Raw genomic sequence first — 91,801 nt, forward strand, 5'->3', positions numbered from 1 at the left:
ACGACCCCGACACCCGGGGCCTGCGGCTGGTCCGGGAGGGCAGGCCGGGCGAGTTCCTGCAGAAGAACTACTTCCTGTCCAACTACAACCTGGAACAGGCCGGCGCGGTCCTTGTGCCCACGGTCCGTACCACCGCCGTCCTCGACACCGTGGGCGACCGCGGCTACCGGCTGGTCAACGCCACCGTCGGCGCCGTCTCCCAGGCCGTCTACACCGCGGCGTCCGCCCTGGAGCTCGGCTGCGGTGTCGCGCTGGGCTTCGACAACATCTCGTACATCGAGGAACTCGGCTTGGAGAAGACGGGTGAGGCACCGCTGCTGATCATGATGATCGGCAACGAGCGGCCCGCCCCGGCCGACTTCCGGTACGAGATCGCCTAGCCGATGAGTACTGGGATGAGTACCGGAAGGGGGGAACCTTCGATGCCGTTCATGCTCCGGGTCGCCGGACTGCCCATCGAGACCGTGCACGGCCTGCGCTGCCCCGACAGCCGCCGCTGGGCCGACGAAGTGCTCGCCATGACCGAGGAGTTGCGCGCCACCGGCGAGAGTGTGGGGGATCTGCTGCACGCCCTCGTCGGTGCGAGCGAGGACGACACCGTGCGGCGCAGGCTGCTGAAGCTGCGCCGTGAGGTGTTCAACAACCGGCTGCCGCAGGACGGTGACGCCGCCCTCGCCCTGGTCCGCGGGCTCGACCCGGCGGCGGGCGAACACCTCGCCGCCTGGCTGGCCGGCCGACGGCGGCTGGCGGACCGGGAAGCCGGAGGCGCCGCACTGCTCGCCGCCGAGACCGGACGCAGCCGCGCCGAACTGCGCCGTCTGGTGGGGGAGGAGCGGCTGCGCGGTGGCCTGCTGCTGGCCTCGCCCTCGCTGGACGCGCAGCTCGGTGCCTTCGCGGGGACGGCACCGGACCGCCCCGGCAAGAAGCAGCGCAAGATCGAGCGCTCGCTGCTCTCTTACCTGTACCGGACGGTCTGCAAGACCAGCCCGTTCAGCACCTTCACCGGAGTCGCCCTCGGCGGGTTCGGCGACGGCGGCCTGGACGTACGGATCGACGACGAGTGGACCAGCCACCCGCGGCTCAGCGTGGTCGCCGTCGCGCGGCTCGCCGAGGCCGTGGTCGCCGACCCCGCCCGCCGCGCCGACCTGCCGGTGACCCTCGCCTCCGGCTGGGGCCGCGACGACGACCGCGTGCGCTATGTGCGGCGCTGGGTGACCGCGGGCGACGACGACACCGCCGTCACCTTCGACGCCGTCAAGGACCGGCTGTTCTTCCTGCGCCGCAGCGGCACCCTGGAGCGACTGCTCGGCCTCTTCGAGGAGCGCGGGACACTCCGCTACGGCGAACTGGCCGCCTGGCTGGCCGCCGACCGGGACGCCCCGCCGGACGAGGTCGAGCAGTACCTGGAGGCCCTCCTCGACCTCGGTATGGTCCAGGTGCCCTGTCTGCGCACGGAGGTGCACGACACCGACCCGCTGCGCGCCTTCCAGGCGTCACTGCGGGATCTGGGCCGCCCCTGGGCCGATCTCCTCGCGGACCGCCTCGACGGGCCGATCGCCTGCGTCGACGGCTTCGCGGCCGCCGATCCCGGCGGACGCGGTGAACTGCTGCGCCGGCTGCGCGAGGGACTGCGGACCGTCCAGGAGGACCTGGGCACCGAGCGCGCCAAGGTCCCGCAGACCGTGCTGTACGAGGACGCCGCCGCCGGCCGGGACGTCACGCTCGGCTTGGACGCCTGGACGGAACTGGCCGCCGGACCGCTGGGCGCGGTGGAGCGGATCCTGCCCGCCTTCGACCTGACCCTGCCGCAGCGCATCACCTTCAAGGGCTTCTTCCTCGCCCGCTACGGACAGGGCGGGCGCTGCGACGACCTGCTCAAGCTCGTTCACGACTTCCACGAGGACTTCTTCGACCAGTACATGTCCTTCACCGCGGGGCGCACCGCCTTCGACTCGGAGGGACGGTACGTGCCCGAGGAGAACTGGCTGGGCCTGGCCCAGCTGAAGGCACTCGACACCGCGCGCCAGACGTTCGTGGAGCGGATGCGAACGCTGTGGGACGCGGCGGCGGGCACCGACGAGGTGCTCGTCGACGAGGCCTTCCTCGCCGATGTCGCGGACGAACTGGCCGATGTGGCACCGAAGTTCGAGCCCATGAGCCACCACCTCCAGCTCGCCCACGGCGCCGGGGAGCCGCTGGTCGTCCTCAACCGCTCGTACGGCGGACTGTCGTTCCCCTTCAGCCGGTTCACGCACTGCTTCGACGGGCTCGACGACCGGCTGCGCGCGGACGCGGACGGCCTGTGCCCGCCGGGCGCGGTGTTCGCCGAGGTCACCGGAGGGCCGGTCACCAGCAACCTCAATCTGCACGGCCGGCTGACCGAGTACGAGATCGTCTGCCCCGGCGAGACGGGCACCCTGCCCGAGGAGCTCGCCCTGCGCCTCGACGACCTGTACATCCAGCACGACGAGACCGAGGACCGGCTGGTCCTGCGCTCACTGCGGTTGGGACGCGAGGTAATCCCCGTCTACCTCGGCTATCTCGTGCCGCTCGCCCTGCCGGAGCTGCCCCGCACCCTGCTCCTGCTCTCTCCGACCTCGATGGCTCCGCTCAACGTCTGGGGCGGGATCCCGGAGAGCGAGCCGGACGACGGAGTGACCCGGCGGCCGCGTGTCCGGCACGGCAGCGTCGTGCTCAGCCGACGCAGCTGGAGCGCGCCCGCCTCCGTACTGCCCCTGCACGCGCCCGGCACACCGGACGAGGAGTGGTTCCTCGGCTGGCACCGCTTCCGGCGGGCGCACCGGCTGCCCGACCGGGTCTTCGTGACCGTCTCGGACAGCGGGGCGCGCGGTGCGACCGGCGCCAAGCCGCAGTACCTCGACTTCGACAGCCCGCTGTCGCTGAACGCGTTCGAGGCGCTGCTCAAGACATCGGAAGCCCGTGCGGTGTTCCGGGAGATGCTCCCGGACGAGGACGGTCTGCACGCCGTCTCCCGCCGGGGCCGCCATGTCGCCGAACTGGCGTTGGAGACTGCGGCGTTCACCGACGTTTCGACCGGCGTCCACGCTGACGTCTCCACGGCCGCCATCCGACGGAGGACCACATCATGACCACCACCACGGTCACCGGAGCCGGCGCGTGGCAGGCCACGCACGTCTTCTACGCCGCCAACCCGCGCCCCCTGCTCATCGAGTGCGTCCGCCCGCTGGTGGACGAACTGGAGTCACAGGGGCTGATCGCGGGCTACTTCTTCATCAACTACTGGCTGGAGGGCCCGCATGTGCGGCTGCGCCTCAAGCCCGCGTCGCCCGACGCCGAGCCGGAGGTGCGCCGCCGCACCGAGCGGGCCGTCGACGCCTTCCTCGCCGAACGCCCCGCGCTGTACGAGGTGGACTCCGGCTTCCTCAACGACTTCTACAACACCCTCTTCGAGATCGAGTTCCCGGGCAGCGAACGCGGCCACTACATGGACGACCAGGGGCGGATGAACCTGCGTCCCAACAACTCCCGCAGCGCAGAGGCGTACGAACCGGAGTACGGCAAGTACGGTGGCCCGGCCGGGATCGAGCTGGCCGAGTGGCACTTCCGGCACTCCAGCGATCTGGTCATCGACGCCTTCCGCACCAAGAACCTGCATCTGCGGACGGTCCTGCTCGGCACCGCGGCCCAGCTGATGATGGTGATGTCCGGGACGTTCCTGCCGGGCGACCAGGAGCTCGCCGACTACCTGGACAACTACTACGAGTTCTGGCACAAGGCCTTCCCCGGCACCGGCTTCATCGGCAGCGCGGAATACGACAGCAACTACGCGGCGATGGCCCCCGGCCTGACCGCCCGCTTCGCCGGGATCCGCGCGGCCGTCACCCGGGGCGAGCCCGGCGGACTGCCCGCCTTCCTGGCGGGCTGGGCCGAGCACTGCGCCGAACTGCGGGACCGCGCACGGGTGCTGGCGGCCGACGGCGACCTGGTGTTCCGGTCCTGGGACGGCGAACGGGACGAGACGGTCACGGATCCGGCGGTGGCTCTGCCACTGCTCCTCTCCCCGTACATGCACATGACGAACAACAGGCTGCACGTCACCATCCGGGACGAGGCGTACCTCTCCCACGTCCTGGGCCGCTGCCTGCGTGAGGGGACCTTGGGGGCCGAGTCATGAGCGCCCCGGCATCCCCGGCCTCCCTGGAGGCCTACCGCCCCGAGCTGCGGCCGGGGGTACGGGTCAGCGACGAGCTGCTGCTGGGCAGCGGGACCGTACATCTGATCAAGAACACGGAGAGCGGGCAGTCCTTCAAGGTGGGGGTCAGGGAACACTTCCTGATCTCGCGGATGGACGGTTCGCACAGCCTGGAGGAGATCGGCGCGCAGTACGCGGGGCGGTACGGGCGGCGGCTGGCCGATACCAACTGGCAGCAGCTGCTGCGGATGCTGGGCACCCGCGGGCTGCTGGCGGGGGCACCCGCGGCGGATCCGGCGCCGGCACCGCAGGACACGAAGACGCCGAAGAGCGAGCGGCGGTTCATGCGCGGCACGCTGCCGCTCGTCGCCGACCCGGACGCGACCGCGGGGCGGCTGCATCGCGCGGCCGGGTTCCTGCTCTCTGCCTGGTGGATGGTGCCGCTACTGATACTGGTGGCCGTCATGGAGACCGTCGTGGTCCTGCGGGCGGGCGAACTGGCCCTGGCCACCCGGGAGACGTTCACGAACCCGGTCCTGCTGACCGCGACGGGCGCCTTGCTGTGGCTGAGCACCGCCCTGCACGAGCTGGCACACGGGGTGGTGGCCAAGCACTACGGAGGCCGCGTCGCCGAGATCGGTCTGCGCTGGCGGCTGCCCTCGGTGATCATGTTTTGCACGGTCGACAACTACCTCTATCTGCCCACCCGTTGGGCCCGCGTGGCGACGGCCCTGGCCGGCGCGGCGATGAACCTGCTGTTCCTGCTGCCGTTCTTCGCCCTCTTGCTGCTGGTCCCCCTGGACGACGCCACCCACGACGCCCTGGCGGCGCTGCTGTTCCTCGGCAGCATCCAGGCGTTCGCCATGCTGGTCCCGCTCCCGCCGCTCGACGGATACAAGATCGTCGGCCAGTTGCTCGGCGCGACCGAACTGGCCGCGTCCAGCGGCGCGTATCTGCGCCTGGCCGTCCGCCGGGACCCCCTCGCGGCCGGCTATCCGCGCCGCGCCCGGATCGCGTACACCGCCTACGGGCTGCTCTGCCTGCTCGTCCTCGGCGCACTCGTCGCGGGCGCGGTGTCCCTCACCCACTTTCTGCTGACGACGCCATGAACACCGCGAGCATCTCGATCAAGGAGAGTCCCATGACCGCCACCATCGACCAGGACGGGCCGGCCGTCGTCCTCGACGGCGTCCACAAGCGCTACGGAAGCATCCAGGCCGTCGACGGCGTCTCACTGACCGTGGCACGCGGCGAGTTCTTCGGACTACTAGGTCCGAACGGCGCGGGCAAGACCACCCTGGTCGAGATCATGGAGGGACAGCGGCAGGCGGACTCCGGCACGGTGTCGGTCCTCGGCGAACAGCCCTGGCCGCGCAATGTCGCGCTGCTGCCCCGGCTGGGCGTACAGACCCAGTCGTCGGCTTTCTTCGTGCGGCTCACCGCGCGGGAGCACCTGCAGACCATGGCAGCCCTCTACCGCACGGACCGAGAGGCCGCCGAGCGGGCCCTCGCCAGCGTCGGGCTGACCGAGCAGGGCGACAACCGGGTGGACGACCTGTCCGGCGGACAGCGGCAGCGGCTCGCCATCGCCTCCGCACTGGTCCACGGGCCGGAGCTGATCTTCCTCGACGAGCCCACCGCCGCCCTCGACCCGCAGGCCCGCCGCGCCCTGTGGGAGGTGCTGCGCGACCTCAAGCGCGCCGGCCGCACCATCGTCTACACGACCCATCACCTGGACGAGGCTGAGGCGCTCTGCGACCGGGTGGCCATCATGATCCACGGCAGGATCGCCGCCCTCGACACCCCCGGGCGGCTGGTGGCGGCGGGCAGTCCCACGACCCGGCTGCTGGTTCCCGCCGAGCGGCTGAGCCTGGCCGCGGCGCAGGCGATTCCCGGCGTGGACCGGGTCGTCCAGGAGGCCGACGCGATCGTGCTGGAGACCCTGCAGTCCGGCCCCGTCCTGGCCGCCATCGACGAACTCGCCGGACTCCAGGGAGTACAGACCCGCACGGCGAGCCTTGAGGACGTCTACCTCGAACTCACCGGCACCTCCCAGTCGTAGGCCCGGCGAAGTCCACCGCGGTTCGCCGGGCGACCAGCCACCACCGGATACGGAGACACCACCATGAGCGCATACGCAGCGCTGAGCCAGGCCGGGTACCGGGCCTACACCCGGGACAAGACCACGCTCTTCTTCACCTTCGCCTTCCCACTGCTCTTCCTGATCGTCTTCGGGCTGATCTTCCACGGCCAGGAGGTCGAGCAGAGCGGGAAGCCCTACATCAACTACATCGCCCCCGGCGTGCTGTCCTGGGGCGTCGCCAACGCCGCCGTCTTCGGCGTCGGCTTCACCCTCATGCAGTGGCGCCGCGACGACATCCTGCGGCTGGTGAGGATGACGCCGACCCGGCTGTCGGCCGTGCTCGGCTCCCGCTATGTCCTGGCCCTCGCCATCGCGGTGGTCCAGTCGGCGCTGTTCGTGGCCGTCGCCGTGCTGCCGTCGTTCGGGCTGAGCTTGTCGGCCCGCTGGCCGCTGGCCCTACCCGTGCTGGTGCTCGGTGTCACGGCCTTCCTCGCCATCGGCGTCATCGTCGGCTCGTACGCGAGGACTCCGGAGGCCGTCGCCGCCGTCGCCAACTGCCTGATGATTCCCATGGCGTTCCTCTCCGGGTCGTTCTTCCCGCTCGACGCCATGCCGGACTGGATGCAGACCCTGTCCCGGGTGCTTCCGTTGCGGTACCTCAACGACGGCGTCTCCGCGGCTCTCACCGGGTCCGACGGGGCGGGCGACATCGCCGGCGCATGCGGAGTGCTCGCCGCGTTCGCCCTTGTCTTCTGTGCCGTCGCGCTGAAGACCTTCCGCTGGAGCGACAAGTCATGACACCGACGACCGTGACCACCGGGGCCGCCCCGGCCCTGGCGGCATTGGCGGAAACGGCCGCGGACACCCCGCTGGAGGGCGGCCGCGCCGTGCTCCAGCGTGCGCTGACCGCGCGCCACGAGGCGGAGTACGGCCCGACGGGCGGGAAGCACGCTCTCCCCGCCCCGCTGGTCGTACCACTCGGCGCCGCCGACACCCTGGGCTTCGGCCACCCCGACCCCTACGCCGCGATCCGACCGGCGGCCACCGTCCACCTCACCTCCCGCGCCGCACTGATCGGCCCGTGGGGAGGCGAACCGGGCACCACGGCCTGCGGCCAGTGCCTCGCCATGCGCTGGCAGCGACTGCGCAGCCGCTCCGAACGCGAGGCCCTCGAACTCGGCCACGAGCCGAACGGGGCAGTTCAGTGGCCGGTGCTCACGGAATACGCCGTCGACGCGGTCTGGGCGGCGTATCGAGCGGTGCTGAGCGGTACGGGGCGCGAACCAGCAGCTGCTACCGGGTCCGCCGCCGCGGGGGCCGGTACCTCAACTACCGTCCCCGCAAACGCCGTTGCCGCAGCACAGCGCCCCGTCGCCGACCGTGTGCTGCCGCAGGTCACCCGGGTCGATCTCGTCACCCTCGCGACCGCCGGCTTTCCGATACTGCCGGAGCCGCTGTGTCCCTCGTGCGTGGCGACGCGTCCCGACACCGCCGAGTCGGCGCGGATGCGGCTGGCGTCCGCGCCCAAGCCGGACCCGGGCGGGTACCGGCTGCGGGCCCTGGACTCCTACCCGCTGCCAACCACCGCGCTGGCCAACCCGGTCTGCGGCGCCCTCGGTTCGGACACCTGGATCAACCCCGCCTCCACCACGACCGCGCCGGTGGCCGGCACGCACTTCGTGCGCGGATACGCCGGACTCAACGACGTCACCTGGAGCGGCCAGGCCAACAGCTACCGCACCAGCCGCACCCTCGCCTATCTGGAAGGACTGGAGCGGTACGCCGGTACGCACCGGCGCCGTGGCACCGAGCCGGTCGTCGACTCGTACCGCCGCCTCGCGGACCACGCGCTGAACCCCGCGGAGTGCGGCTTCTACGCCCCCGAGACCTATGAGAAGGACCACCTCGTCAGCCCGTTCGACCCGGACCGGCCGATCCCCTGGGTGTGGGGCCACTCGCTGCGCGACGACCGCCCGGTCCTCGTACCCTCCCGGCTGGCGCACTACAGCGCCGGCGTGGACGCCGACAACTTCGTCTTCGAATGCTCCAACGGCTGTGCCACCGGCGGCAGCCTGGAGGAGGCGATCCTCTTCGGCCTGCTGGAACTCATCGAGCGCGACGCGTTTCTGCTCGCCTGGTACGGCCGGGCCCGCATCACCGAGATCGACCTCGGCTCCTGCCGGGGCCCGGTCCGCTCCATGCTGGACCGAGCCGCCCTGCACGGCTACGACGTGCACGCCTTCGACACCCGGATGGATCTCGCCATACCGGTCGTCACCGCCCTGGCGGTCCGGCGCGACGGCGGCTACGGCAGGCTCTCCTTCAGCGCGGCGGCTGGCTTCGACCCGGAGGGGACCGTCGACTCGGCGCTCTCCGAAGTGCTGACGTACATCCCCCACCTGCCCTACCAGGTCGCCGAGCGCCACAGCGAACTGGAGGGCATGGCACGGGACTTCACCAAGGTCCTGCACCTCAAGGATCACGCCCAGCTCTACGGACTGCCGCAGATGGCGGAACATGCTCGCGAGTACCTGGAACCCGAGGCCGTACGGCCGCTCGGGGAGCTGTACCGCGACTGGGAGACCGTGCGTCCACGCACCGGCGACCTACTCGACGACCTGCGGCTGCTCCGCGACGAACTGGTCCGTACCGGACACGACGTCATCGCCGTCGACCAGACGACCCCCGAGCAGCACCGGATGGGGCTGCACACGGTCAGTACGACCGTTCCGGGGCTCCTCCCGCTCGACTTCGGCTGGACCAGACAGCGGGCCCTGCTGATGCCCCGGCTGAGGACCGCGCTGCGGGCGGCGGGACGGCGTACGGACGATCTGACAGAGTCGGACATCAAGGTCGTACCGCATCCGTTCCCTTGACGTCTGTTCTCCCAGCGTCCGTTGCCTCTATGACGGGGCTTTCCGTACCACCGTCTTCCCGTACCACCGTCTTCCCGTACCACCGTCTTGCCGGCGGCACTTCGTGCCGCCGGCCAAGCCTGTGTCAGCGAACACCGGAACGCCCGGCAGCCCCCTCCAGGACGGGGTTTCCCGTCGAGGAAGGGGCTGCCGATCGGAGGCAGACGCCGGGTCAGGCGCTGCAGGAGGTGGTGCTGGTGGTGCTGGAGCAGGTCGACGTGGAGGAGGAGGACGTCGAACCGGCGAGGACGACCTCGACCGCGTCCGAGTAGTCCGAGATCTCGAAGGTCTCCGACTCCAGCTCCAGGATCTCGTCGGCGAGGGTGGCGAGCTCGGTCTTCGGGGCCATGGGATTCTCCTTCGTCCGGCGGGGCCCGCCGGCTGTTCCGGCGGTGTTCCCCTTCGATGACTCCATTCCAGTGGAGGCCGCTGTCAGATCGGCCCGGCTCCCGCTGTCAGGTCGCTGACACCCCATGACAGTGACCCGACAGAGGACTGGGGCACCCGCACCGCACGCTCGCGAGACAACGGACTTACGGACACACGGACAAGTGCCGGACCAGTGACAAGTGAGGGAATGAGGAGGTGAGGGCAGTGACCGGAACATCCGGAGTCCCGCGGGACGTGCTGCGGTCCGCCATTGAGCTCTACCTCGATCTGCACGCCCACCCTGAGCTCTCGGGCGCCGAGAGCCGCACGGCCGCTCGTTTCGCCGCGCGGCTGGAGCAGCACGGCTGCACGGTCACCCGTGACGTCGGCGGCCACGGCGTCGTCGGCGTACTGCGCAACGGCCCCGGCCCCACGGTGATGCTGCGCACCGAACTCGACGCGCTGCCGTTGGCGGAACGCAGCGGCCTGCCTTACGAGAGCACCGTTCCGGGCGTCATGCACGCCTGCGGCCACGATCTGCACATGGCCGCGGCCGCGGGGGCGCTCACTCAGTTGTCGCGCGCCCGTGACTCCTGGAGCGGCACACTCCTGGTCGTCGGCCAGCCCGCCGAGGAGACGCTCGAAGGGGCGCGCGCGATGCTGGCGGACGGCCTGTACGAGCGTTTCGGCACGCCCGAGGTGGTCCTGGCCCAGCACACCGCTCCGCTGCCCGCGGGCACGGTCGCCCACGGCCGCGGCCCGTTGCTGGCGGGGAGCACGGCCATGGACGTGGTCATCCACGGACGCGGCGGCCACGCCGGCACCCCTCAGCTGACGGTCGACCCGGTGCCGGCCGCGGCCTCCGCCGTGCTGCGCCTGCAAACGGTCGTGTCCCGGGAGACCTCCCCGGCCGAACAGGTCGTCCTGTCGGTCGGCTCGTTCCACGCGGGGCAGAGCGGCAACGTGATCCCGGACGACGCCGAACTGAGCCTGTGCGTACGGGCCTTCTCCGCCGCCGCGCTGGACCGGGTCACGGCGGCCGTCGAACGGATCGTACGGGCCGAGTGCGCGGCCTCCGGCTGCCCGAAGGACCCGGAGTTCATCGTCACGGCCCGCTCGCCCGTGCTGACACCCGACGAGGCCACCACGGCGGCCGTACGCCGGGTGCACGAGGACCTGCTCGGTACACACCGGGTGACCGACTGGCACGCGGCGACCGCCACCGAGGACTTCCCGTGGTTCGCGGCCGGCGCCGAGGGCGTGCGCACGGCGTACTGGATGCTGGGCGTGACCGGCGTGCAGCAGTGGCGGGCGGCCCTGGCCGGGGGCCCGCCGGTGGAGTCGAACCACTCGCCGGGTTTCGCCCCCGACGTACGCACCGCCCTGCCGACCGGCATAGCGGTGATGACCGCGGCCGCCCTGCACGTCCTGAACCCTTCGCACCAGTCACACCCGTTGCAAGCCGAGCCGTCCAGGGGAGAGCGCATATGCTGACACCTGATCACATCTCCGACTCGGTGGAGGTCGTCACCGTCCGCCGCGACAGCTCGGCCCCCTCCGGGGAGACCACGGTGGTACGCCTCCTGGGACTCCTCCCGGCGACCTGGTCCTGCACCTCCGAGGTCAGCCCCGACCGGGTCCGGCTGCGGATCGAACTGGCCGGCGGGACCGACCGGAGTGCGGTGCGCCGTGCACTACGGGAGGTACTGGCGGACACGGCCCTGTACGGCTGGGCTCAGGAGAACTGACCGGTCGGTGCCCCCGGATCAGATCCAGCCCCGCTCGCGCGCCAGCAGCGCGGCCTGCGCCCTGCTGGCGGCGCCGAGCATTTCCATGAGATCGGCGACGTACCGCCGATACGTCCGGACCGAGACCCCCAACTCCCGTGCGCCCGCCTCGTCCTTGCCGACCGAGCACATCAGCAGGAGAACCCGCTGCTCGATCTCGGACAGACCTGATCCCACGTCCCCGCCGTCCGCCGAATCCGCCTGCGTCAGGTCCTCGGCCTCGTCCCAGATCTTCTCGAAGAGGGCGATGATGTTGGCGACGATCCCACTCTTGTGCGCCAGCAGCGCGCCGCGCGAGGTGATCTGGGGATCCAGCGGCACCAGCGCCGCCGCGTGGTCGTAGACGAGGATCCGCTCGGTGGTGTCCTCGACGACCCGGATCATGGCTCCGTGGGAGACCAGTTCGCGCAGGTAGTTCGCGGTCGGGCCGTGCTCCAGAACCTTTCTCAGCACGACACTGCGGATCCGTACGCCGCGGCGCAGACAGCGCAGGTCCAACGGACGTGACCGCTCGATGTTCTCCGGCGACAGCTTGGAGTACGGCTCCACGGAGAGGATCTCGTCGCGGGCGAAGAAGGCCAGGTCGTCGATACGATCTCGGATCTCGGTGAGGCCCTCCAACTGCTCGATGCCCTGCGGAGAGGGGCTGCGCGCCCCCAGCTCCGCACGGAGCCCGTCCACCACGTGCCGGGACCGGGTGACACGCTGGAGCTCCTGATGGAGAGCGTGCAGTCGTACGTCCACCAGCCGGGCCAGCGCCACTTCGGGATCTGTCGGGGAGATCAGCCCGTCCGTGCCGGTGGGGTGCAGCAGTCCCAGTTCATGCAGTCGGTCGAGACAGAGCCGAGCCGTGTCCGGTTCTATGTGCAGACGCAGATGGATGTCGTCCGCCGGTGTATCTGGATTTCTCAGGAAGTGTCGGTAGATATCCTCCTCGGAAGCGGATACACCGAAGACCGACATCTCGTTCTCGCCCACGTGGTCCCCCCACCGCCTGGTGCCCTCGTCGGCCGGCCAGCTGGAGGTCACCCAGCAATCGGTCCACGGCGGCCAACGCGCTGTGTCACAGCCTAAGCAGAACCCACACGGTCGAACATCCTTGTGCTCGGATTCTTGAACGGATCGACGTCACGGCCCCACACGGGGTCTTGTCCCACGATTTCGGGCCAATCTGGATCCTGGATCCACGTCATGAGGGGTTTCGGCGTCGCATACATGCGGCGTCCCCAGAAGCAGATGTGTTGCAAGGACGGTGATCGCGGCTAGAGATCTTTAACGGTGCGGGTTACGCCGGGTCGTGACGGCTGACGTGGGCCGCGCTATGCCGTGAGCATGAGGTATCCCGATGGCGGTGGATTGGCGGCCGAGGAACGACCTCGGCGTGAGCAAGCCCGGCTCGCAGCCACTGACCTGATCGAAGCCGGGGCTGCTACGACTCGCCGGGCGTCGGACGGTAGCCTCTTGCCAGCCGAGTCGAGTGCCACGCTAGAGCCCCGGTGCCACGCTCAACTCGGAGTCGTTAACTTGGCCGCCGGAGACGTCCGTATCGGTAGCCCAGCCGATGACCTCGGCGACCCGCCCGGTGCCTCGACCCGGTGCCGTACGTGCTCCCTTCTGGCGAGGTATCGCCGTGGAGTCGTCTGTGTCGACGCAGAGGCGGAGTGAACCCAGGGCGCGCAGCCTCACGGAGGTGTGCCTCTAACCAATGTGGTCGATACCCAGGCAAAAGGACTCTGGCGCTCCAGTTTGCGCACAACCGGTCGGCGAGGGGCTTCAGGGTCTGATCTTCACTCGGGATGACCGCGCTGGGGAGGGGAAGCTCTCCTCGCGGCTCGGGCTGGTGACCGACGCGGTCGAGGCGGTGCCGGGCATGGATCTGTGTGCCTATGTTGTCGACCGGGTGTCGCGGGGCGGCAAGGCCGACTACCTGATCGTGGACGAGGCGCAATTCCTGGCGCCGGTGCCGATCGATCAACTGGCGCGGATCGTGGATGACTTGGGCCTGGATGTCTTCGCCTTCGGTATCACCACCGACTTTCGCACGAGGCTTTTCCCGGGCTCGCGGCGGCTGATCGAGCTGGCTGACCGCGTCGAGACGCTTCAGGTGGAGGCGATGTGCTGGTGCGGGGCGCGTGCTACGCACAACGCCCGCACGGTGGGCGGTGAGATGGTCGTCGAAGGTGAGCAGGTCGTCGTCGGTGACGTGAGCCGTTCCGCGGCGGAGGTGGGCTACGAGGTGTTGTGCCGGCGTCACCATCGTCGCCGTATGACGAGCGCTTCTGTCCGTGCCGGCGTGCTCTCGCCGGACGTCCTTCCGGTGGCCTCCGACTGAGGGTTCTCGACCGGACAGGCCGTGGGCGATGCGGCGTGGTCTGCAGAGCATCTCGGTCTCGGCGTGACTTGCGTCGGTGCTGCGGGCCTGTGGTCAGAGCCGGCCGGTGAGCGCCTGGAGGCCGAGGGCGGTGGCGCCGACGCCGGCCCACAGAGTCGCGCCCAGAAGCAGTGGTCGTGGCCCGGCGTCGCGGATCTGCGAAGGGTTCAGCGAAAGCCCGATGCCGGTCAACGACATCGTGATCATGAAGGTGCCCGCAGCCGACAGGGCAGGAAGCCACGAGCCGGGAATCACGCCAAGTGTGGCGATCGCCGACGCGGCCAGGAAGCCGACGATGAACAGCGGGAACGCCCGCCAAGCCGTACCGCCCTCGTCGGGCTCCCGCCGGGTGGTACGCCGGCACCGGGAATGCCACACCTGCAGGATCACGCAGATCGGCACGATCATGAGGCTGCGGGTCAGCTTGACCACGACGGCATACGCTCCGGCCGGCGTCCCGTAGGTGTAGGCGGCGGCCACGACCGAGGAGGTGTCGTTGACCGCGGTGCCGCTCCACAGTCCGAAGCCCTGCTGGGACAGCCCGAGCAGGTGGCCGAGGGACGGATACAGCAGGACCGAGGCGATGTTGAACGTGAAGATGGTGCCCATCGCGTACGCGACACGGGCTTCCGACGCCTTCACCACAGAGGTGACCGCGGCGATCGCCGACGCTCCGCAGATACCCGTTCCCACCCCGATCAGCAGCCGGGACTCCGGGTGGATGCCCAACAGGCGGCCGACGAACCAGGCGCCGCTCAGCGCCGCCGCCAAGGTGCCCAGCATGACCGGCAGCGAACCGGCTCCCACCCGCAGCACTTCGCTGAGCGGGAGTCCGGTTCCCAGGACGACGATGGACGCCTGGAGAACCCTCCGCCCCGCCGTCCCGAATCCCGGGCGCAGCCGCTCGGCGACCGGGGACGCCGGAATCCGTCTCAGCAGAACTCCGGTGACGACGCCGACCACGATCCCCAGCACGGGGCCGCCCACCGTCGGGACCAAGGTGCCCAGCCAGGTGGCCGGTACAGCGAGTACCGCCGCGACGACCAGCCCGGGAAGCGTGTCGCCCACCGTCCGGTACAGACGCCGCGCACGGCCGGGGGTGCGCGGCGGCGGCTTGACCGGTACGGCGTAGGACGATTCCATTGCGTCTCCTTACGTCACGTCTCCTTCGCCGGCCCGCGGACCCCCGGGCCCGCGGCTTCCCACCGCACGATCGCCGTGGTGGACCGGGCTCCGGTAGAGACCGAATTCCGAGGAGGTCATAAGCCGTGCTGATGGGCCTGCCGCCGGGTACGCCGGAACTGAAGGTGCTGGATCTGCTGGTGTCGGTCGCGGAGACAGGCAGCCTCGGTCAGGCCGCCGAGCGGCACGGGATCAGCCAGCCGGCGGTGAGCATGCGGATCAGCGCGTTGGAACGCCAGCTCAGGCTGGTGCTGCTCGAACGAAGCCCCACCGGGTCCCGGCTCACCCCGGCCGGAGCCGCCGTCGTCGACTGGGCACGGCCGGTACTCGACGCGGCCCGGGCCCTGCTCAGCGGGGTCGCCGCGCTCCACGCCGACCAGCAGGGCAGGCTGCGGGTCGCCGCCTCGATGACGATCGCCGATCACCGGGTGCCGGCCTGGCTGATCACCCTGCACGGCAGGGCCCCGGAAGCCAGGGTCGCCTTGCGGGTCGGCAACTCGTCACAGGTTGCCGACATGGTCCGCAGCCGCGAGGCCGACCTGGGTTTCGTCGAGGGCCCGCACGCACCGCCCGGCCTGCGCAGCCGGGCGATCGACGACGACGAGTTGGTCGTGGTGGTCGCACCGGGACACCCGTGGGCCAGGCGCCGTATGCCGCTGCCGTTGCGGATGCTGGCTGCCACCCCTTTGATCCTGCGCGAACAGGGTTCGGGCACCCGGGAGGCGCTACAGGAATTCCTCCGGGAGACCGGTGAGCTCGCGCCCCCCGCCGCCGAACTCGGCTCCACCACCGCGATCAAGTCGGCCTTGACCACGGGCGACGCGCCCGCCGTACTCAGCCGTCTCGCGGTGTCCGCCGAACTCCATGACCAGCGGCTGATCAGCGTGCCGCTGGAAGGGTCCCGCCTGCTACGCCGAAAATTCCGTGCCGTCTGGCTCCACGAGACCCCTCCGGTCGGCCCGGCAGCGACACTGCTGGCCCTTGCCATCCGCGGGTAGTGCCTGCGGATGGTGTTGTTGTGCCGCGGTAACGCGTAGTGCCTGCGTCCGGGCCGCCCTCTCGGTCCGGTAGGAGAGCGTGCCGGCGGGGAGCGCGGTTTTCGGCCACATCCGGCAGCGCCCGCGGTCGGCTCGGCAGCGACCCTGCCGGCCCTCGCCTCCCGGGAGATGTCGCCGCCGGAGCCCGCGAGTCGATTCAGGGGGAGCCCACACGGCCGCCGCCTCGGTCCGGGTAGGGGCGTGCCGGCGATCCGTGCGGTTTCTACGGCCCCCTGTAGCGCCCCGCGGTCAGCGTGGCACGCCGGTCCGCCTGGAGGCCCCGGACTGCTTGTGCCGGCTCGTTGGCGGCCACCGCCACTCGGGAGATCCCGGCCGACCCGCCGGTGGAGTACGGACCGGGCCTGGCCGCCGAGACGTGCCCCGGCTCACCGGACGCCCGCAACGGGCCCACGAAGCCCGCCCTTTCGCTCACCGGTGGTCCGCGAGCGCCCTGCCCGGGTGTCCGCAAGCGCATCGCGCCGCGGCCGACGTGGCGATACGGTCCGGCAGCAGCCCGTCACCCCAGGTCAGCGGCAGACCGCCACACGGCGGGACTGGCGTAACAAGCGCGCAATTCCAGCCACTGGTACGTGTAACAAGCGCTCCGGAGCATTCCGGCCATGACAGGGATCATCGCTGGTGGCCGCGCTACAGGCAGCCGTGTCGCACCGGTACGGCGTATCCGGGACGTGCTGCGCACCCGCATCCTGGCGGGCGTGTACGGAACCCGACCGCTGCCCTCCGAGACAGAACTGGCCGCGGAGTTCGGGGCCAGTCGCAATATCGTGAGGGACGTCCTCGCGCTGTTGCGCAAGGAGGGGCTGGTCGACCGTATCCCCGGAGTCGGGACGTTCGTCGTCTCCGGCAAGGCGGTGCAGGGGCTGGATCGCCTGCGCGGGCTGGCGGAGAGCTTCGACACCGGCTGCGACCGGGTGGTCAACCAGGTCCTGCTGGCGGACACCGTGCCGGCCACCCCGACGGTGGCCGAGCGGCTGTCGCTCGATCCGGGCACGGAAGTGATCGCCCTGGAACGGGTGCGGCTCCTGGACGGGCAGCCGTTGTCCCTGGACGCCAGCTACCTGCCGGCGGACGTCGGGCGGCCTCTGCTGGAGATGGACCTGGCGCGGCACGACGTGTTCGGACTGCTCGAAGGCGAACTCGGTCTGCCGCTGGGCGCCGCGGCGCTGTCCATCGAGGCGGTCGCCGCCGACCGGACGGTCGCCGGCCTCCTCCACGTACCCGACGGCTTTCCGCTGCTGTTGCTGGAACGGCTGACGTATACCGACGCGGGCCGGCCCATCGACCTCGAGTTCGTCCGCTTCCGCGGTGACCGGACGTCGCTGGCCGGCTGGCTCCACCGCACCCCCGACCCCACGCACCCGCTGCTGAACCACCACCCTTCTCCCGAAAGGGGCTGACTTCCGTGCAGATCCCACCCTTGGCCGAGCGGCGCGAACTCGTCTGTGACGTCCTCATCGTCGGCGGAGGCACCGCCGGCACGATGGCGGCGCTGACCGCGGCCGCGAACGGCGCCGATGTCCTGCTTCTGGAGAAGGCCCATGTGCGCCACTCCGGGGCGCTGGCCATGGGCATGGACGGCGTGAACAACGCCGTCGTCCCGGGCAAGGCGACCCCGGAGGACTACGTCGCCGACATCACGCTCGCCAACGACGGCATCGTCAACCAGCGCACCATCTACGAGACCGCGACCCGTGGCTTCGGTATGGTCCAGCGCCTCGAGGGCTACGGCGTCAAGTTCGAGAAGGACGAGCACGGCGAATACGCCGTGCGCAAGGTGCACCGCTCGGGAAGCTACGTGCTCCCGATGCCCGAGGGCCGTGATGTCAAGAAGGTCCTGTACCGCACCCTGCGGGCCCGCCATGTGCGCTCCCGGGTCACCATCGCGAACCGGATCATGCCCGTACGCGTGCTCACCGAGGACGGCCGCGCGATCGGTGCGGTCGGCTTCGACACCCGCAGCGGGGAGTTCGTCACCATCTCCGCCGGCGCGGTGATCCTGGCCGCCGGGGCCTGCGGGCGCCTGGGCCTGCCCGCCAGCGGCTATCTGTACGGCACGTACGAGAACCCGACCAACGCCGGCGACGGCTACGCGATGGCCTATCACGCCGGCGCGGAACTGTCCGGCATCGAGTGCTTCCAGATCAACCCGCTCATCAAGGACTACAACGGCCCGGCCTGCGCCTACGTCGCCAACCCCTTCGGCGGCTACCAGGTCAACGCCGACGGCAACCGCTTCGTGGACTGCGACTACTGGTCGGGCCAGATGATGGCGGAGGTCAAGCGGGAGCTGGACAGCGCGCGCGGCCCCGTCTACCTGAAGCTGAGCCACCTGCCGGACGCCACGATCAGCCAGATCGAGGGCATCCTGCACACCACCGAACGCCCCACGCGCGGCACGTTCCACGCCGGACGCGGGCACGACTACCGCACCCGCGACGTCGAGATGCACATCTCCGAGATCGGGCTGTGCAGCGGGCACTCGGCCTCCGGCGTGTGGGTGGACGAACACGCGGCGACCACGGTTCCCGGGCTGTACGCGGCCGGCGACATGGCCTGCGTGCCCCACAACTACATGATCGGCGCCTTCGTCTACGGCGACATCGCGGGCGAGCACGCCGCCGCCTTCGCCTCCTCGGCCGGCCGTCCCGCGCTGCCCGAGGACCAGATCGCCGCGGCCCACGAACTGGTCTACCGACCGTTGTCCAACCCGGACGGCCCGCCTCAGCCGCAGGTGGAGTACAAGCTCCGCCGCTTCGTCAACGACTACCTCCAACCGCCCAAGACCGAGCGCTATCTGACCCTCGGTGTCGAGGCGTTCGACCGGATGCGCCGTGAGATCGCCGGCATGGGTGCCCACACCCCGCACGAGCTCATGCGCTGTGCCGAAGTCACCTTCATCCGGGACTGCGCCGAGATGGCCGCCCGGGCCTCGCTGGCCCGCACCGAGAGCCGGTGGGGCCTGTACCACCAGCGCGCCGACCTGCCCGAGTCGGACGACGCCACCTGGTTCCGCCACCTCAACCTGCGCAAGAGCGCCGGCGGGGAACTGGAGACGCTCACCCGCCCCGTGGCGCCGTACATCGTCCCGGTGCCCGGTTTCGTCCGCCCGGACGGGGTGCCCGACGTGCCCGCGCCGGCCGGCGCCGATCTCGCGGCGGTGTGGGGATGACCACGGGTACGCAAGGCCCTCGGGCGGGGACGCAGGGTCCCCGGCGGATCCTGGCCCTCCTGGAGCTCGCCGAGGAGTCTCCGACCACCGACGAACTGGCCGAGTTCCTGACCGACCCCGACGCCGGCGTGCGGCGCACGGCGCTGACCGTGCTCAGCGAGGCGGCCGAGGAGTGGGACGAGCCCTCGGCGGTGTTCGCGGCGGCTCTGTCGGACCCGGACGCGGCGGTGCGCCGTACCGCTGTCGAACTGCTCGGCGAACTGCGCGAGGTGCTGGTGATCGGCGAGCGGTTCAACGGGGCCCTGCGGGAGGCGAGCAGGTCCGAGGACGCCGATGTCCGTGTTGCCGCCGTGGGTGCGCTGTGGCGTCATCGGCTGTGCACCACCGAGGAGTTGGCGGCGCTGCTGCCCGACTCCGTGGAGACCGTCCGCTGCGAGGTGGTGCTCGGGCTCGTCTCGCTGGACGCGCTGGACGTGTTGGGCGAGGCCGCCGGCGACCCGGCGCCGGCGGTGCGGCTGGCTGTCGCCCGGGGGCTGGGATCGGTCGGTGACCCCCGCGGGGCCACCACCCTGACCGTGCTGGCCGAGGACACCGACGTCCTGGTGCGGGCCGCAGCCCTGTCGGCCATGGCCCACACCGGCTGCGCCGAACAGGCCACGGCCGTGGCCGCCGCCGCGCTGACAGACGCCGCTTGGCAGGTCCGTCAGGGAGCGGCCACCGCGTTGTCCGTGGCGGACCCGCAGGAGGCGGTCGCCGAGTTGATCGCCGCCACCCGTGACACCAATCTCGACGTCCGCAAGGCGGCGGTCCGGGCCCTGGGCTCCCGGCTGCCGGGCCGCCCGGACATCCGTACGGCCCTTGAGGCCGCCCTGGGCGACGCCGACGCCGACGTCCGCGCCTTCGCCCGTATGAGCCTCGCCGCTTCCGACGCCGAGTGACGCAGGCGGCTCCGGCCGCCTGCCACCCACGACCCCGAAGAACGCCCACGAACCCCACGGACCACCACACGCCTGAGAACGACCAGTTGAAGTTGAAGGAGATCCCGAATGGCGCAAGCAGCGAACCGGGTGGACGTACCGGTCACGATCGACGAATCCAAGTGCATCGACGGATGCACGCTCTGCGTGGACATGTGCCCGCTCGACTCCCTGGCCATCCACCCCGACACCGGCAAGGCGTACATGCACGTCGACGAGTGCTGGTACTGCGGCCCCTGCGCGGCCCGCTGTCCGGTCGACGCGGTGACGGTCGACATCCCCTTCCTGCTGCGCTGAGTGGAAGAGACCATGAAAATTTCCTCTGCTGTCGCGGTCCTCGCCGTCCTCGGTCTCGGCGCCGCCGCCTGCGGCTCCGAAACCGGCTCGGGTTCCTCCACCGTCGTCGTCACCATCGGCTACCAGTCCAAGACCATCAACACCGTCACCGCCGGCACCCTGCTGCGCGACCGCGGCACCTTCGAAGCCAAGCTCAAAGCTCTCGGCAAGGCGAAGGGCATCCAGTACAAAGTGGTCTGGACGGACTTCCCCTCCGGCCCGCCCCTGACCGCGCAGATGATCGGCGGCAAGGTCGACATCGGGTCCATGGGCGACTATCCGCTCCTGGTCAACGGGTCGAAGAGCGCCCCGTACCCCGACGCCGCGTCCGAAATGGTCGCCGTCACCGGATACAACCTGCGTGGATCACTCAACCAGGTCGTCGTGCCCACCGATTCGTCCGCCAAGACCCTCGCCGACCTGCGCGGCAAGGTCGTCTCCACCAGCATCGGCTCCGCCGGCCACGGCATGCTCGTCAAGGCGCTGGACGAGAACGGCATGAGCCCGGACGACGTCAAGACGCTCAACCAGGACCCCTCGGTCGGCGCCTCCGCCCTGGAGGGCAAGCAGGTGGCCGCGCTCTCCCAGTTCGTGCCCTGGCCGCAGCTGATGGTCTTCCGCAAGCAGGGCCGGCTGCTCTACGACGGCGGGAGCAACGGCGTCGCCACCCTGCACGCCGTCGTCACCCGCTCGTCCTTCGCCAAGGACCACCCCGACGTGATGCGTGCCTTCCTGGAGGCACAGCGGGACACCACGGACTACCTCAACGGCCACCCGCTCGCCGCCGCCGAGAAGGTCTCCGAGATCACCGGCATCGAACCCGAGGTGATCTACCTCTACAACGGGCCGAACGGTCTGGTCTCCTTCGACCCGACGATCAAGAAGCCGCTGGTCGACGCCCTCGCCACCGACGTGCCGTTCCTGAAGGACCTCGGATCGGTCAAGTCCCTGGATCTGAAGAAATTCGTCAACGACAGCTACCTGCGCCAGGTCTACGGCTCCTCCTACGACGCCGCCGCCGCGAAGCTGACCAACCCGAACCGGCTCAGCGGCCAGGACCCGGTCTGCCACACCGCGGTGGACGACCCGCGCACCGCCTCCGAGGTGTGGTTCAAGGGCGCGGCCTCGACCGACGTCGCCGCCACCCCGACCTGCCTGCTGAAGCAGATCGCCGCCCACGACGGCGGCGTCCGCGCCGCCTACGTACCGGACACCGAGACCGGCACCCGGATCTTCGCGGACTCCGCTACGTGGGTGCTCGACCCGGCAAAGAGCGCGAACTCCCGGCTGCTGCCGTTCGCGGTGACCGACGACGCGGACTCCTACCTGGCGGGCCACAAGGGCGCCCGCGTACTCGACTACGCCGCGGCACTCGCCGCAGCGTGAGAGATCGGAGGAAGAGGACCCATGACAACGACTCCCGTCTCCGCCCAGCCTCTGACCGACAACAGTGCCCCGGCAGCCGCACCGCCCCGCCCCCGCAACGGACTGCGCACCGCCCTCCGCCCCGGCACACCGGCCGGCGGATGGAAACGCCGTCCGGTCGCCGCCGCCCTGGCCGCACTCCCGCTGGCCGCCGCCGTGCTGCTCTGGTACGTGCTCACGGCCCAGGACGTCGTGCTGTGGCTGCGCTTCGACAAACTCCCAGGCCCGGTCGAGGTGTACGACACACTGCGGGTCCAACTCGCCTCCGGCACCTACTACCAGGACCTGCTGGCCAGCCTGCGCCGCATCCTGATCGGGTTCGGACTCGCCGCGGTGAGCGGGGTCGCCATCGGCATCGCGGTGGGCCGCTCCCGTCTGGTCCAGGCACTGGTGCGGCCACTCATCGAGGTCGCCCGCCCGATCCCCGCGATCGCGCTGGTGCCCCTGGCGATCCTGATGTTCCCCACCGGGGAACAGGGCATCGTCTTCATCACCTTCTTCGCGGCGTTCTTCCCGGTCGCGGTGAGCACCATCCACGCGATGAAGACCCTGCCCAAGGTGTGGGAGGAGGCGGCCCGGACCATGGGCGCCGGCCGGGTGTCCATACTGGCGCACGTGATCCTGCCCGGCGCCATGCCCGGCATCTTCTCGGGGCTGTCCGTCTCCATGGGCGTCGCCTGGATCTGCGTGATCAGCGCCGAGATGATCTCCGGCCAGTTCGGCATCGGCTACTACACCTGGCAGTCGTACGGACTGCTCGACTACGCGGGCGTCGTCGTCGGCATGCTGTCGATCGGGATCCTGGGCTGGGGCACGGCCTGGCTCGTGGAACGGCTCGGATCCCGCGTCAACCGCTGGCTGCCGAGGGCCGCCCGGTGAGCGCCGGAGCAAGAATCAGCCTGGAGGGACTGCGGCTCGCCTTCGGCGACATGCCGGCCGCCGATGTCGACCTCGACGTGGAGCCCGGAGAGATCGTGGTCCTGCTCGGCCCTTCCGGCTGCGGGAAGTCGACCATCCTCCGCGCGCTGGCCGGGCTGCTGAAGCCGGTCGCCGGACGCGCCGAAGTCGACGGGAAGCCCGTGGGCGGCACCGACGCGCACTGCGCGATGGTCTTCCAGGAGGACGCGCTGCTGCCCTGGCGCTCGGCCGTACGCAATGTGGAGTACGCCCTGAAACTGCGTGGCGTACCGCGCGGAGACCGACGCCGACAGGCTGAGGACCTGCTGGCCCAGGTCGGGCTGGAGGGGTTCTCCGGCCACCTGCCCGGCCAGCTGTCCGGCGGCATGCGGCAACGCGTCCAACTCGCCCGGACGCTGGCCACCCGCCCTCAAGTGATGCTGATGGACGAGCCGTTCGGCGCGCTCGACGCCCAGACCCGCTCGGAGATGCAGCAACTGCTGATCTCCGTCTGGCAGCAGTACGAGACCACGATCCTCTTCGTCACCCACGACGTCGACGAGGCGCTGCTGCTGGCCGACCGGATCGTGCTGCTCACCCCACGCCCCGCCAAGGTCAGCAAGGTCGTCGACATCCCCAACCCGCGACGGCCCGGTGCGCAGTTCGAACCCGAATTCACCCGACGCCGCTACGAAATCCTCGCCTCGATGGGCGAGGCCCCGACCCCGTCGGCCGCGCTCTCGATCGACGGCGCCTGAACCCGCCCCCACAGCGCCAGAACCCCATCACAGCTAAGGAGAGACCTCGTCATGACCTACGTCATCGGGGCCGCGTGCGTCGACGTCATGGACCGCGCCTGCGTGGACGAATGCCCGGCGGACTGCATCTACGTCGGCGAGCGCATGGCCTACATCAACCCCGAGGAATGCATCGACTGCAGTGCCTGCGAACCCGTATGCCCGGTCGAGGCGATCACCATGGAGGAGGAAGTGCCGCCGGAGCAGGCCGCGTTCGTCACGGAGAACGCGCGCTTCTTCACCTCGGTGCTGCCCGGACGGGGCGAGCCGCTGGGCACGCCCGGCGGTGCGGAGGCGCTCGGACCGATCGGCGTCGACACGCCCTTCGTCCAGAGCTACACCGCACCATGAGCGGCCCGGTGACCGCCGCGGGTGCCAGCCGCGCCGCCGGTACGGTGCTGGCGGCGCGGACCTGCCCGGACGCGGCGGTGCTCGTGGTCGCCCTCCGCGGCGGCCACTGGCCCTACTCGTGCGGACTCGCCAGTACAGTCCGCGACCTCGCCCCCCGACTCTCTGCCGGCGGTGCCGAGGTGCTGCTGCTGGCCGCGGAGAGCCCGCAAGCGCGGGAGGCGATCGCCGCGGCCTGGCGGCTGCCCTTCCGGTGGCTGCCCGAGACGGCGGCGGAGACGGTCGCCCGGGAACTGGGCTCGTGGGACGAGGCGTCGGGCCGCGTGCTCGACGCCCTGGGCCTGCTCGGCCCGGACGGCGACTGGATCCTCCGCCAAAATTACGACGATCCCGCCGACCCAGCCTCGCCCGAGGCGGTCCTCGGCGTACTGCGGGGGGCAGGGCTGGGCGCCGTCGCGGCCCCACTGTCCTCGGTGCCCCTCGGCCCGAGCGTCTCGGCGTGCGCAGGTCCGGCGGCCCCGTCGGCTGCCGATCCAGCGGCCCGGCCGCACGCTGGTGCGGCATCGCCGTCCGCAGGGGCGAGGGTCTCACCGTCTGCCGGACCGGTGGTTCGGCCGCTCGGTGGGGCAACAGCCCCGGCGCCTGCTGGTCCGGTGGCGGCGGAGGCCGACGAGTCGGCGGTGTTGTCGGCCCGAGCCGGCGTCCGTGATCCCGGGCAGGTCGCCGGGATCCTCCGGCGGGCGCTGGACGGGGCGGATCGTCTGGCTCGGAGTCTGCCGCCCTCGTCACCTGGCGCCGCGAAAGCGGAACGCACGCGACTGCGCCTTGCGCTGTACTTGCGAGCGGTGCGGGACCTCGTACCCGACTCCGGCCCGGCCTGAGGTCTGTGGACTGATCTCGTCCGGGTACGGGGTCCGCACCGCCGCTCATGCCCGCACCAGTCGCGCGGGCCCGCGGCCCGGCCGCGCCCCAACGCGGTTCCACCCGGAGTTCGTTCGGCTCCGGTGCACCGGGTCCGCGGCCGGCGGTCGGACGCTCCCGTCCCCGGAGCCTCGCGTTCCCCGGCCCACCGGCCACCACAGCCACCACCGACCGCGGCGGGCAGTCGGCGCCACCCGGGCACCCCGCCGCAGCGCGGCATCCACGCGAAGGAGCGAGCAGCCCCATGACCGACACCCACGACAAACCCGCCACCCGCACCCCCGGAACCGTTCCCGCCACCCGGACCGAGCGGCTCGACCGCGTGGTCATCCGGTTCGCGGGAGACTCCGGCGACGGCATGCAACTTGCCGGGGACCGTTTCACCTCGGCGGCGGCGGCCTTCGGAAACGACCTGGCCACGTTGCCGAACTTTCCGGCCGAGATCCGCGCCCCCCAGGGCACCATCCCCGGCGTCTCCTCCTTCCAAGTGCACTTCGCCGACTACGACATCCTCACCGCCGGCGACCGCCCAGACGTGCTGGTGGCGATGAACCCGGCCGCGCTGAAGGCCAACCTCGCCGACCTGCCGCCCGGCGGGACGTTGATCGTGAACACCGACGAGTTCACCCCACGGAACCTGGCCCGTGCCGGATATACCGCGAACCCGCTGGAGGACCTGGAGAACGACGCCATGTCCTCCTACCAGGTGCACCAAGTGGCCATGGCGACACTGACCCGGGGCGCCCTGTCCGCCACCGGCCTGGGCAAGAAGGACGCGGAGCGGGCGAAGAACATGTTCGCCCTCGGCCTGCTCTCTTGGATGTACCACCGGCCGACCGAGGGAACCGAGCGGTTCCTGCGGAAGAAGTTCGCGCGCAAACCGGACATCGCGGAGGCGAACATCCTGGCCTTCCGGGCCGGCTGGAACTACGGCGAGACCACCGAGTCGTTCGCCGTGACGTTCGAGGTCGCCCCGGCGACGACATTGCCACGCGGCGAGTACCGGCAGATCACCGGCAACACCGCCCTGGCGTACGGCATCGTCGCCGCGGGAGTCAGGTCCGGACTGCCGGTCGTCCTGGGCAGTTACCCCATCACTCCGGCCAGCGACATCCTGCACGAACTGTCCCGGCACAAGAACTTCGGCGTGACCACCCTGCAGGCGGAGGACGAGATCGCCGCCGTCGGCGCCGCGCTCGGTGCGGCGTTCGGCGGAGCACTGGGCGTCACGACCACCTCCGGCCCCGGCCTCGCCCTCAAGAGCGAGACCATCGGCCTGGCCGTGATGACAGAACTGCCGCTGCTGGTGATCGACGTGCAGCGCGGTGGACCGTCCACCGGACTGCCCACCAAGACCGAGCAGGCGGACCTGCTCCAGGCCATGTTCGGCCGCAACGGCGAGTCCCCGGTGCCGGTCCTCGCCCCCTCCACCCCGGCGGACTGCTTCGACACCGCGCTCGACGCGGCCCGGATCGCCCTGGCCTACCGAACCCCGGTGCTCCTGCTGTCCGACGGACACATCGCCAACGGATCGGAGCCGTGGCTCGTACCCGATGCCACTCAACTGCCGGACCTCGGCGTCGAGTTCACCACGGAACCGAACGCTCCTGACGGATCCGACGGCTTCTGGGGCTACCTGCGCGACCCGGAGACCCTCGCCCGGCCCTGGGCGGTACCCGGCACCCCCGGTCTCGAACACCGCATCGGCGGCCTGGAGAAGGCCGACGGCACCGGCGACATCTCCTACGACCCGGACAACCACGACCGCATGGTGCGGCTGCGCCAGGCCAAGGTCGACGGCATCGCCGTGCCCCATGCGCAGGTTGACGACCCGTCCGGGGAGGCCGAGGTTCTCGTGGTGGGCTGGGGATCCTCGTACGGGCCGATCGGCGCCGCGGTACGCCGCGTCCGCAGGACCGGCCGTGCCGTCGCCCACCTGCACCTGCGTCACCTCAATCCCTTCCCGGCGAACCTGGGCGAGGCCCTTACCCGCTACGAGCGGGTCGTCGTCCCCGAGCTGAACCTCGGCCAGCTCGCGACACTGCTGCGGGCGAGATACCTGACCGACGTCGTCTCGTACACCAAGGTCGCCGGTCTGCCGTTCGGGGCGGAGGAACTGCAAGGGGTGCTCACCGACGTGATCGAAGGAGTCCGGACATGACCACCACCGACCTCGGCCTGCCCCGCCCCGGAACGCCGCGCCCGGGCCCGCCCGGCCCCGATGTGCCGGATCCCGGCCTGCCGACCGGCCTCGGTGGCCAGGCCCTGGTGCCGGTCGCCGACGTCAAGCTCTCGCCGAAGGACTTCAAGTCCGACCAGGAGGTGCGTTGGTGCCCCGGCTGCGGTGACTACGCGGTCCTGGCCGCCGTTCAGAGCTTCATGCCCCGGCTGGGCCTGGCCCGCGAGAACATCGTGTTCGTCTCGGGCATCGGCTGCTCCAGCCGGTTCCCCTACTACATGAACACGTACGGCATGCACTCCATCCACGGCCGCGCCCCCGCCATCGCCACCGGCCTGGCCGTCGCCCGCCCCGACCTCTCCGTGTGGGTGGTCACCGGCGACGGTGACGCCCTGTCCATCGGCGGCAACCACCTCATCCACGCCCTGCGTCGCAACGTCAACCTCAAGATCCTGCTGTTCAACAACCGGATCTACGGCCTCACCAAGGGCCAATACAGCCCCACCTCCGAGACCGGCAAAGTCACGAAATCCACTCCGGTCGGCTCGGTCGACGCCCCCTTCAACCCCGTCTCGCTCGCCCTGGGAGCCGAAGCCGGCTTCGTGGCCCGCGTCCTGGACTCCGACCGCGCGGGACTGACCGAGGTGCTCACGGCCGCCGCCGAGTACCGGGGCGCCGCCCTCGTGGAGATCTACCAGAACTGCCCGATCTTCAATGACGGGGCCTTCGAGGTGCTCCGGCAGCCGGGGGAGAAGGAGCGGCGCATCGTCCCCCTGCGCCACGGTGAACCGATCCGCTTCGGCGCCGAAGGCGAGTACGGCGTGATCCGTACCGGCTCGGGCGGCCTCACCACCGCGGAGGTCGCCGAGGCCGGCGAGGAGGCCCTGGTGGTGCACGACGCGACGTGCGAGGACCCGACCCCCGCCTTCGCCCTGTCGCGGCTGTCCTCCCAGGACCTCACCCACTGCGTCACCGGCGTCTTCCGCTCCGTCAGCCGCCCCGTGTACGACGACCAGGTCCGCGCCCAGACCGACCGGGCCCGGTCCGCCGCCCCGCCCGACCTCCAGGCGCTCCTCACCGGCAAGGACACCTGGACCGTCACCGGCTGAGACCTGCCGCACCCGCCATCACCGCCACGCCCCGCCACCGGATTGCGAGCCTCCATGACAACGACCACCCCGTCCCGGGCACTCCCGCCTGCCGTCGCCGACATCCACCAGGCCCTGTCCGCAGTCCTCGACCCGGAGATCCAACGGCCGATCACCGACCTCGGGATGGTCAAGGACGTCACGGTCGCCCCCGACGGCACGGTCACGGTCGGTATCTGGCTGACGGTCTCCGGCTGCCCGCTCAGGGACCGGATCACCGCGGACACCACTGCCGCCGTGTCCGCGCTGGCCGGTGTGCGCACGGTGCGCGTCGAACTGGACGTCATGAGCGACGAGCAGCGCACCGAACTCCGCCGAAGCCTGCGGGGCGACGCGACGGAACCGGCCATCCCGTTCGCCGCACCCGGCTCACTGACCAGGGTGTACTGCGTCGCCTCCGGCAAGGGCGGGGTCGGCAAGTCCAGCGTCACGGTGAACCTGGCCGCGGCCATGGCCGACCGCGGGCTCTCGGTGGGCGTGCTGGACGCCGACATCCACGGTCATTCGGTCCCGCGGATGCTGGGAGCCGTGACCGGTCCCACCCAGGTCGAAAAGATGATCATGCCGCCACGGGCCAACGGTGTGAAGGTGATCTCCATCGGCATGTTCACCCCGGGCAACGCCCCCGTGGTCTGGCGCGGCCCGATGCTGCACCGCGCGCTGCGGCAGTTCCTCGCCGACGTCTACTGGGGCGACCTGGACGTCCTCCTCCTCGACCTGCCGCCGGGCACCGGCGACATCGCGATCTCGGTCGCCCAACTGCTTCCCGATGCGGAGCTTTTGGTGGTGACCACCCCGCAGTCCGCCGCCGCCGAGGTGGCCGAGCGGGCCGGCGCCGTCGCCCTGCAGACGGGCCAGCGAGTGGCCGGCGTGGTGGAGAACATGTCCTGGCTCCTGATGCCGGACGGGTCACGGACCGAACTCTTCGGCTCCGGCGGGGGCCGGACGGTCGCCGATTCGCTCTCCCGCAAGGTCGGCACCGAAGTGCCCCTCCTCGGTCAGGTACCTCTCGACCCCCGCCTGCGCGAAGCGGGCGACGCCGGCACCCCGCTGGTACTGAAGACCCCGCAGGCTCCGGCGGCGATGACCCTGCGCGCCATCGCCGACAGCCTCGCCGTACGTCCACGCAGCCTGGCTGGTCGCCTGCTCACGGTCAGCCCGTCCCGGAGCTGAGGAACCGCCGCATCGGCTTGCGACCTGCTGGCGCCAATGCGGTAAGGAGGCGTCACTGGGCGATGGCGCGGGCCGCGTTCCGCGAACCCGGCGCAGGGGCGGCACAAGGCGACCCTGGCCCCGTCCCTGAGCCGCATCCGGTAGGTGCCGAGGCGTCCGCAGTCGGCGCAGGGCCCGGTGAACCGGTGGCGGCTCTCGCAGCAGGAGCGGTAGACCGCTCCTTCCTCCTCTGTCCGGGTGACGATGTGACCGTCCTGCCCGCAGCACGAGCACGGGCGCAGTTCGGTCCGGGAGACGCACCAGTCGCATGCGCGGCCTTGCGGAGTGACACGGGAAACCTTGCGACCGGCGCGGCCACAGATCACGCAGGCGAGCTGGTGACGGCACCGTCGTGCCCGGCCGCCTCCAGGACCTGCAGCAACCGGGGCAAGGACGACGGGCAGTGCGGGGACGGGTCAGTCAACGCGTCCGGGAACTGGGCCATGTGGGCGTGAAGTTCGCGCGCCATCGGCGGGCTCCACGCCTTCGCCCGCTCAAGGAGCTCCTGGCCCTGCTCCGCCGTCAGCGCAGGGCCGACCGTGTCCTGCAGGAGACCGACGAGCCGGGCCCGGATCTCGGCGAGCTCACTCCGGGCATCCTCCAGGGGAAGCCTGGCCCGTCGACGTCTCACGACTGGCCGGGACGGCGAATGACGGTCCGCCGCGGAGCACTCGGAGCCGGCCCCGCCTCACCGCCAGCCGTCTTGCGGACCTGGACGTTGACGACCTCGGGCTTGATCAGGTCGTTCGGGGTGCACTGCAGGATGTCGCAGAGCGCCACGAGGGTGTCCATGCTCATCCGCTGCGGTGCCTGCGTCACCAGTCGGTATGGTCGACCTTTGACGACTCCGTCCGGCGGGCGCCGTAGGCGTAGATGGTCTTGAGCACGGCCGCGTCACGCAGAGCCGCCAAGGCCCCTTTCCGGCCCTGGCCGCGTATTCGGCCCTGGCCGCGCGTCGGCGGCATCGAACAGAGCCTGTACCTCGTCGTAGGTCAGCGGGCGACGGCGCGGGTCGGCCTCGTACTCGACGCTGTGCAGCACCGAGTTGCTCTCCAGGTTGACGCGGCGAAAGGCCGGGTCCAGCCGCTTGCAGACGCGTTCGACGGCCTCACCCAGCCTGTCCATGTCGGACAGGAACGCCAGCCGCTTGCTCCGGGGCAGCTCCGAGAGGCGCTGCACCGCAGAATCGTCCACGAGAAACACCGAGTAACCCGGGAGGAACTGAACATCCCCGATCACCGCGAACCCGGCTTCCAGCCTCCGGAGCACCGTGGGATTCCCGCCCCCGAAGCGCGCTGCCGATCCGATCGCTCCGCCAGTCGTCAGTCATGATCGGACCCTGCCCCCGACAGGCCCACTCGATGTGGATCCGGCAGGATCAGGGAGCGCTCTCAGCAGCGCGGCGACCAGGAGTTATCCTGGCCCCGAACCGCTGCCCTGAGGAGTTCCGAGGTGTCCGAGTCGTCGACAGCGTCGCGCCCCACGTTGGAGGCGGTGGCGGCACGGGCGGGGGTATCCCGGGCCACCGTGTCGCGGGTCGTCAACGGTGGTGACGGGGTCCGGGAGGCCCTCGTCGAGCGGGTCAGGCGGGCCGTCGAAGAACTCGGTTACGTCCCCAACCAGGCCGCGCGCAGTCTTGTGACCCGTCGGCACGACGCGGTGGCCGTGGTGATCGCCGAACCCGAGACCAGGGTGTTCGCCGACCCCTTCTTCGCGCTCCAGCTCCGGGGCATCAGCAAGGAGTTGACCGCGCACGACTCCCAGCTCGTACTGCTGCTCACCGAGGGCCGTGACGACCATGCGCGCGTGGGCCGCTACCTGGCCGGCGGCCACGTCGACGGGGCCCTCGTCTTCTCCCTGCACCTCGACGACCCGCTGCCCGAGCTGATCCACGGCGCCGGGGTGCCGACCGTGTTCGGCGGGCGGCCCGGCTGGGGCGACGGGACGCGCAGCGCCGCGTCTCCGGTGTATGTCGACAGCGACAACCGGGGTGGCGCCCGCGAGGCCGTGCGCCATCTCGTCGCGCTCGGCCGTACGCGCATCGTCCACATCACCGGCGCCCTCGACCAGACCTCGGCGGTCGACCGGCTCGACGGGTTCCGGGACGTCATGGTGGACGCCGACCCCCGGCTGATCGCGGAGGGCGACTTCACACCGGCCGGCGGTGAGCGTGCGATGCGTCAACTTCTGGACGGCTGTCCGGACTTGGACGGCGTGTTCGCCGCGAATGACTTGATGGCTTCGGGGGCTCTGCGGGTTTTGCGGGAGCGGGGGCTCCGGGTGCCCGAGGATGTCGCGCTGATCGGGTTCGATGACATGTTGCCGGTTGCGGAGCAGACCGACCCACTTCTTACGACGGTTCGTCAGGACATCGAGGAAATGGGTCGGTTGATGGCTCGGTTGTTGTTGCGAGGGCTGGCCGCCGGTACCGCCGGCTCGGGCTCGCAGGGGGGCTTGGTGGGGGCGCCCTCCAGCGTTGTCCTGCCGACGACGTTGGTGCGGCGGGCCTCCGCGTAGGGTTTCGCGACCGCGTATGCCCCGCAGGGAAGACAGGGCGGCTGCGGGCCCGTTGTGGCTGGTCGCGCCCACGCGGCGGAGCCGCGGATTGTACGGCCCCGCGCCCCTGAAGGGGCGCCCACTGACCGCTGCCTACCAGGGCTAAGAACCCACCGTCACCGTGAACCTCCGCGGGTTGCCGTCATGCGCGGCCCCCGATACATCGGGCTCGCCGTCCGGACGGACGTCGTCGTACGGAAAGGCGTAACCGATGGGCGAGTTGGCGTGCACCACACGCGACCAGTGGTTCGTGACCTCGCCCTTGTAGTAGTCGGCCGCCGTCGCACCGTTCGGCTGGGAGGCGTGCGTGAGCATGATGGAGCGGTTGAAGCCGGCGGCGAGGCGGGCGAGGAGGCCTTTCTTCTCGTCCGGGTCGTTCGGGTTGTTGGTGAACGGGCCGTGATTGCAGGTGAAGATGTCCTTCGACGTGGGCTTGGCGAAGGTGTGGCCGCCGTCGAAGGTGAGGGTGTCGCCGCTGACCCGTCCGGCGAACACACCCCGGCCGCCCTGGAGATCGATCTTGAGGTCGGTCGTACGGTACTTCTCCCAGACCTGGTCGATATAGCTGTTCCAGACGTCGCGGAACGGCATTTCGGCTGGGCGGTCGAAGTAGGGCGCCATCAGGTTCTGCGGGGAGATCACCCGGAGTACGGCACCACCGTCGCCCCGGATGACGAGCTTGTCCCAGGGCTGTCCGTCCTTCGTCGCCTGCGCCGCGAGGTCCGAAGCGATCTTGTCGACGGCGCCGTCGGGCAGCGGCGCGACGGTGTGCGTGGCGTCGCCCTCCAGGGTCAGACCGATCGGCAGGGCGGTCACCAGGTCGACGTAACTGATGTTGGCGTACAACTGCTGGGTGTTGAACGTGAACTCGCAGAACGACCAGGTCTTGCCGTAGTTCGCGTCGGTGGGCGTGGCGAAGGCGGGTTCGACCAGGGCGGGGCCAGGGTTGAGGAAGAAGTCGAGCGTGTCGTCGCGTACGAAGTAGACGCGGGCGCCGTACATCTGAGGAAGCGTCAACACTTTCGGCGCGGAACCGGCGGCACCGAGCGGAATGGCACAGTCGACGGGCAGCGGGGTCTGGGGCGCCGAAGGCGACTCCGGCCGGTAGACACCGCCGTCGGCCCGCAACAGCACCCAGTTGCCGGTGGACTGCTCGTGCCCAGTGACGTACGCGCGCACCGTGCCCGGCAACGAGGCGTTCCGCAGGGCAAGTTCGCAGGTGGCGGGCGCGGCCAGGGCGCCGGGACTGAGAGCGCTTCCCCAGATGGGGTAGCTTGCGGCGGTTCCTATGGCGGCAGCTGAGGTCAGGAACGATCTGCGTGAGATCACGGAAGGTCTCCTGGGGTGTGGGGGGTTGCCGGGAGGCCGATGCGCGTGGGGCTCGGCTTCTGCGGTCTGCACCAATGTCCCCAGGGGGAGTTGAGGCGTCAAGGGTTATGACTGAGAGCGCTCTCGAAATCTTCGTCCGTTCATAAGTTGACCGTGCGCCGAAATGCCCGCACCCCATCGCTCCCGCAGCTTCCCACCGGCGGGAGGGGACGTGGGCCGGTGCGTCGTATGCCCGTCGCTTGGGTTCTGTCTCAGGTCACCCGCAGTGTGTACCGACACCGGGTCGTACGCCCCGCCTGCGACGGGCTGACGCACCGGCCCACGGCCCCGACCCACGCACGGACCTCAGGGGCGCGGGGAACTGCGCGAGCGACCACAGAACACCCGCACCCGGCAGCGAGCCCTGAACCACCCCGAACCCTCCCGCACAACCAGCGGAGGGCTCCGTCAACCCTGTTGCGCCTCGCTCTTGATCACCGCGAACCGCGCCCCGTACGGATCGGCCAGCTTGGCCATACGGCCGACGCCCTCCACGCTCGTGGCAGCCATACGCACCGTGCCGCCCAACTCCTCGGCCTTGGCGACGACGGAATCCGTGTCCGTGACCTCGAAGTACGGCAGCCAGTACGCACTCTGCTCAGCCGGAACGTCGGCCAGCGCCACGAGACCGCCGAACATGTCGTCCTCCGTGGAGCCCGCGGGATTGACGCAGGTGTACGTGCCGCCGGGGAACGGCACCGCCGAGGTCTCCAGGCCGAGCACCGAGTGGTAGAATCCGGCAGCCGCGGGGACATCCGGGGTGTAAAGCTCGACCCAGCACAGGGACCCCGGGTCGCCCGCCACGTCGACCCCCTTGCGTTTGCCCGGCTGCCAGATGCCGAAGGCAACGCCCGCGTTGTCGCTGAGGATGGCCATCCGGCCCTGGTCCATGACGTCCATGGGCATCATCGGCACGCTGCCGCCGGCCGTCTCCGCTGCCTTGGCCGTGGCTTCCGCCTCCGCGCACTGGAAGTAGACGGTCCAGGACGGCGGGCCCTGCTCCTCGGTGGTCTGCATGCCGCCCGCGGTGATCCGCCCGCCGAGCTGGAAGAAACCGTAACCGCCGACCTCAGGTCCTCCCGCCTGGAAGTCCCAGCCGAAGAGGGCACGGTAGAACGAGCCGGCGCCTTCGATGTCGGGTGTGCCGAGGTCGACCCAGTTCGGGGCGCCGTTGACAAAACGGGTGGTGAGCATGATGCCCTCCTCCTTGAGGGGTCCCGTTGCCTGCTCTGGTGAGTCTTGCACCGGCCACTGACAATCGCTCCTGGACGCGGGCGCCGGGCTGACGGCGCAAGTGGTCACGCTGTGTAGCGGGAAACAACCGCTCGCGCTCGTTGATCCCGCGTTGAGCGAACGTTTTTCGGTGCTCGGCACCATCTGCGGCATGCACATCGAAAGCATTGCCGCACCCGACCTCTCCTGGCAGGAGCAGGCGTTGTGCGCGCAGACCGGGGCCGACTTCTTCTTTCCCGAACCGGGCAGTTCCGTGCGTGAGGCGAAGCGCATCTGCGGGCTGTGCGAGATGCGGTCCGCCTGCCTTCAGTACGCGATCGCCAACGACGAACGGTTCGGCGTCTGGGGCGGCCTGTCCGAGAAGGAACGGCTCAGCCTCCGACGGACGCACCAGCAGTAGGCGGAGCTTCGTTTCTCGAAATTCAGTCCTCGTGGCGGCCATGAGCATGCAGAATCCAGCGCATGCCCAGCACCCCGCAATACGAGGCCGAGTACGAGGCCGACAGCTTGCTGAACGTTCTCGATCCGCTTTCGTACTCGGAGCGTATGCGCGAACTCGCCGCGCGCGTACGGGACATGCGCCACCCGCTGCGGCCCGTGCTGGAGGCACTTGAAGCCCGTGGCCCCTACGAGCGCGGGATCGCCGTCGTCGCGGCGTCCGTCGCCCGTGACGCCGAGTGGATCGCCGCACGCGTCGCCGACCCCGATCCGTACATCCGGGGACACGCGCTGCGCGTGGCCGACAGCCTTCAAGTCTCCGACTCCGTCTACGAGTCGGCGCTCGCGGACGCGCCTGAGGCCATCCGCCGCGGACTGCTGCGGGCGATCGTGACCGGGCGGCGCACCGCGCTCTCCGACCGGCTGATCGACGGGCTGCGACGTGACTGGGGCGATGCCGAGGCGGCCCGGCTGCTGCCCGGCTGTTCGGCGGACAGGGTCGCCCGGCTGCTGCCCGAGCTGTTCCATGCGGTCACCGGATGGCGGCAGCTCGCCAAGCGGCATCCCGACGCTCTCCTCGACGTGGTGGAACGGGAGTTGGCCGGCCTGCCCGAGGCGATGCGCGGCGCCTGGTGGGATCGTTACACGGACGCCGTGGCCGCCGTAACGCCCGCCGAGCCCCTGCGCGTGCTCGAACTCCTCGAACGTCTGGGCCCCGCGACCCTGCCGCACCGACTCCGCACCCATGTGGCCGCGTTCACCACCGCCGACGCGCGACGCGTGGTGCGGCTGCTTCTCACGCCCGCCTGGTCCGGCGTCGTCGGCGTTCACTCGATGAGCGCGACCGTGCGGCGCAGGCTGGCCCGCTCCGGGGCGCCCGAACTCGTCGTTTACGGCAGGACGTTGCTGCCGTACGGCAGCCTTCCCCCGCTCCTGAAGGCGCTGCCGCCCGCTCAGCGGTACGCCTTCTACACGGAGGTACACGAGGGCCGGGGCGTCGGGCCCCTCGACGAGGGCCTTCTCGAAGCGCTGCCCCGCAGCCGTGTCGCCGACGAGGCCCGTCGGATGGCCGCGACGCTGCGCGAGGGCGGCGGCCGCGAGATCCAGGTGATGCGCTTCGAGTCCTTTCTGCCCGTCGCCGAGGTCCGCGAACGGCTCGTCGAGGCCACCCGGCGTCCGGCCGCCGAGGACCGCGTCGAGGCCTGGCCGTTCCTGATCCGCAACGCGGGCCGTTCCGGCGGCCCCGAAGCCGTCATCGCCGTACTGGAGGAGATGGGGCGGCTGCGAAACGAGCAGGACCCGGTGCGCGAGGCGGCACTCGGAGCGCTCGCCCGAGTCAGGCCCGCCCTCTTGACCGAGGACGCGGAACCGCTCCTCGACCGCATCGCAGTCGACGCCGTTCAGGCCCCCGATTCCTCGTCCGACACCCGCTACCACCTGAGCCGGCTCGCCGTCGGTGTGCTCCGCGAGCACGCGGCAAACGGGCGACGGGAGTTGGTGAACTGGGCACTGCGCACGCTGGTGCGGATCTCCGGCAACACCGGCGGCGCCGATCTCGGCCGCCTCGACCACACACTGCGGCGCGGCCAGGAACACCAGGTGTACGAGGCGCTGCGTCCCTGGATCGAAGCGGGTGCCGAGAAGTCCGACTACAGCCTCGCCTTCGCGCTCACCCGAGCCGTGGGCCGGCGCGCCGCCGGCATGCCAGAACTGCAGGAACTCCTGTGGCAGGCGATCCGTTACGGCAGTGACACGACCGCGCGCGAGGCGGTCGATCTGTGGCTGGAGCCGCCCGCGACCCGGGGCGGGGGAAGCGAGATGGGGGTCCCTCCGGACGGAGTCTGGGGGAGGGCGGCCCGGATCCTCGCCCTTGAGCCGTCCGCCGGTGCGCTGCCGTCGGTGCAGGCCATCGTCACGCGATGTCGTACGGACCTGCTCGACCCGTTGCTCGCCGACACCCCGCCGTACGGCCGGTTCCTGACCAAGGGCAGCCCCTGGTCCGTATGGGTGGACCGCGACATCCGACGCTGGGTGCCACGCCAACAGCAGGCGGTGGCCCGGCAGTTGGCGGCCCTCGCCGAGGACGACGGGCTTCCGCTGTGGGAGCGGGCCGAAGCGGTCGAGCAGTGTGCGCTCGTGCCGGGCATCGGCGCCGATCTCGTACGTCGCTGGACCGGCTCCGAGGACGTCGTCCTCGCCGAGGCGGCCCTGGCCGCCCTCGCCCGCACCGACCGGCCCGCCGAGGCGCTGCCCGAACTGCTCGCGCACGCCGGCGGCGAGCACGCACGAGTGGCGGTGTACGCGGCCACGCAGGCGTCCCGGTATGCGGCGCCGTCCCTCCTCGCCGAGCAGCTCCGCGCCATCCTGCTCGGGCCGGACGTGAAGGTGACCAGCCGCAAGGAGGCCGCACGCCTGGCCGCCGTACGCCTCCCGGTGCCGAGGGCGGCGGAGCTGCTCACGGAGGCGTACGCGCGACCGGGCACCCATCGCGACGTACGAGCCGCCTGCGTCGCCTTCGCGGGCCCGCTGCTCGCCGAGGAGGCGATGTGGGGGCTGCTGGGCGATGCCGCGGGCGCGGAACCCGTCCTGCGCACGGCTGTTCTGCGCGTCTCGCCATTGGACCTCTCCGAGCCCCACCGCGAGCGGTACGCCCGCCTGGTGCGCGACGTCTGCGACACAGACGACCCGGAGACGGCGACCGTGGCCTTCGACGCGCTGGCCCGCTGGGCGCCGTGGTCGCCGGACGCGCCGACGGTGTTGGCCGACGCCGCCGCGAACCTGGCGGAGCGAGTTTCCTGGCACGCCGCCGCGAACGGCCTCGTGACGGCCGCCGCGGGATCGGAACGGGGCGGCGAGGGCCTGCTACGGGCGTTGCGGGCGCTGGCGGAGGCGGAGGGCGCGCCCCCGGCGGTGGAGGACCCGCGTGACGCCGAGGATGCGGCCCCGGCCGTGGAGCCCCTGCACGACGCCGAGGAACATCGCGACCGCCCCGCGCGCCGCCGTATCGAGAACCTCGTCCTGCGCCTCAGCTTTCAGGGCAGAACCGCCCCTCGGTCCATTCGCCCCGCCGCTCTCGCCGCGAGCGGACTCCTCGCGGGATACGACGGCTTCGTTCCGCAGGCCGCCGAAATCGCCGCGTTCCACCTGGACCTGGACGCGGACCCGGCCCGGCTCGAGGGCCTCGCCGCCCTCACCAAGGGCCGCCCTGCGCTCGCGGCTCGCATGGCACAGGACGTCGGCGAGCGGCTGAGCCGCCAGGTGCACGAGGGCGACCCCGAGGTGCTGCTGCACGTGACCCGCCGCCTGACCGCCCATGGCGGCCACGCCCAGGGACTGCTCGCCGTAGCCCTCACCGGCGCCCTCGGCAGCCGTACGGCCTGGTCGGCACCCTGGCGAGAGAACCTCAGGCTGCTACGCCGCCACGCACTGCCCGACGTCCGCGACGCGGCACTGGCGGTGGTCACGGCGCACGAATAGACGCCCGGCGGATGGGCCGGGCGCCTGCGGGGCTCGTACGGAGGGGCGCTTACGCCTTGGCGCGCGCCTCCATCCTCGCCTTACGCGCTGCCAGCTTCTCGTCGAACTTCAGGGCCTCCGCGTCCAGACCGCCCATGAACATGCCGAGTTCCTCCTGGGCCTTGAGACCCTCCGGGCCGAGGCCGTCGATCTCCATGACCTTGAGGTGGCGCAGCACCGGCTGCAGCACGTCGTCGTGGTGGATGCGCATGTTGTAGACCTCGCCGATCGCCATCTGGGCGGCGGCTCGCTCGAAGCCGGGCATGCCGTGGCCGGGCATCCGGAAGTTGATGATGACGTCGCGGACGGCCTGCATGGTCAGGTCGGGGGCGAGCTCGAAGGCGGCCTTCAGAAGGTTCCGGTAGAAGACCATGTGCAGGTTCTCGTCGGTCGCGATGCGCGCCAGCATGCGGTCGCAGACCGGGTCGCCGGACTGGTGACCGGTGTTTCGGTGCGAGACGCGGGTGGCGAGCTCCTGGAAGGCGACGTACGCGACGGAGTGCAGCATCGAGTGGCGGTTGTCCGACTCGAAACCCTCACTCATGTGCGCCATGCGGAACGCCTCGAGCTTGTCGGGGTCGACCGCGCGCGACGCGAGCAGGTAGTCGCGCATCACGATGCCGTGTCGGCCCTCCTCGGCGGTCCAGCGGTGCACCCAGGTGCCCCAGGCGCCGTCACGGCCGAAGAGGGATGCGATCTCGTGGTGGTAGCTGGGGAGGTTGTCCTCGGTGAGAAGATTGACGACCAGCGCGATCCGTCCGATCTCGGTGACCTTGGACTGCTCCTTGCCCCAGGCCTCGCCGTCCTCGAAGAAACCGGGGAAGTTACGGGCGTCGCTCCACGGCACGTATTCGTGCGGCATCCAGTCCTTGGCCACCTTGAGGTGGCGGTTGAGCTCCGTCTCGACAACTTCCTCCAGCGCGTACAGCAGACGTGCGTCTGTCCAGGTGGAGGACGGGCTGCCGAGGTGAGGGGAAGTGATCGTCATGGGTGCTCCAGGGGACGTACGAGCAGAGGTTGGCGAACCTACGGCATCGTAGGCTACGAGACCGTAGGTTACGACACCGTAGGTTAAGTGCGCTATAAGGGCCCCTCACATCGGTGAACAGCCCCTGAACAGCGGGATCTTCCAGCTCGGCCCGTGTCGCACACGGACCCGCAGGTCCCCGGCGGGGCGGGTGTCCCGGCCCGCCGGTCAGGCGTAGAGCTCCCGCAGCCGGACCGAGAGGCATGTCACACAGCCCTCGAGCTTCTCGAACTCGCTGATGTCCACGAGGACCGGTTCGTGACCGAGATCGGCGAACAGTTCGGCGGTCTTGGGTGCGCTCGCCGCCATCAGCAGCTTTCCGCCGCCCAGGAGAACGACATGGGCGCCGGACTCCTCCGGCACCGACAGGAACCGCGGGAACAGCGAAGGTGTGTCCACCAGTGGCTCGTGTCCGATGACCGTGCCGTCGGGCAGCGCGGTGACCGCCGACTTCAGATGCAGCACCTTGCTCACCGGTACGGCGACGACACGGGCGCCGAGCGGTTCGAAGGCGGCCCGCAGCTGCTGGATGCCCGCCGCGTTGGTGCGCCCGCCGCGCCCCACGTACACGGTGTCGCCGATCTTCAGGACGTCGCCGCCCTCGAGTGTGCCCGGTTCCCACACCCAGTTCACCGAGCAGCCGAGCCGGGCCACGGCCTCCTCGACCCCGGCGGTCTCCTCACGCCGCGACTCGGCGCCCGGGCGGCCGATGAGCGCCACGTTACGGAAGACGACCACCGTGTCCTCCACGAACACCGAGTCGGGGCAGTCGTCCTCGGGCTCCACCTCGATGGTCTCCCAGCCGTGCGCGCCGAGCACTCCGACGTACGCCTCCCATTGCTGCATCGCGAGCTCGGCGTCGACCGGTTCCCGCTCGATGTGCGTAACCAGTCCTTCGGCCAGACGGGGGCTGGGTCGGCGGATGAGGGCCTTCTGGCTGGGCACGCGCGGGTCTCCGAATCGAAGGGGTCCGTAGGGGATCTATTCGCACATCATGCAGCCCGCGCCCCGTCCGGCAACAGCCCCCTCGGTCGGCGCTTCGGCGCCCGGCCCCGCGTACCCCTGCGACTCAGCCCATGCCGACCGCCCGCCGCAGGTGCTCGGCCGTGAACGATTCCTCCGCGCCGAGCAGCCCGCGCGGCGGCCCTTCGAAGATCACCCGTCCGCCGTCCTTGCCGCCGTCGGGCCCGAGGTCGACGACCCAGTCGGCGTGCGCCACGACATCCAGGTTGTGCTCGACCACCAGGACGGTGTTGCCACTGTCGACCAGCCGGTCGAGGAGGGCGAGCAGTCCGTCGACGTCGGACATGTGCAGCCCGGTCGTCGGCTCGTCCAGGACGTACACCGCGCCCGTCCGGTGCAGCCGTGTCGCGAGTTTGATGCGTTGCCGCTCCCCTCCGGAGAGCGTCGACAGAGGCTGACCCAGGGTCAAATACGTGAGTCCCACGTCGCGCAGGGCGCGCAGACGGCGGCGTACGCCCGTGTCCGTGAAGAACTCCAGCGCCTGATCGGCCGTCATCTCCAGTACGTCGACGATGGAGTTGCCGCCCACGGTCAGCCGCAGTACCTCGTCCTTGAAACGCCGCCCTTCGCAGTCGGGGCAGGTGGTGGTCACCGGATCCATGAACGCGAGATCCGTGTAGCTGATTCCGCGCCCCTGACAAGTCCCGCACGCACCTTCGGAGTTGAAGCTGAACAACCCCGGCTCGGTACCCGTCTCCCGCGCGAAGATCTTCCGTACGGTGTCCATGACGCCGATGTACGTCGCCGGGGTGGACCGCGCCGAGATGCCGATGGACGACTGGTCGACGACGACCGCGTCCGGGTGGGCGGCTGTGAACGCCTGGGAGACGAGCGTGCTCTTGCCGGAGCCGGCGACACCGGTCACCACGGTCAGTACACCGGTGGGGAACTCCACCGTGACGTCCCGCAGGTTGTGCAGGTCCGCGCCCTTCACCCACAGCCCGCCGGTGGCCTGCCTGGTTCGCTCCTTGAGCTGGGTGCGGCGGCGCAGACAGCGGCCCGTGAGGGTGTCGGCCGCGGCCAGCGCGCGCGGCGTTCCCTCGAACACCACCCGCCCGCCCTCGGCCCCTGCCCCGGGCCCCAGGTCGACGACATGGTCGGCGAGGGCGATGACGTCCGGGTCGTGCTCGACGACGAGCACGGTGTTTCCCTTGTCGCGCAGCCGCAGCAGCAGATCGCCGAGGCGTCCCACGTCGCGCGGGTGCAGCCCGACGCTCGGTTCGTCGAAGATGTACGTCATCCCGGTCAGGCTCGAGCCGAGATGCCGCACCGTCTTCAGGCGCTGGCCCTCTCCGCCGGAGAGCGTGGCGGTCTCCCGGTCGAGGCTGAGGTAGCCGAGCCCGATCGCCTCGATCCGCTCCAGCGAGGCCACGGCCGCGCCCGCGATCGGCCCGGCGACGGGGTCGACGGATTCGTCGATGTTCTTCAGTACCGCGATCAGGTCGCTGATCTGCATCCGGGTGCAGTCGGCGATGGACAGTCCGCCGACGCGGGTGGCGAGCGCCGCCGCGTTCAGCCGTGCTCCGTGGCACACCGGGCAGGTGTCCTGCGTCAGGAAACGCTGCACCTGGTCGCGGGTCTTCTGGCTGAGCGCCGACAGGTCCCGCTTGAGGTACAGCCGCTCGAAACGGTCGGCGAGTCCTTCGTAGTCGGTGCTCCAGCTCCCGTCCGAGTTGTTGACGGTGACCTTGCTCCCGGAGCGCCCGCGCAGCAGGAACTCCCGCTCGGCGATTGTGAATCGGCGTACGGGCTTGTGCGGGTCCAGCTCGGTGGTGTTCGTGTACGCCTGCCCCTGCCAGGTCCCCACGGCGAACGGCGGGAAGCGGATCGCGCCGTCCGCGAGCGAGCGGTCCGGGTCCAGGATGCGGTCCCAGTCGGGCCGGACCGTGCGCCCGAGGCCGTCGCACTCGGGGCACATGCCCGACGGATCGTTGAACGAGTACGCGGTCGCCGGACCCGCGCTCGGTGTGCCGTACCGCGAGAACAGCACACGGATCACCGAGTACACGTCCGTCATCGTGCCCACGGTGGACCGGGAGTGACCGCCGACCGGCCGCTGGTCGACGACGATCGCCGGTGAGAGATCGTCGATGGCCTCCGCGTGCGGCCGCTCGTACTTCGGCAGCCGGTTGCGGATGAACCAGGTGAAGGTCTCGTTCAGCTGGCGCTGCGACTCGACCGCGATCGTGTCGAAGACGACGGACGACTTCCCCGACCCCGAAACGCCGGTGAAGACGGTCAGCCGGCCTTTCGGGATACGGAGATCGACATCGCGGAGGTTGTTCTCCCGGGCCCCTGTGACCTGGATGAACACGGGGCTTCGTCCGATCGAGCGAAGCTGGGAGTGGGGGAGAGTACCGGTGGTCAGTTGGCTCATATCGGCGAAGCTAGCCGGGATACCCGACAGCTTCTGGCGTGATTTCCTTGAGTTCTCCTTCCAGTAGCAGCCAGCGCGTGATCCCGATCGACTCCAGGAACGGCACATCGTGGCTCGCCACGATCAGCGCGCCCTCGTACGACTCCAGGGCCGTCGTCAGCTGTCTCACGCTCGCCATGTCGAGGTTGTTCGTCGGCTCGTCGAGCATCAGCAGCTGGGGTGCGGGCTCGGCCAGGATCAGGGCGGCCAGCGTCGCCCGGAAGCGTTCGCCTCCGGAGAGCGTCGCGGCGTGCTGGTCGGCGCGGGCGCCCTTGAACAGGAAGCGGGCGAGGCGGGCCCGGATCCGGTTGTTCGTGGCGCTCGGTGCGAAGCGCGCCACGTTCTCGGCGACGGTCAGGTCGTCGTCCAGTACGTCGAGGCGCTGAGGCAGGAAACGCAGGGGTACGTGGGCCTGCGCCTCCCCGGAGAGCGGTTCCAGTTCCCCGGAGATCGTCCGGAGCAGGGTGGTCTTGCCCGCGCCGTTGCGTCCGATCAGCGCGATCCGTTCGGGGCCGCGCAGCTCGAAGCCGCCGGCCACGCGGGCGCCGTACCTCAGCTCCAGATCCTGGAGGGTGAGTACGGTGCGGCCGGGCGGCACGGCCGTGTACGGGAGGTCCACGCGGATCTCGTCGTCGTCCCGTACGGCGTCGACCGCCTCGTCGAGGCGTTCCTTGGCCTCCGCGAGCTTGTCCTCGTGCATGATGCGGTGTTTGCCGGCGGACACCTGGGCCGCGCGGCTCTTCAGCTTCATCACGGCCCGGGGTTCGTGCTTGGTGTCGTACATCTTCTGCGCGTACCTCTTGCGACGGGCCAACTTGACCTGGGCGTCGGCCAATTCGCGCTTCTGCTTCTTCATGTCCGCCTCGGCGACGCGCACCATGCGCTCGGCCGCCTCCTGTTCGGTGGCGAGCGCCTCCTCGTACGCTGAGAAGTTGCCGCCGTACCAAGTGACCTCTCCCACCCGTCTCCCACCACCACCCTCAACCGAGGCGCTGCGCGCCGCAGTATGTACTCGGCGCAGATCGGCGATCTGGTCGACCAGTTCGAGGAGTTCGCGGTCGTGGCTGACCACGACCATCACTCCGGACCAGGCATCGACCGCGCCGTACAGGCGCCGACGGGCGTACAGGTCGAGGTTGTTGGTGGGCTCGTCGAGGAGGAGTACGTCGGGTCGACGCAGGAGCAGCGCGGCCAGACGCAGGAGAACGGACTCGCCGCCCGAGACCTCGCCGATCGTGCGGTCCAACTCGATGTGGCCGAGGCCGAGTTCGCCGAGTGTTGCGAGGGCGCGTTCCTCGACGTCCCAGTCGTCGCCGACGACGTCGAAGTGGTGCTCGGCGACGTCGCCCGCCTCGATGGCGTGCAGCGCGGCTCGCTTTTCGGCGATGTCGAGTGCTTCGTCGACGCGCAGCGAGGTGTCGAGGGCGACGTTCTGCGGCAGGTAGCCGACCTCGCCCGCCACCCGGACAGTGCCGTCGGTCGGTGTGAGCTGCCCGGCGATCAGCTTCAGCAGGGTTGATTTTCCTGATCCGTTGACGCCGACGAGCCCGGTCCTTCCGGGTCCGAAGGCCACCTGCAGATCGTCGAAGACGGTGCTGCCGTCCGGCCAGGCGAAGCGGAGGGAGGTGCAGGTGATGGAGGTGGGGAAGGTAGACATGGGGCCTCGCGGTTGCTTGATGCGGTCAGGGCAACGCGTATCGAGACACCGGCATGCACCGGCAGGGCACCGGGGGGCGACGACGGCCGCAAAGACGGGCAGGAGTCCTGGACGTCCGGGGGAAGGTCCCGCTCCGGAGGACGGCTCGTATGCCGAGGTCGCACGCGGCGCACACACGCAGACAGGTGTGGCGCGGTGTCTCAGGACCTCAGACGAGCAACGTCCTTCTCCAATCGACGGCAACAGGACCGCTGTACACCGTAGGAGGGGGCTCGGTGCGTGTCAACGCAATAACGGGGCCCCGATTTGGGCCCACCTTCAAGCAGCCTTGGCGAAGTCCGATGCGGCATCGCGCCCTGTAAGGGGCGCCGGGCTGTTAGATGTGCGGCTCCGCCGCGATGGGGGTCCCCTCCGCTCGAGCGCAGCCGAGAGTGGGGGAACGGCCGGCCCCCACCGGCCCGCGGTTTCATCACCGTTCTTCCAGCGGAGCGCCTAGCGGGCGTCCCGCATAAGTTCGGCCAGGGCGTGGTCGATGTCCTGGTGCTGGTGCTCCAGGCCGAGCGGCACCAGCCCCGTCGTGCTCTGAAGGAAGCGCCGCAGCTCACCCGCGCGGACGTGCACCACGGCGGTGCCCTCGGGAGCGTGGAACTCCAGGACGACGCGGTCGTATCCGTACGGCCGCACCCGTACGTCGCCGTTACCCACCGGCTCCTCCAGACCCGAGACGAGCAGCTCGCGGGCGAAGGTCCAGCACACGTCCACGCCTTCGAGGGTGGCCGGGGCCGGGAAGGTCATACGGACGGCGAACGGTTCACGAGGGTCGTAGTGGAGCGCCGCGGGAATGCTCGGCATCCGCGGTGCGGCGGCGACGAGGCGGGCCTCGACAGGCTGCTCGATGACAATGGACAACGCCTGCTCCCTTGTGACGGCTTGACGAACGGTGAACGGATGACGCCGGGCACTTGCAGAGACGACAGAATCAGCCATTCCGTGCGCACGAAGACGCACCAAATTCGAGTGACCTGTGTCACCGCCTTCAATCATCGGTGGGGCCACCGTCGTCAGTTGGGGCATCTGGACGTCACCGGGGGAGTGGGCTAGCTTCGCCCGCCATGAGGGGCTTGGGGACAACGCGACCGAAGAGATTCATGAGGCGACTGCTGGCGGCGGGGGTGTGCGGGGCCGCGCTCGCCGCCGCTCCCCCGGACTCCGTCCGGGGGGACCCCGATCTCGCTTCGCTCGCGGCGCCCGCCCGGGCAGAGGAACCGGGCCGGCGGCCTCCGCACTGGGAGCTCAAGGACAGCGGCACCGACGTACGCTTCCGCGGTCTCTCCGCCGTCAGCCGGAACACGGCGTGGCTCGCCGGTTCCCGCGGCACCGTGCTGCGGACCTCCGACGGTGGCGCGAGCTGGCGGAACGTATCGCCGCCCGGGGCCGCCGAGTTGGAGTTCCGGGACATCGAGGCGTTCGACGGCAAGCGTGCCGTGGTGCTGGCCATCGGCGAGGGTGAGGCCTCGCGGATCTTCCGCACCGACGACGGCGGCGAGACCTGGACCGAGTCCTTCCGCAACACCGACGCGAGGGCCTTCTATGACTGCGTCACCTTCTTCGACCGGCGCCACGGACTGGCGATGAGCGACCCCGTGGACGGAAGGTTCCGGATCCTGTCGACCAGCGACGGCGGACGCTCGTGGAAGGTGCTGCCCAGCGACGGGATGCCCGCGGCGCAGGAGGGCGAGGCGGGCTTCGCGGCCAGTGGGCAGTGCCTCGTCAGCTCCGGGCCGCGCGATGTGTGGCTGGCCACTGGCGGGGCCGCACGCGCGCGCGTGCTGCACTCCTCCGACCGAGGACGGACCTGGACGGCCACCGACACCCCGGTTCCCGCGGGCGATCCGGCACGCGGTGTCTTCGCCCTCGCCTTCCGCGACCGTACGCACGGCATCGCGGTCGGCGGCGACTACCGCGCGGACGAGCCGTCACCGCAGGCCGCCGCCGTCAGCGGCGACGCCGGCCGCACCTGGACGCCCGCCGCGCAGCCGCCGCCCGCCTATCGCTCCGGCGTCACCTGGCTCCCGCACAGCCGCTCGGCCGCCCTCGCCGTCGGACCCACCGGAACCGACCTCACCACCGACGGCGGGCGCACCTGGCGCACCCTCGACACGGGCTCGTACGACACCGTCGACTGCACCCCCGACCTGGGCTGCTGGGCCTCCGGCGAGCAGGGCAGGGTGGCACGGTTGGAGCGCTGATGCGGGTGGGCCCGGCCCGTGCTTGGCTGGAGGAGGGGCGGCTTCCAGCAGTCTTCTAGCAGCAAGGAGTCCGGCCATGGCACGTGGCTCGAGTTCCAAGCGGGAACGCCAGCAGGAACACATCAGGGAAAGCGAGCGCGAACGCGGCGCGAGCGAGCGGCGCGCCGAGGAGATCGCCGCCCGAACCACCGACAAGGAACGCGCTCAGCGCGGCGAGTCGAAGACCACGAGCCGCACGTCGGCCCAGGACACCTTTACCGAACGTCGCGGCGGCCGTGAGTCCCGCGAAGGGGCCACGTACGACCAGCTCTACGAGGAGGCGAAGAGCCGCAACATCGAGGGCCGCTCCAAGATGAACAAGGAGGAGCTGTCGAGGGCCCTCGGCCGTTGAACGCCGCCCAAGTCACCCGGCCGCGTACGCTCGATTCCACCATGACGACCGTACGCATCCCCGCGGGCTGGCCCACCACAGAAGAGCAAGCACGTGCCGTGCAGGACGAGTTGCACGGGCGCGTCGTACTCGACGAGCCGGGGCCGCCGCCGGGGACCGGCCGGGTGACGGGGGTGGACGTGGCGTACGACGACGGGCGTGACGTCGTGGTGGCCGCGGCCGTCGTCCTGGACGTGGCGAGTCTCGACATCGTGGCCGAGTCCACGGCCGTGGGGCGGGTGTCCTTTCCCTACGTCCCCGGGCTGCTGGCCTTCCGCGAGATCCCGGCCGTCCTGGCCGCCCTCGACGCGCTGCCCTGCGAGCCGGGCCTCGTCGTCTGCGACGGCTACGGCCTCGCCCATCCCCGCCGCTTCGGACTGGCCAGCCACCTCGGCGTCCTCACGGGCCTGCCGGTCATCGGCGTCGCCAAGAACCCGTTCACCTTCGCGTACGAGGAGCCGGGCGCACCGCGCGGATCCTCGTCACCGCTGCTCGCGGGCGAGGAGGAGGTCGGCCGGGCGCTGCGCACCCAGCAGGGCGTCAAGCCGGTCTTCGTCTCGGTCGGTCACCGGGTGAGCCTGGACAACGCCTGCGCCCACACGCTGCGACTCGCACCCCGCTTCCGCCTCCCGGAGACGACCCGCCGCGCTGACGCCCTGTGCCGCAAGGCCCTGAAGGCGACTGAGTACGTCGTCTGAGTATCTGTACGGATGCCGGGCCCCCGTCCCGCTCGGCAGGCTGGCCCGCATGACGACACACCGCGCCCCGAAGCCCGCCGCCAGCCCCAGCCAGCCCGTTGAACGCGCCCTCATGGCGGGCCTGGTCCTCGCGGTCCTCGCCGGGGTCGGCTGGATAGCGGGGATGATCTACACGGTCATGGGCTGGTAGGGCCTGGCGGCTGAGAGTGGGGGAGCGACCAGCCCCAACGGACCCGCAGCTTCGATCGGCACGTCCAGCGGAGTGCTCAGCGCGAGGCCGCGACCCGGAAGCTGATTCCCGCCTCCCGTAGGCGCTCGATGAGCCGGTCACCCATCGCCACCGCCGTCGTGACCTGGCCCGATGTCGGCGGGAGGTCGTCGAAGGCCAGGCACAGGGCGGACTCGGCGAGCATCTTGGCGGTCTCACCGTAGCCGGGGTCGCCGCCCGCGACCTCCGTGAAGACGCGGCGTCCGCCGCCCTCTCCCACGAACCGCACCGAGAACCAGCTGCGCGCTCGCTTCTCCTCGCTCGGCCCCTCCCCGGGCTTGAGCCGGTCCGAGAGCCAGCGCCGGGCCGGTGGCAGCTGCGCCGCCGCGAAGGCCGCACCGGCCGCGGCCAGACCGCCCACCGCGAACGGCAGCCGCTTCGCGGCCGCGTAGTGCCGGTAGCGGAAGTCGGGCCCGTACCGCTCCAGGGCGCGGGCCGAGCGCTGCACGACCTGCGCGTCGATCGTGGGTAGCGGCACCGCCCACGCGCCCACCTCCTTGGCGTACCGGGGCGCGCTCAGAGGCGCGTACGCCCGTCGGCCGGCCGGCCGCGGCTCGTGCCGCCCCCGGTCCCGCGCCGCGGCAGCCATCTGTGGCCCGCGCGAGAACTGGTTGAGGGCGGAGGCGAATGTGCCACCGGAGAACATCCCGTCGGCGCGTACGAACCCGTCGACGGTCAGCGGCACCCCTTCGGGAAGCTGACGGACGGTGAAGTACGCGCCCAGGTCGTGCGGAATGGAGTCGAAGCCGCACGCGTGCACCAGCCGCGCCCCGCTCTCACGCGCGCGTGCGTCGTGCCGCACATACATGAGGTCCACGAACTCGGGCTCTCCGCAGAGGTCGACGTAGTCGGTGCCGGCGTTCGCGCAGGCGGCGAGCAGTTCCTCGCCGTACTTCAGGTAGGGCCCGACGGTGGTGGCCACCACGCGCGCGTGGACCGCGAGTTCGCGCAGGGAGGCCGGATCGCCGACGTCCGCCCGGAGCAGGGGCAGCTCGGCACAGGCCGGGTCGATCGAGGCGAGCCGCTCGCGCAGCCGCTCCAGCTTCGCGGTGTCGCGCGCCGCGATCGCCCAGCGCAGCCCCGCGGGCGCATGCGTGGCGAGGTACTCCGCGGTGAGCTTTCCGACGAACCCCGTGGCCCCGAAGAGCACGACGTCGTACGCCCGTTCCGTCCCGTTCTGGCTGCTCATGGCACCTCTCTGCCGTACACCCCGCGCCGTTGTCGGTGGCTGAGGCTAGCGTGAAGTACGAGGAGCCGAACCACGGCCCCGTGCGAGGCGCCGTACCCAAGAACCGGAGGCAGCCGTGGCCGCGACCGAGACCGCCCTGAAGAAGTGGGAGAAAGTGCGCGAGTTCGCCCTCGGACTGCCGGGCGCGACCGAGGACTTCCCCTGGGGCGACACCGTCGCGAAGGTCAACAAGAAGGTGTTCGTCTTCCTCGGTGTGACCGACGGCAGCTATCCCCTGTACGTGACCGTGAAGCTCAAAGACGAGGCGGTGCACGCCCACGCGATGACTTCGCCGGGTGCCGAGCCCGCAGGGTACGGCCTCGGGAAGGCAGGCTGGGTGAGTATCCCGCTGGAGGAGAAGGGCTCCCCGGCCGCCGAGCTGCTGTGCGACTGGGTCGAGGAGAGCTACCGCACGATCGCCCTGAAGAAGTTCATAGCGGAGCTGGACGCGCGCTGATTCCCCTGGCGATTCCCTTGTTGGCGCCGGGCGTCGAGAATGACCGAGCCATGTGGCTAAGCGCTTGCTCGCCAGAGTCTTGTGCTGCGTGGAACGCGTTCTTAGCATCACGAGTGTTACATCAGTAGTGTCAAAGCGTTGGGGGCTCGATGACAGTGGCAGGGACGGCAGGGCACGGCCCGCTCGCCGGGGTGCGCGTGGTCGAGCTGGCCGGCATCGGGCCCGGTCCGTTCGCCGCCATGCTCCTCGCCGACCTGGGCGCCGACGTCGTCCGTGTGGACCGGCCCGGCGGCGCCGGCCTCGCCGTCGACCCGGACTACGACATCACCAACCGCAACAAGCGGTCCGTGCTCGTCGACCTGAAGACGGACGACGGCCCGGCCCGCGTCCTCGACCTGGTCGAACGCGCCGACATCCTCATCGAGGGCTACCGCCCGGGTGTCGCCGAGCGCCTCGGCGTCGGCCCCGAGACATGCCATGCCCGCAACCCGAAGCTGGTCTACGGACGGATGACCGGCTGGGGCCAGCAGGGCCCGCTCGCCCAGCGCGCAGGCCACGACATCGCGTACATCGCGCTGACCGGCACCCTCGGCATGATCGGCGCCCCGGAGGCCCCGCCCGCCGTCCCCGCGAACCTGCTCGGCGACTACGCGGGCGGCTCGCTCTACCTCGTCGTCGGCGTCCTCGCCGCCCTCCACCACGCCCGTACGACCGGCTCCGGACAGGTCGTGGACGCGGCCATCGTCGACGGTGCCGCTCACCTCGCCGCGATGATCCACAGCATGCTGGCCGCCGGCCGCTGGCAGGACCGGCGCGGCGCCAACCTCCTCGACGGAGGCTGCCCGTACTACGGCACGTACGAGACGGCAGACGGCCAGTACATGGCGGTGGGCGCGCTCGAGCAGCGGTTCTACGCCGAGTTCGTGGACCTCCTCGGCATCCCGGAACACGCCTCGGCCCACAAGGACCCGGCGCGCTGGGACGAACTGCGCGAGACGGTCGAGGTCCGCTTCAAGACCCGTACGCGCGAGGAGTGGACCGCGGTCTTCGAGGGCTCCGACGCGTGCGTGGCGCCGGTCCTCTCCCTGAGCGAGGCGCCGCACCACCCGCACCTCGCCGCCCGCGGCACCTTCACCGACCACGGCGGCATCACCCAGCCGGCTCCCGCCCCCCGCTTCTCGGCCACCCCCACCTCGGTCCGCGGCGGGCCCGCGCAGCCGGGCGCCGACACCGAGGCCGTGGCCCACGACTGGGACGTACCCGGCCTCCTGAAGGGCGGCCCCGAATGAAGTGGCCTCCCACGAAGCGGCAGGTCCTCGCGCCTGAGCAACCCTCCGCGCCTGAGCAACCCACCCCGAAAGGCTGACCCGTGAGCACCGAAGCGTACGTGTACGACGCAATCCGCACCCCGCGCGGACGCGGCAAGGCGAACGGCGCCCTGCACGGCACCAAGCCCATCGACCTCGTCGTCGGGCTCATCCACGAGCTCCGGGGCCGTTTCCCGGACCTCGACCCGGCCGCGATCGACGACATCGTGCTCGGAGTCGTCGGCCCGGTCGGCGACCAGGGCTCGGACATCGCGCGGATCGCCGCCATCGCGTCCGGACTGCCCGACACAGTGGCGGGCGTCCAGGAGAACCGCTTCTGTGCCTCGGGCCTCGAGGCCGTCAACCTCGCCGCGATGAAGGTCCGTTCGGGCTGGGAGGACCTCGTGCTCGCGGGCGGTGTCGAGTCGATGTCGAGGGTGCCGATGGCCTCCGACGGCGGCGCCTGGTTCGCCGATCCGATGACCAACATCGCCACCAACTTCGTCCCCCAGGGCATCGGCGCCGACCTCATCGCCACCATCGAGGGCTTTACGCGCCGGGACGTCGACGAGTACGCGGCCCTGTCCCAGGAGCGGGCCGCGGCGGCCTGGAAGGACGGCCGCTTCGAGCGGTCCGTCGTGCCGGTGCAGGACCGCAGCGGACTCGTCGTCCTGGACCATGACGAGCACCTGCGCCCAGGCACCACCGCCGACTCGCTGGCGGGCCTCAAGCCGTCGTTCGCGGACATCGGCGACCTGGGCGGCTTCGACGCCGTGGCGCTGCAGAAGTACCACTGGGTGGAGAAGATCGACCACGTGCACCACGCGGGCAACTCCTCCGGCATCGTGGACGGCGCCTCACTGGTGGCGATCGGTTCGCGCGAGGTGGGCGAGCGGTACGGACTGACGCCGCGCGCCCGGATCGTCGCCGCCGCCGTCTCCGGCTCCGAACCCACGATCATGCTCACGGGGCCCGCGCCCGCGACCCGCAAGGCGCTCGCCAAGGCCGGACTGACCATCGACGACATCGACCTGGTCGAGATCAATGAAGCCTTCGCCGCCGTCGTCCTACGCTTCGTCAAGGACATGGGCCTGTCCCTGGACAAGGTCAATGTCAACGGCGGAGCCATCGCACTCGGTCACCCCCTGGGCGCCACGGGAGCGATGATCCTCGGCACGCTCGTCGACGAACTGGAGCGCCAGGACAAGCGGTTCGGCCTCGCCACGCTGTGTGTCGGCGGCGGCATGGGCATCGCCACGATCGTCGAGCGTCTGTGAACGTCCCGTCCGTCCCGTCCCCCTCCTACGGCCCCCACCGCCCTTGCGGCGTCCCCTTTACGGAGCAACAGCCATGACCGAGAGCACCATCCGCTGGGAACAGGACAGGACCGGCGTCGTCACCCTCGTCCTCGACGACCCGAACCAGTCCGCGAACACCATGAACCAGGCGTTCCGGGACTCGCTCACCACGATCGCCGACCGGCTGGAGGCCGAGAAGGACTCCATCCGCGGCATCATCTTCACTTCCGCCAAGAAGACCTTCTTCGCGGGCGGCGACCTGCGTGAACTGATCGCGGTCACGCCCGAAACCGCCGAGTTCACCTTCGAGCGGAGCCTCGCCGTCAAGCGCGACCTCCGCCGTATCGAGACGCTGGGCAAGCCCGTCGTCGCCGCGATGAACGGCGCGGCCCTGGGCGGCGGTTTCGAGATCGCCCTCGCCTGCCACCACCGCGTCGCACTCGACGCTCCCGGCTCCAAGATCGGCTGCCCCGAGGTCACCCTCGGCCTACTGCCCGGAGGCGGCGGCGTCGTGCGGACCGTACGCCTCCTGGGTATCGCCGACGCCCTGCTGAAGGTGCTCCTCCAGGGCACCCAGTACAGCCCGCGGCGCGCGCTCGAGAACGGCCTCGTCCACGAAGTGGCCACCACACAGGAGGAGCTGCTCACCAAGGCCCGCGCCTTCATCGAAGCCAACCCCGAGTCCTCGCAGCCCTGGGACAAGCCCGGCTACCGCATCCCCGGCGGCACACCGTCCAGCCCCAAGTTCGCGGCGAACCTGCCCGCCTTCCCGGCGACCCTGCGCAAGCAGACGGGCGGCGCGCCCTACCCGGCCCCGCGCAACATCCTCGCGGCGGCGGTCGAGGGCTCCCAGGTGGACTTCGAGACCGCGCAGGTCATCGAATCGCGCTACTTCGTGGAGCTGGCCGCGGGCCAGACCTCCAAGAACATGATCCAGGCCTTCTTCTTCGACCTCCAGGCCGTCAACTCCGGCGCCAACCGCCCCAAGGGCATCGAGCCGCGCCAGGTCCGCAAGGTCGCCGTCCTGGGTGCGGGGATGATGGGCGCGGGTATCGCCTACTCGTGCGCACGCGCGGGCATCGACGTCGTTCTCAAGGACGTGTCGGCCGAGGCGGCGGCCAAGGGCAAGGGCTACTCCCAGAAGCTCTGCGCCAAGGCCGTCTCCCGGGGACGTACGACCCAGGAGAAGGCCGACGAACTGCTCTCCCGCATCACGCCCACCGCCGACCCGCAGGACCTCGCCGGCTGCGACGCCGTGATCGAGGCCGTCTTCGAGGACCCGGCGCTCAAGCACAAGGTGTTCCAGGAGATCCAGCACATCGTCGAGCCGGACGCACTGCTGTGCTCCAACACCTCGACTCTGCCGATCACCGCCCTCGCCGAAGGCGTCGAGCGGCAGTCCGACTTCATCGGGCTGCACTTCTTCTCACCCGTCGACAAGATGCCGCTCGTCGAGATCATCAAGGGCGGGCGCACCGGTGAGGATGCCCTCGCGCGCGCCTTCGACCTCGTACGGCAGATCAAGAAGACCCCGATCGTCGTCAACGACTCGCGCGGCTTCTTCACCTCCCGGGTCATCGGGCACTTCATCAACGAGGGCGTGGCGATGGTCGGCGAGGGCATCGAGCCCGCCTCCGTCGAGCAGGCCGCGGCCCAGGCGGGCTATCCGGCCAAGGTCCTCTCCCTCATGGACGAGCTGACGCTCACCCTGCCGCGCAAGATCCGCACCGAGACCAAGCGGGCCGTCGAGGAGTCCGGCGGCACCTGGGTGGCGCACCCCGCCGAGGCGGTGGTCGACCGCATGATCGACGAGTTCGGCCGTACCGGCCGCAGCGGCGGCGCGGGCTTCTACGAGTACGCCGACGGGAAGCGCACGCGGCTCTGGCCCGGACTCCGGGAGCATTTCACACGCGAAGGCGCCGAGATCCCCTTTACGGACATGCAGGAGCGCATGCTCTTCTCCGAGGCGCTGGACACGGTCAGGCTCCTGGAGGAGGGCGTCCTGACGTCCGTCGCCGAGGCCAACATCGGGTCCATCCTCGGGATCGGCTTCCCCGGCTGGACCGGTGGCGTCCTGCAGTACATCAACGGCTACGACGGCTACGCCGGGGCAGATGCCGGCCTGCCCGGATTCGTGGCACGCGCGCGCGAGCTCGCCGAGCGCTACGGGGACCGGTTCACGCCACCGGCGCTGCTCGTCCAGAAGGCGGAGAAGGGGGAGCGGTTCAGCGACGCGTAGGTGAGTACGGTGCGGGCGGGGGCCGTTCGGGAGTCCGGAACGGCCCCGCTCACCGTGGGCTCTTGAGCCACTCCCGCAGCTCCTCGTTCAGGGAGCGCTGGAACGTGGTCAGCAGTGCCTGCACCACCAGGGGCTGCATATGCGCCGACAGGGACTTCACCTCCGCCATCGACTCACGTTCGGACACCTCGTCGCGCAGCAACCGGGACAGTTCCCGGGCCGCCGCGCGCGTGTGCTCCAGCAGGACCGTGCGCGCGGCGAGGATCGTCTCGTGCGCGATCGGCACGTCGAGGAGCTGTACGCCCAGCCGCAGCAGTCCCGGATCCACCTGATAGGTCTGCGGGTCGGGAGTCCGTACGACGACGTTCATCGCGGCGAGCCGGTCCAGGTCCTCCTCGCCCAGCGGTCGGCCCGCCCGGCGCTCCAGCTCGGCGCGGCTCATCTCCTGCGTCGACTCGGGCGCCCACGAGGCCACCACGGCACGGTGGATCGCCAGGTCATGGGCGCTCAGGTCGGCTGGCAGCTGCTCCAGATACCGCTCGATCGCGGCCAGCGTCATCCCCTGGCGCTGCAACTCCTCGATGAGCGCCAGCCGGGACAGATGCGCCTGCCCGTAGTGCCCGACGCGACGCGGACCGAGCACGGGCGGCGGCAGCAGGCCCTTGGTGCTGTAGAAGCGCACCGTACGCACCGTGACACCGGCACGCGCGGCCAGCTCGTCGACCGTGAGCTTCGGCTCCTCGATGTCCGTCGACATGGCTGCTGCTCCTTCGCGTACTGCGGTACCGCGCCCGGGTGCGGTGCAACAGTATTGCTGTCTCACCAGTGGTGGGAAAGCGCGGCGGGCGGGCAGTGAGCTGCCCGCCCGCCGTCGCCTCACCCCGCCTCAGTGCCCGTCCTCATGCCCCTTCTCACGAGCGTGCTCGTGATCGTGCACGCCATTCGTCGCGGCGATCTTCTTCCAGGACTTCGGCTGGACCGGAGTCTTCCCGGCCAGGGGCGCGATCGAGGCGTCCCGGGCCGCGGGCGCACTCGGCTTCGAGGGCTGGTAGAGCCAGGTGTCGAAGAGGGCGGCAAGAGGCCGGCCCGAGATCCGCTCGGCGTACTTCACGAAGTCGCCGACCGTCGCGTTGCCGTGCGCATGTTCCTTCGGCCAGCCCTTCAGGATGGCGAAGAAGTCCTCGTCGCCGATCTCGTTGCGCAGGGCCTGGAGGGCCAGGGCGCCCCGGTCGTACACCGCGAGATGGAACTGGTTCTCCGGCCCCGGATCACCAGGCCTGACCTTCCAGAACGGGTCGTCGGCGGGATGCGACGCGTACACGTAGTCCGCGAGCTCCTGTGCTGTCCCTTCGCCCTCGTGCTCCGACCACAGCCACTGCGCGTACCGCGCGAAGCCCTCGTTGATCCAGATGTCCTTCCAGCCGGCGACGGACACGAGGTTGCCGTACCACTGGTGGGCCAGCTCATGGACGACCACGGACACATTCGTGCCGTTCGAGAACTGGCGCGGGCTGTAGAAGGGTCGGGTCTGGGTCTCCAGGGCGTATCCGGTCTCGGTGATGTTCGGGACGTAGCCGCCGAGCGCGTTGAACGGATACGGCCCGAAGTACTCCGTCAGCCAGTCGGCGACCTCCCCGGTGCGCTCGATGCTCGCGCGCGCCGCCCCGTAGTTGTCGCCCAGATCCTTGCTGTACGCGTTGACGATCGGGATGCCGCTCTCCGACGTGCCGGTCGTGACGTCGAACTTCCCGACCGCAAGCGTGGCGAGATACGTGGCCTGCGGTTTGTCGGACCGCCAGTTGTAGCGCGTCCAGCCGGCCCGTGAACTCGTCGACTGGAGTGTGCCGTTGGAGATCGCCTGCGAGCCGTCCGGCACCGCCACCGACACGTCGTACGTGGCCTTGTCCAGCGGATGATCGTTGCTCGGGAACCACCACCAGGCCGCCTCGGGCTCGTTCGCCCCGACGCCGCCGTCCGGTGTGCGGTGCCAACTGGTGAAGCCGTACGCCGACTTCGAGGACGGCACGCCGCTGTAGCGCACCACCACGGTGACGGGCGTGCCCTTGGGCAGCGGTGTCTTCGGCGTGACCTCCAGTTCGTGCTCGCCGGAGGTCGTGAACGACGCCTTCGCGCCGTTCACCCGCACCTCGCTGACGTCGAGCAGGAAGTCCAGATTGAACCGCGACAGATCCTGTGTCGTGGTCGCCAGGAGGGTCGCCGTGCCCTCCAACTTGTCTGTTTCCGGCTGGTACTTGAGCCGGAGATCGTAGTGCGAGACGTCGTATCCGCCGTTGCCGTAGGCCGGGTAGTAGGGGTCGCCGATGCCCGGCGCTCCGGGCTCGTAGTCGGCCGCCGATGCCGGGATCGCCAGCAGCAGGGAGGCCGCGAGTGCGCCCGGGGCGATGAGTCTGCGGTGCACGTTCAGCTCCAAGTCGTGGGGGCATGAAGTCTGTTCGGACACTATTCAGTCCCTGTGGACCCTGTCGTGTCCACGTCCACTCCTGTCACACGATAGCCATTCGGCCGACATGAGCCAATCCATCCCACGGCCCTTTCAAGACCCCTCCTCCTCGCGGCACCCGTTCGGTCCTTGGCGCCCCAACGACCCCCTTTCGCCCACGAGTTGACCGGGGTACCTTCCGCGCATGCCGATACGTGCGCGCGTCATGCGCTTCAGGACCTGGAGAACGCTCGCGACGGCGGCCACAGCCGCCCTGATGGCCACACTCCTCACCCCGGCCGCCGCACAGAGCGCCCCGCGGGAGAGCAAGCCCGTGTACTCGTACGAGAACGCGATACGCGAGTCCGTCTGGGTGGACACCCGACTCGACGGCGACAAGGACGGGAAGACCGACCGCGTCGCCGTCGACATCGTCCGGCCCCGCGAACTCGCCCGGCAGGGCCGGAAGATACCCGTGATCATGGACGCCAGCCCGTACTACTCCTGCTGCGGGCGCGGCAACGAGAGCCAGAAGAAGACGTACGACGCGAACGGCAACGTCGTCCAGATGCCGCTGTTCTACGACAACTACTTCGTGCCGCGCGGCTACGCGTTCGTCGGCGTCGACTTCACCGGCACCAACCGTTCCGACGGCTGCGTGGACGTCGGCGGACGCTCCGACGTCCAGTCCGCGAAGGCCGTCGTCGACTGGCTGAACGGCCGGGCCAAGGGCTACACCTCCCGGACGGGCAGTACGAAGGCCAAGGCCGACTGGACCAACGGCAAGACCGGCATGATCGGCAAGAGTTACGACGGGACCGTCGCGAACGGCGTCGCCGCGACCGGAGTCGAGGGCCTTGAGACGATCGTTCCGATCGCCGCCATCTCCTCCTGGTACGACTACTACTTCGCCAAGGGCGCCCCGCTGTACGACTCCGGACCCGACTGGCTGTCCAACTACGTCGAGAGCCCCGACGCCCGCGCCAAGTGCGCCGCCGTGCAGCAGAAGCTCGTCGAAGGGGCCCCGCGCACCGGCGACTGGACGAAGCTGTGGACGGAGCGCGACTACGTGAAGGACGCCCACAAGGTCGACGCGAGCGTGTTCGTCATCCACGGCATGCAGGACCTCAACGTTCGCCCCAAGCACTTCGGCCAGTGGTGGGACGCCCTCGCGAAGAACGGCGTCGAGCGCAAGATCTGGCTGTCGCAGACCGGCCACGTCGACCCCTTCGACTTCCGTCGCGCCGAATGGGTGGACACCCTGCACCGCTGGTTCGACCACGAACTCCTCGGCTACGACAACGGCATCGACGACGAGCCGATGGCCGACATCGAGCGCGCCCCCGACAAGTGGGAGACGTCGAGTGTCTGGCCGCCGCGCGGCACGGACACCGTGAGCCTGCGACCCGGCAAGGGCGAGCAGGCGGGCGTCGGCACCCTTGGACTGCGTACCGGATCGGGCACCGAGACCTTCACCGACGACCCGAGCCAGGACGAGACCGACTGGGCCGCGCAGATCGATCAGTCGACTGCCGCCAAGGCCGGATTCATCACGAAGCCGCTCACCCGCGACCTCCGGCTGTCCGGCTCCTCCAAGGTGACCGTCACCGCCACACCGAGCACCACCACCGCCCATCTCTCCGCGGTACTTGTCGACCTCGGCCCGGACACCATCCGTGACTACGCGGACGCCGCCGAGGGCATCACCACGCTCACCGACCGCAGCTGCTGGGGCCCGAGCACCACGGGTGACAGCTCCTGCTTCAAGGAGACGCAGGCCAAGACCGCGGACGTGGACTACACGGTGTTCAGCCGGGGCTGGGCCGACCTCGGCAACCATGCCTCGGACCTGAAGGGCGTCCCGCTCACGCCGGGCAAGCCGTACACCATCAGCCTCGACCTGCACGCGAGCGACCACGTCGTCCCCGCCGGGCACCGTCTCGCACTGATCGTCGCGGGCACCGACAAGGACCTCATCGACCCTCCGTCGACCACACCGACGCTGAAACTCGACCTGTCCCGTACGTGGGCCCGCGTCCCGTTCGTCGGAGGCGCCAAGGCCTTCTCGGGCGCCACCTCGGGATCGGCGCACGTCAGGCCGGAGGCCACCCTCGACGGGGTCGCCGAGCCCCGGACCCCGCAGCGGGTGCCGGGAGACAACCGCTGAAAGGGTTGAGATCAGCGGCACCTGTGGTAATTCCTAGGGGCGCAACCAGGAACAAGTGTTTCCGCTCGGCCTCCAGGGGAAGGTGCCGCCGATGACAGAAGACCTGAAGAAGAGGGGAGGCCTGGGAGGTCCTGAGGACGTCCCGGGCGGCCCCGGCCACGAAACCGACCGCGTGGTGTTCGGCGTCACCGCCGCGCTCACCGTGGCCTTCGTGATCTGGGGCGCGGTCGCCACCGACTCGCTGGAGAGCGCCTCCACCAAGATGCTCGACGGCCTGATGCACAACGGCGGCTGGGCCTTCGTGCTAGCCGCCTCCGGTTTCGTCGTCTTCGCGCTCTGGCTGGCGGTCAGCCGTTACGGCAGGATCCACCTGGGCACCGAAGGCGAGGAACCCGAGTTCCGCACCGTGTCATGGGTCGCGATGATGTTCAGCGCCGGTATGGGCATCGGCCTGATGTTCTACGGCGTGAGCGAGCCGCTGTCGCACTACACCACACCTCCGCCGGGCACCAGCCCTGGCGACTCCGCGGAGCGCATGGAAACGGCGATGGCCACCACGCTCTTCCACTGGACCCTGCATCCGTGGGCGATCTACGCGGTGGTCGGCCTCGCCATCGCCTACAGCACCTTCCGCAAACGCCGGCGCCAGACGATCAGCGCGGTGTTCACCCCGCTCATCGGTGAAAGGCACGCGAACGGCCACGCGGGCCGGGCGATCGACGTCCTCGCGATCATCGCCACCGTCTTCGGCTCCGCGACCTCGCTGGGCCTCGGCGCGCTCCAGATCGGCTCCGGACTCACGGAGCTGGACTGGCTGGACAAGGCGAGCACGGCACTGCTCGTCACCATCATCGCCGTACTGACGCTGGCCTTCGTCGCCTCGGCTGTCTCGGGCATCGAGCGCGGCATCCAGTGGCTGTCCAACACCAACATGGTGCTGGCGCTGGTACTCGCCGTGTTCGTGTTCATCGCGGGCCCGACCGTCATCGTCCTCGATCTGCTGCCCACGTCGGTCTTCTCCTTCGTGGGTGACCTGCCGCAGCTCGCCGGCCGCACCGACGCCAGCGGCGGCGAGGGCGTCGCGGACTGGCTGAGCGGCTGGACCGTCTTCTACTGGGCGTGGTGGATCTCCTGGACGCCGTTCGTCGGTATGTTCATCGCCCGCATCAGCCGCGGCCGGACCATCCGGCAGTTCGTCGGCGGTGTCATCCTCGTACCCAGCACCGTCTCCCTCGTCTGGTTCGCGGTCTTCGGCGGTTCCGCGATGAAGCTGCAGGAGGCCGGCCGGCTCGGCGAAGAGGCGACGCCCGAGGGACAGCTCTTCGGCGTTCTGCAGGAGTACCCCATCGCGACGGTCACCAGCCTGCTCGTGATGATCCTGGTCGGCATCTTCTTCGTCTCCGGAGCCGACGCCGCGTCCATCGTGATGGGCACGCTCTCCCAGAAGGGCGCCCTCGAACCCGGACGTCTCGTCGTGGTGTTCTGGGGCGTGGTGACGGGGGCCGTCGCCGCGATCATGCTGCTCATCGGCAGCGGTAAGGGCGATGCGCTCGCCGGCCTGCAAAACCTTACGATCCTCGCCGCCGCGCCCTTCGTCCTCGTCATGATCGGGATGTGTTTCGCCCTGATGAAGGATCTGCGCAAGGACCCGGTCATCGTGCGCAGTGCGATGGGTTCCGAGGCCGTCGAACTCGCCGTGATCGAGGGGCACAAACAGTACGACGGCGACTTCGGGATCCGTGTCGGTCCCGGACCCGGCACCGACACGGAAGGGGACCCGCTCGGGCACGAGCACCGCTGAGCGCTCCGCTGGGTAAGGCGGTTTGAAGCTGTGGGCCCGGCTGTGGCTGGCCGCTTCCCCACTCTCGGTTTCGCTCGAGCGGGGGGACCCCATGAGCGGGGGACCCCCATCGCGGCGGAGCCGTATATGTCACAGCCCCGCGCCCCTGGGAGGCCGCAGGCCTCCCAGGGGCGCGGGGCACCGCACCGGACTTCGGTAAATCCGCTTGGGCGGCATCCGGGCGTCCGAGGGAGGTGAGTCGGGATTGTGCGTCAGCGGGAGGCCAGTCCGGCCGCCTCCCGCGCGCAGCCCCACGCCACGGTGACGCCCGCCCCGCCGTGCCCGTAGTTGTGCACCAGCACCCGGCCGCCGGGCAGGATTTCACGCTCCAGCCGCACCGCGTCGCGGGCAGGCCTCAGGCCCACCCGGTGCTCGATGATCCGAGCCCCGGCGATCTCCGGCCGCAGCGCCGCACACCGCCGCACGATCGCTTCGGCCACGGCCGGATCGGGCGTCAGGGACCAGTCGCCCTCCTGAGCGGTCCCGCCAAGGATCAGCCCGCCCGGCTGCGGAAAGAAGTACGTCGCCTTGGTGCCAGAATCCCCCGAGGTCAGCCACGTGGTCACCCCGGGGTTCTCCACGATCACCAACTGCCCCCGCACGGGCCACATCCCCGGATCCGGTACGAGCTCCCGCGAGCCAAGGCCCGTGCAGTTGACGACGACCGGCGCCGGGACCTCCGCGAGATCCGTGACGTACCGCTCCTCGACCGTCCCGCCGGCCCTGACGAACCGCTCGCGCAACCAGGCCAGATGCACCGGCATGTCGATCAGCGGCAGCCGCGCCCACAACCCCACCCCGGCGTACTCTCCGGCCGTCGCCGCCCGCAGCCCCGGCACCCGCGCGGCCCACGACCCGAGCCCGTCCAGCACCGTCTCACCGTGTACGCCCTCGACCATGCGTACGCCCGTCTCCTCGGGCCGCGCCGCCAACTCCTCGTACACGGACAGTGATTGCAGCGCCCACTCACCGACGAGCACCTCCGGCTCGATCCGGTACGGCCACCAGATCGCGCCGGCAACAGCCGAGGTGGTCCGCTCGACGGGCTCCCGCGTCCAGATCCGTACCCGCCTGCCGCTCTCCGCGAGGACGACGGCCGTCGTGAGGCCTATGACACCGCCGCCGACCACGATCACGTCATCGTTCCGCTCACTGCTCACAGCCGGACGTTAACGGAATCCGTCATGCCGTGCTCACATCACCCCCAGTCTGGGGATACTCACAGCATGTCTGCCGAGTACGCGACTTTCGGCCTGGCACCGGCCATGCGCGCCGGTGGAGTCCTCACCAACGGTGACTACCAAGTGCACCGGGATTTCGTGGACTTCATCGTCGACGGACGGCCGCTGCTGTTCCAGCTCTCCGACCTCGACGCCGTCTCCCCGCTCGCCTCCGACATACCGCCCGCGATCTTCAGCGCGCAGGTGCACAGTCTCCTCCTGGAAGCCGACGCCCCCTTGGCGGGCGGCCGGTACGTCATCTACGGCTGCCCCGAGTGCGAGGACCTCGCCTGCGGTGCCGTCACCGCCGTGATCGAGAGACTCGGCGACGACTATGTATGGCGCGACTTCGCCTGGCAGACCGGTGAGCGGGCGGACCTGGAGCTCAACGGCTACCACGGAATAGGGCCGTTCCGCTTCCGTGGCGCCGAGTACCGCGCCGCGCTGGGTTCCCTGCTGACGAACGGCGGGCTCACCGCCGCCGGTGGAGAGCGCCGCCGGGTCCTGCTCATCGGCGCCCGAGCCGCCGTCCTCGCCAAACTTGCCACCGCCTTGCGCATCATCGGTATCGGCGCCGAGACCACCCAGGACGCCGCCGATATCCCCGCCGACGAGCTGCGCACATACGGCGCGGTCGCCTTCGGCCGCGCCGTCACCGAGCAGGAACGTGCCGCCGTACGCCAGTCCTTCGAGCGCGCCGGCGTCGAGGTCGCATACGTCGACGGACTCGCCCCGATCGTCCCGCTCCTCGTCGCCCAGATCGAGAACGCCCTGGACCGCAGCCCCCGGGAGCAGCGCCGCCTCACCCGCCTGGTCGCCTTGAACGGCGAGGCGGGCGTCGAGGTCACGTCCCCGTGCCGGGTACAACTGACCGCGTACCGCATGGACCGGCTGTACCGCACGCACGCGTACGAGGTCTTCGACGGCGTGCTGGAAGCGGGGGAGCACCGGCTCGCCCTGGACGCGAAAGCGACGAAGGGGGAGTCCTTCATCGTGGCGCGGACTTCGGGGGGAGTGCTGGTGTCTCCGACGGTTGGGCGGGGTGCCTAACGGGGTGATGGGTTGGGGTTCGTGGGCGAGTGCGGGTGATCTGTGGCTGGTCGCGCAGTTCCCCGCGCCCCTAAAGGGGCGCGGTTTGCGGGGCGTGCTTTGCCAAGCACGGAAAATCCCGGCGCTTGTCCACGGGACCGGCGATTAAGATCAGGCCCCTGATGACTGCCACCCTCGTCGCAAAGAACCTCGCCGCCGGTCACGGTGACCGCTCGCTCTTCTCCGGGCTCGATCTCGTTGTCGCGCCCGGCGATGTGATCGGTCTGGTCGGTGCCAACGGCGCGGGCAAGTCCACGCTGCTGCGCATGCTCGCCGGACTGCTGAAGCCCGAGCAGGGCGAGCTGCGGCTCTCCCCGCCGAACGCCACCGTCGGGCATCTGCCGCAGGAGCCGGAACGCCGGCCGGGCGAGTCCGTACGGGAGTTTCTGGCCCGCCGCACCGGTGTGGCAGAGGCCCAGCGCGTGATGGACGAGGCGACGCAGGCGCTCGTCGACGGGGCACCGGGCGCGGACGACGCGTACGCGACGAGCCTGGAGCGCTGGCTCGACCTCGGCGGCGCCGACCTGGACGAACGAGCCGATCAGGTCGCGGACTCGCTCGGCCTCGGCGTCGACCTGAACCAGCCCATGACCGCGCTCTCCGGCGGCCAGGCGGCCCGCGCCGGACTCGCCTCCCTCCTCCTCTCCCGCTACGACGTCTTCCTCCTCGACGAGCCCACCAACGACCTCGACCTGGACGGCCTCGAACGCCTGGAACGCTTCGTGAGCGGACTGCGCGCAGGCACGGTCGTCGTCAGCCACGACCGCGAGTTCCTCACCCGCACCGTCACCAAGGTCCTCGAACTGGACCTCGCCCAACAGCAGATCAGGCTGTACGGCGGCGGTTACGAGGCATATCTGGAGGAACGGGACGTCGCGCGCAGGCACGCCCGCGAGGACTACGAGGAGTACGCCGACAAGCGCGCCGCTCTCGCAGACCGGGCCCAGATGCAGCGCTCCTGGATGGACAAGGGCGTCAAGAACGCCCGGCGCAAGGCGAGCAACGACAACGACAAGATCGGCCGCAAGTTCCGTAGCGAGGCCAGTGAGAAGCAGGCCGCGAAGGCCCGGCAGACCCAGCGCATGATCGAACGGCTCGACGTCGTCGAGGAGCCGCGCAAGGAGTGGGAGCTGCGTATGGAGATCGCGGCGGCCGCGCGATCGGGCGCCGTGGTCGCCACCCTGCGCGACGCGGAGGTACGACGAGGCGGCTTCGTGCTCGGCCCGGTGTCGTTGCAGATCGACTGGGCGGACCGGGTGGCCGTCACCGGAGCCAACGGCGCGGGCAAGTCCACGCTGCTGGCCGCCCTGCTGGGGCGCGTACCGGTGGACGCGGGCCACGCCTCCCTGGGCTCCGGCGTCCTGGTCGGCGAGGTCGACCAGGCCCGCCAACTGTTCTACGGCTCCGAGTCCCTCCTGGACGCGTTCTGCACGGCGGTGCCGGACACCGAACCGGCCGAAGTCCGCACCCTCCTGGCCAAGTTCGGCCTCACCTCGCACCACGTCCTGCGACCGGCAGCCACCCTGTCACCTGGCGAACGCACCCGCGCCGCCCTGGCCCTCCTCCAGGGCCGTGGCGTCAACCTCCTGGTCCTGGACGAACCCACCAACCACCTCGACCTGCCGGCCATCGAGCAACTGGAATCAGCGCTCGACTCATACGAGGGCACGCTGCTCCTCGTCACACACGACCGCCGCATGCTGGACGCGGTCCACGTCACCCGCCGCCTGGAGGTCGCCGGCGGCAAGGTGACGGAACGCTGAGGCGTCAGCCCCTGGGGCGCAGCAGCGCACAGACGAAGTTCTCGGCTGCCTGGGGGCGCAGCCCCCAGTTCCGGGAAGGGGCGGGTTCGGGGAAAGAAACCCCTCACCCGCCACCCACAGTGCTCACCCCCGCCCACGACCCCCCTTGGGGTCAACCAACCCCGCCCGCCGCAACGCATCCGCCATCGCACTGTTGCCGGGTGCGGGCGCCTGCCGCGACCCGCCGCCACCGCGACCCTGCTGCTGCCCACGCTGCTGCTGCGGCGCCCGCCCGCCACGCTGCGGGCGCCCCCCACCGCGTGCCTCCTTAGGCGCAGCCTCGTCATCCAGCCGCAGCGTCAGCGAGATCCGCTTGCGCGGAATGTCGACCTCGAGGACCTTCACCTTGACGATGTCGCCGGGCTTCACGACGTCACGCGGATCCTTGACGAACGTCTTGGACATCGCGGAGACGTGCACCAATCCGTCCTGGTGGACACCGACGTCCACGAACGCGCCGAATGCCGCCACGTTCGTCACAACGCCCTCGAGGACCATCCCGGACGTCAGGTCGGAGATCTTCTCCACACCCTCCTTGAAGGTCGCCGTCTTGAAGGCCGGCCGAGGGTCACGCCCCGGCTTCTCCAGCTCCTTCAAGATGTCCGTCACCGTCGGCAGCCCGAACGTCTCGTCCACGAAGTCACCCGGCTTCAGCGAGCGCAACACCCCCGTGTTGCCGATCAGTGAGACCACCTCGCTGCCCGCCGTCTTCACCATCCGCCGCACCACGGGATACGCCTCCGGGTGCACGCTGGACGCGTCCAGCGGATCGTCACCCCCGCGAATCCGGAGGAACCCCGCGCACTGCTCGTACGCCTTCGGCCCCAGCCGCGCCACGCTCTTCAGCTCGGACCGCGACTTGAACGGGCCGTTGGCATCCCGGTGGGCCACGATGTTCTCCGCGAGCCCGGACGAGATCCCGGACACTCGCGCCAGCAGCGGCGTGGATGCCGTGTTCACGTCCACTCCGACGCCGTTCACACAGTCCTCGACCACCGCGTCCAGCGACCGGGACAGCTTCACCTCGGACAGATCGTGCTGGTACTGCCCGACGCCGATCGACTTCGGGTCGATCTTCACCAGCTCGGCCAGCGGGTCCTGCAGGCGCCGCGCGATGGACACGGCGCCGCGCAGCGACACGTCCATTCCGGGCAGCTCCTGCGAGGCGAAGGCCGAGGCCGAATAGACGGAGGCCCCGGCCTCGGACACCATCACCTTCGTGAGCTTCAACTCCGGGTGCTTGGTGATCAGTTCACCGGCGAGCTTGTCCGTCTCGCGGGACGCCGTGCCGTTTCCGATCGCGATCAGCTCGACCGCGTGATCCTTGGCGAGCCGCGCGAGCTTGGCGATGGCCTCGTCCCACCTGTTGGCCGGGACATGCGGGTAGACGACGTCCGTGGCGACGACCTTGCCGGTCGCGTCGACGACGGCCACCTTCACGCCCGTGCGGAATCCGGGGTCGAGCCCCAGCGTCGAACGTGTGCCCGCGGGGGCGGCGAGCAGCAGGTCGCGCAGGTTCGCCGCGAAGACGTTGACCGCCTCGTCCTCGGCGGCCGTACGCAGCCGGAGCCGCAGGTCGATTCCGAGGTGCACCAGGATGCGCGTGCGCCAGGCCCAACGGACCGTGTCCGTCAGCCACTTGTCGGCGGGGCGGCCCCGGTCGGTGATCCCGAAGCGGTGCGCGACGATCCCCTCGTAGGACGAAGGCCCGTCCGTCGGCTCCTCGGGCTCCAGGACGAGGTCGAGGACCTCCTCCTTCTCGCCGCGCAGCATGGCGAGGATGCGGTGCGAGGGCAGGTCCGTGAAGGGCTCGGCGAAGTCGAAGTAGTCGGCGAACTTGGCGCCCGCCTCCTCCTTGCCTTCCCGAACCCTGGCGGCCAGCCGCCCGCGCACCCACATGCGCTCGCGCAGCTCGCCGATCAGGTCGGCGTCCTCCGAGAACCGCTCGGTGAGGATCGCGCGGGCACCGTCGAGGGCCGCCTGCGGGTCGGCCACGCCCTTGTCGGCGTCGACGAACGCCGCTGCGGCGGCCAGAGGTTCGACGGACGGGTCACTGAGCAGGCCCTCGGCCAGCGGCTCCAGACCCGCCTCGCGCGCGATCTGCGCCTTCGTCCGCCGCTTCGGCTTGAACGGCAGATAGATGTCCTCCAGGCGCGCCTTGGTCTCGGCTCCGCGGATCCGTGCCTCAAGCTCCTCGGTGAGCTTGCCCTGCTCGCGCACCGACTCAAGGATCGCGGTCCGCCGCTCCTCCAGCTCGCGCAGATAGCGCAACCGCTCCTCGAGCGTGCGCAGCTGCGCATCGTCGAGCATCTCGGTCGCTTCCTTGCGGTAGCGGGCGATGAAGGGCACCGTCGAACCGCCGTCGAGCAGCTCCACGGCAGCCTTGACCTGCCGCTCCCGTACGCCGAGCTCCTCGGCGATCCTGCCTTCGATGGACCCTACTGCCATGGATCCGGGTGTCGTCACGATCCCGTACCGCCTTCTCACTGAGGTTGCGCGGCAATTGTGGCAGGTGACACCGACAACGGGGGATCAGGGCGGCGCCGGAACACGAGGAGAGCCGGACACGCCCTTGGCGGGTCCGGCTCCGAAGGCGGTCCGCGGTCAGACCCGGCGGGCCCGCCCGGTGCGTCGCGTGGAGTGCGAGGCGCCGCCGAACAGCCGGGCCAGCGCCCGGAACGGCAGCGTCACCACTGTGGCGAGCGCCGCGCCAATCTGTCGCAACACGTCTGCGATCGCACGGAGCACGTGTTTCTCCTTTCGTCTCCCGGCCTGTTCGTTCGCGGCCGGGGACGTCCGAGTACCGCGGAGAGGCGTTCTGATGCGTGGCCCGCCGCGCGCGCCCGAAAGGTCCTCAGCCCTTGCCGATCATGTCCTCGGGGAACGCCCCCGCTGACAGCGCCGTCGTGAGGAACCCCGTCGCCAGCTCCCGGAGGCGCTCCACGCCCGCCGCGCCCAGGTGCTCGTACGGGGCCCGGTCCAGACGGTCCGTGTCCGACTCGATCTCACGGCGCAGGTCCACGCCCGCCGCCGTCAACTCGCCCTCGGCGTCGAGCAGTCCGCGCTCCCGGAGCCGGCCGGCCGCGGCGTCCCAGTCCTCGCGCCGCCAACCACGCGTGGCGAGGACCCACCTCGGCGACATGCCCTTGCCGGTCGCGGTGTGGCTCACCAGCGCCTCCACGGGGTCGAGTTCCGCGCCGAGCAGCACCGTGAGGTGCCCGTCTCCGCGGTGCTCGCGCAGCAGCGTGGCCGCGTGCCAGAGCGCGAGATGAGGCTCGTCGGGCACCGGCAGGTCCGCGTGTGCCGCGTACAGCGGGCGCGCGGTCCGTACGCAGGCCTCGGTCGACCGCAGCGCGAGCTGAGCCGCCTCGGCCATCTCGGGGGACCCGATCACCTCGTCACCGAGCAGCCGCCGCAGCGTCGCGTCGGCGGCACGCGCGCGTGCCGCGAGCACGTCCTGCGGCGACGCCGTCCGCCACACCTCGGGTACGTGCTTCGCCACCAGCTCATGGCGGAAGTTGTAGAACGTCGCGGTCACCACACCCGCACCCACCGCCCCCATGGCCGCGGCCCGCGCCGCGAGGTACGCGGCATCGCGGTCGGCGACCCCGAGAGCGGCAAGTTCCCGCCCCAGTTCCGGCGAGAAGTAGTGCGCGGAGTGAAGCGGATTGAGGACGTTGTGGCAGCGCCGCCCGGCGCGCTCCTGCAGAGCACTGGTCATGGGCCGCAGGCTAACCGACTGCTCAGTACGAGCGGAATGCCGTGCCGTCGATCCCCCTCGGCAGGCTCCCCCGGCAAGGTCGTCGGCATGGCAGGAAAGGTGGGGTGCTCGTCATTGCGGCCGTCACAGCGCGCGCCAAGAATCGAGCACATGGCACCCCGAACCGTTCTCGTCGTCCTCTTCGAGGGCATCCAGAGTCTCGACGTCACGGGCCCCGTGGAGGTCTTCGCGGGAGCCGAGACCGGCCACCCCGGTACGTACCGCCTCCGCACCGCCACCCTGGACGGCGCCCCCGTGCGCGCCACCAGCGGCCTCACCCTGGTCCCGGACCACGCCCTCGCCGACGCACCCGCCCCGCACACCCTGCTCGTTCCGGGCGGCAACGGAACCCGGAACCCGGACCCGGACCTCGTCGCCTGGCTGCGTGAGCACGGTCCGCGCGCGGAGCGCCTGGTGTCCGTCTGCACCGGCGCGCTCCTGCTCGCCGCCGCGGGGCTCCTGGACGGCCGCCGGGCGACGACTCACTGGGCGTCCTGCGACATGCTCGCCCGCGACCACCCGGCGATCGACGTCGACCCGGACCCCATCTTCGTACGCGACGGGAACGTGGCCACCTCGGCGGGAGTCACCTCCGGCATCGACCTCGCCCTAGCGCTCGTCGAGGAGGACCTCGGCCGCAAGACCGCCCTCACCATCGCCCGCCATCTGGTCGTGTTCCTCCGACGCCCGGGAAACCAGGCGCAGTTCAGCGCCCAGCTCGCCGCGCAGACCGCCCAGCGCCAACCGCTCCGCGACGTCCAGCAGTGGATCAGCGAGCACCCCGGCGAGCACCTGACCGTCGAGTCGCTCGCCGCTCGCGCCAACCTCTCCCCGCGGCACTTCGCCCGCGCCTTCCAGACGGAGACGGGCATGACCCCGGGCCGGTACGTCGACCGCGTCCGCGTCGAACACGCCCGGCGTCTCCTGGAGGACACCGCCGACGGCATCGAGGAGATCTCCCGCACCTGCGGCTACGGCACCCCGGAGGCGATGCGCCGCGCCTTCGTACGGACTCTCGGCGCGGCCCCGGCGGAGTACCGCCGCCGCTTCCGTCCTGTGCCCGCCGACTGAAGCCACCGGCTGAGCTGACTCACTGAGCTCACCGGCCAACTCGTCGAACCCGACAGCCCGATCGACCCGAACGAAAGGACTCCGATGCAGATCGCCATCGTTCTCTTCGACCGCTTCACCGCCCTGGACGCCGTCGGCCCGTATGAGACCCTCGGCCGCCTCCCCGACGCGGAGACCGTCTTCGTGGCCGAGCAGACGGGCCCTGTCCGCACCGACACCGGCGCCCTCGCGATCACCGCCGACAAGACCCTCGCCGAGGTGCGGAGCCCCGACATCGTCGTGGTCCCCGGCGGTCCCGGCCAGTTCTCGCAGATGGAGAACGAGACGCTCCTCGACTGGCTGCGCGCCACCGACACCACCAGCACCTGGACGACCTCCGTGTGCACCGGCTCCCTGCTGCTCGCCGCGGCCGGACTGCTGGACGGCCGCCGCGCTACCTCCCACTGGCTGGCCCTGGACTTCCTCAAGCAGTTCGGTGCCGAGCCGACGGGGGAGCGGGTCGTGACCGACGGCAAGTACGTCACCGCGGCCGGTGTCTCCTCCGGCATCGACATGGGGCTCACCCTGGTCGGCAGGATCGCGGGCGACGAACACGCCCAGGCCGTACAGCTGCTGACGGAGTACGACCCGCAGCCGCCCTACGACGCGGGGTCCCCGCAGAAGGCGCCCGCAAATCTCGTCGAGGAGTTTCGCTCGAAGAGCCGTTTCACCCTGATGTAGTCCAGGTGAAGTCCGGCTGACGGCGCTCCAGAAAGGCGGCGACGCCCTCCGCGGTGTCGCCGCTGCCGCGTGCCTGCTCGGCCCAGTACGCCTGGCGGTCCGTGCGGCCGTCCGCGAACTCCTTCGCCGCGGCCTGCGTCAGTTGCGAGCGCGCGGCCAGTACGCGCGTGAACTCCGCGACCCGCTTGTCGAGTTCGCCCTCCGGCAGTACCTCGTCGACCAGTCCGGTCCGCAGCGCCCGCTCCGCGTCGATCAACTCACCGGAGAACAGCAGGTACTTGGCGGTCGCGGGCCCCACCAGCGACACCAGCCGTCGCGTGGAGGAGGCGGTGTACACGATCCCCAGCTTCGCCGGAGTGATGCCGAACAGCGCGCCCTCGTCCACGAACCGCAGATCGCAGGCGGCCGCCAACTGGCAGCCGCCGCCCACGCAGTGGCCGCGCACCGCGGCGAGCGTCGGCTTGGGGAATGCGGCGAGCGCGTCCTCGGCGCGTACCGCAAGAGCCTGCGCCTCGTCGGCGGAGCCCCGCAGGGTCGAGATGTCGGCCCCGGCGCAGAAGGTCCCGCCCTCACCGGTGAGTACCAGCGTCCGTACGGCGGGGTCGGCGGCCAGTGTGTCGAGCAGTGGCGGCAACGCCGCCCACATGCCGGCCGTCATGGCATTGCGCTTCGCCGGATGGTGGATCACGACGGTGGCGACCCCGTCGGTGACGCTGTGCAACAACTGCGGCTCCATACGCCGGATGCTATCCGCACCCGTACAACCCGAAGAGTTCCGAATTCGGCACAAGAAGGGCAGGGAGCTGTCTCGCGGGCCGTCGGTGTCATACGGGGACGGTCAGAAAGGGGCGATACTTGCTGACTTCTGTTCAGCTCTTGGGTATGCACCACTGCGTTACCAACACTCGACATGTGGTGACAATCGAGCGCAAGGGTGGCGACCGGACGATGGACGACCAAGGGCGGGGGTCCGGCCCACGCCCTGAAGGCGGCGGGGACACGGACGCCTACAGCAGACCGCCGGACCCACTGCCGTACGAGGGAGTCTGGCGGTTCACCGCTCCCTCCGTCGACGCCTCGGTGCCGCAGGCGCGGCACGCCGTCCGTGATCTGCTGGCCCGCCAGGGCGTACCCGCCTCGGACGAACTCGTCCAAGGGCTGCTGCTGATCGTCTCCGAGCTGGTGACCAACGTGGTGCGGCACGCGGCGCTGCTCTCCCCGATGCTCGCGGTGGAGGTCGCCGTCGGCGCCGAGTGGGTGCGGGTCTCCGTCGAGGACAACCACCCCTACCGCCCGACCGCCCTGGAGGCCGACCACGCCCAGACCGGCGGCCGCGGCCTGCTCCTGGTGACCGAGATCACCAAGGAGGCAGGCGGCGCCTGCGACGTCGAACACACCGCGACCGGCGGCAAGGTGATCTGGGCCGCCCTGCCCCTCAAACCCGCACCGTAGAGCTGGTCACCACCCGGCGCCGGCGCCCGTCAGTTCCCTGATCGCGGGGCGGGCCGCGTCCAGGACCGTCATGAACCAGGTGGAGAACGCGTCCCTGACGTGCCGTTCCGTCAGCTCGACGGGCGTCACGAAGGCCGTCGAGCCGACCTCCTCCGGGTCCGGCCGCAGCGGCGACTGGACCATGCCGACGAAGAGGTGGTTGAACTCTTGCTCCACCAGACCGGAGTGCGGGTCCGGGTGGTTGTACCGGACCGTGCCCGCCTCCGCGAGCAGGGACGGAGAGACCCCGAGCTCTTCGTGCGTACGTCGCGCAGCCGCCGCGAAGGGCGCCTCACCGGGGTAGGGGTGGCCGCAGCAGGTGTTGGACCAGACGCCGGGGGAGTGGTACTTGCCAAGCGCGCGCTGCTGCAACAGCAGCCGGCCCCGCTCGTCGAACAGGAACACCGAGAACGCCCGGTGCAGCTGCCCGGGCGGCTGATGTGCGGCGAGCTTCTCCGCGGTGCCGATCGTCGTACCGTCCTCATCGACCAGTTCCAGCAGGATCGCTTCGGCGGAGCCGTTCGACGAGGTGTGCGTCGCGGTGCCACGTGTGATCGGCATACCCATCCTTCGCATCGGATTTCGGGACCCAAGTCTGCCGTACGAACCCGGCACTCCCGACACCACGCGGTGTCCCGCTTGTCCGGTTCCGTCGCGCGGCCGAACCTGGACAAGCGGGGCATCACCGATCAGACGCCGAAAGCGGTCGGATACTTGATCGTGCCCGTCGGCACCGGCGAAGAATCGTCCAGTACCAGTGCCATCATCGCCTCGTCAGGGGCCTCGAAACCGGGCCGGATGCCGTATCCGGAAGCGGACGTGAAGCCGAAGCGCGGGTAGTACTCCGGGTGGCCGAGTACGAGCACCAACCGCTCCCCACGCGCGCGTGCCGACTCCAGCACGGCGCGTACGACGGCCGCTCCGGCGCCCTGCCGCTGATACGGCGGCCGTACCGCCACGGGAGCCAGCGCGAGCGCCGGCGCACCGTCTACATGGCAACGGGTGAGCAGCGCGTACGCCACGACCGTGCCGTCCGCTGCCTCGGCCACGTACGACAGGCCCGGCAGCCAGGCCTCCGGGTCGGCACGCAGCGCGTCCACCAGCTCGGCCTCCGCCTCGGTCGGGAAGGCCGCCGCGTTCACCGCGTACACCTCGGCACGGTCGGCGGCGGTCTCCGGGCGGGTGAACCAGCCGGAGGCGTCCCTCGGCCGCAGTACGTATCCGACGTAGCCGTACTCGCCGCCGTGCTCCCGGCGCTGCGCGATCTCCGCGCGGGCGCCCGCGACGGCCTCGGGCATGCCGGGCCGAGTGAGATCGGCCATGTCCGCCTTGGCGGCGAGGGGGCCGTAGTACTCGTCCCAGTCGGACTCCGGCAGCTGGTACACGTCGACGACGGTGTACCCGGCGGCTTCGGCGGCCCGGCTGTTCTCCTCGGTCGTACGCAGTTCATGGTGGTCCGCCCAGAAGGCGCGGGCCTCCGGCGAGGGCGTGTCGGTGGTCCACCCGCACTCGGTGAGCACGAGCGTGCCGCCGGGGCCGAGAAGGCGCCGCCAGGAGCGCAGCGCGCTGTCGAAGCCGATGATGTACGCCGAGCCCTCGGCCCAGAGGAGGTCGAAAGACCCGTCCGGACAAGGGAGGTGGCCCATGTCCCCCTTGACGGTGCGGATCGCGTCGCCGAGCCCACGCTCCTTGGCGGCGGCCCGCAGTGCGGCGAGGAACGGCTCGTGCAGATCGACGGCGGTCACCTCGGCGCCCGCTTCCGCGGCGAGCAGCAGTGCGGAGCGGCCGGGGCCACAGCCCAGGTCGAGGACGCGTGGACGGGCGGGCAGTGGGCCCGCGAGCGAGAGGAGGCGCCGGGTGGTGACGTCGGAGCCGGGGCTCTGCCGCGGAAGTCCATGGCGCAGGGTGAAGAAGGCGTTGTGTTCAGCGTTGTCGGTCAACGTGGAAACCCTTGGGTGAGGGGCCCGGCCGACGATTGCCTGAACGTCAGCCGCGAGCCCGGGAGTTGGGGATGCCTGAGACGCTGCGCGCGGCAGCGCGGAACACGACGGTCATCAACCCACCTCCCAGATCGCCGGCCACGCTAGCACCGAGGGCGACGACACCGCCTCCCAATAAACCGGCCCTCAACAGCTTCAGTCGGAGTGGTGGAGCTGCCAGCCCCGCCAGGCCGACTCGACCATCTCGCGCACCCCGCGCCGCGCGGTCCAGCCCAGTTCTTCGGCGGCCAGGGCGGCCGAGGCGACCGCGCGCGGGGAGTCGCCCTGGCGGCGCGGTTCGACAAGCGCGGGGCGGGTGTCGCCGGTGACCTCGCCGATGAGCGTCACGAGCTCGCGTACCGAAACACCCTCTCCGCGGCCGATGTTCACCGTCAGATCGCCCTCCGAGCCTGCCGCGGTCAGCCGCCGGGCCGCCGCGAGGTGGGCCTCGGCGAGATCGGCGACGTGGATGTAGTCGCGTACGCAGGTGCCGTCCGGCGTCGGGTAGTCGGCGCCGAAGATCCGCGGGGCCTCGTCGCGGGTGAGCCGGTCGAAGACCATCGGGACCACGTTGAAGACACCGGTGTCGGCCAGTTCGGGTGCCGCCGCGCCCGCCACGTTGAAGTAGCGCAGGCACACGGTGGCGATGCCGTGTGCCCGGCCCGCCGCGCGCACCAGCCACTCACCGGTGAGCTTTGTCTCGCCGTACGGGTTCACCGGGGCACACGGGCTGTCCTCCGTGATGAGATCCACATCCGGGTTGCCGTAGACGGCCGCGGACGAGGAGAAGACGAAGCGCTCGATGCCCGCCCCGGCGACCGCTTCGAGGAGCGTGGCGAGCCCTCCCACGTTCTCCTGGTAATAGCGCGTGGGCTGGGCCATGGACTCGCCGACCTGCTTGCGAGCGGCGAGATGCACCACTCCCGTCACCGTGTGTTCAGCGAACGTCCGCTTCAGTAGCTCTCCGTCGAGCGATGAGCCCTGAATGAGAGGGATGTCCGTCGGCAGCCGGTGGGGGGCACCGGACGAGAGATCGTCGAGGGCGATGACCCGCTCTCCCGAATCGGCCATGATCCGCGCCACATGTGCACCGATATAGCCTGCTCCGCCTGTGATCAGCCATGTCATGGTCCTTCACCCTATGCCTGACCGATCAGCTCCGGCGCCGGCCGCGACTCTTGCCCTGAAAAGCGCCGTTCTGGAACCGCGATTTGGGGCGCGGGGCCCCGATCCATGATGATGATCGCAGCGGACGCGGCAGACAGATCATGCTGATCGGGCCGTGAACAGGCGGTGAACGGCAGTTTCCCATCATCCGATAGCCTCTGCCGACACGCCGCCCGGGGCCCCGCCCGGGGCGCCCCCATCGCCCACATGCCCGTCGCCGCGGACGCGTCGGAACCCAGGGAGTGAGTTCGTCTGTCGACCGCCATCCTCACCGGTCAGCCGGTCCCCGGATCGTCGCTCGAGGGCGATCTGCGGTCGCTCGGCTTCGACGTGCGGGTCGCCTCCGACGCGGCCGACGCCGAGACGCTCCTATCCGCCGTACCCGCGGATGAGCGGGTCGCCGTCGTCGACGCCCGCTTCGTGGGCCACGTCCACGCGCTGCGGCTCGGGCTCACCGATCCCCGCTTCGAGGCCGCCGCGATCCCCGGCGCCGTCACCGTCCGCCGCGCCGCCCGTCCCGCGCTGGACCGCGCGCTGCGCACGGCCGCCGGTGACGCCTCGAACGGCTCTGTGGTCGTCGGCATCGTCGCCGACCGCGTAGCCGAGCTGCTCGACGCCGAACTGCACCGCCCCGAGCTCGGCGAACTCGTCGCCGAAGTCCCCCGCGACCCGCAGGCCCGCAACGAGGCCCGGCAGGCCGTGGCCGCCCTCGACGACGAGGCGATCCGGCTGCGTACGGCCGTGAAGTCCCGCGACGGCTTCTTCACCACGTACTGCATCAGCCCGTACTCCCGCTATCTCGCCCGCTGGTGCGCCCGCCGCGGCCTGACCCCGAATCAGGTCACCACGGCCTCGCTGCTCACCGCGCTCATCGCGGCGGGTTGTGCGGCGACCGGTACCCGGGCAGGCTTCGTCGCCGCCGGACTTCTGCTCCTCTTCTCCTTCGTCCTGGACTGTACGGACGGACAGCTCGCCCGCTACTCGCTGCAGTACTCCACGCTCGGCGCCTGGCTCGACGCGACCTTCGACCGTGCCAAGGAGTACGCCTACTACGCGGGCCTCGCGCTCGGCGCGGCCCGCGGCGGTGATGACGTATGGGCCCTCGCCCTCGGCGCGATGGTTTTGCAGACCTGTCGACATGTCGTCGACTTCTCCTTCAACGAGGCGAATCACGACGCCACCGCCAACACCAGCCCCACGGCGGCCCTTTCGGGCCGGCTCGACAGCGTCGGCTGGACGGTCTGGGTGCGCAGGATGATCGTCCTGCCGATCGGCGAGCGCTGGGCGATGATCGCCTTGCTCACGGCGGTCACGACGCCGCGTATCACCTTCTACGCGCTGCTCATCGGATGCGCGTTCGCGGCGACTTACACGACAGCAGGGCGCGTGCTGCGCTCGCTGACGCGCAAGGCGCAGCGCACGGACCGGGCCGCTCAGGCGCTGGCCGACCTCGCGGACAGCGGACCCCTGGCCGAGCTGCTCGCGCGCGTCCTGCCGCGCGGGCCACGCGCCCTGGCGCCGCTGTTCGCCCTCGCCGGTGCCGTCGCCATGATGCTCGCGGCCTGGATCGACGGGCCGGGCTGGTCGGTCGTCATCTGCGCCGCCGCGTACGTCCTGGTGTCCTCAGAAGCCGTCGCGCAGCCCCTCAAGGGCGCCCTCGACTGGCTGATTCCCCCGCTGTTCCGCGCCGCCGAATACGTCACCGTCCTCGTACTGGCAGCCAAAGCCGAAGTAAACGGAGCCCTTCCAGCGGCTTTCGGGCTGGTGGGCGCTGTCGCCTACCATCACTACGACACGGTGTACCGCATCCGCGGCGACGCCGGCGCGCCGCCGAACTGGCTGGTGCGGGCGATCGGCGGGCACGAAGGCAGGACGCTGCTGGTCACCGTTCTGGCCGCGCTGCTCGCCCCCACTGATTTCAAGGTCGCACTCACGGCGCTCGCCGTGGCCGTGGCCATCGTGGTGCTCGTGGAGAGCATCCGTTTCTGGGTGACCGCCCATACGCGCGGCGCACCCGCCGTACACGATGAAGGAGAACCCGCATGATCGGCCTCGTGCTGGCGGCCGGCGCCGGACGGCGTCTGCGCCCCTATACCGACACCCTGCCCAAGGCGCTGGTGCCGGTTGGACCTGAGGACACTTCAGGCAACGAGGACAGCATCACCGTGCTCGACCTCACCCTCGGCAACTTCGCCGAGATCGGCCTGACCGAGGTCGCGATCATCGTCGGCTACCGCAAGGAAGCCGTCTACGAGCGCCGCGAGGCCCTCGAGCAGAAGTACGGCGTCAAGATCACCCTCATCGACAACGACAAGGCCGAGGAGTGGAACAACGCCTACTCCCTGTGGTGCGGCCGTGACGCCATCAAGCACTCGGTGATCCTCGCCAACGGCGACACCGTGCACCCCGTCTCCGTCGAGAAGACGCTGCTCGCCGCCCGCGGCGACGGCAAGAAGATCATCCTGGCCCTCGACACGGTGAAGTCGCTCGCCGACGAGGAGATGAAAGTCGTCGTCGGCCCCGAGGGCGGCATGACGAAGATCACCAAGCTGATGGACCCGGCCGAGGCGACCGGTGAGTACATCGGCGTCACCCTCATCGAGGGCGAGGCCGCCGACGAGCTCGCCGACGCGCTGAAGACGGTCTTCGAGACCGACCCGCAGCAGTTCTACGAGCACGGCTACCAGGAGCTCGTGAACCGCGGCTTCCGCATCGACGTCGCGCCCATCGGCGACGTCAAGTGGGTCGAGATCGACAACCACGACGACCTGGCCAAGGGGCGTGTGATCGCGTGCCAGTACTGACGAGGCTCATCCCCTCGCCGGTCGTCGTCGACATCCGTCCGGGGGCCCTGGACGACCTGGCGGCCGTCCTCGCCGACCAGCGGATCTCGCACTCCGGCAAGCTGGCCGTCGCCATCAGCGGCGGCTCCGGGGCCAAGCTGCGGGAGCGGCTGGGCCCGGCGCTGCCCGGCGCGAGCTGGTACGAGGTCGGCGGCGGCACCCTCGACGACGCGATCCGGCTCGCCGACGAAATGAAGTCGGGGCACTACGACGCTGTCGTGGGCCTCGGCGGCGGCAAGATCATCGACTGTGCGAAGTTCGCCGCGGCGCGGATCGGCCTTCCGCTGGTCGCCGTCGCCACGAACCTCTCCCACGACGGTCTGTGCTCGCCGGTCGCGACCCTCGACAACGACGCGGGACGCGGCTCCTACGGCGTACCGAACCCGATCGCGGTGGTCATCGACCTCGATGTGATCCGTGAGGCGCCGGTCCGTTTCGTGCGCTCCGGCATCGGCGACGCCCTGTCCAACATCTCCGCGGTCGCGGACTGGGAGCTCGCCAACCGCGAGCAGGGCGAGGCGATCGACGGTCTGGCCGCCGCCATGGCCCGCCAGGCGGGCGAGGCCGTGCTGCGGCACCCGGGTGGCGTCGGCGACGACGGCTTCCTCCAGGTGCTCGCCGAGGGCCTGGTGCTCACCGGTATCTCCATGTCGGTCGCGGGCGACTCCCGCCCCGCCTCCGGTGCGTGCCACGAGATCAACCACGCCTTCGACCTCCTCCATCCCAAGCGCGCGGCCAGCCACGGCGAGCAGTGCGGCCTGGGCGCGGCCTTCGCGATGTACCTGCGCGGGGCCCACGAGGAGTCGGCGTACATGGCCGAGGTGCTGCACCGCCACGGGCTTCCCGTCCTCCCGGACGAGATCGGCTTCACCGCGGACGAGTTCGTCCAGGTCGTGAAGTTCGCCCCGAAGACCCGGCCGGGCCGCTACACGATCCTCGAGCACCTCGACCTGTCCGCCGACCAGATCAGGGACGCATACGCCGACTATGCAAAAGCCATCGGTAGCTGAGCTCCGACCGGTCGTGCACCCCCCGGGTGTGAAGGACCGGCGGAGCGGCGAGCACTGGGCCGGCCGACTCTATATGCGCGAGCTCTCGCTGCGTATCGACCGGCACCTGGTGAACACGCGGGTCACGCCCAACCAGCTGACCTACCTGATGACCGTCTTCGGCGTCCTCGCCGCCCCGGCCCTGCTGGTGCCGGGGATCCCGGGCGCCGTGCTCGGCGTGCTGATGGTCCAGCTCTACCTGCTGTTCGACTGCGTCGACGGCGAACTCGCCCGCTGGCGCAAGCAGTACTCCCTCGCCGGCGTCTACGTGGACCGGGTCGGCGCCTATCTGTGCGACGCCGCGGTGCTCGTCGGCTTCGGGCTGCGCGCTGCCGACCTGTGGGGCTCGGGGCGGATCGACTGGCTGTGGGCCTTCCTCGGCACCCTCGCCGCCCTCGGCGCGATCCTGATCAAGGCCGAGACCGACCTCGTGGGCGTTGCCCGGCACCAGACCGGCAAGCCGCCGGTCCAGGAGTCGGCCTCCGAGCCGCGCACCTCCGGGATGGCGCTGGCCCGCAAGGCCGCCGCCGCGCTGAAGTTCCACCGGCTCGTCCTCGGCGTCGAGGCGTCGCTGCTGATCCTGGTCCTGGCGGTGCTGGACACGGTCAGGGACGATCTGTTCTTCTCGCGGCTCGGCGTCGCCGTACTGGCCGGCATCGCGCTCCTGCAGACCCTGCTGCACCTCGTGTCCATCCTGGCGTCGAGCAGGCTGAAGTGAGCTCGGCCATGAAGGTCGGCGCGGTGATCATCACCATGGGCAACCGCCCCGACGAACTCCGCGCCCTCCTCGACTCGGTCGCCAAGCAGGACGGCGACCCGGTCGAGGCGATCGTGGTGGGCAACGGCTCCCCGGTGCCGGACGTCCCCGAAGGCGTACGTACCGTCGAGCTGCCCGAGAACCTCGGCATCCCCGGAGGCCGCAACGTCGGCATCGAGGCCTTCGGTCCCGGCGGCACAGACGTGGACGTCCTGATGTTCCTGGACGACGACGGCCTGCTCGCCCGCAACGACACGGCCGAGCTGTGCCGCGAGGCCTTCGAGGCCGACCCGGAGCTCGGGATCATCAGCTTCCGTATCGCCGACCCCGACACCGGTACCACCCAGCGCCGCCACGTCCCGCGCCTGCGCGCCGCCGACCCGATGCGCAACTCCCGTGTCACCACCTTCCTCGGCGGCGCCAACGCGGTCCGTACAAAGGTCTTGGCCGAGGTCGGCGGCCTGCCCGACGAGTTCTTCTACGCCCATGAGGAGACCGACCTCGCCTGGCGCGCCCTCGACGCCGGCTGGATGATCGACTACCGCGCGGACATGGTGCTCCACCACCCCACGACCGCCCCCTCCCGGCACGCCGTCTACCACCGCATGGTGGCCCGCAACCGCGTCTGGCTCGCCCGCCGTAACCTGCCCGCCCCGCTGATCCCCGTATACCTCGGCGTCTGGATGTCGCTCACCCTCGCCCGCCGCCCCTCGCGACCTGCGCTGAAGGCCTGGTTCGGCGGCTTTGTGGAGGGCTGGTCCACCGCATGCGGCCCACGGCGCCCCATGAAGTGGCGTACGGTATGGCGCCTGACTCGACTGGGCCGCCCACCCGTCATCTGACAAGCTCGGTATCTGAGAGCATTCGGCGGTACCCGGTCCCTGGCTCCTGCCCAGGCCCGAACCAGGCTGCCCACATTGAGGACGAAAGTTTCCATCTGTGAGTGAGACAACGCATGACGGCAGGGTCGCGGTGAGCGACCGACCGTCACCCGATGACGGGCTCTCCGCGGCCGACCTGGCCGCCAAGTACGGGCTCGCGGTCAGCGGCGCCCGGCCCGGACTCGTCGAGTACGTCCGTCAGCTCTGGGGACGGCGTCACTTCATCCTCGCCTTCTCCCAGGCGAAGCTCACCGCCCAGTACAGCCAGGCGAAGCTCGGGCAGCTGTGGCAGGTGGCCACGCCCCTGCTGAACGCGCTTGTGTACTTCCTGGTCTTCGGGCTCATCCTGGGGGCCGACCGCGGCATGGGCCGTGAGGTCTACATCCCGTTCCTGGTGACCGGTGTGTTCGTCTTCACCTTCACCCAGAGCTCGGTGATGGCCGGAGTGCGGGCGGTCTCTGGAAACCTCGGCCTCGTACGGGCCCTGCACTTCCCGCGCGCCGCGCTGCCCGTCTCCTTCTCGCTGCAGCAGCTCCAGCAACTGCTCTTCTCGATGATCGTGCTGTTCGCGGTGACGGTCGGATTCGGCAGTTACCCGCGTCTGTCCTGGTTGCTGATCGTCCCGGTGCTGGTCCTGCAGTTCCTCTTCAACACCGGCCTCGCGATGATCATGGCCCGGATGGGATCCAAGACTCCGGACCTCGCGCAGCTGATGCCGTTCGTCATGCGTACGTGGATGTACGCGTCCGGTGTCATGTTCTCCATCCCGGTGATGCTGAAGGACAAGCCCGCCTGGATCGCCGACATCCTCCAGTGGAATCCGGCCGCCATCTACATGGACCTGATGCGCTTCGCCCTGATCGACGGTTACGGCTCCGAGAACCTGCCCCCGCACGTCTGGGCGGTCGCCCTCGGCTGGTCCCTCCTCGTCGCCGTCGGCGGGTTCGTGTACTTCTGGAAGGCTGAGGAGCGGTACGGCCGTGGCTGAGCAGATCACCGACACACGGATCCCCACCGTCATCGCGGACGAGCTGCACATCGTCTACCGCGTCAACGGCGCCAAGACCGGCAAGGGCAGCGCCACCGCCGCCCTCAGCCGCATACTCAAGCGAGGTGGCGAGGAGCGCGGCGTCCGCAAGGTGCACGCGGTGCGCGGCGTCTCCTTCATCGCCTACCGCGGCGAGGCCATCGGCCTGATCGGCTCCAACGGCTCCGGCAAATCCACGCTGCTGCGCGCCATCGCCGGACTGCTGCCCGCCGAGGAGGGCAAGGTCTACACCGACGGCCAGCCCTCGCTCCTCGGCGTGAACGCGGCCCTGATGAACGACCTGACCGGCGAGCGGAACGTCATCCTCGGCGGCCTCGCGATGGGCATGTCCCGCGAGCAGATCCGCGAGCGTTACCAGGACATCGTGGACTTCTCCGGCATCAACGAGAAGGGCGACTTCATCACGCTGCCCATGCGGACGTACTCCTCCGGCATGGCCGCCCGCCTGCGCTTTTCCATCGCCGCCGCCAAGGACCACGACGTCCTGATGATCGACGAGGCGCTCGCGACCGGCGACCGCTCCTTCCAGAAGCGCTCCGAAGCCCGCATCCGCGAGCTGCGCAAGCACGCGGGCACGGTGTTCCTGGTCAGTCACAACAACAAGTCGATCCGTGACACCTGCGACCGCGTCCTGTGGCTGGAGCGCGGCGAGCTGCGCATGGACGGCCCGACCGACGAGGTCCTCAAGGAGTACGAGAAGTTCACCGGCAAGTAGGCCCGGCTCCACTCCGGCCCCACCTTCCCGACCCCGCCGGAACGCTCCGGCGGGGGTCCCTCGTGCAAGGCCCGTGCAAGGTTCGAGCAGGGGATGATCAAGCCGGGCAAAGAGGAAGCCAACTCTTGTTCGCCGTAGGAAGCTTGACGCCAATCGGTGCGTTGTTGTGATGTCCAGGACACCCAGGCGAAGCAGGGAACGTTGTACAACGTAAGCTGTACCGGTGCTTATTCGCGGCAAGTAGGGCGATAATGCGCGAGACCGGCGCCCCGCGAAGGTGCGGACGTCCGGGCGGCGTGTCCGAAATGGGCGGTTATTGGGTTAGCGGTGTAGAACGGGAGACGTGACGGCAATGGCTACGGAAACTCTCCAGCTCCGCGAAGCATGTGCCGTCCCCGTACTGGGCAGCGAGCGGTGACGGCAGCCGGGACGGCGCGCGCCTCCGGCTCGGAGCGCACCACCCTCGACAAGGCCGCGTACGAGAACTTCCCCGTGGCCCCCTTCTTCCTGCCCAGGGCCTGGCGCACCGACCTCATGGCCGTGTACGGCTTCGCCCGACTCGTTGACGACATCGGCGACGGCGACCTCGCCCCCGGCGGCGCCGACGCCCGCCTCCTCGGTGTGCCCCCCGAGCAGGCCGAGGACCGCCTGGTCCTCCTCGACGCCTTCGAGGCCGACCTCCGCAGGGTCTTCGACGCGACCCCGCGCCACCCGCTCCTGCGCCGCCTCCAGCCCACGGTCCGCCGCGCCGGCCTCAACCCCGAGCCGTTCCTCGGCCTGATCGCGGCCAACCGCCAGGACCAGCTCGTCAAGCGGTACGAGACGTACGACGACCTGCTCGCCTACTGCGAGCTGTCGGCCAACCCGGTCGGCCGCCTCGTCCTCGCCGTCACCGGCACCTCGACGCCCGAGCGGGTGCGGCTCTCCGACGCCGTCTGCACGGCACTCCAGATCGTCGAGCACCTCCAGGACGTCAGCGAGGACCTCGGCCGCGACCGCATCTATCTGCCCGCCGAGGACATGAAACGGTTCCATGTCCAAGAGCCCGATCTCGCCATGCCCACAGCGGGCGCATCGGTGCGCGCACTGGTCGCATTCGAAGCAGAACGCGCACAGAACCTCCTGAATGAAGGCACCCCCCTCGTGGGTAGCGTCCACGGCAGGCTGAGGCTGCTGCTCGCCGGGTTCGTGGCAGGGGGGAAGGCGGCAATACGTGCTATTCGCGCCGCCGAATACGACGTACTTCCCGGCCCGCCCAAATCCGGCAAGCTCCGGCTGCTCCGCGAGGCGGGCATGACTCTGCGAGGAGAGGGGTGATCCGGACGGTGGAGTCTCCACCACACGTGTCCGCACCGGTACTCGCCGCATACAGCTACTGCGAGGCAGTGACCGGTCAGCAGGCCCGTAACTTCGCGTACGGCATCAGACTCCTGCCGACGCACAAGCGCCGAGCCATGTCGGCGCTCTACGCGTTCTCGCGGCGTGTCGACGACATCGGCGACGGCGCGCTCGCACCGGACGTCAAACAGACGCGCCTGGAGGACACCCGGGCGCTGCTCGCCCGGGTCCGGGACCGCTCCGTGGCCGAGGACGACACCGACCCGGTGGCGGTCGCCCTCAGCCACACCGCGGACCACTTCCCCATTCCGCTCGGCGGCCTCGACGAACTCATCGACGGCGTCCTGATGGACGTACGCGGTGAGACCTACGAGACCTGGGACGACCTGAAGGTCTACTGCCGCTGCGTGGCCGGTGCGATCGGGCGGCTCTCGCTCGGCGTGTTCGGCACCGAACCAGGGGCGCGGGGAGCCGAGCGCGCGCCCGAGTACGCCGACACACTCGGTCTCGCGCTCCAACTCACCAATATTCTCCGGGATGTTCGCGAGGACGCCGAAGGCGGGCGGACCTATCTGCCCGCGGACGACCTCGCGAAGTTCGGGTGCTCGGCCGGGTTCAAGGGGACCCGGCCACCGGACGGCTCCGACTTCGCGGGTCTGGTGCACTTCGAGGTGCGCAGGGCCCGCGCACTCTTCGCGGAGGGCTACCGGCTGCTGCCCATGCTGGACCGACGCAGCGGCGCCTGCGTCGCCGCGATGGCCGGCATCTACCGCCGGCTGCTGGACCGCATCGAGCGCGATCCGGAGGCAGTTCTGCGCGGTCGGGTCTCGCTGCCCGGACACGAGAAGGCATACGTCGCCGTGCGCGGCCTCTCCGGCCTCGACGCCCGGCATGTCTCCCGCCGGACCGTCAGGAGGCGCGCCTGATGGACACTCTGGGCCAAGGTGACACAACTCCCGGGAAACGGTGCGCAACCCTCCGGTCGGCGACGGCGTCCCTGACTGCGACGGCCTGCCGTGCACCGCTCCATCGCCACGGCTCGGCCGCGGGGGAGGGCGCACGATGAGCGACACCACACAGGCCGAGGGGTACGACGCGGACCGACCGGGCCTGCCCGAAAAAGAAGAAGGCGCGAAGCGCTTCCTTGAAGGGGCGGTGGCGGGTGACGGGCGGGCGGCCGTCGTGGTCGGCGGGGGGCTGGCCGGGATCACTGCCGCGTTGGCACTGGCCGACGCGGGCGTACGCGTCACGCTGCTCGAAGGCCGGCCACGGCTCGGCGGGCTCGCCTTCTCCTTCCAGCGCGGCGACCTCACCGTGGACAACGGCCAGCATGTGTACCTGCGCTGCTGCACGGCCTACCGCTGGTTTCTCGACCGTGTCGACGGAGCCGGACTCGCACCGCTTCAGGACCGGCTCGACGTGCCCGTACTCGACGTGGCGAAACGGGCGGGCAGCCGGCTCGGCAGACTACGGCGCGACGCGCTGCCCGTGCCCCTGCATCTCGGACGCAGCCTCGCCACGTACCCGCATCTCTCGCTCGCCGAGCGCGCCAAGATCGGACGTGCCGCGCTCGCGCTCAAGGCACTCGACCTCGCCGACCCGGCCCTCGACACCGAGGACTTCGGCAGCTGGCTGACCCGGCACGGTCAGTCGGCGCGTGCCGTCGAAGCACTGTGGGACCTTGTCGGGGTCGCCACCCTCAACGCGGTGGCCGGCGATGCCTCGCTCGGGCTCGCCGCGATGGTGTTCAAGACCGGTCTGCTGTCCGACCCGGGCGCGGCCGACATCGGCTGGGCGCGCGTGCCGCTGGGCGAACTGCATGACCTGAGGGCGCGCAAGGCGCTCGACTCCGCGGGCGTCCGTACCGAACTGAGAACACGGGTCACCTCCATCTCCCAACACGGGAACGGACGCTGGAGAGTTCAGGTTCCCGGCGAGACGCTGCACGCCGACGCGGTCGTGCTCGCCGTACCCCAGCGCGAGGCCCACGATCTGCTGCCCGAGGGCGCGCTCGACGCCCCCGAGCGGCTGCTCGAGATCGGTACGGCGCCCATCCTCAACATCCATGTCGTGTACGACCGCAAGGTGCTCGGCAAGCCCTTCTTCGCCGCGCTCGGCACCCCTGTGCAGTGGGTCTTCGACCGGACCGAGGCATCCGGTCTGAGCGACGGCCAGTACCTCGCGCTGTCGCAGTCGGCCGCACACGACGAGATCGACGCCCCCGTCTCCCAGCTGCGCGAGCGCTATCTGCCGGAGCTGGAGCGGCTGCTGCCCGGCACGCGCGGCGCCGAGGTACGGGACTTCTTCGTGACCAGGGAGCGCACCGCGACGTTCGCTCCGACCCCAGGCGTCGGGCGGCTGCGGCCCGGCGCCCGCACCAAGGCACCCGGCCTCTGCCTGGCCGGAGCGTGGACCGCCACAGGGTGGCCCGCGACCATGGAGAGTGCGGTCCGCAGTGGCGTGAGCGCGGCGGGTGCCGCGCTGAGCGCCCTGGGCCGGCCTCGCGATCATCTCTTCGAGCTCTTCGAGGAGGCGGCGTGACGCTCGATCTGAGCGGAGCAGGCTCCCGCACCCCCCGTATCGCAAATAGAGGAGAGACTGTGCCCACTGTGCCCCCGGCATCGACGCCCGCTCGAGGGACCTCGGTGGACGTGACCGCGCTCCTGGAGCGCGGCCGGACCCTGGCCACACCGGTACTGCGGGCGGCCATCGACCGCCTGGCCCCTCCCATGGACACTGTCGCCGCCTACCACTTCGGCTGGATCGACGCCGAGGGCAACCCCGCGGACGGCGACGGAGGCAAGGCCGTACGCCCCGCGCTCGCCGTGCTGTCCGCGCAGGCCTCCGGAGCCGACCCCGAGGTGGGCGTGCCGGGTGCCGTCGCCGTTGAACTGGTGCACAACTTCTCGCTGCTGCACGACGACCTGATGGACGGCGACGAACAGCGCCGCCACCGCGACACCGTATGGAAGGTGCACGGCCCCGCCCAGGCCATCCTCGTCGGTGACGCACTGTTCGCGCTGGCCAACGAGATCCTCCTGGAACTCGGCACGGCCGAGGCGGGCCGCGCCACCCGCCGCCTGACCACAGCCACCCGCGCCCTGATCGACGGCCAGGCGCAGGACATCTCCTACGAGCACCGGGAGCGGGTCACCGTCGAGGAGTGCCTGGAGATGGAGGGCAACAAGACGGGCGCCCTGCTCGCCTGTGCCTGCTCCATCGGCGCGGTGCTCGGCGGCGCCGACGACCACACGGCCGACACGCTGGAGAAGTACGGCTACCACCTCGGCCTCGCCTTCCAGGCCGTGGACGACCTGCTCGGCATCTGGGGCGACCCGGAGGCCACCGGCAAGCGCCCCTGGAGTGATCTGCGCCAGCGCAAGAAGTCCCTGCCGGTCGTGGCCGCTCTCGCGGCGGGCGGACCGGCCTCCGAGCGGCTCGGCGAGCTGCTCGCCGAGGACGCCAAGGCGAGCGACTTCGAGAACTTCTCCGAGGAGGAGTTCGCCGCGCGCGCCGCGCTCATCGAGGAGGCGGGCGGCCGCGAGTGGACCGCGCAGGAGGCCCGCCGCCAGCACACGACCGCCATCGACGCCCTGGACTCGATCCGGATGCCGGACCGGGTACGGGCCGAGCTGGTGGCGCTCGCCGACTTCGTCGTCGTACGAAAGAGATGATCACTATCGGTCGAACAAGCCTCGCGTAGTCGCCGGCCGGTGCTGCGGGACAACGAGCACCGGCCGACGGCGGACCCACAGCAGACGTCACCACTGCACGAAGGGGAAGCCATGACAGCGACGACCGACGGAAGCACCGGGGCCCTGCCGCCCCGGGCAGCCTCGGCCAGCGAAATCCGTATGACGATTCCCGTGGCGGCCGGGACTTCCGACGTATCGGACGCCGCCCAGCGCGCGATACAGCGCGCCACCGATTTCCTGCTCACCACGCAGGACGCCCAGGGCTGGTGGAAGGGCGACCTCGAGACGAACGTCACGATGGACGCCGAGGATCTGCTGCTCCGCCAGTTCCTGGGCATCCTCGACGAGAAGACGACACACGCTGCCGGACTGTTCATCCGCGGCGAGCAGAACGAGGACGGTACCTGGGCCACGTTCTACGGCGGACCCGGCGAACTCTCCACCACCATCGAGGCGTACGTCGCGTTGCGGCTGGCCGGTGACAGCCCGGACGCGCCGCACATGGCGAAGGCCTCGGCATGGATCCGGGAACAGGGCGGCATCGCCGCGTCCCGGGTCTTCACCCGGATCTGGCTGGCGCTGTTCGGCTGGTGGAAGTGGGACGACCTGCCCGAACTCCCGCCGGAGCTCATCTACTTCCCCAAGTGGATGCCGCTCAACATCTACGACTTCGGGTGCTGGGCCCGGCAGACCATCGTTCCCCTCACCATCGTCTCGGCGAAGCGCCCGGTGCGGCCGGCGCCGTTCCCGCTCGACGAACTGCACGCCGAACCCGCCAGCCCGAACCCCGCCAAGCCGCTTGCTCCGGCGGTGAGTTGGGACGGTGTCTTCCAGCGTCTCGACAAGGCGCTGCACGTGTACCACAAGGTCGCCCCGCGCCGGCTGCGCAGGGCGGCGATGAACAGCGCGGCCCGCTGGATCATCGAGCGGCAGGAGAACGACGGCTGCTGGGGCGGCATCCAGCCGCCCGCCGTGTACTCGGTCATCGCGCTGCATCTGCTCGGCTACGACCTCCAACACCCGGTGATGCGGGCCGGGCTGGAGTCCCTGGACCGGTTCACCGTATGGCGCGAGGACGGCGCCCGAATGATCGAGGCATGCCAGTCACCGGTGTGGGACACCTGCCTGGCGACCATCGCGCTCGCCGACGCGGGCCTGCCCGCCGACCATCCGCAGCTGGTGAAGGCCGCCGACTGGATGCTCGGCGAGGAGATCGCCCGGCCCGGCGACTGGGCCGTCCGCAGACCCCAACTGCCGCCCGGCGGCTGGGCGTTCGAGTTCCACAACGACAGCTACCCCGACATCGACGACACCGCCGAGGTCGTCCTCGCGCTGCGCCGCGTCAAGCACCACGACCCGGAGCGCGTCGACAAAGCCATCGGACGCGGGGTGCGCTGGAACCTCGGCATGCAGTCGAAGAACGGCGCATGGGGCGCCTTCGACGTCGACAACACCAGCTCCTTCCCCAACCGGCTGCCGTTCTGCGACTTCGGCGAGGTCATCGACCCGCCGTCGGCCGATGTCACTGCGCACGTCGTGGAGATGCTCGCCGTCGAGGGGCTGTCCCACGATCCCCGCACCCGGCGGGGCATCGAGTGGCTGCTCGCCGAACAGGAGGCGAACGGCTCCTGGTTCGGCCGCTGGGGCGTCAACTACGTATACGGCACAGGGTCGGTGGTGCCCGCACTGGTCGCCGCCGGACTGCCCGGCTCGCATCCGGCCATTCGCCGTGCCGTCGCCTGGCTGGAGACGGTGCAGAACGACGACGGCGGCTGGGGCGAGGACCTGCGCTCCTATCGCGACGCCGCCGAGTGGAGCGGCCGGGGCGCCTCCACCGCCTCCCAGACCGCCTGGGCCCTGCTGGCGCTGCTCTCCGCGGGGGAGCGGGAGTCCAAGGCCGTGGAGCGCGGGATCGCCTGGCTCGCACAGACCCAGCGGGAGGACGGCACCTGGGACGAGCCGTACTTCACCGGCACCGGGTTCCCATGGGACTTCTCGATCAACTACCACCTCTACCGGCAGGTCTTCCCGCTGACCGCGCTCGGCCGGTACGTCCACGGTGAGCCGTTCACCGGCCCTCAGGCGAAGGGGAGTTGATGGCCACGACACCAGCCGTCGCCCCGCTGCTGATCGCCTGCGCGCTCGGCATCGAACGCCTCGCCCTGCGCGGTGGCGGGCGCAGCGGTGCGGCAGGCCCGGTCACCGTGCTGCGTACCGGCATGGGACCCCTGGCCGCCGACCGGGCGGTCGACCGGGCGCTCGCCGATCCGGCACTGAGGGACGCGGCCGTCCTGGCCACGGGCTTCTGCGCCGGACTCGCGCCCGGCATGCACCCCGGTGACCTGGTCGTCGCCGAGGAGACCGGGGACGCGCGGGGCCGCACCCCGTGCGTGGGCACCGATCTACTCGTCAAGGAACTGGGGCGTGCCGCGCCCGGGCGCACCGTACACGCCGGACTGCTCACCGGCGCCGACCACGTCGTCCGCGGACATGAACGGTCGGAACTGCTCAGGACTGGCGCAATAGCGGTCGACATGGAGTCGGCGGCCACGCTCCACAGCGCCGTCCGCGCGGGAGCGCGCCCGGTTGCGGCCGTCCGGGTGGTCGTGGACGCTCCAGAACATGAACTCGTCCGGATTGGCACGGTACGCGGTGGAATATCAGCTTTCCGTGTACTTCGTGCCGTCCTTCCAGTTTTCATCGAATGGCACCGTTCTTTGCTGCTCCCCAGGAGGTGAGCCAGATGGCCATGCCGCTCCGTCAGTCCATCAAGGTGGCGACGTATCTCTTTGAACAGAAGCTGCGCAAGCGGGACAAGTTTCCGCTCATTGTCGAGCTGGAACCGCTGTACGCCTGCAATCTGAAGTGCGAGGGCTGCGGCAAGATCCAGCACCCGGCCGGAGTGCTCAAGCAGCGCATGCCGGTGGCGCAGGCCGTGGGGGCGGTGCTCGAATCCGGTGCGCCCATGGTGTCCATCGCCGGTGGCGAGCCCCTGATGCACCCGAAGATCGACGAGATCGTGCGGCAGCTGGTGGCCAGGAAGAAGTACGTCTTCCTGTGCACCAACGCCATGCTGCTGCGCAAGAAGATGGACAAGTTCAAGCCCTCGCCGTACTTCGCGTTCGCCGTGCACATCGACGGTCTGCGTGAGCGGCACGACGAGTCCGTCGCGAAGGAGGGGGTGTTCGACGAGGCCGTGGAGGCCATCAAGGAGGCCAAGCGGCGCGGCTTCCGGGTCACCACCAATTCGACCTTCTTCAACACCGACACCCCGCAGACCATCATCGAGGTGCTCAACTTCCTCAACGACGACCTGAAGGTCGACGAGATGATGATCTCGCCCGCCTACGCCTACGAGAAGGCGCCCGACCAGGAGCACTTCCTCGGTGTCGAGCAGACCCGTGAGCTGTTCAAGAAGGCCTTCTCGGGTGGCAACCGGCGGCGCTGGCGGCTCAACCACTCGCCGCTGTTCCTCGACTTCCTCGAGGGCAAGGTCGACTTCCCCTGCACGGCGTGGGCGATCCCCAACTACTCGCTCTTCGGCTGGCAGAAGCCCTGCTATCTGATGAGCGACGGGTACGTCACGACGTACCGGGAACTCATCGAGGACACCGACTGGGACGCCTACGGCCGGGGCAAGGACCCGCGCTGCGCCAACTGCATGGCGCACTGCGGCTACGAGCCAACCGCGGTCCTGGCCACCATGGGTTCCCTCAAGGAGTCCCTGCGGGCCGCCCGCGAGACCGTCTCCGGAAACCGAGGGTGACGCCATGACGGCAGTTTCCCTGGGCGTCCCCGAGTTGCCGGTCCGGCCGATCGCGGAGCGCCGCGTCTCGCGGCAGATCCAGGTCGGGCCGGTGGCTGTCGGGGGAGGGGCGCCCGTCTCGGTGCAGTCGATGACGACGACGCGTACGTCGGACATCGGTGCCACGTTGCAGCAGATCGCCGAGCTGACGGCGTCGGGCTGCCAGAT

At 70.3% G+C, this 91,801-nt stretch carries 78 protein-coding genes and 4 pseudogenes (1 of these 82 cut by a window edge); 57 read left to right on the top strand and 25 right to left on the bottom strand.

The window, feature by feature from the left end; translation table 11 throughout:
- The 7 genes from ACFYO0_RS36875 to ACFYO0_RS36905 form a co-directional block, all read left to right on the top strand.
- Window positions 1–380: the end of a nitroreductase family protein gene (locus tag ACFYO0_RS36875; RefSeq protein ID WP_388685086.1), read on the top strand. The gene continues 1,243 nt to the left of window position 1, outside the view; the window shows 380 of its 1,623 coding nt (coding positions 1,244–1,623); the start codon falls outside the window, past its left edge; the stop codon is at window positions 378–380.
- A gap of 3 nt (window positions 381–383) precedes the next feature.
- Window positions 384–3,110, top strand: a complete 2,727-nt coding sequence (locus ACFYO0_RS36880) for a lantibiotic dehydratase (protein ID WP_388685089.1) — start codon at window positions 384–386, stop codon at window positions 3,108–3,110.
- Window positions 3,107–4,156: a lantibiotic dehydratase C-terminal domain-containing protein gene (locus ACFYO0_RS36885; protein ID WP_388685091.1), complete on the top strand. Its 1,050-nt coding sequence runs from the start codon at window positions 3,107–3,109 to the stop codon at window positions 4,154–4,156. The genes ACFYO0_RS36880 and ACFYO0_RS36885 overlap by 4 nt, the downstream gene beginning before the upstream one ends.
- Window positions 4,153–5,283, top strand: coding sequence for a site-2 protease family protein (locus ACFYO0_RS36890; RefSeq protein WP_388685094.1), 1,131 nt, complete (start codon window positions 4,153–4,155; stop codon window positions 5,281–5,283). Before ACFYO0_RS36885 ends, ACFYO0_RS36890 begins: the two co-directional genes overlap by 4 nt.
- A gap of 32 nt (window positions 5,284–5,315) precedes the next feature.
- A complete protein-coding gene (locus ACFYO0_RS36895) occupies window positions 5,316–6,236 on the top strand; it encodes an ABC transporter ATP-binding protein (RefSeq protein WP_388685096.1) in 921 nt (306 codons plus the stop codon).
- A gap of 63 nt (window positions 6,237–6,299) precedes the next feature.
- Window positions 6,300–7,055 (top strand): ABC transporter permease, encoded by a 756-nt coding sequence (locus ACFYO0_RS36900; RefSeq protein WP_388685099.1) that lies wholly within the window; start codon window positions 6,300–6,302, stop codon window positions 7,053–7,055.
- On the top strand, window positions 7,052–9,133 hold the full coding sequence (locus ACFYO0_RS36905) for a TOMM precursor leader peptide-binding protein (RefSeq protein WP_388685102.1): 2,082 nt from the start codon (window positions 7,052–7,054) through the stop codon (window positions 9,131–9,133). Before ACFYO0_RS36900 ends, ACFYO0_RS36905 begins: the two co-directional genes overlap by 4 nt.
- A gap of 211 nt (window positions 9,134–9,344) precedes the next feature.
- On the opposite strand, the gene ACFYO0_RS36910 is transcribed toward ACFYO0_RS36905, so the two are convergent.
- Complete coding sequence (locus ACFYO0_RS36910; RefSeq protein ID WP_018515646.1) at window positions 9,345–9,521, bottom strand: thiazolylpeptide-type bacteriocin; 177 nt, start codon at window positions 9,519–9,521, stop codon at window positions 9,345–9,347.
- 245 nt (window positions 9,522–9,766) lie between these two features.
- Between ACFYO0_RS36910 and ACFYO0_RS36915 the strand changes: the two genes are divergently transcribed.
- Both ACFYO0_RS36915 and ACFYO0_RS36920 read left to right on the top strand, forming a co-directional pair.
- A complete protein-coding gene (locus ACFYO0_RS36915) occupies window positions 9,767–11,035 on the top strand; it encodes an amidohydrolase (protein WP_388685105.1) in 1,269 nt (422 codons plus the stop codon).
- On the top strand, window positions 11,029–11,289 hold the full coding sequence (locus tag ACFYO0_RS36920; RefSeq protein WP_388685108.1) for a hypothetical protein: 261 nt from the start codon (window positions 11,029–11,031) through the stop codon (window positions 11,287–11,289). The genes ACFYO0_RS36915 and ACFYO0_RS36920 overlap by 7 nt, the downstream gene beginning before the upstream one ends.
- Window positions 11,290–11,307: 18 nt before the next feature.
- On the opposite strand, the gene ACFYO0_RS36925 is transcribed toward ACFYO0_RS36920, so the two are convergent.
- Window positions 11,308–12,291, bottom strand: a complete 984-nt coding sequence (locus ACFYO0_RS36925; RefSeq protein WP_388685263.1) for a helix-turn-helix transcriptional regulator — start codon at window positions 12,289–12,291, stop codon at window positions 11,308–11,310.
- A gap of 698 nt (window positions 12,292–12,989) precedes the next feature.
- Between ACFYO0_RS36925 and ACFYO0_RS36930 the strand changes: the two are divergent.
- A pseudogene (locus ACFYO0_RS36930) lies at window positions 12,990–13,660 on the top strand (thymidine kinase).
- Window positions 13,661–13,753: 93 nt separating this feature from the next.
- Here ACFYO0_RS36930 and ACFYO0_RS36935 read toward each other — a convergent pair.
- Window positions 13,754–14,842 carry a YeiH family protein gene (locus tag ACFYO0_RS36935; RefSeq protein WP_388685111.1) on the bottom strand — a complete coding sequence of 363 codons (1,089 nt, stop codon included), beginning with the start codon at window positions 14,840–14,842 and terminating at the stop codon, window positions 13,754–13,756.
- Window positions 14,843–14,973: 131 nt separating this feature from the next.
- Here ACFYO0_RS36935 and ACFYO0_RS36940 point away from each other — a divergent pair, with 131 nt between their 5' ends.
- Entirely contained in the window at window positions 14,974–15,879 is a 906-nt protein-coding gene (locus ACFYO0_RS36940) for a LysR family transcriptional regulator (protein ID WP_388685265.1), read from the top strand.
- 262 nt (window positions 15,880–16,141) lie between these two features.
- Here ACFYO0_RS36940 and ACFYO0_RS36945 read toward each other — a convergent pair whose 3' ends face one another.
- Complete coding sequence (locus tag ACFYO0_RS36945; protein ID WP_388685114.1) at window positions 16,142–16,351, bottom strand: hypothetical protein; 210 nt, start codon at window positions 16,349–16,351, stop codon at window positions 16,142–16,144.
- 187 nt (window positions 16,352–16,538) lie between these two features.
- On the opposite strand from ACFYO0_RS36945, the gene ACFYO0_RS36950 reads away from it, so the two are divergent.
- The 12 genes from ACFYO0_RS36950 to ACFYO0_RS37005 all read left to right on the top strand — a co-directional run bounded on the left by ACFYO0_RS36950 (window position 16,539) and on the right by ACFYO0_RS37005 (window position 29,309).
- A complete protein-coding gene (locus ACFYO0_RS36950; RefSeq protein WP_388685116.1) occupies window positions 16,539–17,336 on the top strand; it encodes a GntR family transcriptional regulator in 798 nt (265 codons plus the stop codon).
- Between the two features lie 5 nt (window positions 17,337–17,341).
- A complete protein-coding gene (locus ACFYO0_RS36955) occupies window positions 17,342–19,108 on the top strand; it encodes a fumarate reductase/succinate dehydrogenase flavoprotein subunit (protein ID WP_388685119.1) in 1,767 nt (588 codons plus the stop codon).
- Entirely contained in the window at window positions 19,105–20,046 is a 942-nt protein-coding gene (locus tag ACFYO0_RS36960; protein ID WP_388685121.1) for a HEAT repeat domain-containing protein, read from the top strand. The genes ACFYO0_RS36955 and ACFYO0_RS36960 overlap by 4 nt, the downstream gene beginning before the upstream one ends.
- A gap of 108 nt (window positions 20,047–20,154) precedes the next feature.
- Window positions 20,155–20,382 carry a ferredoxin family protein gene (locus ACFYO0_RS36965; protein WP_175436735.1) on the top strand — a complete coding sequence of 76 codons (228 nt, stop codon included), beginning with the start codon at window positions 20,155–20,157 and terminating at the stop codon, window positions 20,380–20,382.
- A gap of 12 nt (window positions 20,383–20,394) precedes the next feature.
- A complete protein-coding gene (locus ACFYO0_RS36970) occupies window positions 20,395–21,807 on the top strand; it encodes an ABC transporter substrate-binding protein (protein ID WP_388685125.1) in 1,413 nt (470 codons plus the stop codon).
- Between the two features lie 21 nt (window positions 21,808–21,828).
- Window positions 21,829–22,725: an ABC transporter permease gene (locus tag ACFYO0_RS36975; protein WP_388685128.1), complete on the top strand. Its 897-nt coding sequence runs from the start codon at window positions 21,829–21,831 to the stop codon at window positions 22,723–22,725.
- Window positions 22,722–23,501: an ABC transporter ATP-binding protein gene (locus ACFYO0_RS36980; RefSeq protein ID WP_388685130.1), complete on the top strand. Its 780-nt coding sequence runs from the start codon at window positions 22,722–22,724 to the stop codon at window positions 23,499–23,501. The genes ACFYO0_RS36975 and ACFYO0_RS36980 overlap by 4 nt, the downstream gene beginning before the upstream one ends.
- Window positions 23,502–23,552: 51 nt before the next feature.
- Window positions 23,553–23,891 carry a ferredoxin gene (gene fdxA, locus ACFYO0_RS36985; protein WP_388685133.1) on the top strand — a complete coding sequence of 113 codons (339 nt, stop codon included), beginning with the start codon at window positions 23,553–23,555 and terminating at the stop codon, window positions 23,889–23,891.
- A gap of 8 nt (window positions 23,892–23,899) precedes the next feature.
- On the top strand, window positions 23,900–24,769 hold the full coding sequence (locus ACFYO0_RS36990; RefSeq protein WP_388685136.1) for a hypothetical protein: 870 nt from the start codon (window positions 23,900–23,902) through the stop codon (window positions 24,767–24,769).
- A 284-nt stretch (window positions 24,770–25,053) separates the two neighbouring features.
- Entirely contained in the window at window positions 25,054–26,970 is a 1,917-nt protein-coding gene (locus tag ACFYO0_RS36995; RefSeq protein ID WP_388685138.1) for a 2-oxoacid:acceptor oxidoreductase subunit alpha, read from the top strand.
- Complete coding sequence (locus tag ACFYO0_RS37000) at window positions 26,967–28,097, top strand: 2-oxoacid:ferredoxin oxidoreductase subunit beta (RefSeq protein WP_388685140.1); 1,131 nt, start codon at window positions 26,967–26,969, stop codon at window positions 28,095–28,097. Before ACFYO0_RS36995 ends, ACFYO0_RS37000 begins: the two co-directional genes overlap by 4 nt.
- Before the next feature lie 54 nt (window positions 28,098–28,151).
- Window positions 28,152–29,309 (top strand): Mrp/NBP35 family ATP-binding protein, encoded by a 1,158-nt coding sequence (locus ACFYO0_RS37005; RefSeq protein WP_388685143.1) that lies wholly within the window; start codon window positions 28,152–28,154, stop codon window positions 29,307–29,309.
- Between the two features lie 361 nt (window positions 29,310–29,670).
- Here ACFYO0_RS37005 and ACFYO0_RS37010 read toward each other — a convergent pair whose 3' ends face one another.
- The 3 genes and pseudogenes from ACFYO0_RS37010 to ACFYO0_RS37020 all read right to left on the bottom strand — a co-directional run.
- A complete protein-coding gene (locus ACFYO0_RS37010; RefSeq protein WP_388685146.1) occupies window positions 29,671–29,979 on the bottom strand; it encodes a hypothetical protein in 309 nt (102 codons plus the stop codon).
- A pseudogene (locus tag ACFYO0_RS37015) lies at window positions 29,976–30,176 on the bottom strand (helix-turn-helix domain-containing protein); the annotation flags it as partial. The gene ACFYO0_RS37010 and the pseudogene ACFYO0_RS37015, both read right to left, overlap by 4 nt.
- Before the next feature lie 222 nt (window positions 30,177–30,398).
- Window positions 30,399–30,678 (bottom strand): annotated as a pseudogene (locus tag ACFYO0_RS37020) (diadenosine tetraphosphate hydrolase); the annotation flags it as partial.
- Window positions 30,679–30,800: 122 nt separating this feature from the next.
- On the opposite strand from ACFYO0_RS37020, the gene ACFYO0_RS37025 reads away from it, so the two are divergent.
- Window positions 30,801–31,865: a LacI family DNA-binding transcriptional regulator gene (locus ACFYO0_RS37025; RefSeq protein WP_388685149.1), complete on the top strand. Its 1,065-nt coding sequence runs from the start codon at window positions 30,801–30,803 to the stop codon at window positions 31,863–31,865.
- A 141-nt stretch (window positions 31,866–32,006) separates the two neighbouring features.
- On the opposite strand, the gene ACFYO0_RS37030 is transcribed toward ACFYO0_RS37025, so the two are convergent.
- Both ACFYO0_RS37030 and ACFYO0_RS37035 read right to left on the bottom strand, forming a co-directional pair.
- Window positions 32,007–33,233, bottom strand: a complete 1,227-nt coding sequence (locus ACFYO0_RS37030) for a glycoside hydrolase family 64 protein (RefSeq protein ID WP_388685152.1) — start codon at window positions 33,231–33,233, stop codon at window positions 32,007–32,009.
- Between the two features lie 447 nt (window positions 33,234–33,680).
- The gene (locus tag ACFYO0_RS37035; protein ID WP_388685154.1) at window positions 33,681–34,466 is read right to left on the bottom strand and encodes a VOC family protein; all 786 of its coding nucleotides are present in this window, start codon (window positions 34,464–34,466) and stop codon (window positions 33,681–33,683) included.
- A gap of 190 nt (window positions 34,467–34,656) precedes the next feature.
- Here ACFYO0_RS37035 and ACFYO0_RS37040 point away from each other — a divergent pair, with 190 nt between their 5' ends.
- Both ACFYO0_RS37040 and ACFYO0_RS37045 read left to right on the top strand, forming a co-directional pair.
- Window positions 34,657–34,905, top strand: a complete 249-nt coding sequence (locus tag ACFYO0_RS37040; protein WP_388685157.1) for a WhiB family transcriptional regulator — start codon at window positions 34,657–34,659, stop codon at window positions 34,903–34,905.
- 62 nt (window positions 34,906–34,967) lie between these two features.
- On the top strand, window positions 34,968–38,420 hold the full coding sequence (locus tag ACFYO0_RS37045; RefSeq protein ID WP_388685159.1) for a hypothetical protein: 3,453 nt from the start codon (window positions 34,968–34,970) through the stop codon (window positions 38,418–38,420).
- 49 nt (window positions 38,421–38,469) lie between these two features.
- Here the strand turns inward: ACFYO0_RS37045 and ACFYO0_RS37050 are convergent, their stop codons facing one another.
- From ACFYO0_RS37050 to ACFYO0_RS37070, 5 genes are all read right to left on the bottom strand, one after another.
- Window positions 38,470–39,447 carry an acyl-ACP desaturase gene (locus ACFYO0_RS37050; protein WP_388685162.1) on the bottom strand — a complete coding sequence of 326 codons (978 nt, stop codon included), beginning with the start codon at window positions 39,445–39,447 and terminating at the stop codon, window positions 38,470–38,472.
- Between the two features lie 207 nt (window positions 39,448–39,654).
- On the bottom strand, window positions 39,655–40,431 hold the full coding sequence (gene ddaH, locus ACFYO0_RS37055; RefSeq protein WP_388685165.1) for a dimethylargininase: 777 nt from the start codon (window positions 40,429–40,431) through the stop codon (window positions 39,655–39,657).
- Between the two features lie 124 nt (window positions 40,432–40,555).
- Window positions 40,556–42,886 carry an ATP-binding cassette domain-containing protein gene (locus tag ACFYO0_RS37060; RefSeq protein ID WP_388685168.1) on the bottom strand — a complete coding sequence of 777 codons (2,331 nt, stop codon included), beginning with the start codon at window positions 42,884–42,886 and terminating at the stop codon, window positions 40,556–40,558.
- Between the two features lie 10 nt (window positions 42,887–42,896).
- Window positions 42,897–44,582, bottom strand: coding sequence for an ABC-F family ATP-binding cassette domain-containing protein (locus tag ACFYO0_RS37065; RefSeq protein WP_388685171.1), 1,686 nt, complete (start codon window positions 44,580–44,582; stop codon window positions 42,897–42,899).
- A 492-nt stretch (window positions 44,583–45,074) separates the two neighbouring features.
- Window positions 45,075–45,491 carry an SsgA family sporulation/cell division regulator gene (locus ACFYO0_RS37070; protein ID WP_388685172.1) on the bottom strand — a complete coding sequence of 139 codons (417 nt, stop codon included), beginning with the start codon at window positions 45,489–45,491 and terminating at the stop codon, window positions 45,075–45,077.
- 239 nt (window positions 45,492–45,730) lie between these two features.
- Here ACFYO0_RS37070 and ACFYO0_RS37075 point away from each other — a divergent pair, with 239 nt between their 5' ends.
- From ACFYO0_RS37075 to mmpA, 4 genes are all read left to right on the top strand, one after another.
- The gene (locus tag ACFYO0_RS37075; RefSeq protein WP_388685175.1) at window positions 45,731–46,831 is read left to right on the top strand and encodes a WD40/YVTN/BNR-like repeat-containing protein; all 1,101 of its coding nucleotides are present in this window, start codon (window positions 45,731–45,733) and stop codon (window positions 46,829–46,831) included.
- A gap of 76 nt (window positions 46,832–46,907) precedes the next feature.
- Entirely contained in the window at window positions 46,908–47,222 is a 315-nt protein-coding gene (locus ACFYO0_RS37080; protein ID WP_388685177.1) for a plasmid stabilization protein, read from the top strand.
- Window positions 47,223–47,263: 41 nt separating this feature from the next.
- Window positions 47,264–47,959 (top strand): endonuclease V, encoded by a 696-nt coding sequence (locus ACFYO0_RS37085; protein ID WP_388685180.1) that lies wholly within the window; start codon window positions 47,264–47,266, stop codon window positions 47,957–47,959.
- Window positions 47,960–48,008: 49 nt separating this feature from the next.
- The gene (gene mmpA, locus ACFYO0_RS37090) at window positions 48,009–48,149 is read left to right on the top strand and encodes a morphogenic membrane protein MmpA (RefSeq protein ID WP_386341829.1); all 141 of its coding nucleotides are present in this window, start codon (window positions 48,009–48,011) and stop codon (window positions 48,147–48,149) included.
- A gap of 76 nt (window positions 48,150–48,225) precedes the next feature.
- Here the strand turns inward: mmpA and ACFYO0_RS37095 are convergent, their stop codons facing one another.
- The gene (locus ACFYO0_RS37095; protein WP_388685183.1) at window positions 48,226–49,416 is read right to left on the bottom strand and encodes a saccharopine dehydrogenase family protein; all 1,191 of its coding nucleotides are present in this window, start codon (window positions 49,414–49,416) and stop codon (window positions 48,226–48,228) included.
- Between the two features lie 115 nt (window positions 49,417–49,531).
- Between ACFYO0_RS37095 and ACFYO0_RS37100 the strand changes: the two genes are divergently transcribed.
- From ACFYO0_RS37100 to ACFYO0_RS37115, 4 genes are all read left to right on the top strand, one after another.
- On the top strand, window positions 49,532–49,912 hold the full coding sequence (locus ACFYO0_RS37100; RefSeq protein ID WP_388685184.1) for an MmcQ/YjbR family DNA-binding protein: 381 nt from the start codon (window positions 49,532–49,534) through the stop codon (window positions 49,910–49,912).
- Between the two features lie 149 nt (window positions 49,913–50,061).
- Entirely contained in the window at window positions 50,062–51,201 is a 1,140-nt protein-coding gene (locus ACFYO0_RS37105; RefSeq protein ID WP_388685187.1) for a CaiB/BaiF CoA transferase family protein, read from the top strand.
- An 80-nt stretch (window positions 51,202–51,281) separates the two neighbouring features.
- Window positions 51,282–52,496 (top strand): acetyl-CoA C-acetyltransferase, encoded by a 1,215-nt coding sequence (locus ACFYO0_RS37110; RefSeq protein ID WP_388685188.1) that lies wholly within the window; start codon window positions 51,282–51,284, stop codon window positions 52,494–52,496.
- 73 nt (window positions 52,497–52,569) lie between these two features.
- A complete protein-coding gene (locus ACFYO0_RS37115) occupies window positions 52,570–54,756 on the top strand; it encodes a 3-hydroxyacyl-CoA dehydrogenase NAD-binding domain-containing protein (protein WP_388685189.1) in 2,187 nt (728 codons plus the stop codon).
- A 49-nt stretch (window positions 54,757–54,805) separates the two neighbouring features.
- Here ACFYO0_RS37115 and ACFYO0_RS37120 read toward each other — a convergent pair.
- Both ACFYO0_RS37120 and ACFYO0_RS37125 read right to left on the bottom strand, forming a co-directional pair.
- Window positions 54,806–55,562 (bottom strand): annotated as a pseudogene (locus ACFYO0_RS37120) (MerR family transcriptional regulator).
- 80 nt (window positions 55,563–55,642) lie between these two features.
- The gene (locus ACFYO0_RS37125; RefSeq protein ID WP_388685193.1) at window positions 55,643–57,175 is read right to left on the bottom strand and encodes a M1 family metallopeptidase; all 1,533 of its coding nucleotides are present in this window, start codon (window positions 57,173–57,175) and stop codon (window positions 55,643–55,645) included.
- 226 nt (window positions 57,176–57,401) lie between these two features.
- On the opposite strand from ACFYO0_RS37125, the gene ACFYO0_RS37130 reads away from it, so the two are divergent.
- Together ACFYO0_RS37130 and ACFYO0_RS37135 are read left to right on the top strand one after the other, a co-directional pair.
- Complete coding sequence (locus ACFYO0_RS37130) at window positions 57,402–59,363, top strand: Xaa-Pro dipeptidyl-peptidase (protein ID WP_388685195.1); 1,962 nt, start codon at window positions 57,402–57,404, stop codon at window positions 59,361–59,363.
- Between the two features lie 91 nt (window positions 59,364–59,454).
- Window positions 59,455–61,164, top strand: a complete 1,710-nt coding sequence (locus ACFYO0_RS37135; protein WP_388685197.1) for a BCCT family transporter — start codon at window positions 59,455–59,457, stop codon at window positions 61,162–61,164.
- A 251-nt stretch (window positions 61,165–61,415) separates the two neighbouring features.
- On the opposite strand, the gene ACFYO0_RS37140 is transcribed toward ACFYO0_RS37135, so the two are convergent.
- Window positions 61,416–62,363, bottom strand: coding sequence for an FAD-dependent oxidoreductase (locus ACFYO0_RS37140; protein ID WP_388685200.1), 948 nt, complete (start codon window positions 62,361–62,363; stop codon window positions 61,416–61,418).
- Window positions 62,364–62,429: 66 nt separating this feature from the next.
- On the opposite strand from ACFYO0_RS37140, the gene ACFYO0_RS37145 reads away from it, so the two are divergent.
- Together ACFYO0_RS37145 and ACFYO0_RS37150 are read left to right on the top strand one after the other, a co-directional pair.
- Window positions 62,430–63,473, top strand: a complete 1,044-nt coding sequence (locus ACFYO0_RS37145; RefSeq protein ID WP_388685202.1) for an oxidoreductase — start codon at window positions 62,430–62,432, stop codon at window positions 63,471–63,473.
- 161 nt (window positions 63,474–63,634) lie between these two features.
- Window positions 63,635–65,275 (top strand): ABC-F family ATP-binding cassette domain-containing protein, encoded by a 1,641-nt coding sequence (locus ACFYO0_RS37150; RefSeq protein ID WP_388685204.1) that lies wholly within the window; start codon window positions 63,635–63,637, stop codon window positions 65,273–65,275.
- 123 nt (window positions 65,276–65,398) lie between these two features.
- Here the strand turns inward: ACFYO0_RS37150 and ACFYO0_RS37155 are convergent, their stop codons facing one another.
- The 3 genes from ACFYO0_RS37155 to ACFYO0_RS37165 form a co-directional block, all read right to left on the bottom strand.
- Window positions 65,399–67,780, bottom strand: coding sequence for a Tex family protein (locus tag ACFYO0_RS37155; protein ID WP_388685206.1), 2,382 nt, complete (start codon window positions 67,778–67,780; stop codon window positions 65,399–65,401).
- A gap of 138 nt (window positions 67,781–67,918) precedes the next feature.
- Window positions 67,919–68,062, bottom strand: a complete 144-nt coding sequence (locus tag ACFYO0_RS37160) for an LPFR motif small protein (protein WP_344396012.1) — start codon at window positions 68,060–68,062, stop codon at window positions 67,919–67,921.
- A 106-nt stretch (window positions 68,063–68,168) separates the two neighbouring features.
- Complete coding sequence (locus ACFYO0_RS37165; protein WP_388685208.1) at window positions 68,169–69,035, bottom strand: hypothetical protein; 867 nt, start codon at window positions 69,033–69,035, stop codon at window positions 68,169–68,171.
- A gap of 150 nt (window positions 69,036–69,185) precedes the next feature.
- Here ACFYO0_RS37165 and ACFYO0_RS37170 point away from each other — a divergent pair, with 150 nt between their 5' ends.
- Entirely contained in the window at window positions 69,186–70,145 is a 960-nt protein-coding gene (locus tag ACFYO0_RS37170; protein WP_388685210.1) for a GlxA family transcriptional regulator, read from the top strand.
- 84 nt (window positions 70,146–70,229) lie between these two features.
- A complete protein-coding gene (locus ACFYO0_RS37175; RefSeq protein ID WP_388685212.1) occupies window positions 70,230–70,865 on the top strand; it encodes a DJ-1/PfpI family protein in 636 nt (211 codons plus the stop codon).
- Here the strand turns inward: ACFYO0_RS37175 and ACFYO0_RS37180 are convergent.
- Entirely contained in the window at window positions 70,852–71,601 is a 750-nt protein-coding gene (locus ACFYO0_RS37180; protein ID WP_388685215.1) for an enoyl-CoA hydratase/isomerase family protein, read from the bottom strand. The two genes, ACFYO0_RS37175 and ACFYO0_RS37180, sit on opposite strands and share 14 nt — an antisense overlap.
- A gap of 212 nt (window positions 71,602–71,813) precedes the next feature.
- Between ACFYO0_RS37180 and ACFYO0_RS37185 the strand changes: the two genes are divergently transcribed.
- Window positions 71,814–72,317 carry an ATP-binding protein gene (locus tag ACFYO0_RS37185; RefSeq protein ID WP_388685267.1) on the top strand — a complete coding sequence of 168 codons (504 nt, stop codon included), beginning with the start codon at window positions 71,814–71,816 and terminating at the stop codon, window positions 72,315–72,317.
- Window positions 72,318–72,323: 6 nt separating this feature from the next.
- On the opposite strand, the gene idi is transcribed toward ACFYO0_RS37185, so the two are convergent.
- The 3 genes from idi to galE all read right to left on the bottom strand — a co-directional run bounded on the left by idi (window position 72,324) and on the right by galE (window position 75,463).
- Window positions 72,324–72,917: an isopentenyl-diphosphate Delta-isomerase gene (idi, locus tag ACFYO0_RS37190; protein WP_388685218.1), complete on the bottom strand. Its 594-nt coding sequence runs from the start codon at window positions 72,915–72,917 to the stop codon at window positions 72,324–72,326.
- A gap of 128 nt (window positions 72,918–73,045) precedes the next feature.
- Window positions 73,046–74,296: a GNAT family N-acetyltransferase gene (locus ACFYO0_RS37195; protein WP_388685220.1), complete on the bottom strand. Its 1,251-nt coding sequence runs from the start codon at window positions 74,294–74,296 to the stop codon at window positions 73,046–73,048.
- 195 nt (window positions 74,297–74,491) lie between these two features.
- Window positions 74,492–75,463, bottom strand: a complete 972-nt coding sequence (gene galE, locus ACFYO0_RS37200; RefSeq protein ID WP_388685223.1) for a UDP-glucose 4-epimerase GalE — start codon at window positions 75,461–75,463, stop codon at window positions 74,492–74,494.
- Between the two features lie 291 nt (window positions 75,464–75,754).
- Between galE and ACFYO0_RS37205 the strand changes: the two genes are divergently transcribed.
- The 16 genes from ACFYO0_RS37205 to ACFYO0_RS37280 all read left to right on the top strand — a co-directional run.
- Window positions 75,755–77,548, top strand: a complete 1,794-nt coding sequence (locus tag ACFYO0_RS37205) for a DUF5941 domain-containing protein (protein WP_388685269.1) — start codon at window positions 75,755–75,757, stop codon at window positions 77,546–77,548.
- Complete coding sequence (locus tag ACFYO0_RS37210) at window positions 77,545–78,306, top strand: sugar phosphate nucleotidyltransferase (protein WP_388685225.1); 762 nt, start codon at window positions 77,545–77,547, stop codon at window positions 78,304–78,306. Before ACFYO0_RS37205 ends, ACFYO0_RS37210 begins: the two co-directional genes overlap by 4 nt.
- On the top strand, window positions 78,294–79,355 hold the full coding sequence (locus tag ACFYO0_RS37215) for an iron-containing alcohol dehydrogenase family protein (protein WP_388685228.1): 1,062 nt from the start codon (window positions 78,294–78,296) through the stop codon (window positions 79,353–79,355). The genes ACFYO0_RS37210 and ACFYO0_RS37215 overlap by 13 nt, the downstream gene beginning before the upstream one ends.
- A complete protein-coding gene (locus ACFYO0_RS37220; RefSeq protein ID WP_388685230.1) occupies window positions 79,333–80,112 on the top strand; it encodes a CDP-alcohol phosphatidyltransferase family protein in 780 nt (259 codons plus the stop codon). The genes ACFYO0_RS37215 and ACFYO0_RS37220 overlap by 23 nt, the downstream gene beginning before the upstream one ends.
- 8 nt (window positions 80,113–80,120) lie before the next feature.
- A complete protein-coding gene (locus ACFYO0_RS37225; protein ID WP_388685271.1) occupies window positions 80,121–80,993 on the top strand; it encodes a glycosyltransferase family 2 protein in 873 nt (290 codons plus the stop codon).
- Window positions 80,994–81,090: 97 nt separating this feature from the next.
- A complete protein-coding gene (locus ACFYO0_RS37230) occupies window positions 81,091–82,020 on the top strand; it encodes an ABC transporter permease (protein ID WP_388685233.1) in 930 nt (309 codons plus the stop codon).
- Window positions 82,013–82,795: an ABC transporter ATP-binding protein gene (locus tag ACFYO0_RS37235; protein WP_388685236.1), complete on the top strand. Its 783-nt coding sequence runs from the start codon at window positions 82,013–82,015 to the stop codon at window positions 82,793–82,795. The genes ACFYO0_RS37230 and ACFYO0_RS37235 overlap by 8 nt, the downstream gene beginning before the upstream one ends.
- Before the next feature lie 414 nt (window positions 82,796–83,209).
- Window positions 83,210–84,112, top strand: coding sequence for a squalene synthase HpnC (gene hpnC, locus ACFYO0_RS37240; RefSeq protein ID WP_388685238.1), 903 nt, complete (start codon window positions 83,210–83,212; stop codon window positions 84,110–84,112).
- Window positions 84,109–85,059 carry a presqualene diphosphate synthase HpnD gene (gene hpnD / locus ACFYO0_RS37245; protein WP_388685240.1) on the top strand — a complete coding sequence of 317 codons (951 nt, stop codon included), beginning with the start codon at window positions 84,109–84,111 and terminating at the stop codon, window positions 85,057–85,059. Before hpnC ends, hpnD begins: the two co-directional genes overlap by 4 nt.
- A complete protein-coding gene (locus tag ACFYO0_RS37250) occupies window positions 85,059–85,199 on the top strand; it encodes a DUF6380 family protein (protein ID WP_386349922.1) in 141 nt (46 codons plus the stop codon). Before hpnD ends, ACFYO0_RS37250 begins: the two co-directional genes overlap by 1 nt.
- Window positions 85,196–86,674 carry a hydroxysqualene dehydroxylase HpnE gene (gene hpnE / locus ACFYO0_RS37255; RefSeq protein WP_388685242.1) on the top strand — a complete coding sequence of 493 codons (1,479 nt, stop codon included), beginning with the start codon at window positions 85,196–85,198 and terminating at the stop codon, window positions 86,672–86,674. The genes ACFYO0_RS37250 and hpnE overlap by 4 nt, the downstream gene beginning before the upstream one ends.
- Window positions 86,675–86,733: 59 nt before the next feature.
- A complete protein-coding gene (locus ACFYO0_RS37260; RefSeq protein WP_388685245.1) occupies window positions 86,734–87,807 on the top strand; it encodes a polyprenyl synthetase family protein in 1,074 nt (357 codons plus the stop codon).
- Window positions 87,808–87,918: 111 nt separating this feature from the next.
- On the top strand, window positions 87,919–89,925 hold the full coding sequence (shc, locus tag ACFYO0_RS37265; RefSeq protein WP_388685247.1) for a squalene--hopene cyclase: 2,007 nt from the start codon (window positions 87,919–87,921) through the stop codon (window positions 89,923–89,925).
- Window positions 89,925–90,566 (top strand): 1-hydroxy-2-methyl-2-butenyl 4-diphosphate reductase, encoded by a 642-nt coding sequence (locus ACFYO0_RS37270; protein ID WP_388685250.1) that lies wholly within the window; start codon window positions 89,925–89,927, stop codon window positions 90,564–90,566. Before shc ends, ACFYO0_RS37270 begins: the two co-directional genes overlap by 1 nt.
- Before the next feature lie 5 nt (window positions 90,567–90,571).
- Window positions 90,572–91,594 (top strand): adenosyl-hopene transferase HpnH, encoded by a 1,023-nt coding sequence (hpnH, locus tag ACFYO0_RS37275; protein WP_386349937.1) that lies wholly within the window; start codon window positions 90,572–90,574, stop codon window positions 91,592–91,594.
- A 4-nt stretch (window positions 91,595–91,598) separates the two neighbouring features.
- A partial coding sequence (locus ACFYO0_RS37280; RefSeq protein ID WP_388685251.1) for a flavodoxin-dependent (E)-4-hydroxy-3-methylbut-2-enyl-diphosphate synthase occupies window positions 91,599–91,801 on the top strand: 203 nt, incomplete at its 3' end.

It is taken from the genome of Streptomyces sp. NPDC006365, from assembly GCF_042870755.1.
GTDB lineage: Bacteria > Actinomycetota > Actinomycetes > Streptomycetales > Streptomycetaceae > Streptomyces > Streptomyces xiangluensis.

What these genes read in the sequence shown, in the direction of transcription:
- ACFYO0_RS36880 (WP_388685089.1), top strand. Translation starts at nt 384, where the DNA reads ATGAGTACTGGGATGAGTACCGGAAGGGGGGAACCTTCGATGCCGTTC.
- ACFYO0_RS36885 (WP_388685091.1), top strand. Translation starts at nt 3,107, where the DNA reads ATGACCACCACCACGGTCACCGGAGCCGGCGCGTGGCAGGCCACGCAC.
- ACFYO0_RS36890 (WP_388685094.1), top strand. Translation starts at nt 4,153, where the DNA reads ATGAGCGCCCCGGCATCCCCGGCCTCCCTGGAGGCCTACCGCCCCGAG.
- ACFYO0_RS36895 (WP_388685096.1), top strand. Translation starts at nt 5,316, where the DNA reads ATGACCGCCACCATCGACCAGGACGGGCCGGCCGTCGTCCTCGACGGC.
- ACFYO0_RS36900 (WP_388685099.1), top strand. Translation starts at nt 6,300, where the DNA reads ATGAGCGCATACGCAGCGCTGAGCCAGGCCGGGTACCGGGCCTACACC.
- ACFYO0_RS36905 (WP_388685102.1), top strand. Translation starts at nt 7,052, where the DNA reads ATGACACCGACGACCGTGACCACCGGGGCCGCCCCGGCCCTGGCGGCA.
- ACFYO0_RS36910 (WP_018515646.1), bottom strand. Translation starts at nt 9,521, where the DNA reads ATGGCCCCGAAGACCGAGCTCGCCACCCTCGCCGACGAGATCCTGGAG.
- ACFYO0_RS36920 (WP_388685108.1), top strand. Translation starts at nt 11,029, where the DNA reads ATGCTGACACCTGATCACATCTCCGACTCGGTGGAGGTCGTCACCGTC.
- ACFYO0_RS36925 (WP_388685263.1), bottom strand. Translation starts at nt 12,291, where the DNA reads ATGTCGGTCTTCGGTGTATCCGCTTCCGAGGAGGATATCTACCGACAC.
- ACFYO0_RS36935 (WP_388685111.1), bottom strand. Translation starts at nt 14,842, where the DNA reads ATGGAATCGTCCTACGCCGTACCGGTCAAGCCGCCGCCGCGCACCCCC.
- ACFYO0_RS36940 (WP_388685265.1), top strand. Translation starts at nt 14,974, where the DNA reads ATGGGCCTGCCGCCGGGTACGCCGGAACTGAAGGTGCTGGATCTGCTG.
- ACFYO0_RS36950 (WP_388685116.1), top strand. Translation starts at nt 16,539, where the DNA reads ATGACAGGGATCATCGCTGGTGGCCGCGCTACAGGCAGCCGTGTCGCA.
- ACFYO0_RS36960 (WP_388685121.1), top strand. Translation starts at nt 19,105, where the DNA reads ATGACCACGGGTACGCAAGGCCCTCGGGCGGGGACGCAGGGTCCCCGG.
- ACFYO0_RS36965 (WP_175436735.1), top strand. Translation starts at nt 20,155, where the DNA reads ATGGCGCAAGCAGCGAACCGGGTGGACGTACCGGTCACGATCGACGAA.
- ACFYO0_RS36970 (WP_388685125.1), top strand. Translation starts at nt 20,395, where the DNA reads ATGAAAATTTCCTCTGCTGTCGCGGTCCTCGCCGTCCTCGGTCTCGGC.
- ACFYO0_RS36975 (WP_388685128.1), top strand. Translation starts at nt 21,829, where the DNA reads ATGACAACGACTCCCGTCTCCGCCCAGCCTCTGACCGACAACAGTGCC.
- fdxA (WP_388685133.1), top strand. Translation starts at nt 23,553, where the DNA reads ATGACCTACGTCATCGGGGCCGCGTGCGTCGACGTCATGGACCGCGCC.
- ACFYO0_RS36995 (WP_388685138.1), top strand. Translation starts at nt 25,054, where the DNA reads ATGACCGACACCCACGACAAACCCGCCACCCGCACCCCCGGAACCGTT.
- ACFYO0_RS37000 (WP_388685140.1), top strand. Translation starts at nt 26,967, where the DNA reads ATGACCACCACCGACCTCGGCCTGCCCCGCCCCGGAACGCCGCGCCCG.
- ACFYO0_RS37005 (WP_388685143.1), top strand. Translation starts at nt 28,152, where the DNA reads ATGACAACGACCACCCCGTCCCGGGCACTCCCGCCTGCCGTCGCCGAC.
- ACFYO0_RS37035 (WP_388685154.1), bottom strand. Translation starts at nt 34,466, where the DNA reads ATGCTCACCACCCGTTTTGTCAACGGCGCCCCGAACTGGGTCGACCTC.
- ACFYO0_RS37040 (WP_388685157.1), top strand. Translation starts at nt 34,657, where the DNA reads ATGCACATCGAAAGCATTGCCGCACCCGACCTCTCCTGGCAGGAGCAG.
- ACFYO0_RS37045 (WP_388685159.1), top strand. Translation starts at nt 34,968, where the DNA reads ATGCCCAGCACCCCGCAATACGAGGCCGAGTACGAGGCCGACAGCTTG.
- ACFYO0_RS37050 (WP_388685162.1), bottom strand. Translation starts at nt 39,447, where the DNA reads ATGACGATCACTTCCCCTCACCTCGGCAGCCCGTCCTCCACCTGGACA.
- ACFYO0_RS37060 (WP_388685168.1), bottom strand. Translation starts at nt 42,886, where the DNA reads ATGAGCCAACTGACCACCGGTACTCTCCCCCACTCCCAGCTTCGCTCG.
- ACFYO0_RS37065 (WP_388685171.1), bottom strand. Translation starts at nt 44,582, where the DNA reads ATGTCTACCTTCCCCACCTCCATCACCTGCACCTCCCTCCGCTTCGCC.
- ACFYO0_RS37075 (WP_388685175.1), top strand. Translation starts at nt 45,731, where the DNA reads ATGAGGCGACTGCTGGCGGCGGGGGTGTGCGGGGCCGCGCTCGCCGCC.
- ACFYO0_RS37080 (WP_388685177.1), top strand. Translation starts at nt 46,908, where the DNA reads ATGGCACGTGGCTCGAGTTCCAAGCGGGAACGCCAGCAGGAACACATC.
- ACFYO0_RS37085 (WP_388685180.1), top strand. Translation starts at nt 47,264, where the DNA reads ATGACGACCGTACGCATCCCCGCGGGCTGGCCCACCACAGAAGAGCAA.
- mmpA (WP_386341829.1), top strand. Translation starts at nt 48,009, where the DNA reads ATGACGACACACCGCGCCCCGAAGCCCGCCGCCAGCCCCAGCCAGCCC.
- ACFYO0_RS37095 (WP_388685183.1), bottom strand. Translation starts at nt 49,416, where the DNA reads ATGAGCAGCCAGAACGGGACGGAACGGGCGTACGACGTCGTGCTCTTC.
- ACFYO0_RS37105 (WP_388685187.1), top strand. Translation starts at nt 50,062, where the DNA reads ATGACAGTGGCAGGGACGGCAGGGCACGGCCCGCTCGCCGGGGTGCGC.
- ACFYO0_RS37115 (WP_388685189.1), top strand. Translation starts at nt 52,570, where the DNA reads ATGACCGAGAGCACCATCCGCTGGGAACAGGACAGGACCGGCGTCGTC.
- ACFYO0_RS37130 (WP_388685195.1), top strand. Translation starts at nt 57,402, where the DNA reads ATGCCGATACGTGCGCGCGTCATGCGCTTCAGGACCTGGAGAACGCTC.
- ACFYO0_RS37135 (WP_388685197.1), top strand. Translation starts at nt 59,455, where the DNA reads ATGACAGAAGACCTGAAGAAGAGGGGAGGCCTGGGAGGTCCTGAGGAC.
- ACFYO0_RS37145 (WP_388685202.1), top strand. Translation starts at nt 62,430, where the DNA reads ATGTCTGCCGAGTACGCGACTTTCGGCCTGGCACCGGCCATGCGCGCC.
- ACFYO0_RS37150 (WP_388685204.1), top strand. Translation starts at nt 63,635, where the DNA reads ATGACTGCCACCCTCGTCGCAAAGAACCTCGCCGCCGGTCACGGTGAC.
- ACFYO0_RS37165 (WP_388685208.1), bottom strand. Translation starts at nt 69,035, where the DNA reads ATGACCAGTGCTCTGCAGGAGCGCGCCGGGCGGCGCTGCCACAACGTC.
- ACFYO0_RS37170 (WP_388685210.1), top strand. Translation starts at nt 69,186, where the DNA reads ATGGCACCCCGAACCGTTCTCGTCGTCCTCTTCGAGGGCATCCAGAGT.
- ACFYO0_RS37175 (WP_388685212.1), top strand. Translation starts at nt 70,230, where the DNA reads ATGCAGATCGCCATCGTTCTCTTCGACCGCTTCACCGCCCTGGACGCC.
- ACFYO0_RS37180 (WP_388685215.1), bottom strand. Translation starts at nt 71,601, where the DNA reads ATGGAGCCGCAGTTGTTGCACAGCGTCACCGACGGGGTCGCCACCGTC.
- ACFYO0_RS37185 (WP_388685267.1), top strand. Translation starts at nt 71,814, where the DNA reads ATGGACGACCAAGGGCGGGGGTCCGGCCCACGCCCTGAAGGCGGCGGG.
- idi (WP_388685218.1), bottom strand. Translation starts at nt 72,917, where the DNA reads ATGCCGATCACACGTGGCACCGCGACGCACACCTCGTCGAACGGCTCC.
- galE (WP_388685223.1), bottom strand. Translation starts at nt 75,463, where the DNA reads ATGACATGGCTGATCACAGGCGGAGCAGGCTATATCGGTGCACATGTG.
- ACFYO0_RS37210 (WP_388685225.1), top strand. Translation starts at nt 77,545, where the DNA reads ATGATCGGCCTCGTGCTGGCGGCCGGCGCCGGACGGCGTCTGCGCCCC.
- ACFYO0_RS37220 (WP_388685230.1), top strand. Translation starts at nt 79,333, where the DNA reads ATGCAAAAGCCATCGGTAGCTGAGCTCCGACCGGTCGTGCACCCCCCG.
- ACFYO0_RS37225 (WP_388685271.1), top strand. Translation starts at nt 80,121, where the DNA reads ATGAAGGTCGGCGCGGTGATCATCACCATGGGCAACCGCCCCGACGAA.
- ACFYO0_RS37250 (WP_386349922.1), top strand. Translation starts at nt 85,059, where the DNA reads ATGGACACTCTGGGCCAAGGTGACACAACTCCCGGGAAACGGTGCGCA.
- hpnE (WP_388685242.1), top strand. Translation starts at nt 85,196, where the DNA reads ATGAGCGACACCACACAGGCCGAGGGGTACGACGCGGACCGACCGGGC.
- shc (WP_388685247.1), top strand. Translation starts at nt 87,919, where the DNA reads ATGACAGCGACGACCGACGGAAGCACCGGGGCCCTGCCGCCCCGGGCA.
- ACFYO0_RS37270 (WP_388685250.1), top strand. Translation starts at nt 89,925, where the DNA reads ATGGCCACGACACCAGCCGTCGCCCCGCTGCTGATCGCCTGCGCGCTC.
- hpnH (WP_386349937.1), top strand. Translation starts at nt 90,572, where the DNA reads ATGGCCATGCCGCTCCGTCAGTCCATCAAGGTGGCGACGTATCTCTTT.